Raw genomic sequence first — 115,343 nt, 5'->3', positions numbered from 1 at the left:
TCGACCTGGATGGTGGAACTAATGTAGCCATTGACGGTGCTTCTGGGGTCGCTATTAATGCCACCGCTAATAACGTGGACATAACCGGTGAGACTAACACCAATATCAACTCCACAAATGGTGATGTGGATATCAACTCCGGTGATGAAGTCCTTATCGATGCGGTCAATGGAATAAGTATTGATGCCAACAACAATTCAAACCTATCCGTCGATGGGGCTGACCTAACGCTCTCTACAACTACTTCCGGTAACCTGATCGGGAATGCAGCAGGCAATGTCGATATCGATGGGGCTACTGGCGTAGCCATCGATGCGGCGGCCAACGACGTGGACCTCACGGCTAACACCAACATCGACCTGCTTACCACCAACGAAGACATCACGCTCTCTGCCGGGGATGCCGTGCTCATTGACGCGGCGGACAGCGTGGCTATCAATGCGGCTTCTTACTCGGTTATCAATGGTACCGACAGTGTGCGGATCGCCTCTCCCGGGGATATCACTCTGGATGCAGGAGGTAGTGTCAACATCTCAGGGGCTTTCTCCCCTGATAACCTCGATGTGGACGGACTTACTAACCTCGACCAGACAAACATCGTCACCGATGATGGGGACTTTAACGTCTCTGGTACTAACAGAACGCTCATCTCTTCTTCCAATGCCGGTACAGATGCTATACAGCTTAATGCTACCGCCGGTAACGTGGACATTGATGGAGCTTCTGGGGTTTCTATCGACGCAGCGGCTGCTTCTAACTTTACTACCTCGGCTGGTGACATTGACATCAATGCAGCGGGTCAACTCGACCTGGATGGTGGAACTAATGTAGCCATTGACGGTGCTTCTGGGGTCGCTATTAATGCCACCGCTAATAACGTGGACATAACCGGTGAGACTAACACCAATATCAACTCCACAAATGGTGATGTGGATATCAACTCCGGTGATGAAGTCCTTATCGATGCGGTCAATGGAATAAGTATTGATGCCAACAACAATTCAAACCTATCCGTCGATGGGGCTGACCTAACGCTCTCTACAACTACTTCCGGTAACCTGATCGGGAATGCAGCGGGCAATGTCGATATCGATGGGGCCACTGGCGTAGCCATCGATGCGGCGGCCAACGACGTGGACCTCACGGCTAACACCAACATCGACCTGCTTACCACCAACGAAGACATCACGCTCTCTGCCGGGGATGCCGTGCTCATTGACGCGGCGGACAGCGTGGCTATCAATGCGGCTTCTTACTCGGTTATCAATGGTACCGACAGTGTGCGGATCGCCTCTCCCGGGGATATCACTCTGGATGCAGGAGGTAGTGTCAACATCTCAGGGGCTTTCTCCCCTGACAACCTCGATGTGGACGGACTTACTAACCTCGACCAGACAAACATCGTCACCGATGATGGGGACTTTAACGTCTCTGGTACTAACAGAACGCTCATCTCTTCTTCCAATGCCGGTACAGATGCTATACAGCTTAATGCTACCGCCGGTAACGTGGACATTGATGGAGCTTCTGGGGTTTCTATCGACGCAGCGGCTGCTTCTAACTTTACTACCTCGGCTGGTGACATTGACATCAATGCAGCGGGTCAACTCGACCTGGATGGTGGAACTAATGTAGCCATTGACGGTGCTTCTGGGGTCGCTATTAATGCCACCGCTAATAACGTGGACATAACCGGTGAGACTAACACCAATATCAACTCCACAAATGGTGATGTGGATATCAACTCCGGTGATGAAGTCCTTATCGATGCGGTCAATGGAATAAGTATTGATGCCAACAACAATTCAAACCTATCCGTCGATGGGGCTGACCTAACGCTCTCTACAACTACTTCCGGTAACCTGATCGGGAATGCAGCAGGCAATGTCGATATCGATGGGGCTACTGGCGTAGCCATCGATGCGGCGGCCAACGACGTGGACCTCACGGCTAACACCAACATCGACCTGCTTACCACCAACGAAGACATCACGCTCTCTGCCGGGGATGCCGTGCTCATTGACGCGGCGGACAGCGTGGCTATCAATGCGGCTTCTTACTCGGTTATCAATGGTACCGACAGTGTGCGGATCGCCTCTCCCGGGGATATCACTCTGGATGCAGGAGGTAGTGTAAACATCTCAGGGGCTTTCTCCCCTGACAACCTCGATGTGGACGGACTTACTAACCTCGACCAGACAAACATCGTCACCGATGATGGGGACTTTAACGTCTCTGGTACTAACAGAACGCTCATCTCTTCTTCCAATGCCGGTACAGATGCTATACAGCTTAATGCTACCGCCGGTAACGTGGACATTGATGGAGCTTCTGGGGTTTCTATCGACGCAGCGGCTGCTTCTAACTTTACTACCTCGGCTGGTGACATTGACATCAATGCAGCGGGTCAACTCGACCTGGATGGTGGAACTAATGTAGCCATTGACGGTGCTTCTGGGGTCGCTATTAATGCCACCGCTAATAACGTGGACATAACCGGTGAGACTAACACCAATATCAACTCCACAAATGGTGATGTGGATATCAACTCCGGTGATGAAGTCCTTATCGATGCGGTCAATGGAATAAGTATTGATGCCAACAACAATTCAAACCTATCCGTCGATGGGGCTGACCTAACGCTCTCTACAACTACTTCCGGTAACCTGATCGGGAATGCAGCGGGCAATGTCGATATCGATGGGGCCACTGGCGTAGCCATCGATGCGGCGGCCAACGACGTGGACCTCACGGCTAACACCAACATCGACCTGCTTACCACCAACGAAGACATCACGCTCTCTGCCGGGGATGCCGTGCTCATTGACGCGGCGGACAGCGTGGCTATCAATGCGGCTTCTTACTCGGTTATCAATGGTACCGACAGTGTGCGGATCGCCTCTCCCGGGGATATCACTCTGGATGCAGGAGGTAGTGTAAACATCTCAGGGGCTTTCTCGCCTGACAACCTCGATGTGGACGGACTTACTAACCTCGACCAGACAAACATCGTCACCGATGATGGGGACTTTAACGTCTCTGGTACTAACAGAACGCTCATCTCTTCTTCCAATGCCGGTACAGATGCTATACAGCTTAATGCTACCGCCGGTAACGTGGACATTGATGGAGCTTCTGGGGTTTCTATCGACGCAGCGGCTGCTTCTAACTTTACTACCTCGGCTGGTGACATTGACATCAATGCAGCGGGTCAACTCGACCTGGATGGTGGAACTAATGTAGCCATTGACGGTGCTTCTGGGGTCGCTATTAATGCCACCGCTAATAACGTGGACATAACCGGTGAGACTAACACCAATATCAACTCCACAAATGGTGATGTGGATATCAACTCCGGTGATGAAGTCCTTATCGATGCGGTCAATGGAATAAGTATTGATGCCAACAACAATTCAAACCTATCCGTCGATGGGGCTGACCTAACGCTCTCTACAACTACTTCCGGTAACCTGATCGGGAATGCAGCGGGCAATGTCGATATCGATGGGGCCACTGGCGTAGCCATCGATGCGGCGGCCAACGACGTGGACCTCACGGCTAACACCAACATCGACCTGCTTACCACCAACGAAGACATCACGCTCACTGCCGGGGATGCCGTGCTCATTGACGCGGCGGACAGCGTGGCTATCAATGCGGCTTCTTACTCGGTTATCAATGGTACCGACAGTGTGCGGATCGCCTCTCCCGGGGATATCACTCTGGATGCAGGAGGTAGTGTAAACATCTCAGGGGCTTTCTCCCCTGATAACCTCGATGTGGACGGACTTACTAACCTCGACCAGACAAACATCGTCACCGATGATGGGGACTTTAACGTCTCTGGTACTAACAGAACGCTCATCTCTTCTTCCAATGCCGGTACAGATGCTATACAGCTTAATGCTACCGCCGGTAACGTGGACATTGATGGAGCTTCTGGGGTTTCTATCGACGCAGCGGCTGCTTCTAACTTTACTACCTCGGCTGGTGACATTGACATCAATGCAGCGGGTCAACTCGACCTGGATGGTGGAACTAATGTAGCCATTGACGGTGCTTCTGGGGTCGCTATTAATGCCACCGCTAATAACGTGGACATAACCGGTGAGACTAACACCAATATCAACTCCACAAATGGTGATGTGGATATCAACTCCGGTGATGAAGTCCTTATCGATGCGGTCAATGGAATAAGTATTGATGCCAACAACAATTCAAACCTATCCGTCGATGGGGCTGACCTAACGCTCTCTACAACTACTTCCGGTAACCTGATCGGGAATGCAGCAGGCAATGTCGATATCGATGGGGCTACTGGCGTAGCCATCGATGCGGCGGCCAACGACGTGGACCTCACGGCTAACACCAACATCGACCTGCTTACCACCAACGAAGACATCACGCTCTCTGCCGGGGATGCCGTGCTCATTGACGCGGCGGACAGCGTGGCTATCAATGCGGCTTCTTACTCGGTTATCAATGGTACCGACAGTGTGCGGATCGCCTCTCCCGGGGATATCACTCTGGATGCAGGAGGTAGTGTCAACATCTCAGGGGCTTTCTCCCCTGATAACCTCGATGTGGACGGACTTACTAACCTCGACCAGACAAACATCGTCACCGATGATGGGGACTTTAACGTCTCTGGTACTAACAGAACGCTCATCTCTTCTTCCAATGCCGGTACAGATGCTATACAGCTTAATGCTACCGCCGGTAACGTGGACATTGATGGAGCTTCTGGGGTTTCTATCGACGCAGCGGCTGCTTCTAACTTTACTACCTCGGCTGGTGACATTGACATCAATGCAGCGGGTCAACTCGACCTGGATGGTGGAACTAATGTAGCCATTGACGGTGCTTCTGGGGTCGCTATTAATGCCACCGCTAATAACGTGGACATAACCGGTGAGACTAACACCAATATCAACTCCACAAATGGTGATGTGGATATCAACTCCGGTGATGAAGTCCTTATCGATGCGGTCAATGGAATAAGTATTGATGCCAACAACAATTCAAACCTATCCGTCGATGGGGCTGACCTAACGCTCTCTACAACTACTTCCGGTAACCTGATCGGGAATGCAGCGGGCAATGTCGATATCGATGGGGCCACTGGCGTAGCCATCGATGCGGCGGCCAACGACGTGGACCTCACGGCTAACACCAACATCGACCTGCTTACCACCAACGAAGACATCACGCTCTCTGCCGGGGATGCCGTGCTCATTGACGCGGCGGACAGCGTGGCTATCAATGCGGCTTCTTACTCGGTTATCAATGGTACCGACAGTGTGCGGATCGCCTCTCCCGGGGATATCACTCTGGATGCAGGAGGTAGTGTCAACATCTCAGGGGCTTTCTCCCCTGACAACCTCGATGTGGACGGACTTACTAACCTCGACCAGACAAACATCGTCACCGATGATGGGGACTTTAACGTCTCTGGTACTAACAGAACGCTCATCTCTTCTTCCAATGCCGGTACAGATGCTATACAGCTTAATGCTACCGCCGGTAACGTGGACATTGATGGAGCTTCTGGGGTTTCTATCGACGCAGCGGCTGCTTCTAACTTTACTACCTCGGCTGGTGACATTGACATCAATGCAGCGGGTCAACTCGACCTGGATGGTGGAACTAATGTAGCCATTGACGGTGCTTCTGGGGTCGCTATTAATGCCACCGCTAATAACGTGGACATAACCGGTGAGACTAACACCAATATCAACTCCACAAATGGTGATGTGGATATCAACTCCGGTGATGAAGTCCTTATCGATGCGGTCAATGGAATAAGTATTGATGCCAACAACAATTCAAACCTATCCGTCGATGGGGCTGACCTAACGCTCTCTACAACTACTTCCGGTAACCTGATCGGGAATGCAGCGGGCAATGTCGATATCGATGGGGCCACTGGCGTAGCCATCGATGCGGCGGCCAACGACGTGGACCTCACGGCTAACACCAACATCGACCTGCTTACCACCAACGAAGACATCACGCTCTCTGCCGGGGATGCCGTGCTCATTGACGCGGCGGACAGCGTGGCTATCAATGCGGCTTCTTACTCGGTTATCAATGGTACCGACAGTGTGCGGATCGCCTCTCCCGGGGATATCACTCTGGATGCAGGAGGTAGTGTAAACATCTCAGGGGCTTTCTCGCCTGACAACCTCGATGTGGACGGACTTACTAACCTCGACCAGACAAACATCGTCACCGATGATGGGGACTTTAACGTCTCTGGTACTAACAGAACGCTCATCTCTTCTTCCAATGCCGGTACAGATGCTATACAGCTTAATGCTACCGCCGGTAACGTGGACATTGATGGAGCTTCTGGGGTTTCTATCGACGCAGCGGCTGCTTCTAACTTTACTACCTCGGCTGGTGACATTGACATCAATGCAGCGGGTCAACTCGACCTGGATGGTGGAACTAATGTAGCCATTGACGGTGCTTCTGGGGTCGCTATTAATGCCACCGCTAATAACGTGGACATAACCGGTGAGACTAACACCAATATCAACTCCACAAATGGTGATGTGGATATCAACTCCGGTGATGAAGTCCTTATCGATGCGGTCAATGGAATAAGTATTGATGCCAACAACAATTCAAACCTATCCGTCGATGGGGCTGACCTAACGCTCTCTACAACTACTTCCGGTAACCTGATCGGGAATGCAGCGGGCAATGTCGATATCGATGGGGCCACTGGCGTAGCCATCGATGCGGCGGCCAACGACGTGGACCTCACGGCTAACACCAACATCGACCTGCTTACCACCAACGAAGACATCACGCTCTCTGCCGGGGATGCCGTGCTCATTGACGCGGCGGACAGCGTGGCTATCAATGCGGCTTCTTACTCGGTTATCAATGGTACCGACAGTGTGCGGATCGCCTCTCCCGGGGATATCACTCTGGATGCAGGAGGTAGTGTAAACATCTCAGGGGCTTTCTCCCCTGATAACCTCGATGTGGACGGACTTACTAACCTCGACCAGACAAACATCGTCACCGATGATGGGGACTTTAACGTCTCTGGTACTAACAGAACGCTCATCTCTTCTTCCAATGCCGGTACAGATGCTATACAGCTTAATGCTACCGCCGGTAACGTGGACATTGATGGAGCTTCTGGGGTTTCTATCGACGCAGCGGCTGCTTCTAACTTTACTACCTCGGCTGGTGACATTGACATCAATGCAGCGGGTCAACTCGACCTGGATGGTGGAACTAATGTAGCCATTGACGGTGCTTCTGGGGTCGCTATTAATGCCACCGCTAATAACGTGGACATAACCGGTGAGACTAACACCAATATCAACTCCACAAATGGTGATGTGGATATCAACTCCGGTGATGAAGTCCTTATCGATGCGGTCAATGGAATAAGTATTGATGCCAACAACAATTCAAACCTATCCGTCGATGGGGCTGACCTAACGCTCTCTACAACTACTTCCGGTAACCTGATCGGGAATGCAGCGGGCAATGTCGATATCGATGGGGCCACTGGCGTAGCCATCGATGCGGCGGCCAACGACGTGGACCTCACGGCTAACACCAACATCGACCTGCTTACCACCAACGAAGACATCACGCTCTCTGCCGGGGATGCCGTGCTCATTGACGCGGCGGACAGCGTGGCTATCAATGCGGCTTCTTACTCGGTTATCAATGGTACCGACAGTGTGCGGATCGCCTCTCCCGGGGATATCACTCTGGATGCAGGAGGTAGTGTAAACATCTCAGGGGCTTTCTCCCCTGATAACCTCGATGTGGACGGACTTACTAACCTCGACCAGACAAACATCGTCACCGATGATGGGGACTTTAACGTCTCTGGTACTAACAGAACGCTCATCTCTTCTTCCAATGCCGGTACAGATGCTATACAGCTTAATGCTACCGCCGGTAACGTGGACATTGATGGAGCTTCTGGGGTTTCTATCGACGCAGCGGCTGCTTCTAACTTTACTACCTCGGCTGGTGACATTGACATCAATGCAGCGGGTCAACTCGACCTGGATGGTGGAACTAATGTAGCCATTGACGGTGCTTCTGGGGTCGCTATTAATGCCACCGCTAATAACGTGGACATAACCGGTGAGACTAACACCAATATCAACTCCACAAATGGTGATGTGGATATCAACTCCGGTGATGAAGTCCTTATCGATGCGGTCAATGGAATAAGTATTGATGCCAACAACAATTCAAACCTATCCGTCGATGGGGCTGACCTAACGCTCTCTACAACTACTTCCGGTAACCTGATCGGGAATGCAGCAGGCAATGTCGATATCGATGGGGCTACTGGCGTAGCCATCGATGCGGCGGCCAACGACGTGGACCTCACGGCTAACACCAACATCGACCTGCTTACCACCAACGAAGACATCACGCTCTCTGCCGGGGATGCCGTGCTCATTGACGCGGCGGACAGCGTGGCTATCAATGCGGCTTCTTACTCGGTTATCAATGGTACCGACAGTGTGCGGATCGCCTCTCCCGGGGATATCACTCTGGATGCAGGAGGTAGTGTAAACATCTCAGGGGCTTTCTCCCCTGATAACCTCGATGTGGACGGACTTACTAACCTCGACCAGACAAACATCGTCACCGATGATGGGGACTTTAACGTCTCTGGTACTAACAGAACGCTCATCTCTTCTTCCAATGCCGGTACAGATGCTATACAGCTTAATGCTACCGCCGGTAACGTGGACATTGATGGAGCTTCTGGGGTTTCTATCGACGCAGCGGCTGCTTCTAACTTTACTACCTCGGCTGGTGACATTGACATCAATGCAGCGGGTCAACTCGACCTGGATGGTGGAACTAATGTAGCCATTGACGGTGCTTCTGGGGTCGCTATTAATGCCACCGCTAATAACGTGGACATAACCGGTGAGACTAACACCAATATCAACTCCACAAATGGTGATGTGGATATCAACTCCGGTGATGAAGTCCTTATCGATGCGGTCAATGGAATAAGTATTGATGCCAACAACAATTCAAACCTATCCGTCGATGGGGCTGACCTAACGCTCTCTACAACTACTTCCGGTAACCTGATCGGGAATGCAGCGGGCAATGTCGATATCGATGGGGCCACTGGCGTAGCCATCGATGCGGCGGCCAACGACGTGGACCTCACGGCTAACACCAACATCGACCTGCTTACCACCAACGAAGACATCACGCTCTCTGCCGGGGATGCCGTGCTCATTGACGCGGCGGACAGCGTGGCTATCAATGCGGCTTCTTACTCGGTTATCAATGGTACCGACAGTGTGCGGATCGCCTCTCCCGGGGATATCACTCTGGATGCAGGAGGTAGTGTAAACATCTCAGGGGCTTTCTCCCCTGATAACCTCGATGTGGACGGACTTACTAACCTCGACCAGACAAACATCGTCACCGATGATGGGGACTTTAACGTCTCTGGTACTAACAGAACGCTCATCTCTTCTTCCAATGCCGGTACAGATGCTATACAGCTTAATGCTACCGCCGGTAACGTGGACATTGATGGAGCTAATGGTGTGACTATTGATGCCTCTTCAAGTTCCGTTGATATAAATGCTGCTGCAGGAGCAATAAATATAGGATCCGGAACTAATGCTCAACCAATCAATATAGGTACAGGTTCAGCCGCCCGAACTATAACGCTTGGAAATAATACGGTGTCAAGCAGTGTGGTGGTGGAAAGTGATGAAACGAACACTACTACAACAGCAGCTGTAGTAAACGGAGGCTTAGCAATATCCAACTATGGAGAAACAGTAACATCATCGGGAGGAAGTATTACGGTAGCCAACAGATCCTTTATTACTATAACCGACTCACATGGGGGTGCTACATCATTCTCTCTGAGTAGCGGCAATACCGCCGGACAAATGCTTGTCTTAGTGATGGCCTCAACAGATGGTATCACTTTAAGCGATTCCGGGAATGTTAGACTATCCGCTGATTGGACTCCTAATGCGGATGGCACTTTAACTTTAATCTGGGATGGCTCTTCTTGGTTTGAACTTTATAGATCCGCAAACTAAATGAACCTACGCCACCTTACCATATTACCCCTTTTTCTCACACTCCATCTTAGTGCCCAGGAGCTTTACATCCCTCAAGATGCGGAGGTTACGATCACCAATGGTGCATTCCTAACGACCGGAGGTGACCTGCTCAATGATGGGCAAAGGCTTGATGTGCAGGAAGGTGGAGAGATTATAAGCTATGGTAATTTTTCCAATAAACGGTTTCTTGTCAATAACGGAAATATTTCTTTGTATGGAAACTGGAATAACCAGGGAACTTTCAACAGTACTTTTGGAAGAATGACCTTCCTTGGGGGAAATGACCAGATGATCACTGACTCTTACCTCCTCATAGATGACCTTACAGTCAATAAAATGGGACTGGTTACTCTAAATGCTGACTCCATTAAAGTCCTGGGTACGCTTAACTTCATGGATGGAGTACTGACAACCGGAAGTAATAGCCGGTTTATTGTGGAAGATACTGCTACCATAGATCATGAATTTGGCTCCACTTCCTACTTTGAAGGAAAGATTATCTCAAGGGGTACTAACAACCGGTTATTTCCAGTAGGAAACGGTGGTTTTTTCGGTACCCTGGAGCTACTGGATATTTACGGCACCAGTGACCTGGAGCTTGGTGTTAGTCTTATTCATAAAAACCCTGCCCCACCAGTTCCCGGTCAGGATCTCATAGGTGTCTCGGGTGAGAATACCTGGGAAATCGAATACCGGGAAGGCACATTGGATAGTACCCAGCTCCAAATTGATTTTATAGCTGAAGATCTGGAAAACTTCGAAATAGAAAATAATATAAAGCGAAATATCCAGTCTCCGGTAATAGCTGTTTCTGATTCCGGAGCTACCGGTCCTTTCCATTCACTCGGCGTAGAATTACTGACCGCTACGGACTCAGTAACCACCGGGGTTTTGCTGGCAGAAGACTATGTAAAGTATGAAGACTATGGCTCCAAATATTTTGCAATAGCTCTTGCACCATTGATAGGTCCGGCTGGCCAAATTTACTTCCCCAATGTATTTTCACCTGCGGCTTCCGATCCAAGAAACCGGACGTACAGGGTTTTTGGGGAGCATGTGGCAAATGAACCATTCAGAATGGAAATCTATAACCGGTTCAGTACACTCGTGTATGAAGCTGACACCTTTGAAGAGGCCACCACTAGCGGATGGGATGGAACAAACCCCAACGGGAAAGAAGAATTTTCCGGAGTTTACTATGTATTTGTGAGGTATGCATTTACCTCCAACCCGGAAAACATTAAAGAACATACAGGCTCAATACTATTGAAAAGATGATCAGAAAACTACTCATAGCACTGATATTTGGATTGGGCCTGATCGGGGCATCGGCTCAGGAAATACAATTTTCGCAGTATTTTTCGACATCCCTCTATTTGAATCCGGCCTTCTCTGCCGTATATGTTAGCCCTACTTTCTTTGTAAACTACAGGAGACCGGTGGATAATGGAGTAGTCTATAATGAAACCAATCAGATATCTGCTATATTACCTATACTGATTAACGAATCAGACAATACGCCCAGAGCCGGGTTTGGACTCATGGCATACAACAATAAATCAGGTTTCCAGGGAGTGTTTAAAGTCACAGGCTTCTTATTGAATTACGCTCACAACTTCTCCATTGGAGCCTTAAACACAGAGGTGGTCGCTATAGGCATACAGTCAGGTTATGAAAACTATCGAGTCAATTTCAGTGAATTACAATGGGGAACCAATTACAACCCCTACTACGGATATGATGATAACCTTCCTTCACCAGTTACTGAATTTGATGATGCCGTATCGCACCCGATCTTAAATGCCGGAATCATGTACTACTACAATCGGGAGCGAAACTTTACCATATATAATTACAGCGCTTTTTCCGGTTTTGCAGTGACCAACATCAACAGACCGGATAAGTCTTTTGCCAAGATGGGTAAGAGCAGGGCTCCAATGCTTTTTAAGTATCATGGTGGTATAGAGTTTAAAGCAAGAAAATTCAATTTTATGCCCAACCTCCTGGCTCAGTACCAGCGAGGTAATTACACTGCTGACGGGGGTATTTACACCTGGTATTCTTTTAAAGAAAACGCTTTTGGAACCATCGATATAAAACTGGTAGGAGGAGCCTGGTATCGTCTACGGGACTCGTTCAACTTTTTGTTTGGTGTGAATTACAACGCATTAAGTATCAAAGCCAGCTATGATATGAACAGTAACCTCTTCTATGATGATAACATTGATTATTCAAGAAACCATGTGGAGATATCCCTGCAATACACGTTATCAAAAGAGAACAGGATCAGAAAGATCTCCAACCCACTGTTCTAGTAAAATACACTCGACTAAAAACCTATCACCAGGTATTATCGGACAGGGAAACAAAAAATTATGCTAACATTAACATTGATGAATGGCCAGGCTCATTTTTACTGCCGTCTTGCCCGTCATTTAAACGTTTGAATTGACACTAGTTTCCTCTCACGTAGATCTTAAGCTCCTGGCCAGGTACAAGCGTGGCACTCTTTAGGTTATTCATTTCCATGATCAGCTCCTCCGGCACATTGAACTTACTGGCTATAGAAGTAACTGTCTCTCCTTGTTTCACCCTGTACGTATTCTCGGATAGTGCCACAGACTCGTTTAACTCTATCAGCATATCAAGGTTTGGCCGCAGGTTGTCAGGATTTGGGATTCGTATGGGACTGTAGGCTTGTAGCACATCACTTGTTAGTCCGTTTAGCGCTTTGATCTCCTCTATGCTCACCTCATAATTTTTTGAAATACTATACAGGGTCCCCTGTGGCCTCACCAGATAAATTTCCGCTGGTTCATAGTCTATCGGCTTATTAGACTTTATGGAAATCTCGATTCGCCTGTTAAATTGTCTTCCATACGGTGAATTATTCGGTGCCACGGGGCTTCTTTTTCCCATAGCCAACCACTCAATCTGCTCACCTTTCATACCCAGACTCTTAAGTTTTTGAAGGGTCTGATCATTCCGCTTTTGACTGAGATTGAGATTATAATTATCAGCACCTATTGCGTCTGTATGGGATTTCAATTCGATATAGATCTCCTGTCTCTTACTCAGCGCCGCAATTTCCTGCAAAGTAATAACTGCCTCCCTTCTTAGCTCATAAGAATCAAAATCAAAATAAATATTGGTTTTTTTAATGTATTTAAATCTACCCGACTGTGTGCCATCTACCTGCAATCCTTTCACAAAAAAGGGTGAAGCAATCCCCTGCCGGGTAACCGAATCACCCGCAACTACTTTATAATTCCCTTTTGGCAGATCTTCAAAATTAAATGCTCCATTCTGACTGGTTGTGGTTTTGGCGATGGTCACTTCCCGGTCATTTACCACAAGTAATGGAAAATCCATTAACGGGCTTCCGTTATCATTCCTAATTAGGGTTCCTCGTACCGAAACGTAATTATGCTGGTCATTATTAAATCGTGCCACTCCAAAGTCTACTGTATTGGTGGCCAGGTCTTTCGACTCCACCTGAAGGTCTTCACTGAGAATTCTTTGGTTAGCAAACCTGAAATCTCTGATTCGTTCAAGGTGTATCTTCTCTTCTTCACTTAGGGAAGTAAGGAACCTTGAATCTTCGGGTTTCAGCTTATAACTTCGTCCATTTTCAACCAAAACAGATCTCGCTACCAACCTGTTCCATTTTTTCTTGAGTAATGGAGCTAAGGTGGAGTAAAAAGAAAATGCCTCTCTCACATTTGACTGTAAGGCTGGCTCAATGGTTTCACCAGACTCAAGTGCAGTAGCCAGTAACTTTATATAATGCTTTTCAGTAGAAGACAGGGCTTTGAAGTAACCATTATCACTTTCTATCACGGAAGCGTCTTTGTACTCCTTATTCAAATATTCTTTTGCAATAATCCGATCTATGATCCGCTTTTCAGCTTCAAGCTTCATTTCATAAAACCGAATATCAGAAGATGTCAGGGTCTCAATTTTTTGTCCCTCCTCTACTACAGGACTCAATGATGTAGCTGGCAACCCTTCTTCTTTTGACTCCACCTCCGGCAGTTCCGCCGGAATAAAAACATTACCAGATACTTTCAGCTGTTGAGCTGAAGCTTTGAGATACCTTTTCAAATAAGGAAGATCCTCTTCACCTGCACCGGCAAACACCTGACTAACATCCATGCTGGTTCCTCCGACCGAAATGCTATCGGGAAGCTTTTGATCCCTGAGATGTGTTTCGGCTACATAAATATCTGCTTTTATGGTATTATTTATGATCCTGGCTAAGATCCGATTCAATATTTGTTGTTGTTCTTTTTCATATTGATCATATATCGCCAGAGACTCGGGGCTCAGATTGCTGCCTACCGACTCTATATCGGATAAGATAAAGGAGGTTGCTATTTCCCGAAGAGCATGAAGGTGTTGTGTACTCAGGTTTTGATAAAAAAGTTTATCCTCTTCCCGCAAAGCATATTTTTGATCATTTGCCAGGTTTAAAAATTTCTCCTTTACTGAGGCGAAAACCTGGTCCCTTTTGTCAGCACTCAATGTCTTCAAGTAGTTTACTGCCTCCTGTGGTATGGTAAGTTCCTCAATGTTTGTCTTGCCTTCAAGGTACTCATAGGCAAGCTGATCTACCTGGCCCTGATCCGATTCGGAGAGTTTTTCGTAGTTTGGTGTTGGATATGCAAAGTCGTCAGCCTTTTTCAGCCTATCAGCTATGAGCATATACACCCTGCCTCTCTCCGTTTCGGAAAGGCCATCATAAAACTCCTGCTCTGAAGCGTCCATCGTCAAGCTCGAAGAAAACCCCTCCTCTTCGATGTATTGTGTTATCAGATCATCGAGCTCCTTACGCTGACCCGCAGACATTTCCTTATAATAAAGCTCGTCCTCTATCCTGAGAGCCTGGAGGTCTCTCTTATTAAGCTGGAGCACTCGAGCATTAATGATCTTCTCGATCCGTTTCTTATCTACTTCTGAAAGTCCGTTGTATTGATGTAGAAGGTTGGTAGGAAGAGGAATGTCCACACCCATCATCTTAGCTGCTAACAGGTTGGAAACGATCTCCTTTATCCCGGAAAGATCAGGAGTCTCAAAATTATAGGCCTCCACATATACTGCTTCGGATTCCGGAACACTCTCGACTGTGGCTAGCTGAGCATCTGATTCTGAGGGCATAAATACAGCCTTCGGTTCTACCCAACTATCCCCTAAGACCGTCAGGAAACGCTTTAACCTAAGCTTATCTTCTTCTTCATTAACAGTGATCCTTTTCCTCTCTACGAATTCGTCAAAACGATCTTGAGATATCGAGCTTATAGCCCGTTTCTCTGGCTGACTTAAGTTTGCTTCAGCAAAATAGATATCAGCTTTCACTGTATTGTTGATGATCTTTGCCAGGATCTTATTTAAACTACGCTGCTGATTTGAAGAGTATAATCGATACATCTTCAGGTTACCGGGATCAAGGTTGGGTTCCAACGTCTTCAGATCTGCCAGGATGAAAGACGATGCTATTTCCCTCAACGCTTCCAAATGCTCCTCACTTAAAGCCTGATAAAATTTCCTGTCATCTTCATTAAGTGCAAATTGCGGATCATTAGTCAGATCCAGCATCTTTTCTTTCACGGAGGCTACGACTTTCTCTTTTTTTCCGGACTCCAATTCCCGTAAGTAATACGTCTGGGCTGGTGAAATTGTAAGTTTATCAAGACTGGTCTTATCCTGAATGTATTTATAAGTTAGATTATCCACCTGCCTTTGGTCAGCTGCAGGCAACGAGTTATAAGTAACAGGTTCATACTCATAGGCATTGGCCTGTTTAACCCGTTTGGCAATGAGGCGATCAGCACTTTCCCGATGATCGTCATTTAACGAGGTGTAAAAAGCTTGTTCTGATTCGCCAAGGCCAATCCTGCTGGTAAGGTCCTGATCCTCAATATACCGGGTGACAAGATTGTCCATGTGACTCTTATCTTCACTACTCAGGTCCTGGTAATAAAATTCATCCTCAATGCGCATAGCCTGGATATCCCGCTCATTCAGCTGCCTTATACGTGCGTAGATGATCCGGTTAATCCTATCCTTATCGTCCAGGCTTAATTTTTCATATACATCCGCAAGCTCCTCTGCCAAGGCTAAATCCACATCTACCACTTTAGCGGCTAAAAAGCTGGAGATAATGTCATTAATGGCTTTCTGATTTTCGTAATCAAAATCATAGTCATCTGAAAACAATGAGTTTCGCCCGGCTACAGCCTCCTCAGTAGAGATTTCTGTGATAATTTCTTCTTCCGTTTCTATCTGAAATTCATAAATATCCAGTTTGCCAAATCCACCATCACGATTAGAAGACAAATACCCCCTGTTGTTGCTCACAAACATGAAGACTTCATCCTTATTACTGTTGAAGGGAAATCCGGGGTTAAATATTTCCGGATCAAAAAAGGAAGCTCCCATTGCCATGAAAATATCAAACCCTCCATAACCTCTGTGTCCGTCTGAAGAGAAGAATAAAGCGTGCTGATCAGCATCATAGAAAGGAGAAATTTCAAAAAACGGCGTATTCACCTGATCTCCAAGGTTTTGGGGTTGGCTCCAGTTATCACCCCCAGCACTGACCGACATCCAAAGATCATATTCACCATACCCGCCGGGACGATTTGAAGCAAAAAACAGTGTATCTCCCGTAGGTGTGATACTGGGATGACGTGAATCATAGTCCGGCAGGTTGATAGCTTCTCCCAGAGCCTTCGGTTCGGTCCACTTGCCATTTACAAGTCTGGAAACATAAATGTGGCATACGTCCCCCAGCTTCTCATTGCAATTGGTGTAATAGAACTTGGTAGCATCTGAGTTAAACGACCCTGAACCATCTCCCCATTTGGTATTGATTGTCTTTTCGAGATCATCCGTGTAGCTTTCCCATTTACCATTCACCTTTTTATACCGATATATATCCGCAAAAGACTCACCAAACCGATAATCAATCAGGTTTCCACGTCCGGAAGAACGGGAAGAAGTAAGGCATAGGATCTGATCATTATCATATGAGAACGCAGCAAAGTCCATATACTCGGTATTGATCTCATCGCCACAGAGCTGAAAATTGTGGTCAGGTTTAGGATTGGTGAGATCATTTAATGCAAGCAGACAGCCTTCCTTTTCGATATGCGCCTGCTTATAATATACTCTGAAAGTAGAGTCTTCATGCAGGTTCAGCTCTTTAAGCTTACTCATAAATTGCTCGAATGCTTTTAACGCAAGATTAAACTCACCTCCGTGCTTCAGCATTTCAGCATAATAGAAACGAGCCAAAGGAAATCGGGACTGACTATTTTTTGCCACCTTTTCATAATAATGCAATGCGCTCTCATAGTCAAACATGAGGCGATGGCACTCACCCATCTGGTAGAGGGCTCCCAGGTGCTCAGGCTCCTGATCAAGAACCTCTTTATAATAACGCATTGCCTTCACATACTGCGCATTGCTGAAAAGCTTATCACCTTCCTTAAATATTGCCGATCTATTGAGGTCTTGTGCACTCAGAGCTATTGAGCAACTCAGCAAAGCAATAAAAGGTATAAAGCGCTGCAAATTCATAATATTATCCATTTCCTGTCACCAAAAAAGCCCCCCAAATCCTGGGATCCGGATAGGTTTCTCTTAACTTATACTGTGCATTCCTAAAGGAATCTATCACCTGATCAGACTCTAAAAACTCTTTGTAGAAGTATGTCATAAGTTGCTGTGTAGCCTTGTCTTCTACCTTTGTCATACTTGTAATAATGTTTTCTGCTCCGGCCACCATGATCGCTCGCTGCAACCCATAAACGCCCTCGCCCAGCTCTATATCTCCCAAAGCTGTCTCACAGGCGGAAAGCACCACTAGTCTCGTATTGTTCAGGTTGAGATTCATCGCCTCAAATGAAGACAGTATTCCATCATTCTTGGGGTCTTGTACTTTACCACTGAGATAGTTTCCATAAGACTCGATCGCCCCCCTCAAATAAAGTCCTGATTTGAACATAGGATTGTTTCCCGGGGTAATTCTGGAAATTACCGGATCATTATCAGCAAAATATCCATGTGTAGCAATATGCAATACGGTAGGTTGGTAAGTAGACTTTAATCTGGTTTCGGAAGCATCTGTTTGTGTAAATATTCGAATGTCCCACCCCTTGGATTTCATCATTTCAGCCAGGTCTTCTACCTCTTTTTGAGCGCCCGGCAGGTTATCAAGTCTGAAGTTAAAATCTCCGTTATTTAATCCGTAATCAGGATTGCCTACCAGGGTAGCAGAAAGCTGCCCATCATAATTTGTGGATGTTTTCAGAATATCTTTACTGTTAGTGACATAGGTGACATAATATTTATCGATCAGATACTCATCCTTTCCGGATTTTAAAACATTGGGGTTCATTTTAAAGAATACCCCATCCGGTGAAACCACCACTTTCTTTACATTATTTAACTTCTTATCTACAGAGGCCCAGTAGTTTATGTAAGAGGTTCTCAGGTCACTTTCATATTTTACAGAGTTCGAATACAATGAAAACCCTTTGCTTTCCAGAGCTGCGCCATTTTCTAAAACCACATATTCGGGATTTACGAATGAATCAGGCTTTAAGACAATAAACAGATAATGAACCTTATCCGTAAACCCAAAGTATCCCGTAGACTCGCTTACCTGATTATTAAATTCCCTAAACCGAACGATCTCAACCAGCGCTTGCTCCTCAGTTAATTTCCTCCTGATATCCTTCCAGTTTTTTTGCTCTATGTTAAAAAGTCCTTCGAATACTTCAGACCTGAGCATCATATCCTTTTCCATATCCTCTATGGATTCCTCTACTTCCCTGATATTAATTCCGAAACGTATAAGCTTTGCCTCCCCCAGCTGATAGTAACCTGCCAAACGCACTTTGGCCTCAGACCATTGGGTATACTGCTCTATCAGTTTATTATCATAACTATTCAAGACGGCCCGTCTGATTCTCTCCGAAGAAGAAAAAAGAATTCCCTTGGTCGCAATCTGATGGTTAAAGATATTTTGGATGAGGTCAGGCCGCTCTTCCAGCAGCTGATAGGCTACAAAGGTGTAGCGCTCAATATCTTCACGAATATTTTTGTAGAATAAAGCTCTTTCATTCTCCGTAAGTGCAGGAAAAACAGTAGTGATCTGCCTAATCTGGATATCAATAGCCTCTTTAAGATATTTTTCTGACTGATTAAAGTCATCCAACGAAAAATAATGCAAACCCAGATTTTCAACAGACCGGGCATAAGATGGGTGATTTATACCCAGGCTGTTTTTCCTGATTTCCAGTGCCTGTTCATAGTAACGACCGGCAGCTGTATAGTCTCCCATGGAGGAATATAAAATTCCCAGGTTGTTTACAGTAGTCGCATAATTGGGGTGCCTTTCACCATAAATAACCCTATCAATTTCCAGAACAGATTTATAATATTCTTCTGACTCTTTAAAGTTCCCCAACTGACGTTCCACACTGGCCAGATTATTAAGTGCATTGGCATACTGGGGGTGATTGGTACCATAAACAGACTTGAAGATATCAATCGCTTCCAGCAAAAGGTCTTTAGCTTCTTCATTCCTGCCTTCTCTTTTTGCTATAGCTGCCAAATTATTTATAGCTGTCGCATAGTAGTTATGTTCCTCTCCCAGGTGTTTCTCACTGACCCGCTTTACTTCACCGAAGTACCCTGCAGCACGTTCCATGTTGTTTAGATCCATGTAGAGAATTCCCAGATCATTCAGTGTCTCAAGTAAAAATTCTTCCGGAAGGTCAGGAATCTGGCGCTTTTCCCGCTCAATGCTCAGCAGGAGCCTTTCAGCCTGGGAAAACTCACCCCGATGCTCATACAGCATAGCCAGGTTCTCCAGTGATTCTACATAAGCAATGGCATACTCCTCTCCCAGGTCGTGATAGATGCTATTGGCTTTTAACAGGCTCTCTTCGGCCAGCCCCAGCTCTCCATTCTGGATATAAATCCTTCCGATATGGTTCAGCACATTAGCAAACTCGCTGCTTTTTTCGTGGTGGATACTCTTACTGATGCTTAAAGCTTTATCAAAGTGGTGATGGGAGGTCTTGTAGTCTCCCAAAGCCTCGTAAAACTGACCCAAATTGACCAGGGCATCTACGTTTTCGTCAGTTAGTTCTCCTAAATCCGCCTGAATACTTTCCTGGGCTTCTGTCAGATAATTCCTGGCTCTGTCATAGTCACCTATTTGCAATGAAAGATCTCCAAGCAACTGAAGTGTCACTGCATAGTCAGCATTCTTTTCGGTGTAATGAGCTTGTTTAAGCTCGAGAGCAATCTCCAGGTACCTTTTAGCTCCCAGATAATCTTCTAACTGCAGTTTGCAAAAACCAAGATTATGGTTCAGGTTAGCCTTTGTGAGAGGATCCGCATCAAATTTTTTGAGGGAATATTCGATCTTTTCACCTGCTTGTTCCCACTTTTTGCTGGACAAATCGGCTTCTATCTGAACATTTATCTCCTCAAAAGACTGGGCGGACAACACAAGTGCCCAAACAGTCAGGATAAGAACGGCGGTGTTTTTTACCTTCACTGAATTATACAATCTGGTTGAAAAAAGCCCACTTTCTCTTTCTCATTCAATCATGGGCTTAACTACAGGGATCAAGATAACCAGCAGCTCTAAACCTAACAACATATATTAGATAAACACCAACATTTTATTGCTGAAACACCATACTTTAGTGCTATAATACAATTATTGAGCTTTTATCCGATTTGGATAATCTGTTATCAATCCATCTACTCCCCACTCTTTTAACCGGCTAATATCAGACGCTTCATTGACTGTCCACGGAATAACCCTGACGCTCTTGCTGTGAAGGTCATCAATGATGGCCTGGGTGAGTAATTTGTAGTATGGACTGTAGATGGCAGGGATGAAACCCAGTGAATCGAGGTTTTCCTGGTATGAAAGGTCATTTTCAATAAGCAAGGCAAGCGAAACATTGGGGTATTTCTCATGAAAATATTGCAAAACACGGAAGTCAAACGATTGGATGGTAATCCGTGCCCAGTCTATCCTTCCGTCAATTTCCCTGTAAACCAGATCACTAAAAGCTCCGGGCGCAGGATGGTAAATGCCGTCACTTCCCGGCTGACACTTCAACTCGATATTGAAATTTACCGGCCTAAATCCGTTCTGGCTGCAGTACATTTCTACCGTATCGATCACTTGTTTTAAAAGCGGTTTCGAAACCTGTATTTTCTTCTGGTCGGGAAAGCGAGGATGTGGCTTACTGCCACAGTCAAAAGCCTTTACCTCCTCATATGTCATTCGGTAAATGTTAAGTTGACTCTCTGTGGAGTCTGGAATTGGCTCACCTGAAGGTTGCAAACAGATCTTGGCAGACATGTAAGGCTCATGGGAAACCACCAGCTGATTATCTTTAGTTACTGCAAGGTCCATTTCCAGGGTAGTCGCTCCCTGATCAATTGCATAAAGAAATGCGGGGATGCTATTTTCAGGCATCATACCCCGTGCTCCTCTATGTCCCTGAACATCAAAAGGTTCTTTCACTTTCTCTACACATGAAATGAGCATGATGCTCAACCCAATCCCGATAGCTATCGGGATTGAGCAACACCGCGACACGTAGTCCAACCATGGATGATTACATTGGGAAGTAAATCGCCTACGCGGCCCGGCTAATTTCGCAACTTTAAACACATAAGTAAAGCAAAAATTAGAGTAATAAGTTAGAAGGTTTGTCATGACAAGAAATTAATTCGCGTAAAGACATAATCCAGTGACTCCTCATTTATGACCATTCGGTAATAATCGGTACCTGGCAGGTTTTCGGGTTCGTATCCGGTTTTTTGAAGATACTTTTTACTTGTTTTCTCATCAAACCAGTGCACCAGTCTGATAACCCCACGATCTATCTCGAGGCAGGTCATCCCACGCTTCCCGATGACACAGCCAGAATTAAACAGGCAGGGAATGTGAAAAATGGTATTATAAACATAATTCAAAAAGTTCGTTTCGGCATTCTGCTTATAATACTTCTTGAGATCCTTCTTATACGCCTTAATGGATTCTTTAATGGACCCACCCTGATCACAGGGGCTACTGGCATACTCCCTGCAGAGCTGCTCAATCTTATACTTCAGGCGTTCCACTTTATGGAGAGACTCAAACAGTGGACGGTGTGTGTGGCCGATAATGGAAACAATCTTCCGGTAAGCTGAGTAATGATATGTCCGCTTTTCTATTTTATACTGTTTGGTACTGCTATGGGAAACCGAATAGTTTTTAATTCCTAATGGATTTGCAAAATACCTGAGCGTAAAGCCAATAAGCTCATTATGTTTCTGAAATTTCTTGGATGCCTGATGACCATGAAATATAAAAAGCGAATCCTCCCCGTATGTAAACCGTACAGCTTCTGTAAGCAGGTAGGGATAAGGGTTTTCTTTCATGACCGCTAACTCCAGATCATGATTGCCTATTGTTTTTATAATACTGGTTTCCTTATGGAATTTTAAAAAAAGATCAAAAACCGGTCGCCAATGGTCATGTATCTTTTTTACAGGAAAACGTTGTAGCTCCTCCACGTCTCCATTCAAGATCAGTGAAAACTTCTTTTTTAAGTAGTGCTTTTCAAGAGATTCCTTAAAAAGATCCGAATTGGATTTGAAGTCATCGGTAGAGCCACCATCCCCCATATGGAGGTCACTGAATATAACCCAACGATCCTTCCCTGTCAGTTCAAACGAAGGAGATTCTTCAAAAAGCTTATCAAGATTTTGATAGACGATCTTATTTGTAATCTTCACAACGAAAATTTAATCAATTGCTAAAATAATGGGATCAAATCCAAAAAAATGCGCATTAACCTTACCTTATTTTTACCCTATTGTTAAATTAGACGTTGTCCGTTGTAAAACGTCTATTTTTACTATCTTGGGGCGCGATCACAACATTTTTTTAGATCTTGATGTACACTCACCCTTATAAAGCAGAAAAGCTGTTAGTTGCTGTGGACTGTGTGATCTTTGGCTTTGACACCAATGATCAATCGCTAAAGCTCCTACTATTTCAGCGAAAAGTAGATCCGTTAAAAGGTGAATGGTCACTGATCGGAAGTTTTGTGAAGGAAGACGAAGATGTGAACCGTGCCGCAAAAAGAGTTCTCTATGAGCTGACCGGCATAGACGATATTTTTCTTCAGCAGCTAAAGTGCTATGGAAATGTGGACCGTGATATCGGCGATCGGGTGATCTCTATGGCATATTGGAGCATCGTGAAGCTGGACCAAAAGGTAGAGGTCCCCTATGATCGGTACCATGCCAAGTGGTTCAAACTTGATGAGATCCCGGATCTGGTTTTAGACCACAATGATATGGTGCGGGATGGCCTGGAGAAGATGAGAAAAGAGATACAGCTGAGCCCGTTGGTCTTTGAACTATTACCCGATCTCTTTACGATTCCTCAGCTACTCAAGGTTTATGAAGAGCTCTATCAAACATCCCTGGATGACCGAAATTTCAGAAAACGCTTTTTAAGCAGCGGAATTATCACCAAAACGGATAAAAAAGATAAGTCCACCTCAAAAAAGGGGGCATTTCTGTATAGGTTTGATCCCAGCGGATTTTCAAACTCTCTCAAATGGATGTATTGAGCAAAAACACCCTTAACGCTAACCATTTTCTCTTCAAATTCTTGATCATTGGTCTGACAGCAATTTATTCATGCCAGCAGCAAAAACAAGGAGAGGAAAAAATGCAGGTTGGTGAAATAACCTCACCAACAGACTCAATGAGCAGCTTGCCCTATTTAGTTGTCGGAAATGATGACAACTTATATCTCTCCTGGGTAGAAACCCATCAGGATACTGCAAAGCTCTTATCTGCTCAGTGGACTGATGAGAGCTGGAGTAAGCCTGAAAAAATTACTCAAGGCACTGACTGGTTTGTAAATTGGGCCGATTACCCCATGATCAGTGTGGGCTCGTCCGGAAAGCAATTGGCACATTTTCTGGCTAAAAATGCCGAAGGAACTTATTCATATGATGTAAATCTGATCATTGAAAGCAATGTATCCGAAAGCTGGGGCAAACCATTTGTCCCCCACCAGGATAACACACCCACAGAGCATGGATTTGTCAGCATGATCCCTTTAGGTGACAATACGTTTCAGGTAGCCTGGCTCGATGGCCGAAATACCGGAGGTGATCACGGAGAGCATCATGGAGCGATGACTTTGCGAACCGGAGTAGTGGATGAAAATGGAACGGTCACTGAAGAGCTTCAACTGGATGACAGGGTTTGTGACTGTTGTCAGACTTCAGGCGCTATGACCAAAAACGGACCGGTTATAGTTTACAGAGATCGGTCAGCCCTGGAAATTCGGGATATGGCCATTGTCCGTAAGGTCAATGGAAAATGGACAGAACCAAAAACAATTTACGCTGACAACTGGAAAATCGCCGGATGTCCTGTAAATGGCCCTCGTGTAGCTGCAAGAAAAAATACCCTGGCCTTGGCCTGGTACTCAGCTTCTAAAAACCTGCCCGAAGTAAAAGTAACTTTCTCCACGGACGGTGGTGAAACTTTTCAGCCTCCGATAATCGTTGACGACAAACAACCACTGGGACGTGTAGATATCGTTTTGGTAGACAACAAGCGAGCTATGGTTAGCTGGCTAAGCCAAAATGAAGACTCCACATACATCAAAGCCCGACTGGTTCATATAAATGGGTCCATGCAAGCGCCGTTAATTATTTCAGAAACAAGCAGCTCCCGAAGCAGTGGATTCCCGCAAATGGAAATTTATAACAACGAGGTATTCTTTGCCTGGAGCGACCAGGGTGATCAAAAAATCCACTTAGCCAAAGCAAAACTTAACCTGTAATTCATCACATAAGTGGATTTTATCAACCTTAATCCACTTTTTGTCAAAGTTTAAAAGTCAAAGGGTGTCAGAATTTCCGGCACCCTTTTTTCCCTTGAAAACCGAAATGAGTGGATATTCGTTAAACATGCAGTGTTTGTACTTTACCAGAATAAAACCTCCAGTTTTCAAACAAACAGCTAAAAGCACACTCTAAAGAAAATTTCTAATAAAAACACCAGGTCCTGTAAATGGATCGTGCCTGTTTGTGATTTTTTTTCATGGAGGTTTTGTTTTCTGCTGAAATCCTTAACTTCTTCAGGAAAGTAAAAATCTTGAGAAATGGAAATTGAGATCATACAGGGAGATATCACAAAGCTTGAAGTAGATGCTATTGTAAATGCAGCAAATAAGTCTCTATTGGGAGGCGGCGGGGTAGATGGCGCCATTCATCGGGCTGCCGGACCGGAACTTCTGGAGGCCTGTAAAGAGCTGAATGGCTGTGACACAGGGAAAGCTAAAATCACTCCCGGGTTTAAGCTGCCGGCAAATTATGTAATTCATACCGTAGGGCCCGTTTGGAATAACAATGCCCAAGGAGAGGATGATCTTTTAAAATCCTGCTACCATAACTCAATGCAGCTAGCTCCGGAAAATGAAATCAAATCCATTGCCTTCCCGTCAATAAGTACCGGAGTTTATCGTTTTCCCCTGGAAAGGGCCTGTAAAATTGCCGTGAAAACTGTGATGAATTTTGGCCGGAATCATCAATTACCGGAAAGAGTGATCTTTGTAATGTTCTCGAAATCTGATTATGAAACGATGAAAAAAGTTTATGCAGATCTACAAATATGAATCCTGAACCACCTATTTAAATCATGATGGAGTACTTTGATAAAACCGAATTTTACATATTTCTGGATGTACTTATTGCCTCTGTTCTTACCATGCTTGTGGGGATAGAGCGAGAAAAAGCCCAAAAGGCAGCAGGTGTACGTACCAACATGATTGTCGGGGGCTTCACATGCCTTACCGTTTCACTGATTCAGCCCCTCATTGAGTTTATCGGAGGACACAGCTCAATGGACATTGTTAACACAGACCCTATCCGTGTCCTTCAGGCCATAGTAGTAGGCGTAAGCTTTATTGGCGCCGGTACTATTATTAAATCGCAGGATAGCCGGTCGATTACCGGTTTGACTACTGCAGCTACTTTACTGTACTCAAGTGGCATTGGGGTTTGTGTAGCCTCAAAGCTCTATTTGCTTGCAGTCCTACTTACAGTCTTTATCCTGATTATCAATAGGGTAATAAACCTGATGGCCAGGAAATTCACCTCCATAAAAGATTGACTAAACTAGTTTTCGGTGGTCAATGCGAGTTCGACCGATCCGGTAAAATCCTGCATGATCAAACGAATTTCAGAAGGATTAAACCGGGGGAATTCACTTACGACCATACTGGTATTCAACGTGCGCTGATAGCCCACAGTAGAGTCATTCTCATAAATTTCCACAGCAAACGAACCTTTTGATTTATTGACCAGCGTAATAGAAAGTACCAGCGCTGTGGTATCAAAGTTAAGTTGAGTCAGCAATTCTTCGTCCATTTGGTCTGCCACAACTACATAAGAAAAAGTATTCTGTACGTTTGCAACTACTGGTATATTAGTGACCAACTCCATCTCATCCGGCCAGTCCACTTCTGATCCATAACAAGCAACCAGTAATAATACTAAAGGGAGTAATTTCAGGCGTTTCATTTGTGGTGTGTTTTTCTTAGGACACACTGTTATCACATTTGGTTTGAAAACTGACAAAAAAGCGGATTTAACCCAGGTTATTCATTAAAAAATGAATAATTGACGAAAAATGCCTCCAAAAAGCATTTTTGTCAGGGTTAACCCAATCCGGATCTAACTCGTGTCAAACCCGGTTTTTCGAATCAGGATAGCCCATCCACCTGAGTCCACCCACCTCCATTTATACAGTTAACCCCTTCAGATTTCAGTATCCTTGTAGCCTGGGCGCTCCGCATTCCTGACGCACAACACAGGATCACTGGTTTTTGGAGTCTTTTAATCTCCGACATTCTCGTGCCAAGCTGCTGCAGTGGTATGTTTTTAGATCCTGACACATGACCACTTCTATACTCTCCCTGAGTACGAACATCGATCACTACTGCACCCTCTGAAAGAAATCTCTTTAGCTCTGACTTTTTTGATCCCAGGCCCAATAACGTTTGTAAAATCCCCATATAGTTCATTTTTCTTTTCAGCAAAAGTAAGTGTGATAGCTCGCCCGATTTGTGACAATTGTTACATTCCACTTTTCTATATTTTCCCTCTTTCTCCGTGGGTTCTTTGAAGTCTAATAATTCATTACAACGGATTGATAGAAAGGGACTTATACCTCTTTTCACAAAATAAAACCGGGCTTCAGTGCTTCAAAAAGCACTGCCCACACAATTACCCTGATTTGGATATAAAGAAATAGCCAGGGTCTCAGTATATTAGCTGTGCAAATCAAAAAATCTTTTAAAAATGAAAAAAATTACCGCTTTAATCCCATTAGTGATCGTGGTATTTCTATTGTCTTGTAATAAAGATGATGATATTACCAAGCTTACAGATCGAGTAGAAGACCTTGAGGATGCGCTGGATTCCAACAGTATCCTTAGCTACAGAGACTCCCTGGAATTTATCCTTGCCATGAACGAACTAGAATACAAACGGTATACCGATTCATTGAGGCGAGTAGACTCATTGGCGTTAGTAACGGGGGCCAACAACCTACCTTTTACCTACACCATTTTAGTATATGACGGAAGCTCCACTGCGGTGTTTAGTGACGATGGTGGAACCAGAACAGATGAAGCTGCGGCCTTCGACACGGAAGTGACCGTCAGCCTTTCCCAGTTTGGTGAAGTTCGCTCCGTATCCACAACTGATGGAATGGCCTCTTTTAATAACATTGGCCGTGGTATTGTGAATGTTACAGTAAGCGCTACAGATTACACTACTCTGCAATTCTCATTTGAAACGTTGATCGACCCTAGTGAGGCGCTCTATGAGGGTAATGGTAATCTGACCGAAATTCAGTATTGGAACTTCGTTAAAACCGGAAGTATAGGTCACGATGTAGCTATTTTCGCTACTGCCGGAGAAAAAGCTGCCACGCTAACCGGGCGTGCTTTTGCTGAAACCGATCTCACAAACAATGACCCTGAAATAGTTCCTGAAGGAACCATCATCACTGCTGCCATTGATGTAGAAGATGGAACGTTCCAGGACGAATTTATCCTGAACAGAAACAAAACCATTTTCACAGACTATATCCTGAGTTTTGGATATGATCCTGTTTTCACAGCAGCTACCGATGCCAATGGGGATTACACGTTCACATTGGCTGGTGCAGGCAACGATAGCGGACTGCCTTACAAATTTGAATATTCCGATTTCCTATTTGACCAGGTGGCGTTTGTGGAAGTTACAGGAGAGGTAACTACAGAAGCTGAAAGAACTGCTTATGGTCCTGAATTGGGCTACACAGCCATCCCTACGGTGCTTAATGCTGCCACTGTTTCGTTTGCAGCAGGGGGTGGGGCTACTGCCAGTCTTGATACCGAAGGAAATGGAAGCATCATAGATATTGATCTTGAAACCTCCGGTTCCGGATTTAACGGAACCCCTCGTGTTCACATCGCACCTCCTCCGGCAGGCGGAACACAAGCTACTGCCACCGCAACTATTGACGCAAATGGTCGCGTAAATGCAATCACTATTGTAGAAGCAGGATCTGGTTATACTACTGCGCCTACAGTCACTATAACCGAAGGTGGTGGAGCAGCTGCGGAGGTAACTGCTCTTGACGCAAATAGCACAAATGGTGGCGTAGCATCAGTTACTTTACAAAACAGTGGAAGCGGATATGCTTCAGCTCCTAATGTAGTATTCTCAGATGGAGCTTTGGATTCAGCCACTGTAGCTGCCTATTTAGCCTCTCTTGCAGATGCTCCTACGGCAACAGCTAATATTAACTCCAATGGAACTGTTTCTAGTGTATCAATCACAAATGAAGGATCCGACCTTGGTGCTGCACCGAATGTATATATAACTTCAGGAATTGGCGCTCAAGCTGAAGTAACAGCTGTTGATGGAACCGGCGCAATTACAGGAATAACTATTACCAATAATGGTGAATTTTATACTGATGTTCCTAATGCTGTTTTGGTAGCTGGTGGTGGTACCGGAGCAACCTTCAATATAACAGTGAGTAATGGGCAAGTAACATCCATAGCTGCCGTCAATGGTGGTTCAGGTTATGAACTAACTACACCATCAACCTTCGATCTGGTTGCAGTTGGTTCAGGAGCTACTGCTACTGCTCAATATGAAGGAGAGTCCATTGAGGATTTCCAAATAACAAACTCCGGTAACCAGCAAGTTGATGGTTTGTACTACTCAACTGCCCCTGTAATAGTTTTCCCAGAACCTGCTTATAAAGGTCCTGGTTCCGCCCAGGCGACAGGAGATGCTGTCTTGGATTCTGAGGGTAGACTAGTAGGTATCGACGTTACCAATATTGGGTCAGGTTATTATGCCTCACAACTTCCATTGACAATCAGTATTGTATCCGGCTCAGGAGCTACTGCGGATGCAACTATTGAACCTGTAACCATCACTGAAGTGAATGTAGACCTGCCTGGTAGCGGGTACGTGGGAGCTCCAAGAGTTGAAATCTACGATAACAACGGTATTGGCTCAGGAGCTGTAGCTACTGCTGTAATCAATAATGGTCAGGTGACCAGCATTCTACTCGAAGATCCGGGAACAAACTATTCCGCGCCTATGGTGGTGATCGTTGATCCGGGAGAATCATATGACCCTACCGATGGCTCTGTTGTGGCAAACCCTGCTACAGCTGAAGTAGAGGTAACAGATGGTGCAATCACCGCCATCACTATGACATCTATTGGTGACAACTACCCTGCTAATACAAATATCGTATTGAATGCTGGCAGAGGTACCGGCTTTGCAGCTACTCTGACGGTAACCAATGGGCAGATCACCGGAGTAACCGTAGATAATGGTGGTGAAGACTATATTGGAGGTAACACCCCAAGTACAACCCAGTTCTTCTTTGGAATCAATGATGCAAGCTATGAGGCTAAGACGGGCATTACCCGGGTCATTGATATCTTCTACGGAACCGGAAGGCGTGACTAAAGTAAAGCTTTGAACACAATTAAAAACCCCGGCAGATTCTGTCGGGGTTTTGTTTTATCTACATAAGAAACCCACCCTGAATCATCATCAAGGTGGGGTTTTTCTTCTCTTCGATATTGAATATTTCCTAAGCTATCTCCACAAGCTCAATCTCAAATACCAGGTCCTTGCCTGCCAGCGGGTGGTTCGCATCTATTTTGATGTGATCGTCTCCCACCTCAGCTACAAGTACATGCGTTTGCTGGCCTTGCTCATTAGTTGCAACCAGTGTCTGACCAACCTCGGGTTTCATATCTTCAGGAAGCTGAGCCTTATCCACCTTTTGAATAAGTTCTTCGTTTCGGTCTCCATACGCTTCAGTCGAAGGAATCGTTACAGTCTTCTTCTCGTTAAGCTCCATTCCGTTTACTGCCTCATCAAAGCCTTTGATCATCTGCCCGCCACCAACGGTAAATTGTAGAGGGTCTCGCTCCACAGAAGAGTCGAATACCTGACCATTGGTGAGTTTACCAGTATAGTGAACCTTTACTGTATCATTCACTTTTGCTTTACTCATAATCTTATTTGTTTGGTACTAATTAAGGTGAGCCAGATCTGAAAATGCCAATTTTGAACTAATGTTTGGCTAACCTGACAAAATCGATTTTCGATTATAATACCGCAAAGTTAACAATTGCCTGAGGGAATGAAACCTAATCATGACTTTTATGCCTGATTTTCAAGTAGATTGGATTTAAGAAAGGAGAATAACAGGTTTACTTCGTACGATCAATGGTAAACTGTACCAACTGCTCTAAGGAAGTCCTGTAAATGGATTCGGGAAGCTCTGATAGAAGTTGATTGGCTTTTTGATGGTAACTCTCCATGACCTCAGTGGCATATTTAATTCCTCCCGATGCCTTTACGAAATCAATTACCTCGCTTACCAGCTTAGGCTCATCAGCGCTTTTCCTGATCATTCGTTTTATGCGTTTCTTCTCAGACCTACCCACCTGATTGAGTGCATAGATCAATGGCAGGGTCATCTTCTTCTCTTTGATGTCAATGCCTGTAGGCTTACCTATTTCAAATGTACCATAATCAAACAGGTCATCCTTGATCTGAAAAGCCATGCCTACATTTTCTCCAAACTGAGTCATCTTGTCTATAACCTCTGCACTTGCCCCTACAGAAGAAGCGCCCACCCTGCAACATGCCGTAATGAGACTAGCGGTTTTTTGGCGGATAATTTCATAATAAACCTCTTCCGTGATATCCAGCTTCCGGGCTTTCTCCATTTGTAAAAGCTCACCTTCGCTCATTTCCTTTACGGCATTGGACACAATTTTGAGCAGGTCAAAATCATCGTGATTCAATGAAAGCAAGAGCCCCCGCGAAAGCAAAAAGTCACCGACCAGAACAGCGATTTTATTTTTCCAAAGGGCATTAATGGAAAAGAACCCCCTGCGATAATGAGAATCATCCACTACGTCATCATGAACCAGTGTAGCAGTATGCAACAGCTCGATCAGTGAGGCTCCCCGATAGGTAGATTCATTGATCTGCCCCGTAGCTCCGGCACTCAAAAAGACAAACAAAGGTCTCATTTGCTTCCCCTTTCGCCTTACGATATAGCTGGTGATCTTATCCAGCAGCATCACGTTACTGCGCATACTTTTTCGGAATTTCTTCTCAAATTCCTCCATTTCCTGCGCAACAGGGGCTTGTATATCGTTCAGTTTGAGTGGCATGAATTGAATTGAATGCAATATTAACACCTCCTTACCGCTTTCCAAACATGTTAGACAGAATACAATTTTTTGTCAAATACAAAGTGTTTTTTAGATTTGGCTAATTTCCACGACCAGGATTTCAAGAACAGCCCATGAATCATGCTACTTATTATCTGCTTGACGTATTTACCGAAAAAAAATACGGAGGTAACCAACTTGCCATCTTCCCTGATGCTCGATTTATAGACCCATCACTCTTTCAAACCATCGCCAGAGAGCTCAACCTTTCGGAAACGGTTTTCCTGTTTCCACCAGGAAAAGAACCCTGCTACAGCATGCGTATATTCACCCCGGGTCGGGAATTGCCTACTGCCGGCCATCCCACCGTAGGTACCGCCTACTACCTGTCCAGAGAACTCAACCATGCAACCAACAGCATTTCCACGATTCAGTTGAAACAGGAGATTGGTTTGATCGAGGTGGAAATGATCTATGAAAACAACCTGCCTCAAATGGCCACCATGTTTCATCCCTTACCAAAGTTTGGACCCATTCACAACCTCCGGGCTGAGGCTGCCCGACTGCTTTCACTGGAAGCAGATGATATTGAGGATTATCCGATCCAGGAAGTTTCTTGCGGGAATAATATTTTGATCATCCCGGTAAAATCCACGGATTGCTTGAAACAAATACGTTTTCGTATGGATGTATGGGAAGAAATAAAAGAAACCGTACATGACGCGTTCATATATGTATTTACGAAAAATGAAGTAGTGGATGGGGATGTGCAGGGCAGGATGTTTGCCCCGCAGGCCGGAATACTGGAAGACCCCGCTACAGGCTCGGCCAATGCCCCGCTGATCTGCTACTTAAACAGGCACGGCATTATTACCACCCCGGTCAAAAGTTTGCAGGGTTACGAAATGGGCAGACCAAGTCAGCTTTTTCTGGATGTAGACAAAGATAAAAACGGTGAAATCACTCGAGTGAAAGTAGGTGGTAAAAGCGTTTTCATTGGCAAAGGAACTCTTTTTTTAGACTTTGAATGAGCAGAAAATCCTAACTTGCGGGCATAAAAGGATAACCATTATCTTTCTTAACAACAGAAATGCCCTTGCATGAGGAGAAACAAAGTAAGATATTCTGAAATCATCCCAAGAACCCAGCAATGGCCTATTGTTCAGCTATCAAAAGACCGCAAAGCATTCGTTGAAGAAGTAGCAAGAGAAGCTTTTGATAACCTGAAAAAAATTACGCGGGGAAGGTCTTTACGGGAAGAGCTTGAAATGACGGTGTATCGGGAAAAGCTCCGAATAAAAGCAAATCCCTGGAGGGTGGACCCAAAGGATGAAAAAGATTTCTGGAAGGGTATTCAGCACAGATTAGCAGAGAGCGCACCGCTGCCTCCTGAAGAAGCCAAAAAAATCGAAGAGGGCCTGCTACTCGAAATTGTTCAGCGATATGCCAACGAGATAGCCGGTAATTTCAAAAAAAACTCTTATCAGTTTGCCCGCCGGTTTGTCACCTTTGGCTTTGCGCGACTTCTGAATGCCGCAAGGGTGAAGGGGTTTACATCCATGTTCAGCCGCCAGCTGGACCTGGATGACAAGATCCACATTGTGGGCGAACCAGACCATATTCGTGAGTTAGCCAAACGTGGCACGGTCGTGATGGTGCCTACACACTTCAGCAATCTGGACTCCATCCTGATCGGCTGGGTGATACAGTTCCTTGGCTTACCTGCATTCATCTACGGCGCAGGACTTAACCTCTTCAACCTGAAGATCTTCGCCTATTTTATGAACAGCCTGGGAGCTTACAAAGTAGACCGAAGAAAGAAAAACCCCGTTTACCTGGAAGCGCTAAAAACTTACAGCAGCCTGGCGCTGAGAAGAGGCTGCCACTCCCTGTTCTTCCCCGGAGGGACACGCTCCAGATCAGGACAGATCGAAAAAGCGCTGAAGCTTGGGCTGTTAAGCACTTCGATAGAGGCGCAACGCATTTCTTATCAGAAAGAAACACCGGATAAACCGGCCGGGAAAATCTTTATTGTTCCCGTAGTGATCAATTATCATTTTACGCTGGAAGCTCCGGCGCTTATCAACGAGCATCTGAAAAGGACCGGTCAGGAGAGGTATTATAAGGAAGCTGATGAATATACCACCTCCTATAAGATCGCTACATTCTTATTGAAGTTTTTCACCAAAGGCTCAGATATCTCCGTAAGTATTGGCAGAGGTATGGATATTCTGGGGAACTACGTAGATAACGAAGGAAACAGCCTGGACGCCACCGGAAAGATCATTGACCCAAAGGATTACTTTATAAGTGAAGGGAAAATTACGGTAGACCACCAGCGGGAACAGGAATACGTACGGATCCTGGCGAAAAGAATTGTTGAAGAATATCACAAATACAACCGGGTATTTGCAAGCCACCTGGTGGCGTATACTGCGTTTAAGGTAATGGAACGCAAAAATCAGAAACTCGATCTGTATAACCTCCTCAGGCTACCGGATGAGGACCTGGAGATCGACTACCAGGACTTCAAAAAAGCGTTCAAGAAACTAAGAAAGCGAGTACTTAAACTTCATAAGAAAGGCAAAGTAGGTATTGCCAGGCATATGGAGGACAAGGCAGACCAGGCCATAGAGCTGGGACTTGAAAATGTGGGCATGTACCACGCCAGAAGACCACTTATCAAAAGGAAGGATAAGATCGTCATTCAGGACATGAATACTTTGTATTACTATCACAACAGAATGGAAGGTTATGGTCTCGAAAAGCACATCTAAAAAGTCTGTTGGCGTAATCGGGGCTGGAAGCTTCGGCACTGCAGTGGCCAACATCCTGGCTGAAAACAACCATCAGGTGCTCCTCTATGCGCGCACTCCGGAAAGAGCCAAAGAGATAGAAAACAGCAGAGCCAGTGCCGGACACAAGCTCCATGATAATATTGTTGTGACCAATGACCTGGACGCTGTAGGAGGTAATTGTGATGTGATTTTTCCAGTAGTCCCTTCTGCTAACTTCAGGTCCATGATGAAGGAGTTAAGCCCCTTTCTCAAGCCCTATCACATATTAATCCACGGGACTAAGGGATTTGACCTGAATGTTCCCAACCCGGATAAAATCAATAGCCAAAATCCACTTTCACGTGAGCACGTCCGCACCATGAGTGAGGTTATCCTCGAAGAGAGCTCTGTGGTAAGAGTGGGATGCCTGGCGGGACCTAACCTTGCTCATGAGATCAGTCAGAAAAAGCCGGCTGCCACCGTAGTAGCCAGCCACTTTGATGAAGTAATAAGGGTAGGTCAGGGGCTTCTGAAAAACGACCGGTTCCTGATCTATGGCAGTAATGATCTAATAGGCATTGAACTTTGTGGTATTCTGAAAAACATCATCGCTGTTGGTGCGGGAACCATTGCCGGTCTTGGGTTAGGTGAAAATGCCAGGGCGCTTTTTGTAAGCCGTGGATTGGTAGAAATGGTGCATATTGGAAAAACACTCGGAGGAAACGCCCAGGCATTTCTTGGGTTAGCAGGTGTAGGCGACCTGATAGCAACCAGTGCCAGTAGCCTGAGCAGAAACTATACAGTAGGATCCAGGCTGGCTAAGGGAGAAGGAATTGATGAGATCATTGCTTCTATGGAAGAAGTAGCAGAGGGAGTAAAGACTATCGATATTATCAATGAACTGTCCAGAACCTACAAAGTACGCTGCCCGATCACCGAAACCCTTTACCGAATCATACACAAAGAAATGACGGTAGATGAGGCCCATAAGTACCTGATGAAATTTCCTTTCCGAGCCGAAATTGATTTCATTTAATACCTGCCTGGCAAATCAGGTTATCTGACCTGGGCGGATTTCACCTTCCATTGTACTCTCACATTTCGATTCTCTGCCATCGTTTGTGTCCTCACAAACGATTCTGAAAATTCGGTTTGGACACACCGAAAGGCGGGCCGCTCTAATGGGGTTTCCCCTTCTTTCTTATAGGAGTGAAATGTGTAACTCTTATTTGAAGTTGTGTAACTCATCGCGGCAACAGTCCCTCTACATTTGTATGCGGAAATGAAACATTTCTCACCGGAATTTAATAATTCCTTGAAATACTTGATTAAGAATTCGCTTTTAGCATCATCAATAAATAGCTATGAAAAATTTAAGCAATAAGATCATCTTCTTTGTTTGCGTGGCCTTTCTGTTCTCGGGCTGTGCAGCGAATAAAACCCAAAAAGGAGCTGCGGTTGGTGCCGTTAGCGGAGGAGCAATGGGTGCCGTCATTGGCAGGGCATCAGGCAATACTGCCCTGGGAGCCATCATCGGTGCTACGGTAGGTGGAGGAGCTGGTGCCTTGATTGGTCATAAAATGGACAAGCAGGCAGCTGAATTGGAGAAAACAGTCCCTGACGCCAAGGTGGAAAGGGTTGGGGAAGGGATCATTGTAGAATTTAGTAGCGATGTGCTCTTCGGATTTGACCAATCTACCCTTTCTTCAGAATCAAAAGTTTCTCTGGACAAACTGGTGAAGGTACTCAACCTCTATCCTGACACTGACATAGAAGTACAGGGCCATACCGATAGCAAGGGATCTGAATACTACAATCAGGGCTTGTCCGAGAGACGTGCCAGTACAGTATCCGCCTATTTAATCAACCAGAATATTGCCTCCGGTCGTGTGAACATCAAAGGATTTGGCGAAAGAGCGCCCAAATACGATAACAGCTCCGCCAGCAGCCGTAACCAAAACCGCAGGGTAGAGTTCCTCATCACTGCAAATGAAAAAATGAAGGCTGATGCTGCCAGGGAAGCTTCCAATTGATTCCTACCACCAAAAAAAACAAAACAATGAAAGTAAAACTATTTTCTACGCTATTGGCCATGATGTGTGTTACATCAGTGGCCCTCGCACAAAGTACTGGCTCAGAAAAGACCAAAGTGGCCATTTTGGGTGGTGTCAATTTCCAGGCTATCAACGGAACGGACTTCAACGGCGACAAGCTGGAAAGTGATATACTGGTGGGGTTTCATGCAGGCCTTAATATCCAGATACCCCTAGCGCCGGAGTTCTATTTCCAACCAGGTCTGTTATACAGTACCAAGGGAGCCAAAAGTGTGAACAGTTCAGTAACCTCCACCTACAATCTTTCCTATCTCGAGTTGCCCTTGAACTTTGTGTACAAAAGTCAACTTGGTGATGGTTACATCATGCTGGGTTTTGGTCCATATGTGGGTTACGCGCTAAGTGGAAAAGCCACTTATACTTCCGGATCAGGGGAAGTGACCGATGACATTGAATTTACCAATGAGGTAAATGAAGGGGATCCCGCACTGACCCACTATTTCCGGCCTTTGGACATTGGAGCAAATCTTTTCTTTGGATATGAACTGGCTGGTGGTTTATTCTTTCAAATGAATACACAGCTGGGACTGGTGGAAATCAACCCCAACGACAAAAGAACCACCAACAACGAGACCAGTCTGAAAAATACCGGATTCGGTCTTTCACTAGGTTACCGGTTTAACTAAAAGATTTCCCTCATAGGTTCTTATGACAAGCCCTGTACCACAAGGTGGAGAGGGCTTTTTTTGCCATCGTTTGTGTCTCCACAAATGATCTTCCTACATGACCCCCCGGTGTGAAGAGGCGATGTTCCTGATTCAATTTATCTTCCTCCCATCCAGTCCTTAAAATCTCCTGCCTTGTCCTGACTCACCACCACCTCTTCTGCTGCTTTCGGATGGAGATCTACCTGGAGCTTACCCTGGCCGATGCTTTTAAATTGATCAATAGCTGAAATAGCAGCAAGAAATTTCCGGTTTAGACGAAAGAACTGATCCAGACCAGCCTCTAACTCTGAAAGCGGCAAATCAGCCACAAAGCGATTGCCTGCTTGATCCACCAGGAAAGTTACCTTCTGCTCTGAGAAAAAATACGCTATATCCTCAACCGGCACTGACTTATAATGAATGCCTTTCTTGACAAGAATACGACTGATTTGTTGCTTCTCCAGCTTTTGGGCAAACTCCTTTACCTGTGCGTTTGAAAAATGGCTCCCCAACCGCTCAAATTTTTCCAAAGCCCCTTTTAAGTCCGAAAGCTTTATCGGTTTGAGTAAATAATCGATCCCATTCTGCTGAAAGGCATCCAGCATGTACTGATCAAATGCCGTGGTGAAGATGATGGGAGTGGTTACATCAATGTAATCAAAGATCTCAAAAGAAAGTCCGTCATTGAGCTGGATATCCATAAAAATCAAATCAAGTGCAGGCTCCTTCTCAAATGCTTCAATAGCTCCCTTCACATGTTGCGCTTCAAAAACCACCTCCACATCAGACCTCAGCTTGCTGATCAGCGAGATCAAATGTTTCTTCGCAGGTATTTCATCTTCTATGATCGCAATCTTCATCATTTTATCAGGCTGTGAAACAAGGAAGCTTTACGGTGAAAAAACCATCAGACTGTTCAACAACTACCTCTTTCCCTGTCAAAAGCTTATAGCGTTCTTTCAGGTTTCTCAAACCTATTTTGGCGGAGATCCTGGCAGGTTTTAATTGAAGATTATTAGAAACTTCCACCCAATCATTCGCGCAACTGATATCAATCTTCAATGGCTTTTCCTCATCAAATTCGTTGTGCTTCACGGCGTTTTCCAGCAGCAACTGTAATGAAATGGGCGCCAGCAACCTGCTTTCATCCTTCTCTGAAACAGTGACATTTAAGTTTACACCTAAGCCAAACCGGATCTGTATCAGCGCAAAATAACTATTTACAAAATCTATCTCATCTTTAAGTGTCACGAGCTCCTTCTGCTTATTCATCAAAATGTACCGATAGACATCCGATAAGCTTTCATTGAATAATAAAGCCTTTGACTGGTCATGCTCGATCAAATAAGAAAGTGTATTTAGTGAATTAAACATAAAATGCGGATCCAGCTGACTTTTCAGAAGCTCCAACTCCGACTCGATCTTTGCTCTTTCCAACTGCTCAAAATTCAAAAGATCACTCTGCCGCTCTTTGATCAGAAAAACAGTTTCATAGGCATGCGTTACAAAGATCACGCAGATTACATTAGCCAAGGTCACTAACTGGATCACCTCCCAATCTGCATGACCAAAATTGGCAATTCGATACCATCCATAGATCAACCCTACTGTCAGCGGCGCTGTGTAGAACACATTGGCAGCCACGAGCATGATCAGCTTTCTCACCGGATTGCTAAACCAGTCCATATTCTCACGCTGTTTAAAAAGCAACCAGCGGTTTCCATGCCAGACACACCAGGCAATAAAAATGAAATAGATATACCCAAACCAATAAAGCATCTCTCCGGGTCCCAGTGGTCCAAACAGCCCGGTGAAATTAGGTATCAGTATACCAAAAGACGGTATTCCAATCCACCGGATCAGCCGATCATCTATTTTCTTCAGGTGGGTCGAGTTGCTCATTGTTAGACTTCAGTTACCGGATATTGGACTTCAGTAATTTCCATTTGTCCTGATAAAAATAAGCATTTAGCTTGGTTGAAAACTAATCTTAAAATCATGACTGATCTATCACAACTTAACTATCTCGCCATATTTGTTGCGGCGGCCAGTACTTTTTTGCTGGGCAGCGTATGGTATGCTCCTTTTCTTTTTGGAAAAGCCTGGATGGCCGAAAATAAGTTTACTGAAGAGGATCTGAAAGGCGGAATGGGTAAGATCCTCGGTTCGGCCTTTATTCTGGAGGCCATTATGGCCTTTAACCTGGCCGCCTTTATTGGTACTGAGGCTAATGTGACTTTTGGCATTTTTGCCGGACTGGCTGCCGGACTTGGCTGGGTAGGATTTGCCATGGGCGTCACCTACCTCTTCGACCGAAAAAACTTCCGGCACTGGGCCATTGATGCAGGGTACCATACGGTAGCATTTACGATGATGGGCGCCATTCTTGGCGCCTGGCATTAATTCTTTTTCCCTTGCATGGCTCTCACTCGTTGCAGTAGCGGCGGGTGGGAGTAGTGCACAAAGACATATGCCGGATGTGGAGTTAGGTTTGAAAGATGGTCACTACTCAGTTTTTTTAACCCCTCTATAAGCGGCTTTCCATCATAAGTAGTCACTGCATACTCATCAGCCTCGTATTCATTTTTACGGCTGAGCGCATTACCTATTAACCCTAATATCCTGGAAATGGGTGTATAAAGAATACCAAAAGCAAGCATATTGAGATGTAAAGAAGAAATCTCTCCTCCCATCGCCCAGCTCACCTCACTGTCGTAGATCATCAGTGAAAGCAGGTACAACATCAACCCCGTTGTGATGATACTGATGGCTGTCCCCAGAATAATATGCTTCTTTTTGTAATGTCCAACTTCGTGAGCAAAAATGGCCGTCAGCTCAGGCACAGTATGCTTCTCAATCAGCGTATCAAAAAGCACCACCTTTTTCCGCTTACCCAAACCAGAGAAAAAAGCATTTCCCTTGCTTGACCTTTTAGAACCATTCATTACGTAAATGTTTTTCAGCGGGAAATTTACCTTATCACTATACTGCTGAATGGCTTCTTTAAGCTCACCATCTTCAAGCGGAGTGAGTTTATTAAACAACGGCAAAAGAAGCGATGTATAAAAAACATTGAGAAAAAGGATAAAAATGGTAATAGCTATCCAGAAGTAAATCCAAAATCCACTGCCCATGGTCATCACCAGGTATATAAGCAGCGAAAGCAGAATACCCCCAATGATAATCGTCAGCAGATACCCTTTTAGCTTATCCATCCAGAAGGTTTTTTGGGTCATCTTGTTAAACCCAAACCTCTCCTCAATCACAAACTGCTGATACCAGGAAAACGGTGTAGTGATAACATCTGAAATAATGAAGAGCACTCCAAAAAACAACAGGGTGGTGACCGGTGCAAAAGGTGAAAAGCTCCTCAGCCACTTATCGAGCAGCCCAAACCACCCAAAATAGATAGCAGCAAAAGTCAGTATGAAGCTGAAAGTAGCCGTTAGCATCCCAAACCTTGACGTGGTTTTATGATACTGCTGAGATCGGGCATACTTTTCTTCATCGTAAATACCTTCCAGCTCTTCCGGTATTTTCTTTTTGGCACTTTTTGAATTCAGATAATGCAAAACACGCTCAAGCGCAAAGTCAAAAGCGATAATAGCCAGTAAAAGAATAAAGATGGTCTGCTCGGTCATAGTGCAAAAGTAAGGTTTTCCTTTCCGGGATATAAAAAGTTTCTTAAGATGTTACACCCGATTAATTAAAAAAATCTAGTGGAAAATTAATTCCTATTCCAACTAATAGATAACTGAACGCGTCAAAGTAAAAATCCCCTATTTGTGGTATGGTTTTTGACAAAAAACGAAACTATAATTGCATTATAAATCTTAATCCGTTTAATCATTATGAAAAGAGTATTTTTTTTAATCTCTGTTTTAGGAGTACTGGGTTTTCTCACAAACTGTGGAGAAGACACAAAAGACGGCAAAGTGGATGAACCACTAACACCGGAAGACAACAAAGCACTGATCCAGAATATTGGAGTAGAGTTTTTTAATGAAATGGCTACACTGCAAGAGACCAGCAGTGTTCAGTCGCTTACAGCTTTTGGATTATTACTAGAGGAAGATGAGGAAGACCCCGAAGGAGGAAGAGTAACAGGATCAGGAAGTGTGAAACGCATGGCCAAAAACATTGTTGCTTTTGCAAATGGAAGGATCACAGCAATAGAATTCGGTCATCAGGCCCATCGACTTAACCAGGAGCCGGAAGAGGATGAGTTTACTTCCCTGCAGGAACTGTTTGATGAAAGCACGGGAACCTATGAGTGGAATCCGGATACTGAGGAATTTGATTTCACAGATGATAGTGAAGACGAAGTTATTTTCAACTACCCTTCGACAGAAGGAGGGGCTTCCAACAATGCTTCCCTTATCCTGAGCAACTATACGGGTACCACTATTGCAAATCCTATAGATGAGGAATACGAAGGTGACCTGCCTACCACGCTCGATGTAGAGCTGAAGGTGGATGGCACCACTGAAATGACCTATGGGTTCGTGATCGATTACAACGATGAAGGAGTACCTGAATCCGTAGAAACCGAACTCACCCTCAATGACTACAGCTTATCTGTTGACCTGACCAATACAGATACAAAAATCGGAGCTACTGTAAACCTTTCAAACGCCAGCAAAACACTTATCGAAGTGAGCTCGGAAGTGAACGGAGATTTCTCAGATGAGGCGATCGAAGGTGCAGACGAATCAGGAGACCCTACTGAGGTAGTCAATAACGGGAACTTCTCCATGACCCTGCTCAACCTGAAATTCAGCGCTGACCTACAATTTGCCAACCTTTACAACGAAGTAGGCGGTGAGGATTTTGAAGATGAGTATAGTGATTCGGACGAAGAGAAGCCGGACCTGGAAGCAAATGCTACACTAATGGAGAATGCACTGAACGAGTATGCCAGCCTGAAGCTAACCTATGTAGATACAGGAAAACCTGCAGCAGATGTAGAATGGTATACTTATACGGAAACCGACGAAGACTGGCATTACATTGAATACGGTGCCCGCATGGTCTTCGAAGATGAAAGTAAAGTGGATGTGGAAGACTTCCTTGCCACAGGCTTTGAAGAGCTGGAGGATGCTATCAATAACCTGATCCATCAGATCGAAGAGGACATCCACGAAGATCTGGAAGATGTAGATTTTGGTGACCTGTAATTGATCAGCTATCTTGTAAAAGGTTTTAGTTAAAAAAATGTTAAAACGCTGATGGGGAATCCTGTCAGCGTTTTTTTATTTCAGCCTTATCCGGTAGTATGTAACTCCATATCCACCCCAAATCCCTAAAGCAGGCCTGGTACCCACTATGTTAGAGGCCACCTCATTCCCTGATGATCCAAACGGATTACCTGCAGTATAAAGCTCCCGCTCCAATGTCCTCCAAAATTCAAAATGAGCCCTATCCAGTGTACAGAACCGAAGGTGAATGGAATCTCCCTTTGTAAACAACACATCGTCCCCGATATCCGAATAAGATTTCGGGTTTTTCAGCACGGGATGACTAAATGAAATACCATCAAATGCCCGATCAGAAAGGGTTGATTGAAAGGCAGGAGAAAATTTCTCCTCTTCCCCAATAATCCGGGTAAAATATCGGTAATAATTTTGCTCTGAAGGATCATCAGACAACCGGATCCATAGATTACCTAATGTATCCACTTCAGCATCCTGCTCAAACCAGACACTGTCCAGCTCCTGTGGCTGAGGAATAGTGGTTTCGGCAGTATAAGTTTCTCCCCTGCTTCGCACCTCTAGTGTATAGGTTTTACCATCTTCTCCCCTCAGACTTGTCCCACGATAATAATAGGGTGGAAAGTACTCGGTATTTCTGAAAAGAGTCAAAACTTCTTCCTCTTCTCCATCAGAAACGGCTACTCGTGCGGTCGTTACTACCAGGTCCAGCAAGCTGGTGGAATCCACTGCTTCGTAAAAACCGGAAGTAAGTGTTAGATACACCACAGGAAACTCCCCCTGCTCTATGTATCCATCCACCACCAATTTAGTGTCGGTAGAGCCGATCTCATCTTCCAGTGAATAACAACTGCTGAAGATTAGGGCCAAAAACATCGATATGATCCTAAAACTTGTACTCATAGCTCACAGACGGTAGTACCGGAAAAAGGGAAACCTTCTCCAGGTTGATATCAAGCGAATACTCTTCCACGTTTCCCTGCACATCAAAGTAGATAAAGTATGGATTTTCCCTGTTGTAAACATTGTAAACAGAAAAAGACCAGGTCACCTGCTCATTTCCACGGGGATGAACGGATGCGGCAAGATCCAGACGGTGATAGGTGGGCATGCGAAACGCATTTCTTGACGAATACTCGCTTACCACCCTTTCATTGATCACATATTTTGCAACGGGTAATGTCAACGCATTGCCACTACTCAGCTTGAATAACCCTGAAAATGTCCAGTTCCCAAGCTCATAACTGCCTACCAGATTTAGGTCGTGTCTCCTATCGTATTTGGCGGGGAAAGATCTGCCCTCATTCAAATCAGAGAAGATCCGTTCTGTTTTCCCCAACGTATAATTCACCTGGTATTTAAAAGCACCTTCATTACGCTCTAATGACCACTCTGCCCCATAGGATCTACCCTTTCCAAAAATAAAATCATCGTCAAAATTCTTGCTATCCGAGTACCCTGCAATCGCTCCGTTTCTGTACTCCAATTGATTGTCCAGAAGTTTGAAAAAGATTTCACACGAAAATTTTACGTTATGCTTTTCCAAGATCCTGAAATAGCCAAGGGTAAATTGATGGGCACTTTGTGGCTGTATTTTATCTGAACTGGGCACCCATATATCCGTAGGGAGAGAAACAGAACTCAATGGCGAAAGATGGATGTACTGAAAATTCCGATCATACGACATTTTCATGGAAGCTGCAGGGGTCAGGAGGTAGGTAGCATGAAAGCGGGGCTCCGGATTTAAATAATGAGCAACAATAGATCCATTTTTATAAAATGTAGAATCACTTGCTAGATTGTTTTCGGTGGTTTCGTAACGAGTAAATGGACCTACCTGAGCAAACCCACTCAATCGCAACCCTATTCCTATACGAACCTTCTCATTGATGTCTACCTGATCATCAATAGAAATTGCTCCTTCAATTGCTGGTAACCGTACAGCTTCTGCAAGCGAATATTCATCATTCCCGGTATTAATGGTCACCTGTGTGGGACGAAAAGTCCGTTTGTTCATCTCACCCGAAAATGTAAACTGATGACGTCCTGTTGCATAAGCTACGTTGACCCCTGCTTTCCAACTGGCTATATACGATCGAAGGTCCACCTCATAGTTACTGATCTCTGTGAGAAAACGCTGATTGTACCGTCCCCCGTTTATATAAACTTCAGCATCGAGGTTAGGGCTGATGATCCACTTCCAGCTTCCGCCAAGGTTATACGTATTCCACTGAATGATATTAGCAAATGACCGATTACTTTGATAAGCATAATCATCAGAACCCGCAAAACCAGTCAGGGTAATTCGGTGACTTTGACCAACCTGATGATAATATTTCCAGATAATATCCGAAAAAGTATAATCGGTCCTCCTTTGAACCTCTCCTCCTTCCGGAAAAAGATTTTGTGTGATCAGATCCACGTAAGATTTTCGTACAGATAAAAGCATCGAAGATCGTTCCTTGACGACTGGTACCTCGAGGTTAACATTAGCTGCCAAAAGACTGAGTCCTAAACTTCCGGATACCTTTTCCACATCAGGATTGATGGTATTGATCTCCATTATGGATGAAAGTCGACCTCCGGTATGAGCTGGGTATCCGCTTTTTAAAAAATCTACCCGGTTTATTGCATTCGCATTAAATGTGGAAAAGAAGCCAAAGAGGTGATTCGTATTATAAAGCTCTATATGATCCAGTTGGATCATGTTTTGGTCAATACCTCCTCCACGAACGTAATAACCATTGTTACCGTCAGTGCCTGTAGATACACCCGTCTGCGTTTGGATAAACTTTACCGGATCCTGTTCTCCAAGCAGGTAAGGAAGATCAGAAGTAGCTTCAATCCCAAAACTGATAAGCCCTGGTGCCTGGGCCAGTTGGTTTTCGAGCTTATTGCCGGACACCGTGACCTCCCCTATCATAACCTCTTGTGGCTCCATTTTTACTGCAAGACTGATGTCTCCCGCCAGGGAAAGCGTGTCACTAACTGATCTAAAGCCAACAAAAGAAATTGTATATGACAGGATGGAATCTTTAAAAATCGAGGATGCTAAACCATCCTCATCCGTAATGAAGACATGCCCCGATCCTGTAATAATAGACGCACCAACTAAGGGCCTATCATCATCACCTGTCACCTGCCATTCTACCCGATTTTGAGCATAAAGTATCCAGTTAAATAAAAGTAACTGAAGCAACAGACAGATTCTGATCATAACAGACCAAAAATATCATATCTACCCTAAAAAGGAAGACCTAATATGGTAGACTCATAAAAAAACTTTGCTTAATCTATAGATTACCCTGGTGCAGGCGCTTTTTGATGTCGGATAACTCGGCTCTGATGTCTTTGAGGTCTTGTTCAATGGCTCCCTCCACAGCCAGAAAGCCTGCTTCTACGTTTTTTGCTAAATTTGTCCATAGTCTTTATGAAAAGTTCATTAGACTGCTTCAGTTCATCCCTTAGCTTATCCAATCCTACTTGCATCTTGTCACTACCAGATTGCACCTGATTTTCCAGCTCGATGAAGCCAATTTTCATCTCGTGTCGCAATTTGCCGATCTGGTTTAATGATTTATCCATCTTTTATTGGTCTAAAACCAAAAATACTATAAACCTTTCATAATACATAAGCACCAAACCGCTCCTTCATTTCTAAAAAATAAACGGTACCGGACATCTCAGCTCCCTTACTTCGCGAGGTGGCTTGTTGGGAGGTGCAAGATTGAAAGTATAGATCAGTGATATCTCATGGGCTCCTCCACTACCAATCCCCAGGTCAGAAACAGTATAATCGAAGCTATAACCAAATGTCAGGTTATTGATATTCACACCTACCATACTAATGATGGATTCACTGTTTTTAGTTCCTTCAAACCCATCTATAGGCAAACCACGATACCAAGCACCAAGCAGTATCGGTTCCAGTGTGAAATAAACTCCAACATCCAGCTGTTTAAACTCCCCCTGCTGTTTATAGTTGAAGGATGGTGTCATGCTGCGCTCTTTGCCATCCGGATGAGGTCGTGCCCTCATGCTTAGCTGGGTAAACGGGATTTTATACCCCCCATGAAGCGAAAACTTTCTGGGGAGCCTGGAATCGCCTCCGGTCAAAGACTGATTGGGCTCCAGAATATGGTGCATGGCTGCTCCCACCCAGATCTGTTTGCCGAATAAGATACCCCCGAAAGCCAGGTCAAAAAAACGCGCATTCAGACCGGTATCAAAGGTTTCATCCGTTATTGGCCGTACCTGGCCCGTATTGTCAAACTGGTCACCAAAGGTGAGCTCACTGAAATTCAGATCTCGCCAATAATATGATACCTCTACGCCAGGCCTAAAGGTCCATTGATGAGTGAGACTTACCTGGTAGGCATACTGCAGACCAACATTGGTAGATCGCAGACCGGCCAGCCCTTCCTGATCTGTATTTACAATGAGTCCGGCAGCACTAAACTGGTCTTCAAAATAATAATCTATATAAAAGGAATACGTCTCAAAGTTTGCATCAATGGAAGGCCACTGGTTTCGATAATTCACCCCTGCCCTGCCTTTTTGATTAATCCCTACCAACCCGGGATTCAGGTATAAAGGAGCCGCATAATATTGCGAAAATTGAGGGTCCTGGCCCTGGGCATCGTTTGATATAAAAAAACCAAAAACAAACGCCAGAAGTGTGAATCGGGAGAATGACCGGATACAGTTATATGAAGCAGAAGTGATCAAATTGATAGTAACTGCGTTAAAATTTAATTGCTAAACTACGTAATGTAACGTAAAGTTACTCGTTAGTATTTTACTGTAAGCAACATTATGCTTATGATGGGGTAGCTATGTCCTGAGTAAAGTAAAAGACAAAAGTAAAAAGCTAACAAACCCGCCTTAAGGTAAGTTGCATTCATTGTGTATAATTTAGGTTAATTTTACACGGTGTTGCGACAGTGGAAAATCCACAGAAGAGAACTGTAGCGTTTCATGAAGAATTTGTTAAAAACAGGTGCCCTTACAGGATTATTGCATGCTATCAGCCTTGCAACCTTCGCTCAGAATATTACCGAAACTCAATGGTATTTCGGAAACTCTGTAGAAAACTTTGTAATTGATAGAAGCGGACGTACAGCAAGTCTCGAAACCAACCAGGCTACACCTTTTGGTACTGGAGGATCGGCAGTAATTGTAGATCAGCTTAAAGGAAACCTACTCTTCTACTCTGATGGTCAGCGGGTGTATGATGCCACACATAACCTGGTACCGGCTGTAGCCGGAGGAACGTTACTCAATGGCGACCCTACCATCAATCAGCCCGTGGTAGCCTGTCCTTTTCCAGACAACAGCGACCAATATTATCTCTTCACTAACAATGGTACTGAGGTAGAATACAGCGTGGTAGACGCATCAGTACAGGGGAATGGAACAATTCCTCAGTTTCCGCGTGGAGATGTCACCTCGTTCAATCAACCTTTTGGAGTGAGTAATCCATCAGAGGGAATGGCCATTATCGAAAGCGCAGACGGACAAAGCTTCTGGCTGCTGACCCAGGATCAAACTTCTTTTGTATTTCGGGTGACCCAAATCGACAATATTGGTGTGGGAGCAACTGTTCAATACAATGTTTTCCCTGCAGGCAACCCTGGATTTGAAGCGGTTCAGTTTGCAAACCTTGGAGACTCTCTGATAGCCGTGGCTCCAAAAGGAGCTAACCGTAACGTCATGTTAATGGATTTTGACAATGCGACCGGAGCACTAACTTTTAATCGTTCCGTTCAAAATACAGGATTCCCCGACACAAGCTCTACAGTGGTATTTGATGTGGAGTGGTCCAATGATGGCAGCAAACTTTATATCTCCAGAACCGGGGACGGTACAAATGCAGGAAACTTATACCAGGTAAACCTCGCTGACACGGTGAATGTCCCCATTCCTGTCAATCAGGCTCTACCGTATTCCATCTTCAGAAGCTATGGACTTAAGCGTGGTATTGATGGGCGAATTTATCACCTGTATCAGCTCAATGATGCCACCTCACCATTCAGGTTGGGAAGGATCAACCGGCCGGACAGCACTGTTGCAGTAGGTATCATGTACGACAGCCTTGTTTTTGATGCTAACTTCAACGGACAGCAGTTTCCACAATTTGCTCCTGCGTACCTGCCACCTGATTTTTTCAATCTCAGCTTCACCTACTTTGACTCGTGTCTGAATAGCACCACGAAATTTGCCGCTTTGGTAGATCCATTGCCCCAAAACTACTTCTGGGACTTTGGTGATCAATCCGGAGGAATCGGACCTGCTCCTATACACGAGTACGTGCAACAAGGATCCTACCCGGTCACCCTTACCGTAGAGCTAAATGGAATAACCCAATCGTACACGGAAAACGTAGCGATTCTGACCGCTGATACGGCTGACCTGGGCAACGATACTACCATATGTGTGGATGAAGTACTTGAGCTGGACCCGGGAGTAGATGGCGCCCTGGGCTATGTCTGGAGTACAGGCGAAACCTCTGAAACCATAGAGGTAGACACTGCCGGCACTTATTGGGTGGAGGTGACAACAGCATCGGGTTGTACCACCTTTGATGATATTGTGGTTACAGAATACGGTGTACAATCACAGGTATACAATCAATGGTATTTTGGGGAGATGGCCGGACTCGACTTTTCTCTTGGGGCCCCGGTCCCCATCACAGATGCCAATTTGATGTTTTCGCCCGAAGGTTGCGCCACCATTTCGGACATAAATGGTGATCTGCTTTTCTATACCAACGGCTCCACCGTCTGGAATAAGGACCATGAGATTATGGCCAATGGCATGAATATCGGTGGAGACAGTACAGCTGCCCAGTCAGCCATCATTTTGCCTTTTTCGGATGATGAGACGCTGTTTTACATCTTCACCACGGAAGAAGTCTATGGGGACTTCACTTTCAACACCAGGATGTCTATCGTGGACATGAAAGGTGACACGGCAAAAGGTCAGGTGATGATCAAAGACGTGCCCCTGGTGGAGTGCAGTACTGAGCGGGTAACAGCGACCGGATTTGGGGGCACGCCGGTTCTGATGCTTCATGAGTATGGAAACAACACCTTCAGAGCCTACCAGATCAGCAACTTCGGATTGAGTTTTGCGGTGTTTTCTTCATCAGGTGAAATTCATGCTTTTGAAGAGGAGCCCAATGCTACCGGGTATATGAAATTTTCACCCACATTAGACCTGGTTGCCACACTGATTCCGGATAATCCCAATTATGTAGAGCTTTCTGATTTTGATATCAACACCGGTGAGGTCAGTAACCCCCGACTGATTGATATTCAGGAGCCCGGATCGTCAGCTTATGGACTTGAGTTTTCTGGTAGTGGCCTCAAGCTATATATCACCACCACCGGAGCAAACTCCAAACTCCTGCAGTATGATCTTGACAGCCTGAATTCACAGAACCCGGCTGCAAATATTGAAGCTACTAAATTTGAATACCCCAACAGTACCCCGAATTACGGAGCACTGCAAATGGGGCCGGACGGAGTTATATACATGGCTATCGATGGGCAAACTGATGTAGGATCCATCAGCAATCCGGATGCAGATGATATGATGGCTTCATTTGCCGAGGCATCCGGGGTGACACTCGCAGGCAGAACTTCCAGATTAGGCCTTCCCAACTTTACCCAGATATCAGGCACATCACCTCAGCAACCAAGCATGTCCACTACCATCGCCTGTGCTGGCCTTGAAACCCAGTTTTCAGGTACGGGAAGGGACTCATCCATTGAAACTTACAGGTGGGATTTCGGGGATGGCGCTGCTACAGGATTCTTAGATAGCCCGGATACTACTCATGTTTACACCACTCCCGGCACTTACATCGTAGAACTTACATTAAGAAACCGATGCGATGTAGATTCAATCTTAACAGAAACTATAGAGGTGTTTTCCATTCCTGAAGAACCTATGGTGCCGGAGGACACCGCGCTATGTGGAGGAAGTGTAACACTCTTTGCCTGGGATGAGGATCGTCAGGATCTGAATTACTATTGGTCTACAGGTGATACGACCCGCTCAGTCACTTTCAGCGCTCCTGCAGTGGTAGATGTAGCTATCATCAATGATGATGGCTGTAGCTCAGATACCCTGACTGTTTTTGTAGCCGATAACGAAACATTTATTGATCTGGGCCAGGACCGCTTACTTTGTCAGAATGATACCGTAGTGCTGGACGCAAACGTAGCTGGCAATGTCTATACATGGACCCGTAACGGTGTGGTGGTAGGAGACCAGAGAACACAGCAGGTAAACACCAGCATAGCAGGCACTTTCAGTTATGCCGTTGAGTTTACCAATACCTTCACCGGATGTGTCTACAGTGATACGGTGGAAATCACTGTGCAATCAGCTCCGGTAGCCAGTCAGAGTAATGTAGTACCGCCTGAATGTGGCCAAAACAATGGATCATTTCAGCTGGATATTGGTTCTTCCGGAAGCTTCAGTTATGACCTGCAGGGACCTGTAAGCGATGGGCCGTTTACATTTGACGGACCAGGCACAACCCCTCCATTTACAAATCTACCATCCGGTACTTATACATCCAGAATCGCCAATACGGTGAATGGTTGTGTCAATACGCAGGTCTTACAGCTTGAAGACAATGCTCCTTTTGACATTCAAGCCAATGCCTTAAATGACTGTGCCCGAACAAGCGATATTTCGATCAATTTTTTAAACGACCTTCCTGCCACTGTAGATATCAATGTGACCAATTCTTCAGGATTCAACGTTTTCAGCTCTACAGAAGACCTGACAACCAGAGTTTTTACGATTGATGATCTCGACAGTGGTACGTATTATGTGGAAGTGAGAGATGTGGCTCCTCCAAACTGCATTCAGACGGATACGGTAACGCTTTCAGTAACTGACGAGTGCTTCAGGAGAATTTTCGTGCCAAATGCATTTAGCCCCAACGGAAACGCCCAGAATGAAGAGTTTTTTGCTTTTCCCAACCAGTACGTAGATCAGTTTGAGATCTTCATTTACAATCGCTGGGGAGATCTGGTGTATTACTCTGATACAAAGGATTTTCGGTGGGATGGCACTTTCCAGGGGAGCCTTGTAAGTCCCGGCACCTTTGCATACAGGATGCTATTTACCAGCTCTTTGGAGCCTGAAGCAGGGACACTCGAACAGTACGGCTCTGTAACGGTTGTTAAGTAAAGTAGAATATGTCATTTTTTGATCAGGTATATCAAACACTTTTTCCCAGGAAGGATCAGAAAACAAACCTTCTTGTACATGAGTTGATCAAAAGAAGTGACAACTACCTGACCAAATATGATTTTTGGAATCACTCGCCAAGTCACTCAAATACACTGCGGGAAATATCCGCGGCTTATTACCTGAAATCTAAAGGTGTAGCCCAAAAACCTGAAGTTCACCTGTTAAAATCTCAATATTCGAATGGGTTTGCTATCTCTTTTCATAAGGAAGAGATGGATGAAAATGAATTTCAATACCTTTTTGACTGGTTTGCGGATTCAGTAGAAAAAATCGGCTACAAAAGATCAAATAGCGATGTAACCATCATAGACAAGGGATCATTCATTGAAACCCGGGAAAAACATTATTTAAAACCTGTTTTAGATGATCAGGTCCCCATTAACCAGCGATTTGGCAACGTCCTGATCGAACATATTCTGATCGATGACAAGCCCAGCTTTTTAAAACTCATGGCCAACATCTACAACGATCGTTCGTATGCAAAAGCAGAGGATTTTGAAAGTTTGGCTAAATATTTGTTTGAACTAAATTAGACCAGTGCAATTAAATTTATGAAAAATATGAAATACGTACTTTATATCATCACATCTATCCTTTTGATAGGCTTGCTTTCCTTTAACTCAGCAGACGAGCAGCTCCTTCCAACAAAACTACGGATCACGGTAATAGATGGTCTCGGTAACCCTGTAGAGGGCGCCACAGTGACTATCTATGGTAATGAAGCAGACTACAGAAGCTCAGAAAACCCGGTAGATTCGGCCGTTTCTGATAAAAAAGGAAGAGTTACCTTCAAAGAGGTGGAGCCCAAGTCATACTTTTTGGATGCCAGAAAAGACGACATGAATAATAATGGAGAGGGTGTGGTCACAGGAGAGCTCGCAGAAGGTAAGCTTAACAAAGTAAATACGGTAATAGAATAGTGAAGAAAAATCAATTACTACTGATTTTCGCTTTAACATTTATAAAGGGGACAGACTCATTTGTCCCCTTTTATTCTTTCCCACTCATTAATCAACCCTCCGAGGTATATGTAGAAGAAGACCTGAAAGGAAGAACCAATTATGAGGTGCTCCGCCTGGCGGATCCGGCTACTGGCCAAATCCCATATGAAATAAGAGAACGAGAAGTTGAATTTTCAAAAGAAATACCTGGCAGGGAAGCCTACTTCAGGCAAAAAAACTTAAGGATATCACAAAGAGAATACCTGCCCGCCGGACCATTTAATGTGGGTGGACGAACCCGGGCAGCAGCCTTTGATGTAAGAGACGAAAAAACCATGGTTTCCGGAGGGGTCTCAGGCGGAATCTGGAAAACGACCAACGGAGGACAGTCCTGGGAGAGAAAATCTGATACCCGAAACAGGAATAGTGTAACCAGCCTTGCGCAGGACACAAGGGCAGGAAAGGAAGATACATGGTATTATGGGACCGGGGAGCTTACCGGCAACTCAGCCCGAAGCCTGGCAGCACCTTACCGGGGAGTTGGCCTGTATAAATCCACCGATAACACCGAGTCCTGGCAACTATTGACCCCTCAGGCTGCTACCGCTCCTCAAAACTTTTTCAATCAACTCCAATACATCTCTGGTATCGAGGTAAATCATACCAATCCGGATGAAGATGAAATACTTGTGGCTGCTTATGGGGGCATTCTGCGTTCCGTAGACGGAGGCACCTTATGGGAAGTAGTTCTTGGACAGGACCTGACCAATTTACCAGAAGACACCGACCTCAACTGCTCAACAGCCCCTTTTCATACTTCTTTAAAGAAAACCAGCTCAGGGCAGTTTTTTGCAGCATTAAGTAGTTTAACCTCAACTTTCAACGGAGATTGTAATCAAGAAGTGCTGGCACAGTCAGCAGGATTTTACTTTTCTCCCAATGGAGAAACCTGGACTGAGATTACTCCTCCGGGTTTTCCATCTTACCATGAAAGAACTGTCATGGGGCTTTCTGCCAGTGAGGAAAAGGCCTATTTCTATACCTTGCAAGCTGTTGCTACCGGAACCGAGCTAATCCAACTATGGAGATTTGACCTGGAAAAATATCTTACAGGCACACCTAATAGTCAGTGTTGGGAAAATTTATCTGGTAACATACCCGCTAAGGGTGGCCAGTTTGGCGACCTGGATACACAGGGAGGATACAATATGGTCATTCAGGGTCACCCTGAAGAAGAAAATGTGATTTTCCTGGGTGGCACAAACCTGTACCGATCCGCTACTGGCTTCATAACCAACAATGCCACAGACTGGATCGGTGGTTATAACCCGTCTAACACCGGAGCGGTATACCCGGACCATTACCCGGATCAGCATTTACTGCTTTTTTATCCCTCAGACCCCAATGAGATGATCTCAGGCAATGATGGTGGCCTGAGAAAGACAACTAACAACTTAGCTGACTCCATCTCCTGGTCCAGCCTGAACCGTGGATACATCACCTCACAGTTTTATACCATTTCCCAACAGCATGATGAAGCCACTGACGCCATTATTGGTGGCATGCAGGATAACGGATCTTACCTGAGGGATGGCGCAGACATAGAAAGCCCCAACTGGACCCGGCTGCTTGGAGGGGACGGTGGTTATGCGGCGATAGCCCCCAACCAGGACCTGTTCTATACCTCCTTTCAGCGAGGGCAGGTATACAGGCTTACGCTAAATGAAAATAAGCAGCTTACATCCTTTGCCCGGGTGGACCCTGTAGGAGCAGGAGAGGATGTATCGGTGCTTTTCATAAACCCTTTTCTCCTGGATCCTGAAAATGCCAACAGAGTTTTCTTCACAGGTGGAGATGTCCTTTGGCGAAATGAAAACATCCTTCAGGTACCTGGAGGCTCCCAAAAACCCACTCAGGTAAACTGGACGGAAATAAACGGATCCAGGGTGAGCAGTGGATTTTATTCTGCCTTAGCCAAGTCCAATAATGGAGATACATTGATTGCAGGAACGTTTGAGGAAACTCCTCGAATTGCTATTGTGTCTCAGGCATCGTCAATCAATCCGGAAGTGAGGTTCCGGTTCCACGATGTCTTCCCTGACAAAGGTCATATATCATGCATCGCAATCAACCCGGAAAATGCCAACCACTTTCTGGTTACATTTTCGAATTACAACATACCTTCAATCTTTATGACTGAAGACGGAGGAGAAAATTTTGAAGACATCAGTGGGAACCTGGAGGAATCGCCTGACGGTATCGGAGCGGGCCCTAGTGTAAGATGGGCAGAGATCATCCCGACCACAGATGGTATTGAATATTTCGCAGGCACAAGTACAGGACTATACTCTACTACCGATCAAAATACAGGTGTATGGACCAGGGAAGCAGAAGAAGTGATCGGAAATGCGGTTATTACAATGCTTGATTACCGTCCTATTGACGGAAGACTTGTTATAGCCAGCCATGGTAGCGGCACATTCAGGACGTTTATTGAAAACAGAAGAGACCTGATCAATCAACCACAACCAGACCCTGACATTGTAGTTACACAAAACTACCCCAACCCTTTTCGCGATGAGACTTATATAGAATTTAACATCCCCAAAGATGGAACGGTAAAAATCGATCTCTTTGACAGTCAGGGGAAGCTGATAAAGAATCTACTTTGGGGGCCACAGTTTGCCGGTACCAGCAGAATCATCTGGGACGGCACCAATACATCCGGAGTACGCGTTAAGCCTGGGGTGTACCACTATGTCATGCATTATAAAAATAAACAGCGCAGCAAACGGATTATTTATAAGCCGTAGTAGCTCAATACTGACTATTTGAAGGTCAGTAAGGCCAATGCATACGCTACCACCATAAACCAGAACTTATAGTTAAGCAGGTCAGGTATTACATTCAGTTGCATTAGCACCAGCGCTAATACAATGATTACAGAGATAAAACGAAGGGTGTTTCTTGTACTTTTGTTCATATCGTGCCGATTATCTAAGTAAATATAAAAAGCTCATATAAGTTGTCAAGAAATTTGAAGATAATTGTGCCATAAATCTCCACCGTATATGGCGACCATCGGAAGTGATATAAAAGAAGCAAAAAGACTGCTGGAGTCAGGGGAACTGGTAGGAATCCCGACAGAGACCGTTTATGGCCTTGCCGGCAATGCTCTTGATGAAAGGGCTATTCTTTCAATATACAAGGTAAAAAACCGACCTAAATTCGATCCACTGATCGCACATACAGATTCGCTAGACAAGATTACAGAGTACGTAGACCATCTGCCGACCAAAGCCCTGCAACTCACCAAAGCTTTCTGGCCCGGACCACTTACTCTGCTTCTGAAGAAAAAACCAAATGTATCTGACCTGCTTACCTCGGGTCTGCCTGACATGGCCGTGCGAATGCCCAGGCACAACTTAACCCTTGAGCTGTTAAAAAACCTGGATTTTCCGCTTGCAGCACCCAGCGCCAATCCTTTTGGCTATGTATCCCCTACCACTGCAAAACATGTGAATGATCAACTGGGAGCAAAAATCCCTTATATTCTGGATGGCGGCACGTGTGAAGTAGGGATAGAGTCTACCATTGTAGGTTTTGATGAAGCGGAAAATCCGATTATCTACCGCCTGGGTGGCAAAAAAACAGAAGACATAGAGGCTGTAGTTGGCCGGGTCAGGCTCAGGCTGAATAAAAGTTCTGATCCTATAGCTCCCGGGATGTTAAAATCCCACTATGCCCCTGGTAAAAAGGTAGTGGTTGGCAAAATAGATTATCTACTCAGGGAATACCAACGCAGAAAAGTTGGCGTTATAAGCTTTTACCGGGAATTCGACGAAATCCCAGTCAAGCACCAGATCATTTTGTCAAAAGATAAAAATCTGGATGAAGCTGCAAGTCGCTTATTTTGGGCTTTGAGGGAAATGGATAGCCTTCAGGTAGACTACATTCTGACAGAACGATTTCCCGATGAAGGGCTTGGAAAAGCCATTAATGATCGCCTGAATCGAGCTGCTGCTCAATAATTAAACAATATGTGCGCTTAGGCTTTGCTTTTTATCCCAGATAAAACAACTTAGCACAAAAATTAACTAACGGAACTAAGCTATTGGTTTGCAACCTATTGCCTTTGTATTAATGTATAGAAGATTTTAGAACAGAGTATCATGAAAACAATAGATGATTTCAATTTCAGGAACCGTAAGGCATTAATCAGAGTGGACTTCAACGTGCCTCTGAACGAAAACCAGAAAGTTACTGACGAAACAAGGATCAAAGCAGCTGTACCTACTATTAAGAAAATAATTGATGAGGGTGGTTCATGTATACTCATGAGTCATTTGGGCAGACCAAAAAGTGGTCCTGAGGACAAATTTTCTCTCAGACACATCATACCAAACCTTAGTGATAAATTAGGCGTTCAGGTGCAATTTGCGGATGATTGTGTAGGGGAAGATGCACAGGAAAAATCCAAAAACCTTGGAAATGGGGAGGTTCTTCTCCTTGAGAATGTCAGATTCTATGCTGAGGAAACTAAAGGAGATGAAGCATTTGCTGAAAAACTGGCGGCACTTGGTGATATCTATGTAAATGATGCCTTCGGTACTGCACACAGAGCTCACGCTTCTACAACCATCGCTGCAAAGTTTTTTAATGACAAATGCTGTGGCTATGTCATGAAGCATGAGCTTGAAAATGCCAGGAAGGTTTTAGGCAGCCCTAACCGCCCTTTCACGGCCATTATGGGTGGAGCAAAAGTCTCGGATAAGATATTGATCATCGACCGCTTGCTGGATGTAGCTGATAACCTGATCATTGGTGGAGGTATGTCCTACACATTCTCCAAAGCCAGGGGTGGGAAGATAGGTCAGTCTCTTCTTGAAGCTGATAAAATGGATCTCACTAAAGAGTTGGAAGCTAAAGCTAAAGAAAAAGGTGTTAACCTGATCCTTCCGGTAGATACGGTCATAGCCGATGACTTCAATAAGGACGCAAAGAAAGAAACCGTGAAGGCCGGTGAAATCCCTGATGACTGGCAGGGACTTGATATTGGTCCGGAATCAGTAAAACTTTTTGCTGAGACCATTGAAAACTCCAAAACCATCTTATGGAACGGCCCGATGGGTGTTTTTGAATTCCCTGCATTTGCAGTAGGTACTGAAGCTATAGCCAAGTCAGTAGTCAAAGCCACAGAAAAAGGAGGTTTTTCATTGATTGGAGGTGGAGACTCGGCTTCTGCTGTAAACAACCTCGGATATGGTGATAAGGTATCCTATGTATCTACCGGTGGCGGGGCGCTGCTGGAGTATATGGAAGGAAAAGTTTTGCCAGGAGTAGCAGCCCTGGAAGAATAAAACAAACCAGACTTTATTGAGGATTGTCTGGAGGAGTGGATGAGAATTCCACTCCTTTTTTTTGCCTGATACTCAACCTGTTGATTGTCGCACTTAACCGAATAAAAGATTAAGCTAAACCTTCAGCCAGCATTGTTCAGGTCTGAAAAACCCCGTAACTATCTGACATTGAATTGATAAAAAAGGACTTAACACATAGGATGTTTTTCCTTTAGAACAAAAAATAACTACTTTTGAATAAATTCAGACCGCTATGGAAGAGTGGAAAGTCTGGGAAAGCGAGGAGATTCGAAACAAATTTCTCATCAGCAACCAGGGAGAAGTTAAGTCCCTTTATTTCGATCCTCCCAAGCTTCTCAAACATTACAAAAATATGGGATACAGGGCCATCCCTACCAGAAAAAAGGATGGCAAAAACACATTGATCTACGTTCATAAGATAGTAGCCAAGCTTTTTGTGTCCAATCCTGATAATCATTCCCACATCATTTTTCTGGATGAAAACAAGGGGAATCCAGCAGCTAGCAATCTAAAATGGGTAAACAAAGACGATTTTAAATCTTACATGAGTAAGTTTCATAAATCTGCCTATACGTATAACAAAGAGTTTACCCCAAATAACAAGCTGACGAGGACTCAGGTAGCAGTGATCAAAAAGATGATGGCAGACCCTAACCGAAAAACCAGGGTGAAGATGATAGCCAAGCAGTTTGGAGTCACAGTAGGTACTATTTTCAGCATTAAGCGAGGGGACTCGTGGAAGCACGTGAAGCCGGCGGGAGGCAAAGTCAAATCTTCATAAATTGTTCCTTTTCATTAAGGGTGATCTCATGACGATCCATAAGGAGTCGCAGACTTAATATCAAATCCCCTGATTGAAGCTTTGTAAATGCTTCTGCCAGCTCACTCTCTGTTTTAGGACCACTCTCAATGTAGTCTAAAACCTGCTTTAAGGGCAGCCCTTCCCTTTTGCGGGACCGCGAAAGGCAGACATCACATGTCCCACAGTCGCTATAGGTAACCTCCCCAAAATAGTTTTGAATAAACCTGGTTCGGCATTTCAGTGTATTCACCACATAATCTTTTACCCAGGCTACCTTCTCCAGGGTAACTTTTCTCCGCCATTCGATCTGTTTCTTATCTATGGGGAGGTTATTGATGTCATAGCGCGGAGTTAAGAAAATGATTTTTGGGCGATCACTGCTATGCTGATAGTCCACCACCTCAGACTGATGCAAAAACTCCAGCTGCTTCACCGCAACAGAAACTGGTTCTTTTAACAGGTCAGCCACCTCTTTTTCCCTGATTTGAACATATCCGGAAAAAAGCTCACCTCCATATAAGCGCATTAGTGTCTTAATCACCGGATCCATGGATCTATTAGCCACCTGATACCTGTACACTTCTTCCTGCTGCATTAAAAACATAACCCGGGAAGGCTCCCGGAAAGAATCATTCAATTGGATCAGCCCTTCATCGGCCAGCTTGTTCAGCGCATAAAAAGTTTCTACAGTCGGCAGATCAAAATTTTGGACAAATGCCTGATAGTCAAAATCAAAACTCGAATAGGCATTACTACCCACCGCTAATTTGTAATAGTTGGCTAGAGCCTGGTAGACCCGTTTCATAAAATCCACAGTCACAGTAGACCGCTCAGCCCTGGCCCCCAGGTTCAGAAGGTCTTCCTGGTGAAAAAGCTGGACAGCAAAAGCCTTTTTCTCATCCCGTCCTGCTCTGCCGGCTTCCTGATAGTAAGCCTCCAAAGAATCAGGCAAATCGTAATGAATGACTGTCCGTACATCCGGTTTATCTATTCCCATACCAAATGCATTAGTAGCTACTATCACACGTATGTCACCTGCTATCCAGCGATCTTGCTTCAAAGCCCTGGTCTCCCCGGCCAGACCTGCATGATAATAATCTGCATTTAGGCGGTGGCGATTCAGAAAATCTGCAATCCCTTTTGTTTGCTTTCTGCTCCTTACATAAACGATACTGCTGCCGGGTACATTTTTAAGGATCTCCAGCATCTTTTGCTCTTTCTGCTCCAGCTCAAAGACCGAATAGGAAAGGTTAGGCCGGGAAAAACTTTTCTCAAAAATACTGGCATCCTCCATCCCAAGCTTTTCCAGTATGTCCTGACGTACCTCTTTAGTAGCTGAAGCAGTAAGAGCCATGGTTCGGGGTATGGAAAACTCCTCAAGAAACTGCTTAATCTCCAGGTAGGAAGGCCTGAAATCGTAACCCCATTGTGAAATACAGTGAGCCTCGTCAATGGCTACCAGGCTGACATTCATTTGCCTGACACGATCCCTGAAAAGGTCTGTCTTCAAGCGTTCAGGGGATACATACAGAAATTTTACGCTTCCGTATACACAGTTATCCAGCAGGATATCAATTTCTTTTTTAGACATCCCTGAGTACACCGCCACAGCTTTAATATTGCGTCGCTTTAGCTGCTCTACCTGATCTTTCATCAAAGCAATGAGTGGAGATATCACAATACAGACTCCCTCAAGGCATAAGGAAGGAACCTGAAAGCAAATGGACTTGCCGCCCCCGGTCGGCAGCAGTGCCAGTGTGGGGGACCCCTTCAAAACAGAGCCAATAATATCCTCCTGCAAAGGCCTGAAAGACTCATACCCCCAGTATTGTTTCAGTATGGAAATTGGCTCATTCATTAATTTTAATCACCATTTGATTGGTTCCTTATTTAAAAATGCAGCTATCCCCTTCTGACAATCCCCGGTGGCCCGGGCTCTGGCATTGGTTTCAGACGCCAGATTTAAAGCTTCCTCTAATTTTGAATTCTGCACCTCCTTGATCAATTTTTTGGTAAGCCTCATGGAAGCTCCCGAGTTATTTTGAATAAGGCTGTCTGCCAACTTATTGACTTCCTCATCCAGCAGGTCTGCCGAACACACTTTATGGATCATGCCTATCGTTTGTGCTTCAGACGCACCGATCAGGTCTCCTGAAAGAAGTAATTCCGAAGCTCTTGATTCGCCAATTTTGCGAATCAGGAAAAGCATAACCATGGCCGGCACAAAACCGATCCGAACCTCAGAATAACCAAACTTTGCTTCTTCCGCGGCATAGATGAAATCACAAACTGTGGCCAGACCGCAACCTCCGGCAATCGCATGACCCTGTACCTGAGCAATTACAGGCTTAGAGTGATTATAGATCTGCAGTAGAAGTTCTTTCAGGTGATTTGAATCTTCCAGGTTTTCCTCAAAAGAAAAGTTTTGGAGGTTTTGCAAATAAGCCAGGTCAGCTCCCGCACAAAACGCCTTTCCTTTGCCCTTAAGGATAATCACCTTTACCTGCTCCTCCTGCTCGGCTCGCTTAAAGGCCTCCTTCAGCTCTGTAACAAGCTCGGCACTGAGCGCATTCCTTTTTTCAGGTCTATTGAGTGTGATTACAGCTTTACGGGAAGCTGTTGTCTCATAGTCGATTAAATCCATTTTATAAGGTTGTGTTGTTTAAATCCAATTCCCAAAATCCATCCTGAGTCAAACTATGCACTTTTACTCCTTTTGCTTCCATAACTTCTCTCAGGTCGTCGATTTCATAATAGCTAAGCTCTGTCCCAAGCAACAGCACCCTGGTATCCAACCATTTCAGCGATTTCCACCAGGGAGCCGTCAAATAAACGATATCCGCCTTAAGTTGGCCTTCAAAACTTCCTGAAGGCACCTCATTTGCAACCAGAATCCGATACCCTTGCCAACAGATCAGATCAAAATAATCTATATTTTTGACTAAACCGGATCGATCGAAACGACCCCAGGTATCTTCTGCTTTTGGCAAGCCATTGGCTATCCTGTTGGGGTCTATCTGATAATGCAGGACTTCCTCCAGGTCTTCGCCGCTCTTGGCTAATAGTAACTGCGCATTCCTTCCATTCACCAGGTCTATGGCTACATTATCATCTATTTCATAAAAAACAATTTTCTTTTGTGTATGACTTTCAAATTCTGTTTTTAGTCCCAAGACAGAGAAACCAATAAAGCATAGAAATGCACCTGCCAAAGCACTGAAACTTTGTCTGCCAAAAGCATATATCAGCAATCCCATAATCGCATAAATCAATAGTACCTCCGCTTTGTCAATATAAAGCCAATCAAAAAGTGGATAGGGCAATACCTTCAGCAAACCAATCCCTTCATTAACTCCCCAGATAAACCACTGAAGTAAAAAGCCTAAAAAACTACCTAATGTGGAAGAAAGAGCTCCCAAAGTAAGCATTAACAGACCGGCAGACAGGCTCAAAAGTGCTGCTGGTATCACTAAAAGATTAGAAACCAAAAAGTATGTCGGGAATTGGTTAAAATAATATAAAGCCAGCGGAAATGTAGCTAACTGCGCCACGATAGAAACACAAGTGATAGACCAGATATAATCTCCTGCTTTGGTTCTGGCTTCATATTTTCTATACAACCAGGGATGCAGGATCACTATGCCAAAGACTGCCACAAACGATAATTGAAACCCTACAGAATAGATCATATACGGATCATACAAGATCAGCAAAAATGCAGCTATTCCCAGTGAATTGTAAATATTAGCTTTTCTGTTAAATGCTTCTGATACAATCACTACACTAAACATGGTAGCAGCGCGCATTACAGATGGAGAAAATCCCGTAATCAAAGCGTACATCCAGATGACACTCAGAGAAACGCTAACAAACAAAAAACGGCCGACTTTCTTATTTCTAAGCGGCCTGAAAAGGATCAAGAGAATGTAGTAAATAATACCTACATGCAGCCCTGACACGGCCAAAACATGCATGGCTCCTGCCGAAGCATAAGCTTCCTTCAGTTCATTATCCAACTGGTCCTTAATCCCAAGCAACAATGCCGACAGAATGGCTCTTTCTCTGTCCATGGTGATGTATTGCTGAAGCAAGCCACCGGCATATTTTCTTACCCCATAAGCCCATTTAAAAAGAATGTTAGGCGGATCAAAATCAATAATCCTGATTTCGTCAGCGTTTGCGAATGCATGTCCGAATATATTTTTGGTTTCAAGGTAGGCCTTGTAATCAAACTCGTGAGGATTTTTAGGTGACCCGACTTCAAAATAGTTATTCTTCACCGCCAAAACACTACCATAATCCAGCACCAGTGCCCCACTGTCTTTTCTTACATACAAATATAAGTCTCCGGAAACCTCAGAAATGCCTTCAGCAGTCTTGATTTGATGCAACCCAACTTTATACCGATTATAGTTCTTTTTCTCTGTAGCATCAGAAATAACAGTAGCTGTGAAGCCCTCTGCATAAAAATGAGAATAATGATCCGGATTCAGGCGGTCATCATTGAGATGGGCTAACACACCTCCCAAATAACCAATGAACGCGAAAGTAATCAGGCTGTGTACCAATCGGATTCTCAGAAACCCCCAACTAATCAGAAAAACAAAAAAGAATGTACCGGCAAGATACAGGTGATTCTGCCAAAGCAAAGGATACTCCTCCCGGGCCAATGTACCTATGATTAAGAAAAAAGAAACACGTATAAACGGAAAGGCGCTCCACTTAAACATATTAAAATCGTTGCTTGCTACAAGGTGATAAAAAAATCCTTAACAAGCAATGCACATTTCACAATTGGCGGTACATTAAATAGTGCAAAATATTGCATTCCGGAAATTGGTCTCCTTTTTTTCGAAAACCAAACTTTTCGTATAGAGGAACAGCAGGTAGCTGTGCATGCAGGTACAAATAAGCCCCATCGTTTCCCTGATTTTTTATATCGCCTATCACAGCCTTTACCAAGGAAGCGCCAATGCCCTGTCCACGAGCAGATTTTTTCACCGCAAATCTTTCCAGCTTGATGCCTTTTTCGGTTTTTCGCCATCTGGCTGCTCCCAGTGGCTGACCAGCGTCATCTACAGCTACAAAATGCCTGCTATCGGACTCAAACTCGTCAAACTCCTCATCGGTATCTACTTCCTGCTCCACCACGAAGACCTCACGGCGGACCGTAAATGCTTTCTCCTTCAGCTCATCTGTATCTGCCAGGCACACGCTACTACTCATTACTCTCCTGCTGATGCTTGTTATAAGCCCTCACGATATCCTTCACAAGTTTGTGACGGACTACATCCTTTTCGTCCAGCTCTACAAACCCAATGTCTTTGACATCTTTTAGTACATTGACTGCCTCTATCAGCCCGGATTTTACCTTCCTTGGCAGATCTATCTGAGAGCGGTCACCTGTGATGATCACCTTGGACTCCGGCCCCATCCTGGTCAAAAACATTTTGATCTGCATAGGAGTGGTATTTTGGGCCTCATCAAGAAGGATGAAGGCATTGTTGAGGGTGCGTCCTCTCATGTAAGCCAACGGAGCTATTTCAATCACTCCGTTTTCGCGATAATACCTTAGCTTTTCAGAAGGGATCATATCGTTTAAGGCATCATAAATAGGACGCAAATAAGGATCAATCTTTTCTTTGAGATCCCCCGGTAAAAATCCAAGATTTTCACCGGCTTCTACCGCTGGCCGGGTAATGATGATCTTTTTAACCTCCTTGTTTTTCAAAGCCCGTACTGCCATAGCTACCGAAATGTACGTCTTACCCGTACCTGCAGGGCCTATGGCAAAAACCAGATCATTTTTCTCGACCGAGTCTACAAGTGTTTTTTGATTTTTGGTCTTAGGTGCAATCTTAAACCCCCGGGTACCGAAAACCAGTATATCATCAGCTCCTGTATGATGGGCATGCTGTTCCTCGTTAATATATGAAACGACATTTTCATGCGTCACCTTGCCAAACTTATTGTAGTGGTTCAGAAGCGAATTGAGAATATCGTTGATTTTTAGAATTTGAGGAGCCGTACCTTGTATACGTATCTCATTACCTCTGGAAATAATCTTGCTTTCAGGAAAAGCAGATGAAATTTCCTTAATGTTCTGATTTTCAATCCCCAGGAAATCAATCAGGGAGATATTTTCAAGCGTAATTACTTTTTCTAGCAAATGAGTGTGTGATTTATATATTTTTTATTTTACTCAATTAAAACGGTTAAAACAGAACATCGGCTCTTTGTTTGCCGAAAGCGCTCTTGTATAGGTTTTTCTTGCTTTTAGAATTTATATTTTTGCCTCAAAATAAAAAATATTTCTGTAGCTACTATGGCTGTTGTCACATTTATGTCTGATTTCGGAGCGGAAGACCACTACGTAGCTGCAGTGAAGGCTGCTATCATCCGGTCAAACCCGAGCCTGAACATTATAGACATCAGTCATCATATAAACCCTTCTGATATCGGTCATGGTTCATACGTTTTAAAAAATGTATTCAGAGACTTCCCCGAAGGAACCGTACACCTTTGTGCCCTTGATGTAACTACACGAGAACCATCCAAACTTGTTGCTATCCAGCTGGAGCAACATTATTTTGTTGGGCCGGACAGTGGATTATTCAGTCTTTTAAGTGATCAAAACCCTACGATCATGGTTGAGTTAAATGCAGTCAATCCCATCCGGACGACCTTTGAAGCCAAAGACATTCTGGCTCCGGTGGCAGCAGACCTCGCCGGTGGGAAAAAAATTCAGGAGCTTGGAAAGCCATTAGAAGCGATACAAACCAGATACGCCCGACAGCTTAAAGCTACCAAAAGGGAGATGGTAGGCAATGTGATCCGTGTGGACCATTATGGCAACCTGATCACTAACATTTTAAAAACGGAATTTGAGGCCATCATGAAGATAAATGGTAACTCACCTTATGAAATATGCTTTGGGCGGGAGCGCGCTTCCGGCTTTCAACAATCTTTTCATGAGGTAGAGTCCGGAGAATACTTTATTCTCTTTAATTCCTCCGGATATTTACAGATCGGCATCAACAAAGGAAATGCTTCTGAATTATTGGGTCTGGGGCTGGATACACCCGTAATCATAAACTTTCAGGTATGATCAAAAGGATAGTACGCATGACTTTTCAAGAAGGTAAAACCGAAGAATTTGAAGGGATCTTCCAAAGCTCTAAGGAAAAAATACGTGCTTTTGAAGGATGTAAATATCTTTCTCTCCACAAGGACTACCACCACCCAAATGTGTATTACACCCTGAGCCACTGGCAGAGTCAACCCGACCTGGATAACTACAGGAACTCAGAGTTATTCAAGAAAACCTGGGCAAAAACCAAAGTCCTTTTCTCAAAAAAACCAATGGCATTTTCGCTTTCTGAAATAGAAGAACTACAGTAATTAGATGTTTTAACGAAGGATTCTGAGCATTCACCGATAAAAGATTTCTAATGCTGCTGAGATCGTTACTTTTACATTCAGAACTTGGCCAATAGGTCATTATTCCATAGCTGGTTGTGGTCCCTCGTTTTCCCTTACGAGGGATCTTTTTTTATAGGCTATCAGTTTTAATCAATGGCCTGTACAGGTAGCAGCGCCATCAAACAGGAAATTTTCATTCTGACCTATGTTGCCATATGTCAGCACAAAAGGCTTAAAAAATGAATCATCCATATGAACTTTAATGCTGCCATTCATCTCCTGAAGCATTAAATAGTCCAATACCGAGCCATCTTCCAGGGTTACCTGATCAAGGACGGTTTCACTCTTGCCGGTAGCTCCGTCAACATCGTTCAGCTTATAAGCGAGCTCTCCCACCTCTTCGATAGACCCAAAATGCAAATGAGCAGGATGCGCAAATCCTGCCGCGGTATTTTGTAGCTGTATGGTGATTTTTACCTTACCAGGTCCTAATTCAGTGACCGTAGCAGTACCATTTATCCGCGTCTGGGTAGCCCGGTGTAACAAATAGGTTTGCTCTCTTATAATATTTTCCGGCTCTTCATTAGTACTGCAGGCTAAGGTAATTAATGCCAGGAGGGAGAAAATAACTTGTTTCATGTCATTGCTGTATGTATCAATAAAAGTAACGACGAATTACTAAAAATGATTTCCTGCCCATGGAAAATACAATTTTAAGCTTAATTATTTCCGTTACACATTAATATTTTATAACTTTTGGCTTAACCTAAATCATTATGCATTATGAAAACAACTTTAAGAATCAGTGCTTTTGCACTCATGCTCACCATTGTAGCTGCTTGCCAGGAGCAAGACAGTAAAGTACAGCCAGAGTTACAGGATGTTCCAGGCGAAATACTGGACAAAATTGAAGCCCTTGGATTCAACTCTAACGAAGTGAAAATGTACAATGATATCCTCTTTATAGAAGGTGATATCAGCATTACAGTAGACCAGCTTCATCAACTTCAGCCGGGCAGGCAGATTCCGGAGGAAGAACATTACCATACGGACAATCTGGTTACCGGCACGCCAAGAACCATCAATGTCTATGTCAACATGGCTCAAAAGTATAAAGATGCCACTGACATTGCCATCGACAGATACAATGGCGAAAACCTAAACCTTACATTTCAACAGGTAAGTAGTTCAGGTTCTGCAGATATTGTGATTCAGGCTTCACCATGGTACTATTACTGGTTCGGGATTTTGGGTTCTGCCGGATTCCCTACTTCCAATGGAGATCCCCATGGCCAGATTCTTATGACAACCCAATACTATGATGGCGTCAGTAATATCAACGGGCTGGCTACTACTATTGCTCATGAAATGGGGCACTGTATCGGTTTCCGCCACACAGACTATATGGACAGAAGCTATAGCTGTGGTGGCTCTCCGAATGATGAAGGAGATGGAGGTGTAGGAGCCAATCACATTCCTGACACTCCTACCGGCCCGGATGCCGACTCATGGATGCTGGCATGTGGCGACCCTGAAGGAGACCGGCCATTTACCTCAAATGACCAGATTGCGTTAGGCTATCTTTATTAAAGAGAGCAACAAAAGCCCTTCACACACCTCGTGAAGGGTTTTTTATTTCCCAGCTTGCCATATGTGGGGTTGATATGGTTCACCAGATTCTTTGGCATTAATGATCCTTTAATGAAAGATCAAAGTTCTCCGGCTTTGAAAACTTATTAAGTGGATTTACAGACTTAAAAGAAAGAAAAATAACAACCACTATTATTAGCTGTATTACTCCTATTGCCCAAACAACAAATAAAAGTGGCGCTACCTGATTAGCTGTATCCGGATTACTGGTCAAATGATAAATTGCGACCAGGTTAATTAGCTGTACCATTAGCAAGCCTAATACGGAAAAAACCAGTACCCACGTAATCCCAGGCACATGCTCTCTGATGCTGCTGTGCACTTTAGCAATAAAACCAGTTTTTACGACTAAAGTGCCTTCCCTGGTAACATATGACCTTGATTTTTCAGGAGCTTCAGACATGCCTTTGGATTTCAGGGAGTCCTACTTTGCCAGGTTGCAATTAAGCAGTAAGGGATTATGGGTTTGATAAGTTTTTCTATAACCCCCATCGCCCACTTTGATTCAACATAACTTGACAAAGTCGGATTCGTTAACCTTATAACCAAATTCGGCGATCATTTAGTTTTCAAATAAGCTACTTTAAGAAAAGATTTTGTGAATTTCTTTATAAACAAGCAAGATTTTCTTGTTGTCTAAATAAGAAAGGCAGCTCCAAATACCCCTGCACTATCACCCAGGCATGGTTTTAGGAATTGCACATCAGGTTTAGGGTTAAAAACATGCTTCATCACCTCCTTCACACCACGAGAGTACAGCTCATCAATATTCCCCACTCCACCTCCCAAAATAATAGCATCCGGATCCAGGATGTTAATAACGACAGCCATCGCTTTTCCAAAGAAATGGATCAGCCTGTCAATCGTAGTAACGGCTACCAGGTCCCTTCTGTCTTTGAAAGCTTCAAAGATTGCTTTCAGGTCCTTTTCCTGGCCACATTGTGCTTTATAAAATCGCTCAAGCGCCTTGCCTGAAAGGATCGTTTCCACACAGCCTCTCCTCCCGCAATAACATTCGCCCCCGGAATCATCGAGAAAATTATGACCCCATTCGCCACCAATACCTTGCCGCCCATTAATAACCTGTCCATTTACCACAATACCTCCACCAACTCCCGTACCCATAATTACTCCAAATGTCACTCTGGCTCCAGGAGCTGACTCCTTTACAGAGCCCATCATGGTTTCGGCAAGTGCAAAACAGTTCGCATCATTGGCGATGGCTATAGGAATCCTGAGTTTCTTTTCCAGGTCCTGTTTCAAAGACTTACCATTCAGGCATACAGTGTTGCTGTTCTTCAATGTCTGAGTTGCGGGGTCCAGCGAACCGGGTGTTCCAAAGCCAATTTTCCCAGGTAGAAGACCCGATTTACGGGCCATATGATCTATAAGCAACTGAATCCGACCCAGAATATGCATATATCCTTTGTCTGACTCAGTAGGAATACGCTGACGCCAGATCACTTTGGGTCTTTCCCTGCTCTCCAGAATTACCCCTTCGATCTTCGTACCTCCCAGGTCTATTCCCCAAACTGGCATTAATCTTTCAGTTTATAAAGTACTCCCTGCCAGGGCAACAATTCAAATCCTTCTCCAACCTGCGAATCAGTTGGATAATTGTTAAAGACTTGCTCCACATTCTTGAAGTGAAACTTATTATCTGGTCTGAAAGTAACGTTATCACTACCGAAATTGAGTATCGCCAAATATTGATTACTTTCATCCCACCTCCAGTAAGCGTAAACCTTTGGGTCATCAAGATCTATGCAAGCATATTTACCATAGATCAATGTTGGGTGATTCTTACGCTCCTTTAGCAAATGCCTGTAGAAATTCAGAATGGAGCTGCTATCATTTTCTTGCGAGGCTACATTGATTTGCCGGTAATTTGGATTTAGCTTGATCCAGGGTTGTCCACTGGTAAAACCAGCATTCTCTGAAGCATCCCACTGCATCGGAGTGCGAACGTTATCTCTCCCCTGACGATGAACGGCTTTTAAAAAAGCATCCGGATCTCCTCCTCTGGCCTTTATTTCCTCCAGCTCATTTTTCACCTCCACATCCCGGTAGTCTCCAAAGGAATCAAATTTTACATTGGTCATACCTATTTCACTACCCTGGTAAATGGAAGGTGTCCCCCGGTGAGTCAAAATCAATAGAGCCAGTAGCTTGGCCGCCTCTTTATGAAACGCTCCATCATCGGCAAACCTGCTCACCATTCGCGGGAAATCATGATTATCCAGGAAAATGCTCAACCACCCGGAGTCTCCCATGGCCTTATCCCAATCCACAAAAACTTTTTTAAAGTCCGGCAGAGTAAAATCCACCGGATCATATTTCCCTCCGGGACCATGATCGATAAACATGTGTCCGAAATGAAAGATCATATCCAGCTCTTGACGGTTTTCACCCACATAATCTATTGCTATCTCTTTCGTAATGCCCGGTCCTTCGCCTACAGTCATCATATCATACTTACTCATGACTTCCTGATGCATTTCCTGCAAAAATTCATGCACTCTGGGGCCATTAGCGTAGACCTGTTCGATCACTTCGTTGAATTCCATATCAGGGTCTACATCTGTGAACTCCCGCTTGGATATCAAAGGAATAACATCCATACGAAATCCATCAATACCTTTATCCAACCAAAACCGCATCAGCCTGTAGACCTCCTGTCTCACCTCAGGGTTTTCCCAGTTCAGGTCGGGTTGTTTCTTAGTGAAAAAATGGAGGTAATATTCGCCCGTCCGATGATCGAGCTCCCAAGCGCTACCTGAGAAGAAGGATTTCCAGTTAGTAGGCGGGCCCCCGTTCTTCCCCGAACGCCAGATATAATAATCCCTTTTTGAGTTATCTCCGGAGCTTCCGGATTCCTGAAACCATTCATGCTCATCTGAAGTATGATTTACAACCAAATCCATTACCAGCCTCATGCCCCGGCTATGAACACCTTCCAAAAGGTGATCAAAATCCTCCATGGTGCCAAACTCATCCATGATGTCATAATAATCACTGATATCATAGCCATTATCATCATTGGGGGATTTGTATACCGGCGAAAGCCAGATAATATCCACATTCAGGCTTTTTACATAGTCAAGTTTCTGAATGATACCCTGAATGTCCCCTATTCCGTCTCCGTTGCTATCGTTAAAACTTCGCGGATATATCTGGTAGATAACCTCTTCTTTCCACCATGTTTTTTTCATATTGCTATCTTTTGTTGTCTCCCGCTGATCCCGGAAATAGGTGCAGATGAATGATCCGCGTATTTCTGTATTCCGAAGGTTCGGAATCTGCGGGAGAAATTTAATTATGTGAAATGGCTCGCTACATGAATGGCCCGTTCAAGCCATGTTTTTTCCTGCTTCTGACGCTCTTCCGACCAGTTATGGGTTGTTTTTAAATGTTCGAAAACAGGTTCTATCAGCTTTGGAATGGTTTTAATATTAAAGTACAGTCTGCCTGTTCTCCTTTCGAAAAAATCAAGCAGAGAATGAACAGATTCATTTTCGATCGTAAAATCAAGCTCTGCGAGGGCTAGTCGAATTTCCGGATCTTCTTTTTCCAGGTTATTAAATAGCTGAAAAATATCTTCTGTCTGCTTACCATAGTTACTTACCAGGTACTCAGCATAATAAGGATCGAGTCCCACCTTTTCTACTCTCTGTCTGATCTCTTCCTGGTACCTTTTCACATCATTCCCATCCTTAAACCCCCCACCGGAAAGAATAATCCTATCAGTGGTACATTCAGGGATTTTTCTTCCATCTTCTTCCCTGATCTTTTTTGCCAGCCGATCAACGATCCGCTCGGCCATTTTACGGTAGCCCGTTAGCTTGCCACCTGCAATTGACAGCAATCCGCTTTCTGATTCAAAAATCTCGTCTCTGCGGGAGAGCTGAGATGCAGACTTACCTTCCTCCTCTATCAATGGCCTGAGACCAGCCCAGCTGGATTCCACATCACCAATTGTCAGGTCGATCTCCGGGAAGATATGCCTGACTCCATTGATCAAATACTCCACGTCTGCTTTATCCGTACGCACATCATTGATATCTTCATGGTAATCCGTATCGGTAGTTCCAATATAAGTCACACGGTCTCTCGGGATAGCAAAAATCATTCGCCCATCAGGAACATCGAAATAAACTGACTGCTTCACAGGGAATTTATTATGAGGCAGCACGATATGAACTCCTTTGGTCGGATGCAGATGTTTCCCCTGCAGCGATTTGTTCTTTTTGCGGATCTCATCTACCCATGGTCCCGCTGCGCTAATCACATAATCTGCTTTAAGCTGATGAGTAGAACCCTGAAGATGATCCTGCCACTGAATCCCACTAATCTTACCTTCATTATAAATAAAATCAGTCGCTTCAGCATAACTAATGATGTCTGCCCCGAACCGGGTGGCTGACTTAAGGATCTCAATGGTCAACCTGGCATCATCAGTTCTGTATTCAGCATAAATCCCCCCGCCTTCCACCTTTGACTCATCCAGAAGCGGTTCCTTTTCAAGGGTTTCTTCCTTACTCATCATTTTACGCTGATCCACCTTCTCTACTCCTGCCAGTACATCGTAGACCATCAGACCAAATGAGGTCAGGATCTTGCCATAGGTGCCATCTTTGATGAGAGGGAGCAACATTTTTTCCGATTTCACCAAATGCGGAGCCAGCTTATGCACCACCGCCCGCTCCTGGCCTACTTCACGCACCAGGGCTATCTCAAACTGCTTCAGATAACGCAAACCTCCATGGATCAATTTAGTGGACTTGCTGCTTGTGCCCGAGGCAAAATCGTTTTTCTCTACCAAAGCAGTCTTTAATCCCCGGGAAGCAGCATCTAAGGCAATACCTGCACCTGTCACACCTCCACCTATGATCAGTAAGTCATAGGTCCTGGTCGTGAGCTGTTTTATCAGTTCCCCCCGATGTTTTGCATTGAAGACATTCATTATTCTTTCGCCCAGTTAAATGTTCGCTCCACAGCTTTTTGCCACTTAGCATAGAGCTTATCTCTATCTGCTTCAGGTAATTGAGGTTTAAACCTTTTTTCTGTTTTTCGAATTTTTTTGATTTCCTCAAGGGTCCAGATGCCCGCTTTTAAACCTGCCAGGTACGCTGCCCCCAACGCTGTGGACTCTACGATAGCAGGTCGATCCACCTCAATACCCAAAATATCTGCCTGAAACTGCATCAGATAATCATTGGCCGTGGCTCCCCCGTCTACCATAAGGCTACCTACCTCAATACCGGAGTCCTGCTCCATGGCTGTTTTCACATCCCTGGTTTGAAAGGCAATGGATTCTAAAGCCGCCTTGATAATATGGTTTTTCCCGGTATCACGTGTCAGGCCGAAGATGGCACCTCTCGAGTACTGATCCCAATAGGGAGCACCCAATCCCGCAAATGCCGGTACCAGGAAAACATCCTGTGTCTCCACCTTCCGGGCAAAGTATTCGGAATCTTCTGCATGATCAAGAACGCGTAAACCATCCCTGAGCCACTGGATAGCTGCCCCGGCAATAAATATGCTACCCTCTAATGCATAGGTAAGCTCATCCCCTGTACTACAAGCCATAGTTGTCAAAAGTCCATGCTTAGAAACCTCGCATTTATTGCCGGTATTCATCAGCATAAAGCAACCTGTACCATAAGTGTTCTTTGCTTCCCCAGGCTCAAAGCACGCCTGCCCAAACAGCGCAGACTGCTGGTCCCCCGCTATACCCACAATAGGAATGGAAGCTCCCTTATATTCAAAGCTCCCAAAATGATGCGCCGACGGGTAAGCATCAGGTAACATAGAAGCCGGCACACCAAGCACTTCCATAAGCTCTTCATCCCACTTATTTTCTACGATGTTGTAAAGCATGGTCCTGGAGGCGTTGGTAAAATCGGTCGCATGAACCTTGCCTTTCGTAAGTTTATAGACCAGCCACGAGTCAATGGTACCGAAACACAGATCCCCCTTTTTGGCTTGCTCTTTCGCACCGGCAACATTATTGAGTATCCAGTGCACTTTGGTTCCTGAAAAATACGAATCAATCACCAGGCCGGTCTTTGATCGAATTTTCTCTTCAAGCCCCTTTTCTTTTAGCTCATCACAAAAACCAGAGGTCCTTTTATCCTGCCAGACGATAGCATTGTGCACTGGCTCGCCGGTCTTCTTGTCCCAAACCACAGTGGTCTCTCGCTGGTTGGTTATACCTATAGCAGTTATGGATTTGGGTGAGATCCCATAATCATTTAGAAGAGAACGAAACACCTCAAACTGAGTACTCCAGATCTCCTCCGGGTCATGTTCTACCCATCCGGATTTTGGAAAATACTGAGTAAATTCTCGTTGCTTTACACCAGCAATCTCGCCCTTTTCATTGAAAAGAATAGCCCGGGAGCTGGTGGTTCCCTGATCCAGTGCAACTACATAAGCCATATTCTTAATCGTTTTTTACCAAAATATTCCTACCACTACTGCTGTGATGAGCAACAGGATTATTGCCAGGTATCTATAATTTTTATACCACGGTAGTCCCTCTAATTCTCGAGTTTCCTCTTTAAACAATCTCACGCTCCAGGTCATATCTTCAACTACTTCAGTTTTTGGAGGCGGGGTCATCAAGCTCACCAACACATGTACAATCATACAAGATACCATTAGTAACGGTGCTTTATGCAAAAAGTGGATCTCATTTATCGCCGGAGCCAGCTCATAAGCTGTTGAGAAGATGAAGAAGATTGCAAAGCCCAAACCTGCTAACAGGGCAGCAAAAGCACCTGTGCCATTAGCTCGCCTCCAAAACAAGCCAACTAAAAAGACTGCCACCACCGGTGGTGCAATAAATCCAAGCACCATCTGAAGGTACTCCCACAAGGAGTCTGAGATCTGCTCAATATACTGGGTCCAGAAGGCCGCCAGCAATACCAAAACTACCGTAGCTATCTGTCCGACACGCACCAACTGCTTGCTGGTCAGCTTCGGGTTAAGTTTAGTCACAAAGTCCATGGTGATTAAGGTAGAGGCTGAGTTAAGGGTGGCAGAAATACTGGATGACATGGCAGCCAGCAATCCGGCAATCACTAACCCCAACAGGCCAGTGGGAAGAAGCTGATACAATAACACCGGATAGGTCATATTGGGACAATCCTTCAGGTTTTCACAAAGGGTTTCTGTTCCGGAGGCATCAGCCACCATGTAGTTCAGCCCGCTAATGTCCAGGTCTCCAAACAAAACAATGGCCATAACGCCCGGAAAGATCATGATGAAGATTACCGGTATTTTCATGAGGCCCGCGAATAACGCTCCCCAGCGACCATGATTTAGATCTTTGGCGCTCAATACCCGCTGAACCATAAACTGATTGTTGGCCCAGAAATAAAACCCCAACAGCGGTACACCAAACAGCAAACCTGTCCAGGGCATGTAAGGATCACTTACCGGTCCGGCCATATCAAAGACCTGATTAGCTGGTTTGGCAATGTACCCGGAATCGTGCATCGAATCCAGCCCGCTCATCAAGCCTGACCACCCTCCCACTTCAGTAAAGCAGAAGTAGGTCAGAATAATGGATCCAAGAATCAACAGGAGCGCCTGGATCACTTCCGTATGCACAACTGAAGAAAGGCCTCCCGGAATAGTATAAGCTGCAGCAGCAAGCGCTAAACCTATGATGATAAACGTAGAGGATATCTCGGGAAAAATGATTTTCAGTATCAGGTTTCCGGCATACAGGCCACTCGCAGTATCAATGATCACATTCCCAACGATGGTGATAAAGGAAAAGTAATACCTGGACCTGCTATCATACCGGCGTTCCAGAAATTCGGGCATGGTATACACCCTGGACTTGAGATAAAATGGGAGAAAAAAGATGGCAAAAAAGACCAGCACCACAGCTGCCATCCACTCATAGTTGTAAACAGCCGTGTTTGTCTGGTATGCATCAGAGGTCAGACCTATGAGGGTATTACTTCCTATGTTTGCTGCAAACAGCGAAACCCCCACAATGGGCCAAGTCATGTTTCGACCGGCCAGAAAATAATCTTCTGAAGACTGCTGCTTTCCTTTGGATATACCATACCAGATGATTCCCAGTATATACACCACGATGATGGCCAGATCAATAAAGCCGAGGGATACATTTTCCATTTAGTCAGGGTTGGATAGGTTTATACAATCCCTATTATAATAATAAATCAACAAAATTGTCACCCTTTTTAGAGGCTCTTTTACTGACCTTCTAATGCAAACGTTTGGATTTGAAAATTTTTTAAAATGATTTTTAGACGGACTAAAATCAGGCTACGTTTTCGGAAACTGACGATTAAAATACAAAGCAAAAAAGTAGTTTATAAAACCATGATTTGATTTAACTTTGCCATCCCTGATGCCGAAGTGGCGGAATTGGTAGACGCGCACGTTTCAGGGGCGTGTGAGAGCAATCTCGTGCGGGTTCGACTCCCGCCTTCGGCACTTTTTCTCTACGTCAGCCTACGGCGGACAAGCCCGCCTTCGGCACTTTTTGGCTCCCGAAGCGTCGGGATGACTTTTGAGCCTTTACTTTATTTCACAATCAGGGGTTCACCTACAAACTACTGTTCTGATCAACCTTGAATTTAGCAATAGGGTTAGGATTCAGCGAGTCAATCCTTGAGTTCTGCTTAATAATAAATCCGAAAATAGAATATCGAAATCCGAACAAAACAACAAAAATCCAATCGCTCAAAATCAAAAATGCACCTGGTTATAGCTCTTTGAATTTACTTTTCGGTAACATATAGAGCAAAACTGTCGTACCCCTTCAAACTATCACGATAGTATCGTACATTTGTTTTAGCAAGAAAAAAGGGCTATGCACCATAGGTATTCCACAAATGATCTATCCTCATATCTATTTTGGGATCTGGACATAGATATCATAAATTTTGTCGACTCCAAAAATACTATTATCCATAGGGTTTTGGAATATGGCACATTACAGGATTGGAAAATCATCAAGGAGGTGTATGGGTTGGAAGAAATCAAAAAAACGAGTGTGAAGTTCAAAGACTTAGATCCGGTAACGCTCTCTTTCCTGTCTCATTATTTTTCACTCAAGAAAACCGAATTCAGATGTTATGCAAGCAGGCAGTCAACACAAAACTCTTGGACCTCCTGATCCACCTGATGCAAAACCCCTTATTCAAAAGTTTTAATCTTGTGGAGGAACTTCACTGGCTCTGTAGATCGGACACAGAATATCCGTAGATCTGGGATCATATCAAATCCAAAATCCGTACAGAAACCAAAAAAGTATTGTGAAATGGGTTCATTGGAAAATCTACTCCCCATGAAAACCGATTCAGTACCTGGCATCCTCAGCTAAAAGTCCCAAAACCACTCCATTAGTCCAGCCAAACCCATCCTGAGTCGGATATTCTCCCCCGCCTGCTATCAGCGTAGTATCTACCACGTTATATTTTTCCATCATCTTGCCTGTATTCACAAATACTTTCTGATTTACCCGGATCCACCGACGGGAAATTTCATCGGCTAACTCCTGCTGACCGTAATGTTCCAGCCCCTTAATGGCTATCCACTGAAGGGGCGCCCAGCCATTTGGGTAATCCCACTGCTGTCCCGACTCAATGGTGGTGGTAACCAATCCCCCTGGCAATAAAAACTTATCTTCAATGATATTTGCCTGGGCCTCTGCCTGAGATTCAGACGCCACTCTGAAATAAAGGGGATATGCTCCTGCTAACGTAAGCTGATTTACGGGTAGATTTTCTTTCCAAAGAAAATCAGTGAACGCCTGATGATCTTCATTCCAGAAGTATTGCTGAATAGCCTGTTTGCGACTGTATGACCGATTTCTGAATAATTCAGCCTCCTCCGTTTGACCTGTCTGTTCGTACAAACGCTCTAAAATCACCTCAGTCTGGTAAAGCAAACAATTCAGATCAACTGGTAAAACATCCGTAGTGCGAATGCTTGAAAAGTCCTCCTTATCCTCAAACCAGCGGGTACTGTAGTCCCAACCTGATTCAGCACCGGCACGTAGATTTCTATAAAGTTTCTGTTTCGCTTCTTCACCATCCAGACCCTCTGCCAGCTCAAAGTCTTCTTTATGGGACTCTGGTCTGGGGAAGTTCAGATTGTCCCAGTACCTGTTCAGAATTGTCCCATCCTTAAGCTTCACCACTCTACCTGAAGCTGGTGTATCTTCAGATAGCTTGTCGGCCCCTTTCATCCAAAAATCATATTCCTTTCTAATCTGCGGCAAATAGACTAATCCCGAATCCTTACCTGTCAATTGCATATAGAGATTGACCATGGAGGAAAAATACGGAGGCTGACTTCTTCCCAGATAGTAAGCCCGGTTGCCATTTGGAATAAAGCCTACTGAATCGATCAGAAAAGCAAAGTTGTCTATCATGGACCTGATCAGATCGTCCCTGCCAGAAACTCCCAGGCCGATCATGGTAAAATAGCTATCCCAATAATAAACTTCACGGAATCGTCCACCCGGCACCACATATTGCTCAGGCAAAGCTATAAGGGTTGACAGGCCAGTAGTTGTTGAAGCATCTCTGGTGAGGTAATCCCAGTGCTTTAAAAGGTGTTCTTCAAACTCCTTTGTGCGGTCAAACTCAGAGGTAACCGGGGTGGGAGGTAGCTGAAAATGCGCCTCAACAAAATCTTCCAGGTTAAAATCAGGATCATTTTTCTGTGCCTGGTATTTTGCCACAATTTCCTCCGGAGCAATTTTTGGTTTGCAGTCAACAAAGGTTTTGGAATCGGGGAAAACACCCGCCATCTGAACATCATGAAACAGCGGCTCCAGGGATTTCCAGGGTTTGTATAAGCCCGACTCTGATACTACTTCCTGCTTAGGTTGGGTGCATGAAAAAAATAGCAGTACCAAAAGGCCTGCTATCTTTATACTGGATACTATTTTCATGTGTTTAATAATTAGCTTTTAGCACTTAGCCTTTGGCTATTAGCCTTTATTTGGCTGTTTTCAAGGTATTGTCTATCATCTTTGCCTCCCTAAGCCTCGGGATGACCATTGACTAACTAATCCTACATTTTCAAATTGCAATTAAGCAGTAAGGAAGTATGGGTTTGATAAATTTTTCTATAACCCCCATCGCCCCCTTTAAAAAAGAAAAGGGGAATATTTGTATCAAACCCATACTCCACTATGATCATTCAACATAAACTTGACAAAGGACTAATCCACCAATCACCAATCACAAGTCCACCAATCACAAACTCCCCATTGCTCATTGCCTATTGCCTATTATTCACTACCACTGCCACAGCTTTTAACTCCTTAACTGGTTAGTTGCTTGCTACTGTATTATCTGTTCTTGTTTTCAAATTTTTCACCACAAATTCACCTACCTGCTCCCCTTGAGACACCCCTTCATCAATGGCCATACGGTAGTGTATACCCCCATACAATCTACTCAATGCCGCTTCTTCGGAAGCCTGCAAAAACGAGTCAAACTTCCGGGTTGGTAATCCATATTCATTTTCAGTGGTATCTGTAAATGCAAAATTATCTCCATAAAAGTCGGTAAGGGTAACAGCTGCAGCCCGGGAAATCACACTGTGACCGCTGGTGTATTCAGGAAATGGCGGGGTCTGAAGCAATGGCACCCACTGCTCATCCATATACTGATTGATCAAGGTTTCAGGACGCACTACTATACTTCTCCACTTTTCATCCCAGCAGCTGATGAAGCCGTCAAACAGGGCTATTGAAGTACGAGTGTAAGCCTCTACAGTTTCTTCAAAGTCTGAGCCAGCAGTACGGGTAGCTATGGCTACAATCCCGATCCAGTGTCCTCCCGGAGTAATCTTTTTGGTGGCAAACATGGCATGTCCCCGGTGGTGGGAAACATAGGGGTTGCAATCCCAGAATTTGGCAATCTCCTTACCCTCAGCATCCAGGTTTCTACCTACGTCATAAACTTCTTTCAGCTCCTTATAAAATTTGCTGTCCTTATCCATCGTCATTTCCAAAGGAGGCTTGGGAATAAATTGGTGAGCCGAATCAAGTACCATAGGCCGGATCTTGTTCCAGTGGGGTTCAATACCTTCCATGTAATCAGGTGGAGTAGGTTTCCATTTAAAGGTCTCACTCTGCACCGTATATTTAGGAAAAGTACGAGTCTGCTTATACATATCTCCGTCAGCCCATTGTAAGATATGTTTGGCTACTGTTTCGCCATATTTTAAGGAACTTTCCTTAACACTTGAAGGCAAGCCGTTCTCTTCCAGCTGGCTGTAAAAATTTTCACGGTAGGCATCCATTTTATCCTCTGAAAAAATCAGGGTTGTCCCAACGGTAAAAAACGCGTGAATGCTTGCCAACTTTGGATTAACCGGCTCCCCTTTAGGCGGATCAGGTACTTCAGTAAGATCCGTCACCTGTCCGGCCAGCGACCGAAGTGTGTCAGAATTAAACTTAGCCAGGACCTCAAATGCCGCAATATTAGGGTATACGTACACCCTGCTTGCTACAGGAGGCGAAAAAATATCATACACGATCACATCAGTCAATTGCTTCACCGCACCCTGGTATGATTCAGGGTCATTCAGAATGGCTTTGTATGCCGTATTTTCCTGACAGGAGTAGAAAAATACCTGAGCAAAAACGATCATTAAAAATACTCTTCTAATCATACTTCTTCAGCTTTAGTTCTATATATCAGAGTCCGTCCGGGACCTAAAAAGTTCAATTAACCTATTCTTTTCCAGCAGGATAGGCTTCCCACTACTCGGAATTATAACAAATGTATCATTTAAAGAAATAACTTTTCTATATTCTTTTTCAAAGTCTAATGGCAAATACGAGACAAACTCAAACGTACCATCTTCATGCCCTCCGAGTATTCCTCCGGGGCTGGCATCATACCGGCCTACAGAGGTCACTGAACCAAAGAAATTGCCTACATAGACTAAATCTTGAAATCCATCTTCATCCAGATCCAACACTAAAACGTCATTGACAGGACTAAACTGAGCCCGAAGTGGAAAATCTCGCTTTACAAACTTCCCTTGCTCATAAAGAAAGACTCCCGAGCTGAGGTCATAAATGTGGTTTATTTGTTCTACTTCCTCTTCACTTTGACCTGTCAGATCTTTTATAGATCTCACCCTGGAAAAGTCTTCGTAGCTAAGGAATGCTTTCTTTAAAGATGGAAGCTGACCCGTCAACTCGTTCCTGGAGGCAAAAGGAATATTTTCCCCATTTTTAAAATAGAAAATCAACGGGTCCGGCTGAGCGTTTTGGTCGAAATCATCCAGATATAAGGTAACAGGCTGCGTAGGAGATGCTTTGAATTTGCTATTTAACCCCAGATTTCCCACGATCATATCCGCTTTCCCATCGGCATTCACATCCGCTAGAGTTATGTGATTCCACATCCCTTGAGATCTGTCCAGACCAAGACTTTCGGTTTCATCCTTAAATTCAGCGTTTCCTTTATTCTTCAGCACAGTGACAGGCATCCAGTCTCCAACGATAAACAAGTCATCAAGTCCATCCTCATCGTAATCATGCCATACCGCATCGGTCACCATCCCCTGCTGCCAGGTTTTTGCAATTTCCAGGGTTCCTTCTTTGTTTTCCAAAAGGAAACTGTAGGGAGACAAGCCATAGCCTCCCGGTACTGCTCTGCCCCCTACAAAAAGATCCGTATCTCCATCTTTATCATAATCTCCTGCCGCCACACAGGACCCATTGATATCAGGGAGCTTAAAGGGAGCTTTTGTGAAGTTAGCCTGGCCATCATTTACATAAACCACATCTTCAAAAAACGGCGACTCATACGGGTAGTCGTTGCCTCCATGCACCACATAAATATCCGGATCTCCATCTCCCTCCAGGTCAAAAGAAATTGCACCAACTGCTTCCATGGTTTCAAATTCATCGAAAATGGGAACTTCTTTTTTTACCAAACCTTCTGCTGTACTTAAAAAGAGCTGATTTATCTGCCCCCGGGCTGTCCCAATAAAAAGATCATCACTCCCATCACCATTAAAATCAGCAGCTACAACTGCCGGACCTTCTGTAGATAGCTTTTCAGGAATTAAGATCTCCTTATCATAATCCTTATAATTATTCTCAGACAGGTCAAACTCCAGGTATTTCTGCGGGTCAGCTGAATTTGCCTTCCTGAAGTCACCCGAAGAGGCATCTTTCTCTACCTTGTGTATAACACCTGCCTGCAGGGAGTGTACCCGCTGAATACTACCATCAGGCCACTGGATCAAAAGAGAGTCTACTCTGGTGTTTCTCCCCAGTCCAAAATGCACCCGATCCGATGGAGAGGACTGGAAGCCCCGGCTTGAGGTAATTTCTCTCACCGCCACCTGCTCTCCATACCATGCTTTTACTTTTGCTCCTATAGCATTTTTATTGAGTGAATCCCCCACTAACTCCAGCTGGATTGAGTGGCCATCGGAAGAAGTATTCTTGTAAACAAATGCCTCCGAATTGATATTATTGATCACCAGCTCCAGATCACCATCGTTATCAAGGTCTGCATATACCGCCCCGTTTGAGTAAGAAGGCTCATCAAGTCCCCACTCCTTACTAACCTCTTTAAATTGCAGGTTGCCTTTATTTTCGTATAAGTAGTTTGGGATTTTCAAGGTAGGCATACGTTCGATCAGCTCCAGTTCCACACTGTCTTGTTTCTCTGCAGCAAATTGTCCCAGGTTGGTGTTACTCAAAAAATTGATGTAATCCAGGTCATTCGGTCTTCTGTAAATACCATTGGTAATGAAGATATCCGTAAGTCCATCATTGTCATAATCCTGTAACAATACGGACCAGCTCCAATCCGTAGCATAGGTGTCGGTGAGAAGCGCTACCTCTGAAAAATGTCCATCACCCGTATTTAGTTGAAAGGCATTACGGGCATACTGGTGACCATAGCCAAACTTCAGCTTCACTTCGGTAACCTTATTATTGTCTTCACCTCCGGATTTCATCAATATCTGCTGGTCTTTTGGGAGCATATCCAAAGAAAAGATATCCAGGTGAGTATCTCCGTTGATGTCCGCTACATCTACGCCCATAGTGAAACGACTGGTATGATTGATCACATCCTGTCTTACTTCTTTGAAGGTACCATCAGTTTGATTCAGGTATAAGTAGTCATCCTCATGGAAGTCATTTCCTACATAGATGTCCACCCAGCCATCCTGGTTGATATCGGTAGTAACCAACCCCAGACCATAACCCTGTGCACTGCTGTAGATGCCAGCTTTCTCGCTTACATCTTCAAAGTATAGCTTCCCTTCATTGAGTCTATTCTCAAAAAGCCTGTCTCCTGCCAAAGGATCAAACTCTGCCCGTGTAGAAGCAGCCTGGTAGCTGCGCGTGGTATGGACAGCATGGTTCATCAGGTACATATCCAGGTCCCCGTCCCTGTCATAATCAAAGAAGGAGGCCTGTGTAGAAAAACCTGAAAAGTCCAGGCCTACTTTTTCAGAAACTTCGGAAAAGGTGTTATCCTGATTGTTGATAAATAACAGATTGTGCCCTTTCAGGGACTTATAGTTCCCAACTTTACATACATAGATGTCTTTCCAGCCATCACCATTAATATCAGCCATCACTACTCCACTTGACCAGGCAGCATCAGGAATGGATATTCCGGACTGTTTAGTAATATTCTCAAATTTCAGGTTCCCCTTATTGAGATAGAGTTGATCCTGAGTCTGGTTGGCGGTAAAGTAGAGGTCAATTAAGCCGTCATTATTAATATCTCCGGCAGCTACACCGCCCCCATTGTAATAGTATAAATACTCAATGATATTGAGATCAGGCTCCGGCTCCAGCGCATTTACAAAGTTTATTCCTGTTTGCTCCGGTGAGAGCCTAACCATTCGTTTACTTACCTCGGAGGTCTTATCACCGCAAGCACTCAGGACAAAAAACAGAAAAATGAGCCAGGGGTATTTCAAAACTTCAGAGTTAGTATTGGATAGTCTCAACGGAATCGCTGTTTCTGAATACCAAAACGGCATTTTTGTAAACAATAAAATCTCTTACTTCACCTTCTACTACAAAGCCGGACTTCATTCCTTCCGCTCTAAAATTCATGTTTCCGGAATTGGAGAGATACACTCCATAACTCGCATCATATCTACCGGTCTCAGGTTTGGTTTTGTAAAGATTTCCACCCATAATGAGATCCGTATCGCCATCCCTATCAAAATCTCCGTAGGTAATAGCATAGATCGGAGAGAGGTTGCACTCCACTGGCAGTTTCTGTTCCTGAAAGGTTAGGTTGCCATTGTTCTTAAGGATGATTGATTCCAGGTGGGTTACCTGCAGCTTTCTGGTTTCTTTTAATTGTTTTGGCTCCAGTATATCTTCAATTGTTGCGTCTTTGTAACTATCATAGCTGGGGAATTTCTTTTTCAGGCTTTTAATCTGATCAATGAGATTGTGCCTCAAGGCCACCGGATAAGACTTTCCATCCTTATCCGTAGTGGTAAGAATGGGGTCTGTAAAGCCATTCTTATCAAAATCATCCACATAAAGGGTAATCGGTCTACTTTCACTAGCCTTAAACCGGCTATTCAATCCATGATTACCTAATGCCAGATCCGTTTTGCCATCACCATCCAGATCAACAGCCTCCATTACATTCCACCAACCCTTCATTTGTTTAAGGTGGTCCGGAGTGATCTCTTTAAAAGTGCCTGCTGAATACTGGAAAATCATCGGATACATAAACTCCCCGACGATGACCAACTCCACTGTAGACCTCTCTCCATCGATCTCAGTAAAAGAAGCATCTGTGATCAGGCCAAGGTTTCCAAAGGCTGGAGCAACCTCTGCTGTGACATCCGTGAAATTGCCAGAACCATCATTTTGCAGTATAAACCCATCTCCGGGAATTCCATAACTAAAGGGTTTCAGGCGCTCCCCAACAAAAAGATCCGTATCCCCATCCTGATCATAATCACTGGATGTGACTGTGCTGGTACTTACATAACCTTTACCGGGAAGCGGCTGGCTGGATCTGGTGAAACGGTTATTGCCATCATTGATATAAAGCCGGTCTTGCAGTGCACTGCTTGAAGAAGAAAATTCGTTACCCCCACTGCACACATAGAGGTCCATATCGCCATCATTGTCAGCATCGAAAAACAGGCTTTCGGCATCTTCAGATATCTTATCTGCCTCAAATGCCTCTTGCTTAAGCAACTGAAATTCTCCATCACCCGACATGAAAAGGTTACCCGCAAAACCTTTAGCGCCTCCGATGTAAAAATCCTCGATACCATCTCCATTCAGATCAGCGGAGGAAACCTTTGGTCCTTCCGTACTTTTCATGTGGTATAGCAGCCGGTCACGATCAAAGTCCACAAAATCATTTTCCTGATGAACATAGTCTATTGGCTTACCCTTAGAAAATATTGGCTTCAGGTATATTTCATCTACCTCAGAGGTAGAATTACCATCTTCCATTTCTTCAATCACCACTTTCTGATTCACTGGTACATTACTCATCCTGGTCACGTTCCCGGTCGGCCAGCTTACGATGATGCCTACATTTTGGTCGCTTTCCAGACCCACGGTGGGTCGAAAGTCCACGCTGGATTGAAATCCCCTGGTAGGTTGCTGCTCTATATAATAGCTGGTAGTAGAGTCTGTGATTGTGATCTTTGCACCAATACCAAACACATTTTGCCCTTTCCCCCTGAGTTCCAGCTGAATGTAATTGCCTTCGTCTCGCTCCCGGGTTTGATTTTGGTAGACAAATGCAGGCATATTGACATTGTTGACAACCAGATCCAGGTCACCATCATTGTCCAGGTCGCCATATGCAGCTCCATTACTAAAGCTTGGCTGATCCAGTCCCAATTCAGCTGTTTTTTCTTCGAACTGCAAGCTTCCCTTGTTTAAAAAAGCAAGGTTGCTGATCTTATTTGATGGGATAATTTCTATAAGACGAGCATAATCTACCACATTATCTGTCACTATAGATTTGATAACTTCCTCATTAGAAATGTACTGTAAATAGTCCTGATCTGTCAGATCCTTATAAATCCCATTCGCGATATAAAGGTCCTTTTTACCATCGTTGTTCATATCGAAAATCAGAGCGCCCCAGCTCCAGTCTGATGCTTCCACTCCTGCTAAGCGGCCTATTTCGCTAAAGGAGCTGTTTCTATTATTAAGCTGGAACGTATTTCTGGTGTACTGGTGGTAATATCCATTCTCCACACTGTACTGGTACCTGGTCCAATCTTCAAATGTGGTTACGGATTTTAACCTTTCGTTGCTCCTTGGAAGCATCTCGGTTACAAAGAGGTCATTGTAGCCATCATTATTGATATCAGCCATATCTGCACCCATTGATGCCCCGCTTATGGACTTCATACTGGCAGTTAATTGTTCCTTAAAGGTTCCGTCCTTTTGGTTGACATAGAGATAATCTCGCTCAAAAAAATCATTGGAGACATAGATATCCTCCCAGCCATCCTTATTTACATCACCCACAGTGACTCCAAGCCCAAACCCAATTATGCTTCCATAAATTCCAGCTTTTTCACTTACATCTTTGAAGTAATTACCTTCATTGGCCAACAGCTTATCACCTCCAAGGCTGTCCCTTATGGGGCGCTCATTAGTGCGGAGATTAAAGCTCCCGATTGCCTGGTAGGAATTGTTTAAAAGATATACATCCAGATCACCATCCTTATCATAATCGAAAAAAGAAGCATGCGTAGAAAACCCACGATCATCCAGTCCATAAGCAGCCGCAGCCTCAACGAACGTCATATCCTGATTATTGATAAAAAGTTCGTTTTGTTTGTTATCACCAGCAATATCACCGGAATTGCACACATAAATATCCAACCAGCCATCACCATTCACGTCCGCCATCGTAACACCCGTGGACCAAGCCTTTTGACCACCAACTTCAGCTTTTTCAGTAATATCCTCAAACTGAAAGTTGCCCTTATTCAGGTACAGCTTATTAGCACTTTGATTCGATGTGAAATAGATGTCTACTAATCCGTCGTTGTTAATATCTCCTATCGACACACCTCCACCGTTATAGTAATTACGGTAGGTATATACATTAAATTCCTTATTGAACGTAAGGTTATTTTCAAAGTCAATGCCTGTCTCATCCACTGACATCAATCTAAACCGAGTGTTATTATCCTCTTCCTTACAGCTTAATAGAGTCAACAGATAAATTATTGCCAGATAGTTTTTCATACTTAAAAATTATTTTTCTTCATCACCTCCTCATTAGTGAGGTCTGAGATCTTGCCAAATATATCTTTTTCGTTTTTTTTGTGGATAACGATTCTCCTATTACCATCTACTTTCACCCACAGATACTTAAAAGATTCATCTTCTATATCTACCCTGATGAACTGATTTCCACCATACCAATTCATCAACGTGTCTTTCACAGCCACTAAAATAGAGTCTGAGCTAAAGCGTTTCGACCAGGGAGCCCATGCTGTATAGTCAAACGTTACCTCCATTTCTTTTATCTTTTTATCTGCATCGAAACTGGGATAAAACAAAAGCCTCAGAGGTGACCCCAGAGTATCCTGTGGAGCCATGATGTACTGTACCGTCATATTTCCAGGACCTTGCATTACCAGGCCTTTTTTATTCAAAGCCCAACCTTTGGAAAAAAACTCTTCTCTACTGTCTCCAAACTGAAAACCAAGAAATAATGAATCTTGCCTGATCCCTGTAGATAGCTCATCTCTGACCAACTCAGTGTATTCTGTTGTACAGGAGTACAACAAAAGAACCCCCAGAAACAATTTAATTTTTTTCAACTTCATAAGTTTCAACTGCTGAATTATTAAACCCGACAACAATTACTCTATCTGCTTTAAATGAAGCAAGGCTTCTGACTTGTCCAAAAATTGACGTAAGTGCTATTTGTTTTTGATCCAGTCCTTTTTCGCTTCCAAATAAAATGGATAATGGCATTGCATCATATCGACCAAACTGAGGTTTAACAAGATACTGATTGCCCCCAAAAACAAGATCAACTAAACCATCATCATTTATATCCAGCTTCAAAAAAGCATGTAATGGAGCATACTGAAATGGAGCCGGAAGCTCTTTGAAATCCAATCGCCCATTTTCATTGATGAAGACCCCGGAAGCAAGTGTCTGCACTTCCAGCATTTCAGAATCCTCAAGTTGTTTTTTGCTGAATAATTTATCTACACTCATTTGAGCATAGTCTTTGAAATATAGAATCTGCTTTTTCAGTTGGGGAAGCTGCATGACCAGTTCATTTCGATCCACTATAGGATAATATTTTTTATCAATTCGGTGACAAATTATATAATCAAGAGACCCGTTGCCATCAAAATCGTTTATATACATTCTGGTTCCAGGCTCAAAAAAGGTATTCTTTCCATGGTTACCAGCAACAATATCCTGATCTCCATCCTGGTCAATATCATAACTGACAAGCGTATTCCACCAGCCCGCATTCTGAACTGTGTTCCACTCCCGGCTCTTATCTTTAAACTGCTCCCCGGTATTTTCAAAAATTCTTACCGGTCCCCAATCACAGGCTAAAATGAGGTCAGAATCACCGTCATCATCAAGATCAGTCCACAAAGCGTCGGTTATCATTTCCATTCCGATAAGTTGGGGAGCCAAACTACCTGTCTGATCAGAAAAATAACCTTTACCATCATTTACCAATAAATATCCATCTACCGGATTACCGTATTGAAATGGGTGAAACCTTTCGCCAACGAACAGGTCAACATCACCATCTCCATCAAAGTCATTGGGCTTGACCACTGATGTACTAAAGTACCTTTTAAATGGAAGTCGCTCAGGTTCAAGAGAAAAATTACCACTACCATCATTGATATACAGCCGGTCAAGAAGTGCTGAAGAACTGGTAGAAAACGCTTTTCCTCCCGATGCAACGTACAGGTCCAAATCGCCATCATTATCACAATCAAAAAAGAAATTATCTACATCTTCAGAAATTTTTTCATTCTCAAACATCAAAGGCGTGCTATCCTCAAAACCATCTTTTCCCCGAATTAGCAACTTTCCAGTGTAGCTTTTAGCTCCTCCAATAAAAATGTCCTCCAAACCATCACCGTTGACATCTCCTATACTCATGGTCGGTCCATCATTGTGATACATTTGAGGTAAGAGGCGGTCCCGGTCAAAGTCTACAAAAGCGTTTTCCTGATGGGTGAACGGTACCGTTAAATCTGCTGGCCTAAGTAAAGGTTTTATCTCCTTCGTTGAGTCATTGGGGGGAAATTCCGCTGACTTTTTGATTTCAAGCTTTTGATTGGATTTTATCTCATATAATTTTTGGATCTCTCCACCAGGCCAAATTACCTCTACAGAATCGACCACTTTTCTATTCCCTACTCCTATGTGTATTATTGGATCTACCGAGCTCTCAAAACCTCTGGATGGATAGTTTTCTACTTTAAAAACTGCAGAATCAGCGTAGGCTAAAACAGTAGCCCCTATACCAAAAGTATTTTTGTCCGATCCCAAAAGACGAATTTGCAAGCTACGGTTTGCACTTGTGTCAGTGGTGTTCTTGTATACAAAACTTTGCATATTCACATTGTTGACTACCAGGTCCAGATCTCCATCTCCATCCAGATCTCCATATGCACTTCCATTGCTAAAGCTTGGCTGACCAAGATTCCACTCTTCAGATACCTGTTTGAATTCAAAGTTCCCCAGATTTTTATAAGCAAAATTTGGAATAGGCCTGGAAGGCATGATATCTATCAGTTCCTTAATAACTGCTCCTTTCTTTTGGAGGATCTCTTTTACCCTGGTTTCATTAGCCATATATGTCAAATAGTCCCTATCCAGTAAATCTTTGTAAATGCCATTGGCAATGAAAATATCCTTAAGCCCATCGTTGTCCATGTCAAAGATCAGAGACCCCCAGCTCCATTCAGTTGCCGCTACACCGGCTTGTCTGCTTAGTTCCACAAACTTATTCCCTCCGATGTTTCGCTGTAAAACATTCCTGGGGAACTGATGATAATAACCCTTGCTTACGGAAAGCATGTACTTATCCCAGGAGTCAAATACGGTCTTAGACTTTTTCCTTTCCAAAGTAGCTGGTAACATTTCCGTCACCATCAAATCTGGTCTGATATCATTGTCAAGATCCGCCACATCGGCACCCATAGACCCCATGGATATGCTTTGAAAATAAGACTCTAGTGACTCAGAAAAGCCCTGCCCTTTTTGATTGATGTAGAGGTAATCTCTTTCAAAGAAATCATTGGAAATAAAAATATCAGGATACAGGTCGTCATTAAAATCGCTCACTGTTATACCCAGTCCAAAACCTATTGCACTGGTATAGATACCCAACTCCTGACTTACATCCTTAAACTCCCCTCCATCATTTCTGAATAACTTGTTTCCTCCGCCAGCCGGATCGGGAATTTTCCTTTGGTTTTCTACAAGATCATAACCAACTCCCACCGACCTGATACTATTTGTCAGCAGGTAGCAATCCAAATCCCCATCCAGGTCAAAATCAAAGAAAGCAGCCTGGGTTGATAACCCAACAATATCGAGTCCGTACTCCTCAGCAGATTCTGTGAAAGTAAGGTCTCCATTGTTAATAAAAAGCTCATTATGTCTGTTTTCGCCACCAGGCTTACCTGATTTACACACGTAGAGGTCCAAAAGACCATCTCCATTTATATCCGCAAATGTGGCACCACTCGACCATACATTTGGACAGGTCACGCCAGCTGACATGGTAATATCCTTAAACTTCCAGTTACCTTGATTGAGATAGAGCTTATTGTCAACAATATTTCCAGTAAAAAAAATATCTAAGAGTCCATCATTATTGATATCTCCAAGAGCCACACCCCCGCCATTGTAGAAGTTGCGGTAAGTATATGGGTTAAATTCCTCCGTATATACCAGTTGGTTGTTAAACACTACGCCGGATTCATCACTAAATTCGACAAAAAGCTTCCCCCTATCTACCTGGCTGCAAAACTGAAGAAGCAATAAACAAAAAATACCCCGCAAACTATTGGTCATAAAACTGATGAATGTATAAAAGTTCAATTTACCGCTCTAATCCTAAAAAATGAACTAAATACAAATCTTAAAAAGGAATAAGAAAAAGGGTTACTGCCAATGCAGCAACCCTCTTATAATTATAACAAATTTCTGAAACTAAATCAGTATCCAGGGTTTTGACTTAATGGGAAATTCGGATCCGCCGCATTGATTTGACCAGAAGGAATAGGCATAAGCTTCTTATAATCATCACTATGCGCATCTTTCTCCCACCAGGCATCTCCCCATTTGTCAAATCGAATCAAATCAGTTCTTCTAAGAGATTCCTGAAAAACTTCTCTACCCCTTTCATCAAAGAATTCATCTTCTGTCAGACTGGTAACGTCATCGAGACCTGCCCGGTTTTTTATCATATTAACCAACTGCAGTGTAGTGGGATGACTCCAGTTACCGCCATTAAGTCGAGCAACCGCCTCAGCTTTAACCAACAAAAGCTCTCCGTACCTAAACAGGACATAATCGTTATCCATATCAGGAAGCTGACCAATTTTAAATGAATATTTCCCCAATCGAGCACCTGCCTGTCTGGATCCATTCGGAGCCAACTCATTAATTTCCGGAGTATAGTTGACCGGTGCCCCGTCAGGGTCAGCCTTATCAAAAGCTACGTCAAGAATCGGGTTACCATTTAAATCAGTCTGAGGTCCGACAATGAAATTGGCTTCTTTCCTAACATCACCGTCACTGTAAGAATTATAAAACTCTTCCAGAGTTGAGTAGCCATTCCATGGTTGCTGCTGAAGATCATAAGTAAGCTGACTAGGGTAATGCAAAGTCATTTGAGCGAAGTTCATACCTCCGCCCGTTGCCTCATCGAATGGTACAGCATAGATATGTTCAATATTATCAACATTGACCGGAGAAAATACATCCGCGTAATTTGGATCCAGATCGTAAAGACCCGAATTAATGACCATGTCTGCCGCATCAATTGCATCTTGATAGAAGGTATTTCCAGTAGTAGGATTATCAGTTATCCCATCAAGATAAACAGGAGCGTTGAGGTAAAGTCGAGCTAGTAAAGCATAAGCTGTATATTGATTAAATCGACCGTATACTCTGGATGTCCCCATATCTGGAATTGCATCTAACACTTCGGATTCAATAAACTCAAAAGCTGTGGCTCGATCAGTCTGCTGAACGTCCTGATTAGGTACCAGCTGAAGCTTAATGTTACCAAATAAATCCATCAACCTCCAATATAAATATGCCCGAACAACTCGAACTTCAGCAGTCCCTTGTGCATCTAGATCATCGTTAGCCAGCATATCGTTGCATTGAAATACCCCACCATATATATCATTCCAAGAGTTGCCTAACCCATCATTTGTTGGTTTGAAGTCATGTCGATGCATATTTAACCATATCCCTCCATCAAGCCAGTCACCACCTTTCTGAGTAATTACTACCTCATCAGTTGAAATCTCAGAAACAGAAAAATATGAACCGTGCCAAGCAGTTCCATTTCTCAAACGATCGTATGCCGCATTTAAGCCATCGTTAGGCAAGGTTCCATTTACATTGATGCTTTCCCCAAAACCTGGGTTTTGAGGATCAAAATCTTCCGTAAAGTCGGCTGTCAGTTCTTCTTCCAGATCAGTACATGCAAAGCAGACCCCTAGAAGTACCATCAGTATTGTTATTCTATTTAATATCTTCATTGTTGTTCTCATTTTAGAATCCGAGTCTTAAACCTAAAGTATATGTTCTCGCAGTGAAATAATTGTTTCTACGATCGATTCCCGGAGATAATACATCAGGATTTGAGGTATCCAGGACAGCTCCATTATCAACTGATCCATAATCCTGTAAAACCGGATCAGGGTCTAAACCAGTATAACTAGTAATAGTAAAGGCATTTTGAACACTGCCATATAACCGAATATTCTTGAAAGCATTTGAACCGCCTGTGTTAAATGTGTATCCAAGTGTCATGTTATCCAAACGAACAAAGTCAGCTTTTTCAACATATAAAGAAGAATACTGAGCCGCAATTAGACCATCCTCGGCTTTATCAGTGATTATCCTATTGTAGGAGTTGATTGCTCCAGGATCAATAGGCTCATAAAAAGCCCTAAAAGTATTAACCAAACTGTGCCCGAAAGCTCCTCTAAAAAACACGTTAAGGTCCCAATTCTTATAAGTTAACTGGTTAGTCCAACCCAATTCAAGACTTGGTAATCCACTACCAAGCTTTTTGAAGTCTCCATCATCTTCAAGTGCTGAATTTGGATCCGCATTTACTACGCCGTCCCCATTCAGATCTTCAAAAATGGGAGAACCGTTTTCATCAACACCCGCAAACACCGGCCCCCAAATTTGTCCAATTTCTTCCCCTACAGCTACACGAATTAAAGGAGTGGAATTTTGTCCAGGTGAACCAAGGTTCGACCGACTTTGCTCATCATTTATAAACTCCTCTAATGTAGACTTGTACGTACTTGCTATAATTCCTGTACTCCAGGTAAAATCAGTACCTTGAACCGCATTAAAGTTCAGAGAAAGTTCAGCTCCGTTAGTATTTAACTCACCAACGTTTTCATACCGATTAGGGGCTCCAAAAACCGCTGGATCCACATCTCTAAACAAAATGAAATCAGAGATATTTCGAGTATAAAGATCCAAAGCTCCTGATAATCTCCCCTCCATGAATCCGAAATCAATACCTAGGTTAGTCTCCGCCTTCTCTTCCCATTTTAGGTCTGGATTAGAAACTCTGGAATAACTAACCGTACCACCACCTGAAAAGTCATAAGTGTACTGATCTTGTGATTGGCCTGATAGTGATGGTAATGAACCAGTTACACCGTAACCTGCTCTGATTTTCAGCTGATCTACGCCTCCTAGAGTAAGGTATCTGGTTAGATCAATTCCTAAGCCAGCTGCTGGGAAAATACCCCATTGATTCTCAGTACCTAGTTTGGTGGACCCTTCTCTTCTTACTGATGCATTAAAAAATATTGCATCGTCGAAAGTCATATTAACCCGTCCAAAAAAAGCAATAATCTTTTCTTCAGGAGAAGCATTACTTTCAACTCTCACATTATTAGCAATTCCGAGCACCCTGTCTCCTGAAAGATCAATACCATAGAAACCCAGCTCATTTGTCGGGAGGTTACCTAGCTCTAACAGCAAGCTTTCAAAGAAATTTTCTTGGTATGAATACCCTCCTGATACTACTAAATTAATCACACCAAAGCTTTCTTGGTATGTTCCGAAAGCCTCAAACAATGAGAACCTACTATCGTCTGTGTATCTCTGAGCTAACCCATCTCTGTTCAATCCTCTAAAGAATGAATTGCTTGGATAGAATTGTCCATTTAAGTTATTGGTATATTGTTGAGCATAATTCGCTGTAATGGATAAATTATCCAAGATACTGTACTCACCCTGAACATTGAAGTTTAAATTTTTCCTCTTTCCAACATTTTGGTTTTGTTCTATTATAGCTACAGGGTTGAAGTTATCAAACAAAATAGCTTGGAAAAATTCCCCATTATCGAATCGTATAGGAGCAGTCGGGTTGTAAAGACTCGCATACCTCAATGCCTCATTGAAAGAGAAATTACTCTCTCGGTTTGTAAGGGACATATTGAAATCAATCTTTAACTTATCATTTAAAGCAAAATGATTGATGGAAGCTCTGGCATTAATTTGATTGAACCCGGACTCTTCGAGAATACCATTTATATCCCTAAAGTTGGTCGATAAACGAAACGTTGTATTTTCCGACCCACCTGAAACTGACACATTATGTACGTTTGAAATACCTGTCCTCGTTACTTCATCAAGCCAGTCTGTTTCACTTCCCAGATCATTTCCACCGGCACTTATATACTCGGAAGCAGTCATAACCGGTAGTTCATTCTGGATGGCAGCAGCAGCAATATAACCATTATAGTTAGCTCTTACTCCACCGCCTCTTTTCCCTTTTTTGGTGGTGACTAGGATTACTCCTGAAGACCCGCGTGAACCATAGATCGCAGCAGCTGAACCATCTTTCAGTACGTTTACGGTCTCAATATCATTCGGATCAACATTTTGTAAGGATGCACCAATAACACCATCAATAACTACAAGTGGCTCAGTATTAGCACCAATAGTAGAAATACCTCTAAGTCTTATAGTTGAGGTTGAGTTGGGATCACCTCCTTTGTTGTAAACAGAAAGGCCTGGGACCTTACCTTGAAGGAGTTGAGTCGGGTCATTAATATTTCCCTTGTTAAAGGATTCTTCATCAAGATTAACCACAGCTGACGTAATTTCCTTCTTACTTTGGGTTCCGTATCCTACAACGACAACCTCAGAAAGGGACTGAACATCCAAATCAAGGACAACGTCTACGACACTTCTTGACCCAACAGTTATTTCCCGGGTTTCATACCCCACAAAAGAAACCTGAATTGTGGCATCTTCACCAACACTGAGTTGGTACTGACCATTAAAATCGGTAATGGTCCCGTTGGTTGTGCCCTGCTCAACCACGGTAGCTCCGGGAACAGGCTCGCCTGATTCACCGTCTGTTACGGTTCCGGTTATCGACCTGCCCTGAGCCCATACAGATAGACACAATAAGGCCGATAAACCAAATAGTAAATACTTCTTCATACTATTACATTTTGTTTAATGAACGTAAATTTTTATCGATACAATCGAGAAATTCAATAACCAAGAAAATTAAAATAAGAGACATTTAAAAGTGATTTTCAATAAAAACTATTTCTTTTTGAAAATAATTCAATTGCAAACGTTTGTAACGAGTCTTTTTTATTCATCTTGTAAATGATAATTTCTCAAATCAGACAAAATTCCATCGGAAATTTTACTTCTCAGCTACCCTGATTAAACACAGAAAACCATTAAAATTGAGCCTTAATTGACGGGTAAGTAGTAAATTCAAATTATGAAAAAAGGAAGCGTAACCATTAAGGATATTGCACAGGAGTTGAACATCTCAGTCTCTACTGTTTCAAGGGCACTTGCAGATAATCCTTTGGTGAAGATGTCTACCCGGGAGGCAGTGAAGAAATTGGCCAGGGAATATAACTACCAACCTAACTTCACAGCTTTAAGCTTAAGGAATAGTAAAACCCGTACACTAGGTGTTATCATCCCTCAGCTCGTTCATGAGTTCTTCGCTCTGGTAATTCGGGGCATTGAGGACTTTGCTTATTCTAACGGGTACAATGTGATCATCTCCTCCTCTCATGAGTCTTACGAACGAGAGGTCATCGATAGCAGAGCCTTAATTAATGGTAGAGTTGACGGGCTGCTTGTCTGTATCTCTAAAGAGACAAATGACTTTGCACACTTCAAGGAATTTGAGGAGCGTAACATTCCATTAGTCTTTTTTGACTGTATCTGCGATGAGATAGATACTGCTAAAGTAGTGTTAGATGATTACAACGCAGGTTACCAGGCAACCAAACACCTGATCGATCAGGGCAGTAATCGTATAGCCTATGTTGGAGGGCCTATCAGCCTTCTGATCAATCAGGACCGCGTAAGAGGATATAAGCAGGCACTCTCAGATGCAGGACTACCACTAAGGGATGATTGGATAATACACTGCACCAGTGGAGATTTTGATGAAGGAAAGGAAAGCAGCAAACAGCTCATTCAATCTAAAGAGATAGACGGGTTGTTTGCAGCAACAGATATGCTCGCAATCGGTGCAATGAAAAATATAAAAGAGGTAGGCCTTCGCATTCCTGAAGATGTGGCAGTAGTAGGTTTTAGCAATTGGTCTATTTCTACTCTTTATGAGCCATCACTCACCACCATGTCTCAACCAGGTTATGAAATGGGAATGAAAGCAGCCGAAATCATATTACACCAAATTGATAATCCGGAAGAAAGGAATTCTGAAACTATAGTGCTTCAAAGTGAACTGATTGCCAGGGAAAGCTCTAAAAGAAAGTAATCTAAAAATGCTTCATGACCCCAGCCATGTGGGCCTGAAGCCTTGCACTATAGCTTAAAGGCATTGTGCCTGACCCGGTCTTTTTGTTAAGGAGCTCGTCATTCATAGCAGTAATCTCATAATTAAACCCTATACTTTCCCGGGAGTCCATAAAGTGTTCGACCAGTTCATCATCTTTACCCTGGTAGAGAAAACATTCATTGGCCTTCCAAAAATCAGGTATCTGAATGTATCCCTCATCCCCAATAATGAACGCATGATTATGCAGCTTATATTTTATTGATGAGTGTAATGTAGCCATCACCTCCCCATATTTTAAAGCCATTAACACATCGTCATCTACTCCTGTGTCGGCTTTACTAAACTGAATATTTACAATTTCCGGATCAGATTGCAGAAAAAGCCAGCTCAGGGCTATTGGGTATATCCCTACATCCAGCAGTGAACCACCAGCCAGGTCCGGATTAAATAGTCTCCCTTTGGGATCAAACGGAGCAGGAAACCCAAAATTGGCTTTGATATGACCAATTTTTCCAATACGCCCTGAATCAACCCATTCTTTTGCTTTTCTAATAGCAGGAAGAAAGTAAGTCCACAGCCCCTCCATCAGATAAACACCGGATGACTCAGCGGTCTGCCAAACCTTCTCAAACTCTTCCGGATTTATCGTGACAGGCTTTTCACAAAGTACAGCTTTGCCACTTTCTAAAGCTTCGATGGTATTTTCGGCATGAAAGTTATGAGGGGTAGCTACATATACCGCATCAATTTCCTCATCCTGATATAGGTCTTCATAACTGCCATAGGCTTTGGGGATAGCATGCTTTTCAGCAAAGCCTTTAGCTTTATCAAGAGATCGTGAAGCTACTGCTACTACCTCGCCATTCTTAACATATTTGAAGTCGGAGGTAAACTCATTAGCAATTCTCCCGGTACTGATTATTCCCCATTTGATTTTTCCCATGATTTAAGTAATAAGATCATTTTTTATATCCGGGTACTGTTAAATGTACTCCGGAAATAAAACAAACAACCATCCGCTACCGGGAATGGTTGTTTGTTGTTTCATATCCAAAAATCTTTTACATCCAGAAAACAGCATAAAGTGTGACAATGATCACAACTATACCTATGGATGCTACAAAGAAAGTCTTATCAGTCTTAAAAAGCTCGGGCTCAAATGCATATGCCTTTGCATCCTTTTTAGAAGAATTGGCATTCGTATACATAATAATGCTCAGGAAACCGAGCAAAAAGGTCATCATAAATATTGAATGAAAACCAATATCCCTTAAGCTTAGACCGAATAGATCAGTACCAAAAATCAATCCTGACACAAATGTGATCAGTGCTCCGATACCAAACCCAAACGCTGCCCGCATCAGTTTTCTTCGATTATTTGGTGTTACCTCCTCTGCTGGCACTTTATGACTATCTGTGAGTACAAGGACTGTAGCCAGGGTAATCAGCACCATACATACATACCCCATCCTAATGATAAAAGGAAGATCCGGAAGCAAGGCTTTCATCGCAATACCTACCGGTAAGGTGGCTATGGTTGTCCACAATGCTGATCTATTTGTTGCTCTTTTCCATAAAATTCCCATACCAAACACGACGACCACTCCTGGATAAATAAATCCAGTATACTCCTGTATGTACTGGAATGCCTGATCTAACCCGCCTAAGAGAGGCTTTGCTGCAAAAACAGCTATGATTAATGCCGCCAGGGCTGTAAATCGGCCCACAGTGACGACTTGCTTATCAGAAGCCTTGGGGTTAATGATGTCCTTATAAATATCCAGGGTAAAAATCGTAGAAGTAGAATTCAACATGGACGCAAGAGATGAAACCACTGCTGCAATCAATGCTGCAAACGCCAGCCCTCTTATACCTGTAGGAGCAAAATTCCTCAATAGCCACGGGTAAGCTTCATCTGCTTTGTCAATAGTGCCTTGAAGCCCCTCAATCGAATGGCTTAGATCAGGGTGATTAAACATGACATAAGCAGTGATCCCTGGAATGATCACAATAATCGGGATCAGGATTTTCAGATAGGCTCCAAAAATCAAACCTCTTTTGGCTTCTTTTAGACTCTTTGCTGCAAGTCCTTTTTGAATAATATACTGGTTGAATCCCCAGTAGCCCAGATTTGTTAGCCACATTGCTCCGAAAATAACAGCCAATCCTGGCAAGTCAATGAACGGGTCTTTCGTGCCGCCACTACCATCAGGAATCACGGAAACTCCTTTTTCTAAAATCATACTGAAGTGAAGATCACCGGGATCTTCCCTGACTTTATTAAGGACAATCATAAATCCGTCAAAAGCAGAACCGCCATCTCCGGATACAGCATCCAAAGCAAAGTATGCTGTAATCAGTCCACCTCCTACCAGGAAGATTACCTGTATCACATCTGTCCAGGCAACTGCTTTAAGTCCACCATAAATAGAATAGATACCTGCAAAGACGAGCAGACCAGGAACTCCATATTGTATAGGCCACCCTAATATCTGCTCCATAGCCAAGGCTCCAAGCCATGCAACGGAAGTCAGATTAACAAACACATAAACCAACAACCAGAAAAATGAAAAGAAAAAACTCACACCTTTTCCATAGCGCTCTTTGGCAAATTGGGGCATGGTGTAGATCTCCTTATCGATCATTTGCGGCAACAAGAACTTTGCAACTAATATTAATGTCACGGCAGCCAACCACTCATATGCAGCGATCCCAAGGCCTACGGCAAATCCGGAACCTGACATTCCTATAAAGTGTTCTGCCGAAATATTTGCAGCAATCAGTGAAGCACCAATTGCCCACCAGGATAAAGAATTGCCGGCTAGAAAGTAGTCATTTGACGTTTTTTGCTGGCCCTTTTTATCTCGTGAAATGAATAAGCCAATTGATAAAATCACTAGACAATAGACCGCAAATACTACATAATCGAGTGTTAGAAATCCCATCTCTATAAGTTAAGTGTTGGTAATAATTTTAAAAGAAAAGCATCAAAATTACTTTCAATGCTTCTCCAGTCTGTTTTTATCTTAATTATTTGTTCCCCTTGGCATAATCTGCCAGAAATTTTTCTAATCCAGCATCAGTAAGCGGATGCTTCAGTAATCCTGTAATTACATTCAATGGACAGGTGGCCACATCAGCTCCAAGTTCAGCACATTTCAGCAAATGCATGTTGTGGCGAATAGAAGCTGCAAGTACCTCTGTCTCATATCCGTAGTTACTAAAGATTTGAACAATTTGCTCAATCAGCAACAGCCCGTCTGATCCTATATCGTCAAGCCTCCCAATAAAAGGAGACACATAACTTGCGCCAGCTTTAGCTGCGAGGATTGCCTGACCTGCATTGAAAATCAAAGTACAGTTAGTTCTGATGCCCTCAGAATGAAGTTGCTTAATCGCTTTGACCCCATCCTTGATCATCGGTATTTTCACAACGATCTTATCATCGATCTTAGCCAGTTCGCGCCCTTCAGCTACCATGGCATCATACTCAGTGGCAATCACCTCTGCACTTACATTGTCATCTACTATGTTACAGATATCCTTATAATGTTTCCGGATATTGTCAGTGCCCGTAATACCCTCTTTCGCCATTAGCGAGGGGTTGGTAGTTACTCCATCTAAAACTCCAAGATCATAAGCTTCCTGGATCTCACTTAAACTGGCTGTATCTATAAAAAACTTCATCCGTTAGTTAATTCGTTTTTATTAATTATTAAATGCTTGATAAGTATGATTTCACCTCCTTGTAAACCTGCTCACCGGTAAATCCAAACTTCTCATCAAGGACTCCGGCTGGTGCCGAATATCCAAAATGCTCAAGTCCAAATACCTTACCTTTAGGTCCCACAAGTTCACTTAAAACAACCGGCAAACCGGCCGTAAGCCCAAAAACGGGTTTGGAAACATCGAGAACCTGCTTCTGATATGATTCTGATTGCTCACGAAAAAGACCTTCTGATATCACAGAAACGATATTTACTTTGAGTCCGTCTTTTTCCAAAAGCTCTGCTGCATCTACACATGTAGCTACTTCAGACCCATTAGCCACTAAAGTAATATCAGCGTTTTCAGCAGACTTCACCAGATATGCACCCTTCTCTGCCTGCAGTGCTTCCTGATACCTGTTAGCTTGTGCAGGAAGGTCATTGATCTTTTGGCGAGAGAAAATAAGACCTGTAGGTGTTTTGGTGTTTTCCAACGCCATTTTCCATGCTACTGTACTTTCCGCAGCGTCCGCGGGTCTCAAAGCCAGTAAGCTTCTTTCACCGGAATGATTCTTAAGTTTCTCAAGAAGTCTCAGCTGTGCTTCCTGCTCAATCGGCTGGTGAGTAGGGCCGTCTTCTCCCACACGGAACGCATCGTGCGTCCATAGGAAAATAACCGGTAACTCCATAAGTGCTGAAAGTCTGAAAGCCGGTTTCTGGTAATCTGAGAAGATGAAGAATGTGCCAACCACCGGAATAACTCCACCGTGCAGTGCCATACCATTGGCCATAGCTGCCATAGTGAACTCGGCAACCCCGGCATGCAGGAAATTTCCATTGAAAAAGCCCGGACTAAACTGCTGCACTTTTTTCAGGTATCCGTCTGTTTTATCACTGTTTGCCAGGTCGGCAGAAGCAACGATCAGGTTTTCAACTTTATCAGCTAAGTATGCCAGTACCGCTGAAGAAGCCTCTCGAGAAGCAACGTTCTCCTTTTGCGGGATCTGAGAAAAATCTATATCAGGAATCTTTCCGCTAAAGAAAAGGTCCAGCTTTTCGGCCAGCTCGGGATTGGCGCTTCTCCATGCACTTTCTTTTTCCTGAACCGCTGCTAATTCTTTTCTCTTTTTGTCTTTTAACTTATCGTAGAATTCCGCTACATCCGGAAAGACCTCAAAAGGCGTATCAACGCTTCCACCTAAAGCTTCGATGGTCTTCTCATATGAGGCGCCGGTTCCACCTATTGGCTTTCCGTGCAATTCTACTTTTCCTTCATACGGAGCTCCATTTTCATCCACACATCCTTTTCCCATGATGGTCTTCCCAACGATCAGGAATGGTTTCTCCTTTTCCGCTTTAGCTTCATCTAACGCTGCCCGAATCTCATCGTGATTGTGGCCATCGATGGTCTTCACTTTCCAGCCCCAGGCTTCGTATTTTTTAGCTGTATCTTCGGCAGTAACCTCCTCGGTCATGGTGGATAGCTGTACATCATTGGAGTCAAAGAACATGACTACATTGCTGAGGCCAAGGTATCCTGCTACCCGTCCGGCACCCTGGGAGATCTCTTCCTGGATACCCCCGTCGGAGATGTAAGCATAGATCGTGTGATCCATCCAGTCACCAAATCTTGCTCCCAGAAACTTAGCTGCTAAAGCTGCACCTATTCCCATGGTATGCCCCTGCCCCAATGGGCCGGAGGTATTTTCCACTCCCCGCTTTTGATCTACTTCCGGGTGCCCCGGAGTTACTGACCCCCACTGCCTGAAATTGGCAATATCATCCTTCTTGTAGTTGCCCAGTAAATACAACTGCGAATACAGCATGGCAGACAGGTGACCAGGGTCTAAGAAAAACCGGTCCCTCCATTTCCATTCCGGATTATCCGGATCAAATCTCAGGTATTCGCTAAATAAAATGTGCATAAAATCCGCACCACCCATAGGACCTCCCGGATGTCCTGAATTTGCTTTTTCCACCATTGCTGCAGAAAGAACCCGTATATTATCTGCTGCCCGGTTGTCAATCTGTTGATTACTCATCCTCAATAATTTCTTTAAAGATAATACTAATAGTCAATTTTACTATAAGGTGTTACTAATTTCCAATCATTTTGTTGAAAACTTCAATAATGTGGTCGTTTTATAGGTCTCACCAGGGTTCAAAACTACACTAGGAAAGTCAGATTGGTTGGGCGAATCAGGATAATGTTGGGTTTCCAGGCATAATCCGCTGCGAAAATTATATGGAGTCTTGCCTTTTCCAACATTCGTTCCGTCAAGGAAATTACCCGAGTAAAACTGAATGGCCGGTTCGGTGGTAAGTATTTCCATATACCTTCCGCTGTTTGGTTCATACAGAGTGGCAGCCAAACTCATTTCACCTGCATTACCATCCAATACCCAGCAATGATCAAACCCTTGTCCCAATTCGATCTGCTGATTTTCTTTATTGATATCTCTTCCTATGGGCTTGGTTTTGGTGAAATCAAAAGGAGTTCCTTCTACACTTCTCAGCTCACCGGTTGGGATGAGCGTGCTATCCACTGGCAAAAACCTGGAAGCATTGATCATCAGTTCATGATTGAGAATATCTTCATCCATACTTGTAAAGTTGAAATAGGTGTGCTGAGTCAGGTTTACAATCGTTTTCTTATCCGTTTGAGCTTCATAGTCAAACTCCAGCGTATTGTCATTACCTAAGAAATAAGTAACCGTAACATCCAGATTGCCTGGATACCCTTCTTCCATATCAGGGCTGGTACGGGTGAATTTTAAGCCCACTCCTTCTTCATTCTGAATCTCCTCAGCATTCCAGTTCACCTTGTCAAAGCCTTTCAAACCTCCATGAAGGTGATTTGGGCCATGATTTTGAGCCAGTTCATAAGTCTGGCTGTCCAGAGAAAAAGTACCGTTGGCAATTCGGTTTCCGTATCTCCCAATAATTGCTCCGAAGTACGGGTTGGATTCCAGGTATGACTCCAGGTTATCATAGCCCAACACCACATCTTCGAAGTTCCCTTCTTTATCAGGGATACTAAGTCGGGTGATGATTCCTCCGTAGGTAATCACTTCCATAGAGATCCCCTGGTTATTTTCCAGTGTATAACTTGTCACAGCATCGCCATCAGGCAGTGTACCATAAGGGACACTGGATATGCTTGCAGTCTTTTCCTGCTTTGGAGTACAATAGGTCAGACCTATTAGGAAAGTCAGATAAAACAAATACTTAAGCGATTTCATAAGATTAGGTTTTAAAGCTTGTTTTGAAAAAGGTGGTAATATACTTCGTTCCAGTGAAGCTTGTCCTTAAAATCACGAATATTGGTATCCTTGTCAATCACAACCAGCTCAACCCCGGCCATTTCTGCAAAGTCTTCAATAAACTCAGTGGTTATTGCTTTACTAAAAACTGTATGGTGAGCGCCTCCTGCATGTATCCAGGCTGAAGCTGCTGTTTGCATGTCTGGATGAGGATCCCAAAGCACACGGGCAACCGGTAATTTTGGCAGGTCATGCTCCGGTGTGACAGCATCCACTTCATTTACAAGCAATCTAAAACGGTTACCCATATCCATCAGGGATACATTGATCGCTGGTCCGGAGTCCACATCAAAAACCAATCGTGCCGGATCTTCTTTTCCTCCAATTCCCAGTGGATGCACCTCACATTTGGGTTTACCTGAAGCGATGGACGGGCAGATCTCCAACATGTGTGATCCGAGAACTCTGGATCGCCCGTTTCTGAAATCATAGGTGTAATCTTCCATGAAAGAAGTTCCGCCTTCCAGCCCCAGATCCATTACTTTCATAGCTCTGAGCAAAGCAGCTGTTTTCCAGTCACCCTCCGCTCCGAAACCGTATCCATCAGCCATCAATCGCTGCGAGGCAATGCCCGGCAATTGCTTGAACCCGTGTAAATCTTCAAACGTATCCGTATAAGCACTAAAACCTCCATCTTCTAAAAAGGCTTTTAGTCCCAGCTCAATTCTCGCAGCATCCTTTAAAAAGTGGCCTTCCAGTACTGATTTTTCTATTTCATACTGGTCAGCATAGGTCTTGATCAGCGCATCTACCTCTGCATCTGAGATCTGATTGACAAACTCAACTACATCTCCAATGCCGTAACCATTCACTTCAAACCCAAATCGGACCTGAGCTTCTACCTTATCACCTTCTGTCACCGCGACCTGCCTCATGTTATCACCGATACGGGCCACTTTGGTTTCCTGAAACACATGCCATGAAGCAGCAACCCGGGTCCAGTTACCCAGCTGAGTTCGGGCATTCTCATCTTTCCAGTGACCCACGATCACCTTCCTGTTCTTTCTGAGCCTGCTGGCCATAAAACCAAACTCCCTGCCACCGTGAGCAGACTGGTTTTCATTCATGAAGTCCATATCAATCTCACTCCATGGGATCTCTGTATTGTATTGTGTATGAAAATGTGCAAGTGGTTTCCTTAATACCTGCAGTCCTTTGATCCACATTTTAGCCGGGGAGAATGTGTGCATCCAGGTCACTAAACCGATACAATTTTCCGCCACATTAGCCTCCTGGCATACCTGATAGATCTGATCAGGGGTAGTTACAACTGATTTGTAAACAACTTTTACCGGAACTTTATCACTATCATCCAGCGCCCTGGCTATTTCCTTTGAGTGAACTGCTACATTCTTAAGGGTTTCTTCTCCATATAGGTGTTGGCTACCTGTTACAAACCACACCTCGTATTGATTCAAATTGTTCTTCATGTATCTTCTAGTTTTGCCCGTAATAGGCGTTTTTACCGTGTTTTCTTTCGTAATGCTTTTTGATTAATGAATCTTTCAGCCTGGGGGCAGATGGGTTGATCTGCAGGGTGAGGTAAGCCATTTTGCCCAGCTCTTCTAGGACCCGACTGTTGTAAACTGCCTTGGCAGCATTTTTTCCCCATGTAAAAGGACCATGATTTCCTATTAAGACCATCTCAACTTCTTTATGTGAAAGTCCTTTTTCCTCAAAACAATCAATAATCTGCTGCCCGGTCATATGTTCATAATCACCTTCGATCAGCTCGTCTTTCATAGGAGGGGCACAAGGAATATCATTGGTCAGGTGATCCGCATGGGTGGTTCCAAAAATGGGTATGTCCATCTGTGCCTGAGCCCAGGCTACGGAGTAAGTCGCATGCGTATGAGAAATACCACCAATGTCCTCCCAGGTTTTGTACAAAAATGCATGTGTTTTTGTGTCCGAAGAAGGCCGCATGGAGCCTTCCAGTATATTGTTATCAAAGTCCACAATAACAATATCCTCAGGCTTCAACTCCTCGTAAGGTACGCCACTCGGCTTGATGGCAAACACACCTTCATTTCGATCCACCGCACTGACATTACCAAAAGTGTATACGACAAGGTCCAGCTTTGGCAGCTGCATATTTGCCTCGTAACATTCTTCCTTTAATGACTTGTATTTTGACATGCTGATTAGTCTTTATGATTGATTTTTGATTCTACAAACTCTCCGAGCAACTCATACTTACTGTACAGATTCTTGTAAAGAGAAACCTTCTCCGGTTGTGGGTTGTAGGTTTTTTCAAAGCCATTACCCATGGCTGAAACTGCTTCCTGCATAGTAGGATAAATACCCGCAGCTACAGCAGCATACATCGCCGCTCCCAGAGCAGGAGCTTGCTCAGAAACTGCCACTTTTATAGGCATATTGAGGACATCAGCCAAAGTTTGCATGATAAACCCGGACTTTTTGGCTACACCGCCTATACCTACTACAGATTTGATCTCGACTCCTTCGTCTTTGAAGCGATCCACTATCTTTTTCGATCCAAAACAGATTGCTTCCACTAATGCTCTGAATATATGGGGCGCTTTTGTGCCCAAACTTAGATTTACAATAGCCGCCTTGAGGGACTGATTGGCGTCCGGTGTGCGCCGCCCATTTACCCAGTCCAACGCCACTGGCACGCTTTCATCTAAAGGTGTTTGTTCAGCCTGCTTTGAGAGCTCCACTATCATCTTTCCTTTGATCTCTTCCAGCTGGTCCGAAGACAGGCTTCCGGCTAAAAGATTATCCAGAGGCCAGCTTAACACATCTTTGAACCAGGCCAGCACGTCACCAAATGCCGACTGCCCTGCTTCCAAGCCTATCATCCCGGGAATAACGGAACCATCTACCTGACCACATATCCCTTTAACTGTCTTGTCACCAACCACATCTTTAGAGGAAACGATGATGTCACAGGTAGAAGTACCCATCACCCTCACGAGTGTAAACTCCTCTACTTCTGCGCCTACTGCACCTGCATGCGCATCGAAGGTACCAACGGCTACAACTGTGTCTGTTGTCAGGCCAAGTTTATCCGCCCACTCCGAGTTCAGATTACCTGCCGGTATATCTGAAGTATACGTTTCTCTGTAAAGGTTTTTCTTCACGTCTGTCAGGTAAGGATCCAGCTTTCCGAGAAATTCATCCTTGGGCAGTCCTCCCCAGCTCTCATGCCACATAGCCTTATGGCCTGCTGCACATCTGCTTCTCTTGAGTCCGGCTAAATCTGAAGATCCGGTCAGGATATAGGTCATCAAATCACAGTGCTCTACCCAGGAATAAGCTGCGTTTTTGACCTGATCATCCTCCCTGGCGATGTGCAAAATTTTTGCCCAAAACCACTCAGAAGAATATATCCCCCCTTCAAATTTGGTATAATCTTCACCTCCCCAGGATCGCGCCAGGTCATTGATCTCATCAGCTTCAGCAATGGCCGTGTGATCCTTCCACAGTACCATCATGGCATTGGGATTTTCCGCAAAATCAGACTTAAGTGATAATGCGGTTCCCGATTCATCAACAGGTATCGGTGAAGACCCCGTAGTATCTATACATATGCCTTTAACAGCCCCAGGAGATACCCCGGTTTCTTTGATTACTGCCTTAATGGTACTTTCCATCCCCTCGATATGGTCAAGCGGATGCTGCCGGAACTGATTGGATGAAGGATCACAATATTTCCCCTCTTTCCAACGCTTATACCAGTGAACATTACTGGCTAATGTCTCTCCATTATTGGTATTTACCAAAACAGCCCGAACTGAGTCCGTACCAAAGTCCAATCCAATTACGTATTGATTATCCATGATGTTTTTATGAATATTTTACAATTATGCTAAGGTAATAAAATTATTTAAATAAGTGTAATTAGTACATTTATGATTTTCCCATAAAAGGTTAGCTTTACATAATCTTCATTATATTTAAGTGTAAATATTACATTTTTCAACGATCTCCATCACTTTTGGAATTTAAAAAGAAGAAAAAATATTCATCTTGATTAGCTAACTTGTGACAGAAGAATTTTCAAAAGAATTACCAATGATCCAAAGCTATGAGCACCAGTTTCGTCCTTTACTGGCTGTGGACTGCATCATCTTTGGTTTCGATAACGAGGAGCTGAAGCTTCTCCTTATTAAACGAAACTTTGAGCCTGAAAAAGGCAACTGGTCGCTGATGGGCGGGTTTCTTAACAGAAAAGAAACGCTGGATGATGCCGCAGTAAGGGTTCTGAAGAACCTCACCGGATTGCAGGAAGTCTATATGGAACAATTGAGTGCGTTTAGTGCACCAGACCGTGACCCTGTGGAAAGAACGGTTTCCATAGCTTATTATGCTTTGATCAATATAAAGGATCATGATGAGGAGCTCATAAAAAAGAATGATGCCCGATGGTTTAGCCTTTCTGAAATTCCTCATCTTATTTTTGACCACAATGATATGGTTAACCGGGCTATCAGACGCCTGAGGTATAAAACCTCCGTACAGCCTGTTGGTTTTGAGTTGCTGCCTGCAAAATTTACGATGCGGCAGCTGCAGAAGCTCTATGAAGCCATCCTGGATCAGGAGCTGGATAAGCGTAACTTCAACAAGAAGATCAACCAAATGGATATCCTGGTCAAACTGGATGAAAAGGACATGAAATCTTCCCGAAAAGGATCCTTCCTTTTTCAGTTTGATGAAGAAAAATATGAAAATAAGGTCCGGGACGGGTTTACTTTCAGGGTGTGACTGGTTATTTTTACTTTAACCTCAAGATTTCTACTTTATACTCTTTTGAAATATACAAATTATTCGTCTAAAAAATATGGCGAGTTATTGATAAGTTTTGGCCAATTGGGGATCGCTTGGTCTGGAATTATCCTTCAGCTGGAGCAGTTTGTGACCTTAAATACCACCTGTAAAGTAAATATAGGAAGATCAAGGTGAAGGCTGCCAAAGTAATCTTCCGCCAATAATTGCTTTTGGATATCTTCCAGGTCAGCTACATTATTTCCAAAGGAGTAGGGGGTGGTGCTGCCTGCCCGGCAGGCATATTCCCATTCAGCTTCGGTTGGAAGGCGATAAAAGCGGTCGGTTTTTGCGGAAAGCCACTTACAAAATGTAGCTGCTGCATATTGAGTAACGTTCGTTACAGGATAGCCATTTTTGCCCATACCATAGCTCATGTCCAAATAGGGCTTGGTAGCCGCAGAAACAGCATCTACCTCAATATCAACAAGCTGATTTGTTGGATTACCGGCATGATCGATCTGACGCTGTAAATAGAGTTCAAAAAGATCCCAGGTAATCTCATGAGAACTCATCCAAAACGGAGAAATTTCAACTGTATGCTGTGGGCTTTCATCTGGCAGATGACCAGACTCTGTTTCCGAACTCCCCATTATATAAGTGCCTCCCGGAATTGGGGTCATTTCGATGGTCAGGTCTGAACCAGGAATTTCCTGCTTATATATATCAAAACTTAAATGCTGATTCCTACTGGAGGAAACGAATCCCAGTAAATAGAAAAAACAAATAATAATACACTTCTTCATACCTAAAAATCAGGAGTACGTTTATTTCTTAATGCTATAAGATAGCCCAAATTCCCCTCGCTTCCTGTATTACTGAACTCATATCACTATGTGTGAATCAACACTATTAGCTTAACATTAACGTACTTTTTACGCTTATAAACACTCTTTCAAAATAAAAGGAAATTTTCACAAAATAAAATATACCAGAGAATAATTAGGCTAAAATTATGAATTTCATAATATAATGCTTGCAATTTAGCAAGGTAAAAATTTCAATGATGATGGATTTGAAAGAGGGTTTTCCCACCATCAAAAGCGTCAGAAACCTTCGGTTTAAGTTCAATTTCTATGAAACGATATCGGCCAATTACTTCACCAATCGCTTCTGCAGATCCTCCAGTGAAACGCCTTTGGTTTCCGGCATGAGGAAATGGGTAAACAGAAGTTGCAATACCATAAAGAACGCGAAAAAGCTAAACACCATCCATGGTTCGAAAGTATTAATAAGGACTGCCCCAAAAAGGGTGATCAATGCTGCAAAAACCCAATGCGTACCACAACCCCACGCCTGCCCGTAAGCACGAACTCTGTTTGGGAATATTTCTGAGATAAATACCCAAATCACCGCACCTTGCCCTATGGCATGAGAAGCAATGAACATCAGAATAAAAACCAGCTTAAAATTGGCAGATGCCTCTGCATAAAACCCGTATGCCACCATCAATAAACTAATGATGTAGCCTACAGAGCCGATATACATAAGTTGCTTCCTGCCGGCCCTGTCAATCAGATACATCCCCAACAGTGTGAACACAAGATTGACCAATCCAATGGATATGGAGCTAAACAGGGAGTCGGCCGTTCCAAAACCAGCCTTCTCCAGTATCTCCGGAGCATAATAAAGGATAAAGTTGATCCCTGACAGTTGATTAAAAAACGCTATAAGAAAGGCGAGCATCAAAGGAGTACTATACTTTCTTGAGAACACGCTGGATACATCATCTTTGTTATCATTCTGATCTTTGTGGATAGCGTCCAGCATAGCTTTGGCTTCTTCTGCAGTAGCAGTTTGATTGAGTATTCGCAGCGCTTCATCAGGATCCCCTTTATGCAAAACCAACCATCGGGGGCTTTTTGGCACACCTAAAACCATCGCGGTATACAACAGGGCCGGGATGCCTTCAACTCCCAACATCCATCGCCAGTCATTTTCCCCACCTACACCTTCTAAAAGGTAATTTGAAATGAAGGCTATCAAGATCCCAAAAACAATATTGAATTGGTAAAGCGTGCCGAGTCGGCCTCTGTTTTTAGCTGAAGAGATCTCAGAAATATAAGTAGGTGCAGCAATAGAAGATGCGCCAACTCCCAGACCTCCTATGAACCTGAAAAATGAAAACATATAGGGGTCTGTGGCCAAAGCCGATCCCATAGCAGACATAAAATACAAAACACCAATCCAAACCAATGTTTGCTTCCTTCCCAGCTTATCTGTAGGAAAGCCAGCCAAAAGAGCACCAATTACCGTTCCCCATAAAGCCATGGACATAATGAAGGTTCCGTGAAACCAATCCGAAGTGTTCCATAGCTCTTTGATTGGCAGATTAGCGCCTGAAATAACCACTGTATCAAATCCAAAAAGGAACCCGGCCATTGCTACCACAATGGAGTAATAAAGGAGTCTGCTGTTCATTCTTTGTTTTGGTTAGGCTAAAAAATATCCCATAGCTATTTCATGAGGGCAATTGCCCAAATATATAGATTCATCTCAAATATGGAAGGCCTCAATGGATAATCTGCTAAAAAAGGCAGGCTACAGACATTCTGTAACAAGTGTTACAAACTGACAACCAGGGCCTTCGTTTCTTTGCTTAACTAAAAAAATATGATTAAAAAATGAGTATAGTAGAAAAACTAATAGCTGAAGAGGGAACTGTCATTGATGTAAGAACACCGGGAGAATTTGCCGGAGGCAGTGTACCCAATGCCAGGAATATCCCTTTGAATGAAGTTCCGAACCGGTTGGATGAGTTCCGAAATATGAAGCAGCCACTTATACTCTGCTGCCAAAGCGGAAACAGAAGTGGCCAGGCCTGTGCCTACCTCGGTGCCCAGGGCATCTCCTGTCACAATGGTGGCTCCTGGCTGGAAGTAAATTATATGCTTTCACAAAAAGTAAAATAAACTACTTGTGATTTTCGAGACTTGGTCAAAGACTCTTTTTTTAAGGTCAAACCCCAAAATTTCGGAGAAAGGGCACCGATAAGCTGGCACCCTGTTACTCTCAACCTTTAACCAAAGCCACAATAACATTGGAAATATCAAGTCCTTCTTAAAGAACCAGGTTCCATCACTTACCTAAATCGAAAACCCGGATCAAATAGCTTTTTTGGCCAGATAAAAGTCAATTCGTTCTATTGACTTATCTGCCAGGCGATCTTCCATCTCAGCCAGGGTCTTAGGTGGGGGCACAATCACTTTATCTCCTTTCTTCCAGTTTAGTGGTATCGCCACCTGATGCTTGTCAGCAGTTTGCAATGCTTCCAGAGCCCTTAATATCTCATCCATATTCCTGCCCACATTCAGCGGATAATACATCATGAGCCTTATCCTTTTGGACGGATCTATAAAAAACACAGCTCTAACGGCGGCTGTTTCGCTCTCATTAGGCTGAAGCATGCCATAAAGTTTCGACACCTTCATATCCAGATCTGCTATGATAGGAAAGTCCAAATAAACCCCGGTGTTTCTCTTGACATTATCCACCCATGCCAAATGTGAGTGAATACTATCAATACTTAACCCTAGCAGCTCTGTATTAAGTGCTTCAAAATCCGATTTTCTTTCTGCAAAACCGCTCATCTCGGTAGTACATACGGGTGTAAAATCCGCCGGATGAGAAAACATCACCAGCCACTTGTCCCTGGCATAATCGGAAAGTTTCAATTTTCCCTTTGTGGTAACCGCCTCAAAGTCAGGAGCTTTGTCCCCGATCCTTGGCATTTGCCTCACATGTTTGTCTAATACTTCTATATTTTCCATCTTTTTAAAAAAGTTTGTTTCATGAAAAGTAGGCCCTGACCCCAACTGGAGACAAGGCCTTTCCCAACACTAAATAAATCTTGGTAACGCTAACTAGAGCATCGTTTCCGGCTCATGGTATTCAGTGACTCTGGTGCATGATTTTTTATCTTAGTGAAGCCACCTCTGATAGAGGGTCTATAATTGCCGCCATTCTATCCGACTCAATATATCAGCTGCTTCAGCTAAATATCTAGTATAGATCTGCTCTATTTTCATAGTACTTTTATTGATGATTTGCACTACAAAATACGATGTAATATCCTGAACAAGTGTTACTTATGTTACTCTAGGGTAGTGACTTTTGTCAGGGTGAAAACTGATAAAAATCAATCTTATGCAGGCAAATTATGAGGACCGGGTGCTGGGAAAAATACCCTTATAAATAAAAAAATTAGGCATCAATCGTAATGACCAATGCCTTAACTCAAAGTTACTATTAACTGTTATTTAGTCCTATTTTAATGTGGAAGGGCACACGTAATCCGACTTAGGAATATCCGTATTGGCAATTGCTTTAAATCCTCCTGCCACGTCCACGATATTGTGATAACCACGCGCTTTGAATATCGATGCGGCAATCATACTTCGGTATCCTCCTGCACAGTGAATATGATATTCCTTTTCTGTATCCAATTCATCCATCTGATCATTGATAAAATCCAGTGGAAAACTCTCAGCCTTATCTACATGCTCTGCTTCATATTCTGAAGGCCTCCTCACATCCAATACGTTGAGCTCGCCAGCTTTGTAAGCTTCAGCAAACGCTTTGGCAGAAATGGATTTTACTTCATCCACTTCTTTTCCACCTTCCTTCCAGGCTTTAAGCCCGCCTTTCAGATACCCCAACGTATTGTCATACCCGACTCTGGAGAGCCGGGTCACAATCTCTTCCTCCCGTCCTTCATTGGCAAGGAAGATGATCGGCTGTTCCAGATCGGGAATCAAAGCCCCTACCCAGGGAGCAAAGCTTCCGTCAATGCCAATGAAAACCGAATTGGGTATGTGTGCTTTTGCAAACTCCTGAGGGTCACGAGTATCCAGCACTAAAGCTCCTTCATGATTGGCCATAGCCTCGAATGTTTCTACATCCAAAGGAATATTTCCCTTCTTAAGTATCTCATCCATTCCTTTTGCTCCGGACTTATTCATCGCCACATTCTGAGCAAAATACTGAGGTGGTGGGAGCAATCCGTCAGTGACTTCTTTGATAAACTCTTCCCTGGACATATCTGCCCGTAAAGCATAATTGGTCTTCTTCTGGTTTCCTAAAAGATCCGAGGTTTCTTTACTCATGTTTTTACCACATGCTGAGCCAGCTCCGTGCGCAGGATAGACAATCACATCATCCGGCAGAGTCATGATCCTGGTACGCAGGCTGTCATACAGATAGCCGGCCAGATCATTTTGTGTCAGTGAGCCTTTCTGTGCAAGATCGGGCCTTCCTACATCCCCAATGAAAAGGGTATCTCCGCTGAAAATAGCATGCTCTTTTCCTTCTTCGTCAAAAAGCAAGTAAGTAGCACTCTCCAATGTATGTCCCGGGGTGTGAAGGACCTTGATTTTCACCTTTCCAAGAGTAAACTCCTCACCATCTTTTGCTTCATGGATGTCATATTCCGTTCTCGCATTAGGACCGTAGACAATTGTAGCCCCGGTCTTAGCTGCCAGATCCACATGCCCCGATACAAAATCCGCATGAAAATGGGTCTCAAAAATGTACTTTATTCTGGCGTGTTCCTTCTCTGCCTTCCTGATATAAGGCGCTGATTCTCTTAATGGGTCAATGATAGCTGCCTCTCCTTCACTCTCGATGTAATAAGCTCCTTGAGCAAGACAGCCTGTGTATATTTGTTCTACTTTCATGTGTATATAATTTGGCTTTTAGCTCTTAGCCTTTGGCTTTTGGCAATCCTTGAGAGACAAATTTTAAATCATCCCCAGTTGGTATGCCGCAGGCTTATGAGCATTTCATGTGTTCAAAAATCTACTGAAATAAGCGGTTTGCCACCCAATTTTGATCATACCCGGCCTGCCTTTGTACGCTGGCGCTGAAGCTTTAGCGTAAGAGTCCGAAAGTGGCTACTGCAGGCAGGTTGGTGTTCTCAATGTTTTGGGTTGAGACTACGCGTCCCGGCATCATGCTCATTTCATATTCCTACTTTACAAACTATTAGTTTTCTTCAACTCCTCAAATGTACGTATACTCATTACCTTATGATTGTAACAATTGTTACGATCCTTCCTCATCCGATTGCAATGCATAAGCTTTGAACCTGCCCTTTTTATGAGTCAAAGCATAACGTACGGTTTCATTCATATCAAAAAAGATGTTTTCTCTGCCAATAATATGGATCAAACCGGTTCTGTGTAGTGTATCTCTCACAGGACCTATAAGATCACAAACTAAAAACCCTATGCCGGATTCCTTCAGGGACTCCAGGAGGTCTCTAAGACCTGCCGCAGCTGTGGCATCCAGGTAA

78 protein-coding genes and 1 tRNA gene (2 of these 79 cut by a window edge) are annotated in these 115,343 nt (G+C 43.9%); 30 read left to right on the top strand and 49 right to left on the bottom strand.

Going from position 1 to position 115,343, the window contains the following annotated elements; all coding sequences use genetic code 11:
* The 3 genes in view from AC3E9V_RS03290 to AC3E9V_RS03280 are tightly spaced (each overlapping or abutting the next) and all read left to right on the top strand, a layout consistent with a single transcriptional unit that may run on beyond the window.
* On the top strand, positions 1–10,082 hold the final stretch of the coding sequence (locus tag AC3E9V_RS03290) for a hypothetical protein (protein ID WP_488751762.1). 15,304 nt of this gene lie to the left of the window's left edge; 10,082 of the gene's 25,386 nt are visible here — the last part of the coding sequence; its start codon lies beyond the left edge, outside the window; its stop codon occupies positions 10,080–10,082.
* Positions 10,083–11,384, top strand: coding sequence for a T9SS type B sorting domain-containing protein (locus AC3E9V_RS03285; protein WP_488751761.1), 1,302 nt, complete (start codon positions 10,083–10,085; stop codon positions 11,382–11,384).
* On the top strand, positions 11,381–12,421 hold the full coding sequence (locus tag AC3E9V_RS03280; RefSeq protein WP_488751760.1) for a PorP/SprF family type IX secretion system membrane protein: 1,041 nt from the start codon (positions 11,381–11,383) through the stop codon (positions 12,419–12,421). Before AC3E9V_RS03285 ends, AC3E9V_RS03280 begins: the two co-directional genes overlap by 4 nt.
* A gap of 139 nt (positions 12,422–12,560) precedes the next feature.
* Here the strand turns inward: AC3E9V_RS03280 and AC3E9V_RS03275 are convergent, their stop codons facing one another.
* From AC3E9V_RS03275 to AC3E9V_RS03260, 4 genes are all read right to left on the bottom strand, one after another.
* Positions 12,561–17,687 (bottom strand): LysM peptidoglycan-binding domain-containing protein, encoded by a 5,127-nt coding sequence (locus AC3E9V_RS03275; RefSeq protein WP_488751759.1) that lies wholly within the window; start codon positions 17,685–17,687, stop codon positions 12,561–12,563.
* A gap of 4 nt (positions 17,688–17,691) precedes the next feature.
* On the bottom strand, positions 17,692–20,682 hold the full coding sequence (locus tag AC3E9V_RS03270) for a CHAT domain-containing protein (RefSeq protein ID WP_488751758.1): 2,991 nt from the start codon (positions 20,680–20,682) through the stop codon (positions 17,692–17,694).
* A 165-nt stretch (positions 20,683–20,847) separates the two neighbouring features.
* Entirely contained in the window at positions 20,848–21,693 is an 846-nt protein-coding gene (locus AC3E9V_RS03265) for a glycerophosphodiester phosphodiesterase family protein (protein ID WP_488751757.1), read from the bottom strand.
* A gap of 167 nt (positions 21,694–21,860) precedes the next feature.
* The gene (locus AC3E9V_RS03260) at positions 21,861–22,928 is read right to left on the bottom strand and encodes a metallophosphoesterase family protein (protein ID WP_488751756.1); all 1,068 of its coding nucleotides are present in this window, start codon (positions 22,926–22,928) and stop codon (positions 21,861–21,863) included.
* 161 nt (positions 22,929–23,089) lie between these two features.
* Here AC3E9V_RS03260 and AC3E9V_RS03255 point away from each other — a divergent pair, with 161 nt between their 5' ends.
* The 4 genes from AC3E9V_RS03255 to AC3E9V_RS03240 all read left to right on the top strand — a co-directional run bounded on the left by AC3E9V_RS03255 (position 23,090) and on the right by AC3E9V_RS03240 (position 26,336).
* Positions 23,090–23,773 (top strand): NUDIX hydrolase, encoded by a 684-nt coding sequence (locus AC3E9V_RS03255; protein WP_488751755.1) that lies wholly within the window; start codon positions 23,090–23,092, stop codon positions 23,771–23,773.
* A complete protein-coding gene (locus AC3E9V_RS03250) occupies positions 23,761–25,005 on the top strand; it encodes an exo-alpha-sialidase (protein WP_488751754.1) in 1,245 nt (414 codons plus the stop codon). The genes AC3E9V_RS03255 and AC3E9V_RS03250 overlap by 13 nt, the downstream gene beginning before the upstream one ends.
* 321 nt (positions 25,006–25,326) lie before the next feature.
* Entirely contained in the window at positions 25,327–25,839 is a 513-nt protein-coding gene (locus AC3E9V_RS03245) for an O-acetyl-ADP-ribose deacetylase (RefSeq protein WP_488751753.1), read from the top strand.
* Positions 25,840–25,862: 23 nt separating this feature from the next.
* A complete protein-coding gene (locus AC3E9V_RS03240) occupies positions 25,863–26,336 on the top strand; it encodes an MgtC/SapB family protein (RefSeq protein ID WP_488751752.1) in 474 nt (157 codons plus the stop codon).
* Between the two features lie 5 nt (positions 26,337–26,341).
* Here the strand turns inward: AC3E9V_RS03240 and AC3E9V_RS03235 are convergent, their stop codons facing one another.
* Together AC3E9V_RS03235 and AC3E9V_RS03230 are read right to left on the bottom strand one after the other, a co-directional pair.
* Positions 26,342–26,746, bottom strand: coding sequence for a hypothetical protein (locus AC3E9V_RS03235; RefSeq protein ID WP_488751751.1), 405 nt, complete (start codon positions 26,744–26,746; stop codon positions 26,342–26,344).
* 182 nt (positions 26,747–26,928) lie between these two features.
* Positions 26,929–27,240: a rhodanese-like domain-containing protein gene (locus AC3E9V_RS03230; protein WP_488751750.1), complete on the bottom strand. Its 312-nt coding sequence runs from the start codon at positions 27,238–27,240 to the stop codon at positions 26,929–26,931.
* Between the two features lie 286 nt (positions 27,241–27,526).
* On the opposite strand from AC3E9V_RS03230, the gene AC3E9V_RS03225 reads away from it, so the two are divergent.
* A complete protein-coding gene (locus tag AC3E9V_RS03225; RefSeq protein WP_488751749.1) occupies positions 27,527–30,211 on the top strand; it encodes a beta strand repeat-containing protein in 2,685 nt (894 codons plus the stop codon).
* 127 nt (positions 30,212–30,338) lie between these two features.
* Here the strand turns inward: AC3E9V_RS03225 and AC3E9V_RS03220 are convergent, their stop codons facing one another.
* Together AC3E9V_RS03220 and AC3E9V_RS03215 are read right to left on the bottom strand one after the other, a co-directional pair.
* Positions 30,339–30,767, bottom strand: a complete 429-nt coding sequence (locus tag AC3E9V_RS03220) for an FKBP-type peptidyl-prolyl cis-trans isomerase (protein WP_488751748.1) — start codon at positions 30,765–30,767, stop codon at positions 30,339–30,341.
* Positions 30,768–30,966: 199 nt separating this feature from the next.
* On the bottom strand, positions 30,967–31,941 hold the full coding sequence (locus AC3E9V_RS03215; protein ID WP_488751747.1) for a polyprenyl synthetase family protein: 975 nt from the start codon (positions 31,939–31,941) through the stop codon (positions 30,967–30,969).
* A 134-nt stretch (positions 31,942–32,075) separates the two neighbouring features.
* On the opposite strand from AC3E9V_RS03215, the gene AC3E9V_RS03210 reads away from it, so the two are divergent.
* The 5 genes from AC3E9V_RS03210 to AC3E9V_RS03190 all read left to right on the top strand — a co-directional run bounded on the left by AC3E9V_RS03210 (position 32,076) and on the right by AC3E9V_RS03190 (position 37,458).
* Positions 32,076–32,972: a PhzF family phenazine biosynthesis protein gene (locus AC3E9V_RS03210; RefSeq protein ID WP_488751746.1), complete on the top strand. Its 897-nt coding sequence runs from the start codon at positions 32,076–32,078 to the stop codon at positions 32,970–32,972.
* A 69-nt stretch (positions 32,973–33,041) separates the two neighbouring features.
* A complete protein-coding gene (locus AC3E9V_RS03205) occupies positions 33,042–34,718 on the top strand; it encodes a 1-acyl-sn-glycerol-3-phosphate acyltransferase (protein WP_488751745.1) in 1,677 nt (558 codons plus the stop codon).
* Positions 34,696–35,754, top strand: coding sequence for an NAD(P)H-dependent glycerol-3-phosphate dehydrogenase (locus tag AC3E9V_RS03200; protein ID WP_488751744.1), 1,059 nt, complete (start codon positions 34,696–34,698; stop codon positions 35,752–35,754). The genes AC3E9V_RS03205 and AC3E9V_RS03200 overlap by 23 nt, the downstream gene beginning before the upstream one ends.
* A gap of 328 nt (positions 35,755–36,082) precedes the next feature.
* Positions 36,083–36,751, top strand: coding sequence for a YiaD family glycine zipper/OmpA-like lipoprotein (locus AC3E9V_RS03195; protein ID WP_488751743.1), 669 nt, complete (start codon positions 36,083–36,085; stop codon positions 36,749–36,751).
* Positions 36,752–36,777: 26 nt separating this feature from the next.
* The gene (locus AC3E9V_RS03190; RefSeq protein WP_488751742.1) at positions 36,778–37,458 is read left to right on the top strand and encodes a porin family protein; all 681 of its coding nucleotides are present in this window, start codon (positions 36,778–36,780) and stop codon (positions 37,456–37,458) included.
* A 137-nt stretch (positions 37,459–37,595) separates the two neighbouring features.
* On the opposite strand, the gene AC3E9V_RS03185 is transcribed toward AC3E9V_RS03190, so the two are convergent.
* Both AC3E9V_RS03185 and AC3E9V_RS03180 read right to left on the bottom strand, forming a co-directional pair.
* Positions 37,596–38,342, bottom strand: a complete 747-nt coding sequence (locus AC3E9V_RS03185; RefSeq protein WP_488751741.1) for a LytR/AlgR family response regulator transcription factor — start codon at positions 38,340–38,342, stop codon at positions 37,596–37,598.
* Between the two features lie 4 nt (positions 38,343–38,346).
* Positions 38,347–39,381 (bottom strand): sensor histidine kinase, encoded by a 1,035-nt coding sequence (locus AC3E9V_RS03180; protein WP_488751740.1) that lies wholly within the window; start codon positions 39,379–39,381, stop codon positions 38,347–38,349.
* 96 nt (positions 39,382–39,477) lie between these two features.
* Between AC3E9V_RS03180 and AC3E9V_RS03175 the strand changes: the two genes are divergently transcribed.
* A complete protein-coding gene (locus AC3E9V_RS03175; protein WP_488751739.1) occupies positions 39,478–39,882 on the top strand; it encodes a DUF1761 domain-containing protein in 405 nt (134 codons plus the stop codon).
* Here the strand turns inward: AC3E9V_RS03175 and AC3E9V_RS03170 are convergent.
* Positions 39,879–41,120 (bottom strand): M48 family metallopeptidase, encoded by a 1,242-nt coding sequence (locus AC3E9V_RS03170; protein WP_488751738.1) that lies wholly within the window; start codon positions 41,118–41,120, stop codon positions 39,879–39,881. The two genes, AC3E9V_RS03175 and AC3E9V_RS03170, sit on opposite strands and share 4 nt — an antisense overlap.
* Before the next feature lie 210 nt (positions 41,121–41,330).
* On the opposite strand from AC3E9V_RS03170, the gene AC3E9V_RS03165 reads away from it, so the two are divergent.
* Positions 41,331–42,656 carry a hypothetical protein gene (locus AC3E9V_RS03165; RefSeq protein WP_488751737.1) on the top strand — a complete coding sequence of 442 codons (1,326 nt, stop codon included), beginning with the start codon at positions 41,331–41,333 and terminating at the stop codon, positions 42,654–42,656.
* A 75-nt stretch (positions 42,657–42,731) separates the two neighbouring features.
* On the opposite strand, the gene AC3E9V_RS03160 is transcribed toward AC3E9V_RS03165, so the two are convergent.
* From AC3E9V_RS03160 to AC3E9V_RS03145, 4 genes are all read right to left on the bottom strand, one after another.
* Positions 42,732–43,592, bottom strand: a complete 861-nt coding sequence (locus AC3E9V_RS03160) for a DUF4249 domain-containing protein (RefSeq protein ID WP_488751736.1) — start codon at positions 43,590–43,592, stop codon at positions 42,732–42,734.
* Positions 43,576–45,906: a TonB-dependent receptor gene (locus tag AC3E9V_RS03155; protein ID WP_488751735.1), complete on the bottom strand. Its 2,331-nt coding sequence runs from the start codon at positions 45,904–45,906 to the stop codon at positions 43,576–43,578. Before AC3E9V_RS03155 ends, AC3E9V_RS03160 begins: the two co-directional genes overlap by 17 nt.
* A 146-nt stretch (positions 45,907–46,052) precedes the next feature.
* Positions 46,053–46,274: a hypothetical protein gene (locus AC3E9V_RS03150; protein WP_488751734.1), complete on the bottom strand. Its 222-nt coding sequence runs from the start codon at positions 46,272–46,274 to the stop codon at positions 46,053–46,055.
* A gap of 72 nt (positions 46,275–46,346) precedes the next feature.
* Positions 46,347–47,417, bottom strand: coding sequence for a PorP/SprF family type IX secretion system membrane protein (locus tag AC3E9V_RS03145; protein WP_488751733.1), 1,071 nt, complete (start codon positions 47,415–47,417; stop codon positions 46,347–46,349).
* Positions 47,418–47,666: 249 nt separating this feature from the next.
* Here AC3E9V_RS03145 and AC3E9V_RS03140 point away from each other — a divergent pair, with 249 nt between their 5' ends.
* Genes AC3E9V_RS03140 through AC3E9V_RS03125 form a run of 4 tightly spaced genes read left to right on the top strand, consistent with a single transcriptional unit; the run spans position 47,667 to position 55,716 of the window.
* Positions 47,667–51,899 (top strand): PKD domain-containing protein, encoded by a 4,233-nt coding sequence (locus AC3E9V_RS03140; RefSeq protein WP_488751732.1) that lies wholly within the window; start codon positions 47,667–47,669, stop codon positions 51,897–51,899.
* A gap of 8 nt (positions 51,900–51,907) precedes the next feature.
* Positions 51,908–52,495: a hypothetical protein gene (locus tag AC3E9V_RS03135; RefSeq protein ID WP_488751731.1), complete on the top strand. Its 588-nt coding sequence runs from the start codon at positions 51,908–51,910 to the stop codon at positions 52,493–52,495.
* 27 nt (positions 52,496–52,522) lie between these two features.
* A complete protein-coding gene (locus tag AC3E9V_RS03130) occupies positions 52,523–52,882 on the top strand; it encodes a carboxypeptidase-like regulatory domain-containing protein (protein WP_488751730.1) in 360 nt (119 codons plus the stop codon).
* A complete protein-coding gene (locus tag AC3E9V_RS03125) occupies positions 52,882–55,716 on the top strand; it encodes a FlgD immunoglobulin-like domain containing protein (protein WP_488751729.1) in 2,835 nt (944 codons plus the stop codon). The genes AC3E9V_RS03130 and AC3E9V_RS03125 overlap by 1 nt, the downstream gene beginning before the upstream one ends.
* A gap of 14 nt (positions 55,717–55,730) precedes the next feature.
* Here the strand turns inward: AC3E9V_RS03125 and AC3E9V_RS03120 are convergent, their stop codons facing one another.
* On the bottom strand, positions 55,731–55,886 hold the full coding sequence (locus AC3E9V_RS03120; protein ID WP_488751728.1) for a hypothetical protein: 156 nt from the start codon (positions 55,884–55,886) through the stop codon (positions 55,731–55,733).
* A gap of 88 nt (positions 55,887–55,974) precedes the next feature.
* Between AC3E9V_RS03120 and AC3E9V_RS03115 the strand changes: the two genes are divergently transcribed.
* The 3 genes from AC3E9V_RS03115 to AC3E9V_RS03105 all read left to right on the top strand — a co-directional run bounded on the left by AC3E9V_RS03115 (position 55,975) and on the right by AC3E9V_RS03105 (position 59,065).
* Positions 55,975–56,934, top strand: coding sequence for an L-threonylcarbamoyladenylate synthase (locus AC3E9V_RS03115; RefSeq protein ID WP_488751727.1), 960 nt, complete (start codon positions 55,975–55,977; stop codon positions 56,932–56,934).
* 141 nt (positions 56,935–57,075) lie between these two features.
* On the top strand, positions 57,076–58,263 hold the full coding sequence (locus AC3E9V_RS03110) for a phosphoglycerate kinase (RefSeq protein WP_488751726.1): 1,188 nt from the start codon (positions 57,076–57,078) through the stop codon (positions 58,261–58,263).
* A 253-nt stretch (positions 58,264–58,516) separates the two neighbouring features.
* On the top strand, positions 58,517–59,065 hold the full coding sequence (locus AC3E9V_RS03105) for a hypothetical protein (RefSeq protein ID WP_488751725.1): 549 nt from the start codon (positions 58,517–58,519) through the stop codon (positions 59,063–59,065).
* Here the strand turns inward: AC3E9V_RS03105 and AC3E9V_RS03100 are convergent.
* Genes AC3E9V_RS03100 through AC3E9V_RS03080 form a run of 5 tightly spaced genes read right to left on the bottom strand, consistent with a single transcriptional unit; the run spans position 59,052 to position 65,255 of the window.
* Complete coding sequence (locus tag AC3E9V_RS03100) at positions 59,052–60,944, bottom strand: RecQ family ATP-dependent DNA helicase (RefSeq protein ID WP_488751724.1); 1,893 nt, start codon at positions 60,942–60,944, stop codon at positions 59,052–59,054. The genes AC3E9V_RS03105 and AC3E9V_RS03100 overlap by 14 nt on opposite strands.
* Before the next feature lie 9 nt (positions 60,945–60,953).
* A complete protein-coding gene (locus AC3E9V_RS03095) occupies positions 60,954–61,730 on the bottom strand; it encodes an enoyl-CoA hydratase/isomerase family protein (RefSeq protein WP_488751723.1) in 777 nt (258 codons plus the stop codon).
* A 1-nt stretch (position 61,731) separates the two neighbouring features.
* A complete protein-coding gene (locus tag AC3E9V_RS03090) occupies positions 61,732–63,816 on the bottom strand; it encodes a ComEC/Rec2 family competence protein (protein ID WP_488751722.1) in 2,085 nt (694 codons plus the stop codon).
* Between the two features lie 58 nt (positions 63,817–63,874).
* Positions 63,875–64,312 carry a GNAT family N-acetyltransferase gene (locus AC3E9V_RS03085; protein ID WP_488751721.1) on the bottom strand — a complete coding sequence of 146 codons (438 nt, stop codon included), beginning with the start codon at positions 64,310–64,312 and terminating at the stop codon, positions 63,875–63,877.
* On the bottom strand, positions 64,305–65,255 hold the full coding sequence (locus tag AC3E9V_RS03080; protein ID WP_488751720.1) for a PhoH family protein: 951 nt from the start codon (positions 65,253–65,255) through the stop codon (positions 64,305–64,307). Before AC3E9V_RS03080 ends, AC3E9V_RS03085 begins: the two co-directional genes overlap by 8 nt.
* A 156-nt stretch (positions 65,256–65,411) precedes the next feature.
* Here AC3E9V_RS03080 and AC3E9V_RS03075 point away from each other — a divergent pair, with 156 nt between their 5' ends.
* Both AC3E9V_RS03075 and AC3E9V_RS03070 read left to right on the top strand, forming a co-directional pair.
* Positions 65,412–66,194 carry an SAM hydrolase/SAM-dependent halogenase family protein gene (locus AC3E9V_RS03075; protein WP_488751719.1) on the top strand — a complete coding sequence of 261 codons (783 nt, stop codon included), beginning with the start codon at positions 65,412–65,414 and terminating at the stop codon, positions 66,192–66,194.
* Complete coding sequence (locus AC3E9V_RS03070; protein WP_488751718.1) at positions 66,191–66,487, top strand: putative quinol monooxygenase; 297 nt, start codon at positions 66,191–66,193, stop codon at positions 66,485–66,487. Before AC3E9V_RS03075 ends, AC3E9V_RS03070 begins: the two co-directional genes overlap by 4 nt.
* Before the next feature lie 171 nt (positions 66,488–66,658).
* Here AC3E9V_RS03070 and AC3E9V_RS03065 read toward each other — a convergent pair whose 3' ends face one another.
* Complete coding sequence (locus AC3E9V_RS03065; RefSeq protein WP_488751717.1) at positions 66,659–67,147, bottom strand: hypothetical protein; 489 nt, start codon at positions 67,145–67,147, stop codon at positions 66,659–66,661.
* A 144-nt stretch (positions 67,148–67,291) separates the two neighbouring features.
* On the opposite strand from AC3E9V_RS03065, the gene AC3E9V_RS03060 reads away from it, so the two are divergent.
* Positions 67,292–68,098, top strand: coding sequence for a M57 family metalloprotease (locus AC3E9V_RS03060; RefSeq protein ID WP_488751716.1), 807 nt, complete (start codon positions 67,292–67,294; stop codon positions 68,096–68,098).
* 97 nt (positions 68,099–68,195) lie between these two features.
* Here AC3E9V_RS03060 and AC3E9V_RS03055 read toward each other — a convergent pair whose 3' ends face one another.
* From AC3E9V_RS03055 to AC3E9V_RS03030, 6 genes are all read right to left on the bottom strand, one after another.
* Entirely contained in the window at positions 68,196–68,561 is a 366-nt protein-coding gene (locus AC3E9V_RS03055; RefSeq protein WP_488751715.1) for a hypothetical protein, read from the bottom strand.
* A 233-nt stretch (positions 68,562–68,794) separates the two neighbouring features.
* On the bottom strand, positions 68,795–69,697 hold the full coding sequence (locus tag AC3E9V_RS03050; RefSeq protein WP_488751714.1) for an ROK family protein: 903 nt from the start codon (positions 69,695–69,697) through the stop codon (positions 68,795–68,797).
* Positions 69,697–71,370, bottom strand: a complete 1,674-nt coding sequence (locus AC3E9V_RS03045; RefSeq protein ID WP_488751713.1) for an alpha-glucosidase — start codon at positions 71,368–71,370, stop codon at positions 69,697–69,699. Before AC3E9V_RS03045 ends, AC3E9V_RS03050 begins: the two co-directional genes overlap by 1 nt.
* Positions 71,371–71,474: 104 nt before the next feature.
* A complete protein-coding gene (locus AC3E9V_RS03040) occupies positions 71,475–73,121 on the bottom strand; it encodes a glycerol-3-phosphate dehydrogenase/oxidase (protein ID WP_488751712.1) in 1,647 nt (548 codons plus the stop codon).
* Positions 73,121–74,599, bottom strand: coding sequence for a glycerol kinase GlpK (glpK, locus tag AC3E9V_RS03035; RefSeq protein WP_488751711.1), 1,479 nt, complete (start codon positions 74,597–74,599; stop codon positions 73,121–73,123). Before glpK ends, AC3E9V_RS03040 begins: the two co-directional genes overlap by 1 nt.
* A 15-nt stretch (positions 74,600–74,614) precedes the next feature.
* Positions 74,615–76,312, bottom strand: a complete 1,698-nt coding sequence (locus AC3E9V_RS03030; RefSeq protein WP_488751710.1) for a sodium:solute symporter — start codon at positions 76,310–76,312, stop codon at positions 74,615–74,617.
* 240 nt (positions 76,313–76,552) lie between these two features.
* Between AC3E9V_RS03030 and AC3E9V_RS03025 the strand changes: the two genes are divergently transcribed.
* Together AC3E9V_RS03025 and AC3E9V_RS03020 are read left to right on the top strand one after the other, a co-directional pair.
* A tRNA-Leu gene (locus tag AC3E9V_RS03025) sits at positions 76,553–76,636 on the top strand.
* Positions 76,637–77,015: 379 nt separating this feature from the next.
* On the top strand, positions 77,016–77,321 hold the full coding sequence (locus AC3E9V_RS03020; RefSeq protein ID WP_488751709.1) for a DUF6922 domain-containing protein: 306 nt from the start codon (positions 77,016–77,018) through the stop codon (positions 77,319–77,321).
* Positions 77,322–77,504: 183 nt separating this feature from the next.
* On the opposite strand, the gene treF is transcribed toward AC3E9V_RS03020, so the two are convergent.
* The 8 genes from treF to AC3E9V_RS02980 form a co-directional block, all read right to left on the bottom strand.
* Entirely contained in the window at positions 77,505–79,106 is a 1,602-nt protein-coding gene (gene treF, locus AC3E9V_RS03015) for an alpha,alpha-trehalase TreF (RefSeq protein WP_488751708.1), read from the bottom strand.
* 383 nt (positions 79,107–79,489) lie between these two features.
* The gene (locus AC3E9V_RS03010; protein WP_488751707.1) at positions 79,490–80,839 is read right to left on the bottom strand and encodes a vanadium-dependent haloperoxidase; all 1,350 of its coding nucleotides are present in this window, start codon (positions 80,837–80,839) and stop codon (positions 79,490–79,492) included.
* An 18-nt stretch (positions 80,840–80,857) separates the two neighbouring features.
* Positions 80,858–84,133, bottom strand: a complete 3,276-nt coding sequence (locus AC3E9V_RS03005) for a VCBS repeat-containing protein (RefSeq protein ID WP_488751706.1) — start codon at positions 84,131–84,133, stop codon at positions 80,858–80,860.
* A gap of 10 nt (positions 84,134–84,143) precedes the next feature.
* Positions 84,144–87,413 carry a VCBS repeat-containing protein gene (locus AC3E9V_RS03000; protein ID WP_488751705.1) on the bottom strand — a complete coding sequence of 1,090 codons (3,270 nt, stop codon included), beginning with the start codon at positions 87,411–87,413 and terminating at the stop codon, positions 84,144–84,146.
* Positions 87,414–87,415: 2 nt separating this feature from the next.
* The gene (locus AC3E9V_RS02995; protein ID WP_488751704.1) at positions 87,416–87,994 is read right to left on the bottom strand and encodes a hypothetical protein; all 579 of its coding nucleotides are present in this window, start codon (positions 87,992–87,994) and stop codon (positions 87,416–87,418) included.
* Positions 87,981–91,244, bottom strand: coding sequence for a VCBS repeat-containing protein (locus tag AC3E9V_RS02990; protein WP_488751703.1), 3,264 nt, complete (start codon positions 91,242–91,244; stop codon positions 87,981–87,983). Before AC3E9V_RS02990 ends, AC3E9V_RS02995 begins: the two co-directional genes overlap by 14 nt.
* Positions 91,245–91,387: 143 nt before the next feature.
* The gene (locus AC3E9V_RS02985) at positions 91,388–92,947 is read right to left on the bottom strand and encodes a RagB/SusD family nutrient uptake outer membrane protein (protein WP_488751702.1); all 1,560 of its coding nucleotides are present in this window, start codon (positions 92,945–92,947) and stop codon (positions 91,388–91,390) included.
* Positions 92,948–92,960: 13 nt separating this feature from the next.
* Complete coding sequence (locus tag AC3E9V_RS02980; RefSeq protein ID WP_488751701.1) at positions 92,961–95,894, bottom strand: SusC/RagA family TonB-linked outer membrane protein; 2,934 nt, start codon at positions 95,892–95,894, stop codon at positions 92,961–92,963.
* Between the two features lie 295 nt (positions 95,895–96,189).
* On the opposite strand from AC3E9V_RS02980, the gene AC3E9V_RS02975 reads away from it, so the two are divergent.
* Positions 96,190–97,209 (top strand): LacI family DNA-binding transcriptional regulator, encoded by a 1,020-nt coding sequence (locus AC3E9V_RS02975; RefSeq protein ID WP_488751700.1) that lies wholly within the window; start codon positions 96,190–96,192, stop codon positions 97,207–97,209.
* A gap of 1 nt (position 97,210) precedes the next feature.
* Here AC3E9V_RS02975 and AC3E9V_RS02970 read toward each other — a convergent pair whose 3' ends face one another.
* The 8 genes from AC3E9V_RS02970 to AC3E9V_RS02935 all read right to left on the bottom strand — a co-directional run bounded on the left by AC3E9V_RS02970 (position 97,211) and on the right by AC3E9V_RS02935 (position 108,066).
* The gene (locus AC3E9V_RS02970) at positions 97,211–98,173 is read right to left on the bottom strand and encodes a Gfo/Idh/MocA family protein (RefSeq protein WP_488751699.1); all 963 of its coding nucleotides are present in this window, start codon (positions 98,171–98,173) and stop codon (positions 97,211–97,213) included.
* A 118-nt stretch (positions 98,174–98,291) separates the two neighbouring features.
* Positions 98,292–100,175 (bottom strand): sodium:solute symporter family transporter, encoded by a 1,884-nt coding sequence (locus tag AC3E9V_RS02965; protein ID WP_488751698.1) that lies wholly within the window; start codon positions 100,173–100,175, stop codon positions 98,292–98,294.
* Between the two features lie 85 nt (positions 100,176–100,260).
* Entirely contained in the window at positions 100,261–100,917 is a 657-nt protein-coding gene (gene fsa, locus AC3E9V_RS02960; protein ID WP_488751697.1) for a fructose-6-phosphate aldolase, read from the bottom strand.
* Positions 100,918–100,945: 28 nt separating this feature from the next.
* The gene (locus AC3E9V_RS02955) at positions 100,946–102,979 is read right to left on the bottom strand and encodes a transketolase family protein (protein WP_488751696.1); all 2,034 of its coding nucleotides are present in this window, start codon (positions 102,977–102,979) and stop codon (positions 100,946–100,948) included.
* A gap of 66 nt (positions 102,980–103,045) precedes the next feature.
* On the bottom strand, positions 103,046–104,179 hold the full coding sequence (locus AC3E9V_RS02950) for an aldose epimerase family protein (protein ID WP_488751695.1): 1,134 nt from the start codon (positions 104,177–104,179) through the stop codon (positions 103,046–103,048).
* Positions 104,180–104,190: 11 nt separating this feature from the next.
* Positions 104,191–105,690, bottom strand: coding sequence for an L-arabinose isomerase (gene araA / locus AC3E9V_RS02945; protein ID WP_488751694.1), 1,500 nt, complete (start codon positions 105,688–105,690; stop codon positions 104,191–104,193).
* Positions 105,691–105,697: 7 nt separating this feature from the next.
* Complete coding sequence (locus AC3E9V_RS02940) at positions 105,698–106,399, bottom strand: L-ribulose-5-phosphate 4-epimerase (RefSeq protein WP_488751693.1); 702 nt, start codon at positions 106,397–106,399, stop codon at positions 105,698–105,700.
* Positions 106,400–106,404: 5 nt separating this feature from the next.
* Positions 106,405–108,066 (bottom strand): ribulokinase, encoded by a 1,662-nt coding sequence (locus tag AC3E9V_RS02935; RefSeq protein WP_488751692.1) that lies wholly within the window; start codon positions 108,064–108,066, stop codon positions 106,405–106,407.
* A gap of 205 nt (positions 108,067–108,271) precedes the next feature.
* Here AC3E9V_RS02935 and AC3E9V_RS02930 point away from each other — a divergent pair, with 205 nt between their 5' ends.
* The gene (locus AC3E9V_RS02930; protein WP_488751691.1) at positions 108,272–108,991 is read left to right on the top strand and encodes an NUDIX hydrolase; all 720 of its coding nucleotides are present in this window, start codon (positions 108,272–108,274) and stop codon (positions 108,989–108,991) included.
* A gap of 134 nt (positions 108,992–109,125) precedes the next feature.
* On the opposite strand, the gene AC3E9V_RS02925 is transcribed toward AC3E9V_RS02930, so the two are convergent.
* Positions 109,126–109,797, bottom strand: coding sequence for a formylglycine-generating enzyme family protein (locus AC3E9V_RS02925; RefSeq protein ID WP_488751690.1), 672 nt, complete (start codon positions 109,795–109,797; stop codon positions 109,126–109,128).
* A 349-nt stretch (positions 109,798–110,146) separates the two neighbouring features.
* Positions 110,147–111,472: a sugar porter family MFS transporter gene (locus AC3E9V_RS02920; protein WP_488751689.1), complete on the bottom strand. Its 1,326-nt coding sequence runs from the start codon at positions 111,470–111,472 to the stop codon at positions 110,147–110,149.
* A gap of 203 nt (positions 111,473–111,675) precedes the next feature.
* On the opposite strand from AC3E9V_RS02920, the gene AC3E9V_RS02915 reads away from it, so the two are divergent.
* Positions 111,676–111,963, top strand: a complete 288-nt coding sequence (locus tag AC3E9V_RS02915) for a rhodanese-like domain-containing protein (RefSeq protein WP_488751688.1) — start codon at positions 111,676–111,678, stop codon at positions 111,961–111,963.
* Between the two features lie 192 nt (positions 111,964–112,155).
* Here AC3E9V_RS02915 and AC3E9V_RS02910 read toward each other — a convergent pair whose 3' ends face one another.
* The 3 genes from AC3E9V_RS02910 to AC3E9V_RS02900 all read right to left on the bottom strand — a co-directional run.
* Positions 112,156–112,821 (bottom strand): peroxiredoxin, encoded by a 666-nt coding sequence (locus AC3E9V_RS02910; protein WP_488751687.1) that lies wholly within the window; start codon positions 112,819–112,821, stop codon positions 112,156–112,158.
* 495 nt (positions 112,822–113,316) lie between these two features.
* Positions 113,317–114,726, bottom strand: a complete 1,410-nt coding sequence (locus AC3E9V_RS02905; RefSeq protein ID WP_488751686.1) for an MBL fold metallo-hydrolase — start codon at positions 114,724–114,726, stop codon at positions 113,317–113,319.
* Between the two features lie 367 nt (positions 114,727–115,093).
* Positions 115,094–115,343, bottom strand: the end of a protein-coding gene (locus AC3E9V_RS02900; RefSeq protein ID WP_488751685.1) for a SulP family inorganic anion transporter. 1,481 nt of this gene lie beyond the right edge of the window; the window shows 250 of its 1,731 coding nt (coding positions 1,482–1,731); the start codon falls outside the window, past its right edge; it ends in the stop codon at positions 115,094–115,096.

This window comes from Marinoscillum sp. HNIBRBA16962 (assembly GCF_057801515.1).
This window is presented reverse-complemented; position numbering and strand designations above follow the sequence as displayed.

Bases quoted from the DNA above. Each gene is read 5' to 3' on its own strand.
- AC3E9V_RS03285 (WP_488751761.1), top strand. From the start codon at position 10,083: ATGAACCTACGCCACCTTACCATATTACCCCTTTTTCTCACACTCCAT.
- AC3E9V_RS03280 (WP_488751760.1), top strand. From the start codon at position 11,381: ATGATCAGAAAACTACTCATAGCACTGATATTTGGATTGGGCCTGATC.
- AC3E9V_RS03275 (WP_488751759.1), bottom strand. From the start codon at position 17,687: ATGAATTTGCAGCGCTTTATACCTTTTATTGCTTTGCTGAGTTGCTCA.
- AC3E9V_RS03265 (WP_488751757.1), bottom strand. From the start codon at position 21,693: ATGCTCATTTCATGTGTAGAGAAAGTGAAAGAACCTTTTGATGTTCAG.
- AC3E9V_RS03255 (WP_488751755.1), top strand. From the start codon at position 23,090: ATGTACACTCACCCTTATAAAGCAGAAAAGCTGTTAGTTGCTGTGGAC.
- AC3E9V_RS03250 (WP_488751754.1), top strand. From the start codon at position 23,761: ATGGATGTATTGAGCAAAAACACCCTTAACGCTAACCATTTTCTCTTC.
- AC3E9V_RS03245 (WP_488751753.1), top strand. From the start codon at position 25,327: ATGGAAATTGAGATCATACAGGGAGATATCACAAAGCTTGAAGTAGAT.
- AC3E9V_RS03240 (WP_488751752.1), top strand. From the start codon at position 25,863: ATGATGGAGTACTTTGATAAAACCGAATTTTACATATTTCTGGATGTA.
- AC3E9V_RS03235 (WP_488751751.1), bottom strand. From the start codon at position 26,746: ATGAAACGCCTGAAATTACTCCCTTTAGTATTATTACTGGTTGCTTGT.
- AC3E9V_RS03230 (WP_488751750.1), bottom strand. From the start codon at position 27,240: ATGGGGATTTTACAAACGTTATTGGGCCTGGGATCAAAAAAGTCAGAG.
- AC3E9V_RS03225 (WP_488751749.1), top strand. From the start codon at position 27,527: ATGAAAAAAATTACCGCTTTAATCCCATTAGTGATCGTGGTATTTCTA.
- AC3E9V_RS03220 (WP_488751748.1), bottom strand. From the start codon at position 30,767: ATGAGTAAAGCAAAAGTGAATGATACAGTAAAGGTTCACTATACTGGT.
- AC3E9V_RS03215 (WP_488751747.1), bottom strand. From the start codon at position 31,941: ATGCCACTCAAACTGAACGATATACAAGCCCCTGTTGCGCAGGAAATG.
- AC3E9V_RS03210 (WP_488751746.1), top strand. From the start codon at position 32,076: ATGAATCATGCTACTTATTATCTGCTTGACGTATTTACCGAAAAAAAA.
- AC3E9V_RS03205 (WP_488751745.1), top strand. From the start codon at position 33,042: ATGAGGAGAAACAAAGTAAGATATTCTGAAATCATCCCAAGAACCCAG.
- AC3E9V_RS03200 (WP_488751744.1), top strand. From the start codon at position 34,696: ATGGTCTCGAAAAGCACATCTAAAAAGTCTGTTGGCGTAATCGGGGCT.
- AC3E9V_RS03195 (WP_488751743.1), top strand. From the start codon at position 36,083: ATGAAAAATTTAAGCAATAAGATCATCTTCTTTGTTTGCGTGGCCTTT.
- AC3E9V_RS03190 (WP_488751742.1), top strand. From the start codon at position 36,778: ATGAAAGTAAAACTATTTTCTACGCTATTGGCCATGATGTGTGTTACA.
- AC3E9V_RS03185 (WP_488751741.1), bottom strand. From the start codon at position 38,342: ATGATGAAGATTGCGATCATAGAAGATGAAATACCTGCGAAGAAACAT.
- AC3E9V_RS03180 (WP_488751740.1), bottom strand. From the start codon at position 39,381: ATGAGCAACTCGACCCACCTGAAGAAAATAGATGATCGGCTGATCCGG.
- AC3E9V_RS03175 (WP_488751739.1), top strand. From the start codon at position 39,478: ATGACTGATCTATCACAACTTAACTATCTCGCCATATTTGTTGCGGCG.
- AC3E9V_RS03170 (WP_488751738.1), bottom strand. From the start codon at position 41,120: ATGACCGAGCAGACCATCTTTATTCTTTTACTGGCTATTATCGCTTTT.
- AC3E9V_RS03165 (WP_488751737.1), top strand. From the start codon at position 41,331: ATGAAAAGAGTATTTTTTTTAATCTCTGTTTTAGGAGTACTGGGTTTT.
- AC3E9V_RS03160 (WP_488751736.1), bottom strand. From the start codon at position 43,592: ATGAGTACAAGTTTTAGGATCATATCGATGTTTTTGGCCCTAATCTTC.
- AC3E9V_RS03155 (WP_488751735.1), bottom strand. From the start codon at position 45,906: ATGATCAGAATCTGTCTGTTGCTTCAGTTACTTTTATTTAACTGGATA.
- AC3E9V_RS03150 (WP_488751734.1), bottom strand. From the start codon at position 46,274: ATGGATAAATCATTAAACCAGATCGGCAAATTGCGACACGAGATGAAA.
- AC3E9V_RS03140 (WP_488751732.1), top strand. From the start codon at position 47,667: ATGAAGAATTTGTTAAAAACAGGTGCCCTTACAGGATTATTGCATGCT.
- AC3E9V_RS03135 (WP_488751731.1), top strand. From the start codon at position 51,908: ATGTCATTTTTTGATCAGGTATATCAAACACTTTTTCCCAGGAAGGAT.
- AC3E9V_RS03130 (WP_488751730.1), top strand. From the start codon at position 52,523: ATGAAATACGTACTTTATATCATCACATCTATCCTTTTGATAGGCTTG.
- AC3E9V_RS03120 (WP_488751728.1), bottom strand. From the start codon at position 55,886: ATGAACAAAAGTACAAGAAACACCCTTCGTTTTATCTCTGTAATCATT.
- AC3E9V_RS03115 (WP_488751727.1), top strand. From the start codon at position 55,975: ATGGCGACCATCGGAAGTGATATAAAAGAAGCAAAAAGACTGCTGGAG.
- AC3E9V_RS03110 (WP_488751726.1), top strand. From the start codon at position 57,076: ATGAAAACAATAGATGATTTCAATTTCAGGAACCGTAAGGCATTAATC.
- AC3E9V_RS03105 (WP_488751725.1), top strand. From the start codon at position 58,517: ATGGAAGAGTGGAAAGTCTGGGAAAGCGAGGAGATTCGAAACAAATTT.
- AC3E9V_RS03100 (WP_488751724.1), bottom strand. From the start codon at position 60,944: ATGAATGAGCCAATTTCCATACTGAAACAATACTGGGGGTATGAGTCT.
- AC3E9V_RS03095 (WP_488751723.1), bottom strand. From the start codon at position 61,730: ATGGATTTAATCGACTATGAGACAACAGCTTCCCGTAAAGCTGTAATC.
- AC3E9V_RS03090 (WP_488751722.1), bottom strand. From the start codon at position 63,816: ATGTTTAAGTGGAGCGCCTTTCCGTTTATACGTGTTTCTTTTTTCTTA.
- AC3E9V_RS03085 (WP_488751721.1), bottom strand. From the start codon at position 64,312: ATGAGTAGTAGCGTGTGCCTGGCAGATACAGATGAGCTGAAGGAGAAA.
- AC3E9V_RS03075 (WP_488751719.1), top strand. From the start codon at position 65,412: ATGGCTGTTGTCACATTTATGTCTGATTTCGGAGCGGAAGACCACTAC.
- AC3E9V_RS03070 (WP_488751718.1), top strand. From the start codon at position 66,191: ATGATCAAAAGGATAGTACGCATGACTTTTCAAGAAGGTAAAACCGAA.
- AC3E9V_RS03065 (WP_488751717.1), bottom strand. From the start codon at position 67,147: ATGAAACAAGTTATTTTCTCCCTCCTGGCATTAATTACCTTAGCCTGC.
- AC3E9V_RS03060 (WP_488751716.1), top strand. From the start codon at position 67,292: ATGAAAACAACTTTAAGAATCAGTGCTTTTGCACTCATGCTCACCATT.
- AC3E9V_RS03055 (WP_488751715.1), bottom strand. From the start codon at position 68,561: ATGTCTGAAGCTCCTGAAAAATCAAGGTCATATGTTACCAGGGAAGGC.
- AC3E9V_RS03050 (WP_488751714.1), bottom strand. From the start codon at position 69,697: ATGCCAGTTTGGGGAATAGACCTGGGAGGTACGAAGATCGAAGGGGTA.
- AC3E9V_RS03045 (WP_488751713.1), bottom strand. From the start codon at position 71,370: ATGAAAAAAACATGGTGGAAAGAAGAGGTTATCTACCAGATATATCCG.
- AC3E9V_RS03040 (WP_488751712.1), bottom strand. From the start codon at position 73,121: ATGAATGTCTTCAATGCAAAACATCGGGGGGAACTGATAAAACAGCTC.
- glpK (WP_488751711.1), bottom strand. From the start codon at position 74,599: ATGGCTTATGTAGTTGCACTGGATCAGGGAACCACCAGCTCCCGGGCT.
- AC3E9V_RS03030 (WP_488751710.1), bottom strand. From the start codon at position 76,312: ATGGAAAATGTATCCCTCGGCTTTATTGATCTGGCCATCATCGTGGTG.
- AC3E9V_RS03020 (WP_488751709.1), top strand. From the start codon at position 77,016: ATGCACCATAGGTATTCCACAAATGATCTATCCTCATATCTATTTTGG.
- treF (WP_488751708.1), bottom strand. From the start codon at position 79,106: ATGAAAATAGTATCCAGTATAAAGATAGCAGGCCTTTTGGTACTGCTA.
- AC3E9V_RS03010 (WP_488751707.1), bottom strand. From the start codon at position 80,839: ATGATTAGAAGAGTATTTTTAATGATCGTTTTTGCTCAGGTATTTTTC.
- AC3E9V_RS03000 (WP_488751705.1), bottom strand. From the start codon at position 87,413: ATGAAAAACTATCTGGCAATAATTTATCTGTTGACTCTATTAAGCTGT.
- AC3E9V_RS02990 (WP_488751703.1), bottom strand. From the start codon at position 91,244: ATGACCAATAGTTTGCGGGGTATTTTTTGTTTATTGCTTCTTCAGTTT.
- AC3E9V_RS02985 (WP_488751702.1), bottom strand. From the start codon at position 92,947: ATGAAGATATTAAATAGAATAACAATACTGATGGTACTTCTAGGGGTC.
- AC3E9V_RS02980 (WP_488751701.1), bottom strand. From the start codon at position 95,894: ATGAAGAAGTATTTACTATTTGGTTTATCGGCCTTATTGTGTCTATCT.
- AC3E9V_RS02975 (WP_488751700.1), top strand. From the start codon at position 96,190: ATGAAAAAAGGAAGCGTAACCATTAAGGATATTGCACAGGAGTTGAAC.
- AC3E9V_RS02970 (WP_488751699.1), bottom strand. From the start codon at position 98,173: ATGGGAAAAATCAAATGGGGAATAATCAGTACCGGGAGAATTGCTAAT.
- AC3E9V_RS02965 (WP_488751698.1), bottom strand. From the start codon at position 100,175: ATGGGATTTCTAACACTCGATTATGTAGTATTTGCGGTCTATTGTCTA.
- fsa (WP_488751697.1), bottom strand. From the start codon at position 100,917: ATGAAGTTTTTTATAGATACAGCCAGTTTAAGTGAGATCCAGGAAGCT.
- AC3E9V_RS02955 (WP_488751696.1), bottom strand. From the start codon at position 102,979: ATGAGTAATCAACAGATTGACAACCGGGCAGCAGATAATATACGGGTT.
- AC3E9V_RS02950 (WP_488751695.1), bottom strand. From the start codon at position 104,179: ATGAAATCGCTTAAGTATTTGTTTTATCTGACTTTCCTAATAGGTCTG.
- araA (WP_488751694.1), bottom strand. From the start codon at position 105,690: ATGAAGAACAATTTGAATCAATACGAGGTGTGGTTTGTAACAGGTAGC.
- AC3E9V_RS02940 (WP_488751693.1), bottom strand. From the start codon at position 106,399: ATGTCAAAATACAAGTCATTAAAGGAAGAATGTTACGAGGCAAATATG.
- AC3E9V_RS02935 (WP_488751692.1), bottom strand. From the start codon at position 108,066: ATGGATAATCAATACGTAATTGGATTGGACTTTGGTACGGACTCAGTT.
- AC3E9V_RS02925 (WP_488751690.1), bottom strand. From the start codon at position 109,797: ATGAAGAAGTGTATTATTATTTGTTTTTTCTATTTACTGGGATTCGTT.
- AC3E9V_RS02920 (WP_488751689.1), bottom strand. From the start codon at position 111,472: ATGAACAGCAGACTCCTTTATTACTCCATTGTGGTAGCAATGGCCGGG.
- AC3E9V_RS02915 (WP_488751688.1), top strand. From the start codon at position 111,676: ATGAGTATAGTAGAAAAACTAATAGCTGAAGAGGGAACTGTCATTGAT.
- AC3E9V_RS02910 (WP_488751687.1), bottom strand. From the start codon at position 112,821: ATGGAAAATATAGAAGTATTAGACAAACATGTGAGGCAAATGCCAAGG.
- AC3E9V_RS02905 (WP_488751686.1), bottom strand. From the start codon at position 114,726: ATGAAAGTAGAACAAATATACACAGGCTGTCTTGCTCAAGGAGCTTAT.